The sequence below is a fragment of the Marinimicrobium sp. LS-A18 genome (assembly GCF_000463525.1).
Classification (GTDB): Bacteria; Pseudomonadota; Gammaproteobacteria; order Pseudomonadales; family Cellvibrionaceae; genus Marinimicrobium; species Marinimicrobium koreense.
The window spans coordinates 516,212-631,554 of sequence record NZ_AWEP01000005.1; the positions used below are offsets into that span (position 1 = coordinate 516,212).

A 115,343-nucleotide genomic window follows, 5' to 3' on the forward strand; every position below is an offset into this window, starting at 1 on the left:
CGTGAAAATTTTCGCCGTTGATCCACAGCAGATCAATGGCACCGCCCTGCTCCCGACCCGCGGCCTGGTCACTGCGCAAGCGATGCACAGCCTCGGCAATGTCACTGACCTTGACGTGGCGCAGGTTGATGCCGTACTGCCGGTTCAGGTGCCTGCCGGCCCAGCGCAGATACTGATTGACCGAGCTTGAGCCACCCCAGGCGTAAAAGAACACGGTACTGCCGCGCGCCTCCTGCACCACATCGGACCAGTCCTCGACGGTTTGTTCGGCCTCAACCATGACCGCGCTGCTCATCAGAAGCAGCGCGGTCAGGGCGCGCTTAAAAGCGCTGGGTAAACTGCAATTGAACATGCCGTAGCAATTCCGGAAAGACCAAAGAGGAACCAAAATACCCGCCTTCAAACACCGGTGTCCAGTTTTCCTCGTCGGTGAGGTTGAATACATCCAGGCGGATGCGACTGGCGCCCTGATTGAACTCATAGGCCAAGTTGGCACTCAGGGTGAACTGCTCGGGAATGGTGACCGTCTTTAGGTAGTCCAGCGGATAATCGCTGGTCAGCACGGCGGAGCCACCCACTGACCAACCCTCGGCAAAGAGGTACCCTCCCGCCGCGGACAGGCTCCAGTCCGGCAGGCCGTGCAGACGCTGGTTGGACGCGGGGAAGGCAGCGAAGTTCGGCGCACCAACACCGGTGCCCTGAATGATATCCGGGCGGGAGTCATCGAAGGCATCCGCCACTTGTTCCGCGGCCTGAAACGCAGCGGAATTATCGAACTCGGCATCCAGCCAGTTGGCGCCCACGCTCACCCAGGCACGCTCCCCGCGATAAAACAGTTGCGCCTCCAGTCCTCGGGTGGCCACCCCACTGTTACTGCCATCGCGGTTGCGCAGGCTGCGGGTCTGATCGAAAACCGCCGCATCAGCGTACCAGGGCGAACCGGCGGGCGCGTATTTCAGGCCAATTTCATGCAAGGTATTCTCGGTGGCGAAGTTGAGCGGGTCGATCTGGTTGTTCCCCCCAAGCACATTGCCACCGGCCATGCTGTTGGAGGTGGATTCGCTGTAGCTGCTGGTGGCGTATAGGGTTACCGATTCACCAGGGCGATAATGCAACGTCGCTTCACCCGCTTTCAGGAAGTCGTTGTGGTTGTCCCGCGCCGCCTCGACGCCTTCAGGTGCGATGGGATCCCGAGCGGTAACATCGTACCAGTCGCCCCGTGCGCCCAGCGTCAACCGCAGACGCTCGGTCAGCGGTTGCTTGTGTTGAACGAACAATCCGCCCTGCACACTGGAGGAATCTGTCGTGTCCGACAGATTGAAATCCCCCACACCGTCGCCGTCAATGTCGTACTGGGCTCCAGGAGAAACGAACAGGCCCGGGCGCAATTCAACCAGACGCGCCTTCTGTACGTCGGTCAGCGGGATTTCCCGATTGCTGAGCGGACCGGTCAAGTCTGTGGGCAGATCGGCCTCGGTGGTGAACTGGCTGTAGCCGAGCACGTCGTTGTAACGCAGGTTGGCGCCCACCGTGGTGTTGTGGATGTGCAGCTCGGTGCGGTTTTCCAGCGTATCGGCCCCGTCGACAATTTCCACAAAACTGTTCTGGGCGATTTCCTCGCGCTCCAGATGTTCGTAGTAGGAACGGTTGACCAGGCGAATGGAGTCCGCCAGCTCAACATTGAACACCGAATGCAGCAACAGGGTTTCCGCCCCGTTGATGTCGTCCGGGTGGGTATGTACCCGGTTGCGGGGGATCTTTACCTCGCCAGTCGGACTGACGACCGCAAAGGCGCCCGGCACCCTGGAGCCATTGGGCTGAACACCCTGCCCCTGTACGTAAAGACCGTGATCAATCAGATCCTGGGTCGGGCGATTGATACCCGCATTATCGGTCCACTCCACATCGTAGTATTCCAGCGACACATTCCACTCAAAATGATCGCTGGGCAAGATACGGTAGGCGGCAAACAGGTTGGTGCTGTCGAGCCCGGCATAGTCGTAGAAACTGCCTTCGTCTTTATGCTCCAGGCTGATCCGGGCCCCCTGACGCTCCGGATCGATCACCCAGGAATAATCCAACTGCGCACCGTACTGGTCCCACTCGCCGCCGGTCAGGCTGAGGCGGCCCTCCGGCTCACTCAGGTCCGGGCGCTTGGGCGTGATATTCACAAACCCGCCGGTGCGCTGAGTGGTACCGAGAATCACCGAGGGGGTACCGCGCACGATATCAATCTGTCCCACGGAGTTGAACGACAATGGAATCCCCAGACCGTTGTTGCCCACCTGGCGGCGCATACCGGCCGAGAAAACCTCACCCAACTGACCGCGCAGCGTCGGCAGACTCGGCGCACCGAAACCTTTGGCCTGGAAGGTGTTGGGGGCGACCCGCTGCAGTTCCTGCAGGTTGTCGATGGCCGCTTCGTTCAGCAGATCCTCGGTCACCGGGGTGATGGAGCGACCGATGTCGGCGATGGTCTGCCCCAGACCAAAAGGCCCGTCGACTTCGTCACTGCGCACATTGCCCATACCGCTGAGGGCTTCGCCCACCACGAGGACATCCTGAATGCTACTGGTTTGGGCGTGAGCGGGTAGCGCGGCCATTAGAGCGGCGCTGGCGCACATCGTGCGTAGCGCCGTCGAGTGCGGTGATCGGATGGTAAACCGATTTTTCATTAATGCTTTACTCCATTTAATAAATTCATCGTTGTTTTACGGCGGATGCGAATTTATACCGCTGCGCTCGGCCCCTACGCGAGACGGTGGCGCGGGGTATTACGTTGGGTAACGGCGAAGCCCGCATCCGCCGCTGCCACGCCCGAAAACGTTCACTCATTCAGCGTCCAATCATAATCGAGAAAGCGATACTCCACCGCCCCTTCGCGGAGCTCCTCTCTTTCGGCTTCACTCAACCCGAGGCTATCGGCATAACGCAAAAAGAACGCATCCAGGCTGTCGATACCCTGCCAACCGCGCTCAAAATCTTCCCGGTACCATTTGAAAATGGAGGACACCTCCAACCGGCCATCCCGATAGCGATTACGGGTTTCGTCTTGCAAAAAGCGCTCGGTACTGTCTTCCAGTTGTTGCTCGAGCTGCTTGGCGGTAAACGGTTCGGTACGCAGTGCCGGGCAACCAATGGAAGCGCAATTGACGGCGAAGTGGATACGCGGCTCGTTGTAGACACCGGGCTCCCGGATGATCTCATGCTCTACCTGATCGAGATGCATCTCCTCCCCGAGCAGGGTGAAAAAGCGCATCTTCCAGGGATTCTGCCAGAATGTACCGATATCCCGAATGGAGTCGACCGGGTAATGGTCAATAATGAGCTTCAGGGTAAAGGCGTTGTAGGCATTGATCAGGAACGCGAGTTGCTGGTCGCGGCTCCACGTTTTGAGCTGGGACTTTTCGACGCCGGAGAGTTGTTCCAGGTATTGATTGAGGTTATTCGGGTAGGCTTTTAGCGTCGCGTAATCCACGGTCGATCTAGTGCCGTTTTCACTCCATTGGACGTGGTTTTCGAGCACCTGAGCGTAGGTTTTGTGTTGGTGGTCGAACGTTTCAGCCAAAGAGACGTTGGCGAAAGTCGCAAGTACCAAGAATACAATCGCGACCAATAGCGGTAAATTACCGTGGGTTACGGCGGATGCGGGCTTCGCCCTTATCCGCCCTACGCGACCCTCAGAGCTATCCGTAGGGCGGATAAGGGCGAAGCCCGCATCCGCCGTTGCCACACGCGCCGCCATGTGCCTTGTCTCTGCGTAGGGCGGGTCGGTCCGACGCTTCGGAGCCGAAGGCGCACCTGCCGTAAATACACGTGACGCTATCATCTGTCCCCTCCCCGCCTCCAGTTATGGTATTTATCCAACCACTGGAGCACCGCTTCCGGCTTGTGGGCTTTTTTCCACTCGCCGGCCGCATACTTGTTGGCCTCGGCCAGCGTCGGATAAACATGGATGGTGCCGAGAATTTTGTTCAGGCCCAGACCGTGGCGCATGGCAAGAATAAATTCGGCCATCAGGTTGCTCGCTTCGGTACCGACAATGACCACGCCCAGTATTTTATCCTTACCTTTCGGGGTGAGGACTTTGATGAAGCCAGTGGTAGTGCTGTCGGCAATGGCTCGGTCGAGCTCAGCCAGTTCGAAGCGGGTGACTTCGTAGTCGATCTCCTGCTCTTTGGCCTCCGCTTCGCTGATGCCCACGCGGGCAATCTCCGGATCCATGAAGGTGGTCCAGGGGATGACGGAATAGTCAACCTTGAAGCGTTTGAACTGCCCGAACAGCGCATTCACCGCAGCGTACCAGGCCATGTGCGCGGCGGTGTGGGTAAACTGATAGGGCCCCGCTACATCGCCGGCGGCGTAGATGTTCGGGTACAACGTTTCCAGGTATTCGTTGGTCAAGACAGTCCGTTCAGTGCGGATACCCAGATCTTCCAGTCCGTAACCGGTCAGCCGTGCCTTGCGGCCCACTGCGACCAGCAGTTGGTCAAAGGGGAGCCGTTTTTCTTCGCCTTCGTGTTTGACCACCAGCACTTTTTCATCACCGTCGCGCTCGCAACGCAAGGCCTCGTGTCGGGTCAGCACCTCAACCCCATCGGCCGTCATTGCCTCACGGGCGATCTCCGACACCTCAATGTCTTCTTTGGCGAGAATGCGCTCACCTCGTTCGACCTGACTCACCTTGGACCCAAGACGGGCGAAGGCATGAGACAGCTCTGAGCCAATGGGACCACCACCGAGCACGATCAGGCGCTTGGGCGGCTCGTCCAATTTCGCAAAGGTATCCCACAGCGTATCGCTGGTGACATAGCCAACATCGTCCAGTCCAGGCAGATCCGGCACCAGAGGTTCGGCACCGGCCGCAATGACAATACTGCGGGTGGTGAGGCGCCGGGTACCGCCGTTGTTCAGAGCGATGTCGACGGTCCAGGGGTCCACAATCGTGGCGTAGCCCTGCACCACATCGACCCCCAGACCGGTGTAGCGTTCGACACTATCATGGGGCTCGACTTCCTTGATCACCTTGTGAATTCGCTCCATCACGGCGCGAAAGCTAAAGGTCGGCTGTTGAGCGTTCAGACCATAATGGTCCGCATGTCGCATCTGGTGGGCGACCTTGGCACTTTTGATCAGCGCTTTGCTGGGCACACAGCCATAGTTCAGGCAGTCACCCCCCATTTTATGGGCCTCCACCAACGTGACTTTGGCTTTGACCGTCGCGCCGATGTAGGCAGACACCAAGCCGCCCGCACCTCCGCCGATCACCACGAGATTGCGATCAAACCGTTTGGGTCTGGTCCAACCTTTGTAGGCCCGGCGCCGCTGAACCACGCGCACGATCGCCTTGGCAATCCAGGGGAATACCCCGAGCAGCGCAAACGACAGAATGAGTTCCGGCGAGAAAATACCGCCCACACTGTCGATCTCCGCCAACTGGGTGCCGGCATTGACATAGACGGCGGTACCGCCAAGCATGCCCAGTTGACTGACCCAGTAAAAGGTCCAGGTTTTCAGCCGCGTCACCCCCATCACCAGGTTGATGACGAAAAAGGGAAACAGCGGGACCAGACGCAACGTGAATAGGTAGAAAGCACCGTCCCTTTCAATACCGCGATTGATGGCCTTCAGGCGCTCGCCGAAGCGGTTCTGCACCGATTCACGCAACACAAACCGGGCCACCAGAAACGCCAGGGTTGCCCCGGTGCTCGAGGCAAACGAGACCAACAAAAGCCCCTGCCACAACCCGAACAGCGCACCACCGGCCAGGGTCATGATCGCCGCGCCGGGCAACGACAAGGCGGTAACAAGCACATAAACCACAAAATAGACGGCGGGCACCAGAACCGGGAATTCCCTCAACCACTGATCAAACGTGGCCTGGCTGCTTTTGAGTTGCGCCAGGGTCAAATAGTCATTCAGATCGAATCCGAAAAATGCCACAACCAGGGCGATCACAATGGCGATGACCGTCAAACGCTTCATGTTCTGTCCTTCAATAATAACGGGAGGTTCCCCTGAGTCGTGCCGGGGCTGGTTTTCTTACAGCGGGGGAATCAAGGCGACCGCAATGGTCTGGCACCCTGAATGATACCCAAGTCGAGGAACTCTTGCAGAATCAGCTCGCCTCCGGTCAGCAGGGCATTTGCATCCGCACCCGGAGACTCCGATTGCATCTGCTCCAGCAACTGGCGACCGCTCAGTTCGGGCTTGGCCTCAATAAGCGCGAGCAAGCGCGCGGTAAAGGCATTGAGGGCCATAAATGAAACCCGGCGATCGCGGCTTCGGTACACCAATACCCAGGTGGGCTGCTCCGGCGGCTCCTGAGGCTGAAACTCGGGGCCAATCTGGTGCACCGGGAAACGGTACTCCAACGGCCAGGCCAGGGGCGACAATACCGGATGACCGGCCATAACATCCTTGTGCAACCCCGGTTCAGGTTCGGGATTGGTCGCAATCTGCAACGCCAACTCCACCCACTCGTAGTGCAGCAGTTCCGCCATAAAGGGGGGATCTTCCGGGGTGATTGGCCGAGCGTCGGAATTGACGTAATCGATGTATTCACGCCCGATATCGGAGAACAGGGGGCTCTGACAACGATGGTGCTGCATGAAACCGCGCACCTCTTTCAGCCACCAGTCTTCAGGCATCAGGGATTTGAACACCGGAAAATTGTTGCTCAAGAAAGTATTCAGGTTATTGAAAAACAGATCCTGATAGATTTTCATCCGGCGCGCTTCCACTTCCGTATGCGGCTGCCCCTCCGGATCACGGATGGCACCGGCGAAACGCTTCAGCGCCTCCCGGTAATCATCGGGCACCGACATGGGCCACCTCGTTCTGGTGCGCGCGAACGGTATCCACTTCGGTCAGCAGCTCTGGCAGCGGTGGCAGATTGAAGTCCCGCTCAAGCAGTGTCGGACAGATACCCGCATGGTCATAGGCCACATCCAGCAGTTGCCAGACCGGATCGATGACATCCGCTCCGTGGGTATCCACCAGCAGGTCTTCCGCTTCCCGGTAGTGGCCGGCAATGTGCATGTAATGAATGCGCTCGGCCGGCATGGCGCGGATAAACGCCTCGGCATCATAGCGATGATTGACGCTGTTGACGTAGGCGTTGTTGACGTCCAGTAACAGGTTGCAATCCGCCTCTTCAAGCACCGCCCGAATGAAGGTGGCCTCGTCCAGCTCCGGCACCGGCATCTGCGGCGTGGTGACAGGCGCATAGTAGGAGACATTCTCCAGAGCGATGCGCCGCTCGAGAATATCCTGAACCTGGCGTACGCGCTCGGCGATCCAGCGCACGCCACTTTCTGTAAAGGGTACCGGCATCAGGTCATAGAGATGACCATCGTCACTGCAGGCGCTCAGATGTTCTGAGTAAAGCTCGATCCGGTGTTCATCGAGAAACTGTCTGATTCGGGTCACAAAGTCGACATCCAGCGGCGCCGGACTGCCGATGGACAAGGATAGACCGTGGGTACTGAACGAGTAGCGTTCGGTCAGTGCGCGGAATTTCGCGCCAAGCCGTCCCCCCATCGCCATCCAGTTCTCTGGCGCAACTTCGAGAAAGTCGATACGACCGTCGGGGGACGACGGCAATTGGTCCAGCAGCTCACGCCGCAGACCCAGTCCGACACCTTGGACCTTGGACAGGGGCATACTCAGACTCTCACTCGCTCTCTACATTCATCAGCCAGGCGGGGCGTGAAGCCCCGCCTGGCTATTACATCAAGCGCCGCACTTACCTTCGCCGCACTTACCTTCGGCATCCTTGTCTTTCTTGTCCTCACCACACTTGGCTTCGCCGCATTTGGCCTCGCCACCTTTTTTCTCTTCGCCGCACTTGGCTTCACCACATTTGGCTTCACCGTCTTTCTTCTCGCCACCATGGTTGTGAGCCAATTGACTGTAACCGCTGGAGAGTGTTTCGGCCGAAAAGGGGTTTTCGGCGACAGCGGCCTGGCTACCCAGGCCCAACAACAGGGCGGCACTGGCAGAGGCGATCAGGGGATTTTTCATGGATTTCATCGTTGTTCTCCTACGAAAGTTATTGGAATCATCTGAACGTTGAGATTACATACCGTCATAAACGCGCTATAGATCATAGCGCATGTCTCGGACCGCCGCTTTCGCAAGAGGGTTCAGTACTCAGTACAACGACGTCTTCGCCTCAGGGCAGGTACACCCGGGCAAACACCGCTTTCAGATAATCGGTCTCGGGGATGGCCGGGTGCACGGGATGATCGGCGCCCTGCCCGCCCTGGGCGATAATCTGTACGTGACGATCCAGGTGCCGGCCGGCACCGCGCACGATATCGGTCAGCGATTCCCGCGCCAGGTGCATGGAACAGGAGGCCGACACCAGCAGGCCGTCGCGGCCCAGCAGTCGAATGGCCAGCTCATTGATGTGGCGGTACGCCGCCTCTCCGGCCTTCTGGTCCTTGCGCCGCTTGATAAACGCGGGCGGGTCCAGCACCACCACATCAAAGCTTTCACCGTCCGCGATCAGTGCCTTGAGCACGTCAATGGCCTTGCCCTGAAGCGCGCTGACCCGGTCTGCGACGCCGTTCAGCTCGGCATTGGCGGCCACTCCGTCCAGCGCCGTGGCCGAGGCATCCACACAGACCACTTCCCGGGCGCCGGCGTTGGCAGCCGCCACACCCCAACCGCCCATGTAAGAGAAAACATCCAGCACTCGGCGGTCCCCACACCAGCCCTGCAGGCGAGCGCGGTTGTCGCGGTGATCATAGAACCAACCGGTTTTCTGCCCCTGGCCCACCGGAATCCGGAAGCGGGTCCCATTCTCCACCAGCTCCAGGGTGTCCGGCATGGTGCCGTGGGCGACTTCCTGATAACGCGCCAACCCCTCCAGCTCTCGGGCGCCGTGATCGTTGTCCAGCAGAATGCCCGCGGGCTTCAGACACTGTACCAGTGCCTCGATAATATCGGCCTTGTGGCGCTCCATGCCGGCACTGGCAACCTGAACCACCAGATAGTCACCGAAGCGGTCCACCACCAGCCCGGGGAGCAGATCGGAATCGCCGTAGATGAGTCGGTAATAGGGGCCGGGAAAGAAGGCATCGCGCAAGGCCAGAGCCTGATTGATACGGTGCACGAGCAGGGATTTACTCAGGGGCTGCTCCGGATCGCGATTGATCAACCGAGCGCAGATCAGGCCGGCTGGATTGACCACCGCCACCCCGAGCGCCTTGCCGGTACTGGCCAGGACCAGCGCCTGATCACCGGGTTGAAACGCCTTGAGCGGCGTTTTGGCCACGTCCACTTCGTTACTGTAGATCCACAGGTGGCCACGCTTGAGGCGACGGTCGGTATTTTTCTTGAGCTGCAAGGGGGGCAATGACACGGGTCGTTCTCCAATGACGATCGACCGCCGGAAGTGGCGGCGCTCGCCATTCTACGCGAGACCACGACCGGACACGATCACTCCGGCTGTGGAATAGGCAGTTGGGATCTTTCGGCAAAGCGGCTCCGGTCTTGTTCGGTAGCGCCCTCACGACACTCTCCCCGCAGCCACATCTCGGCCCGGGACAGACGATAGTCCAACTCCAGAAAGCCCTCCCGGCAGTACCCGGTGAGCGTCACGGCCCGCTCGGCGTCGCTGCGCAACTGCCGGTACTCGCGGCTGCCCAAAGGCTCCCGACGACGATGCTCGGTCACATCCTTGGGGGACCGGTACACCTGCACCAGTGGCCGCTGACGGGCATCCGGCACATCCAGTTGATACACAAACAGTTTGCTGTTGTTGGGCCGCAGATCAATCGACAGCGTCTCTTTCAGGCCCCCGTAATGGCGCCCACCGCTACTGCACCCGATCAGCAGGGTACCGATCAACACTCCGGTCACGCCCAACCACCACCGGCCTCTGCCATTGCCCATATTCCGTTCCCCACTCCTCAAGATGTTGCTGTTCAGGCCGACAACCCAATACGAAACCCTAAAACATTTCCCCGGTATTGACCACCAGCGGAGCGACCCGGTGACCAAGTACAGCCGACTACCATTGCCACTGGCCCCTGCGCGCAACGCCCTGCTGCTACTGATGGCCGCCGCCCTCATGGGTGACGCCACCGCCGGCCCCAGCCAACCACATTTTGGCAGCCACCCTCAGGGCACCCACGGCCAGCATACCGCACAGTACGAACCGGTCTCGGGATCGGACCCAGGCGCCCCGCACCCGGCGGCCACGGCTTCAGCGAGCACCGGCGCCCCCCGGGCGGAAACCTCGGCCGCCGCCTTGGCCTGCCCCCACGGAGCAAGGGAGTACCGTAAGTCATTGCTGATCACCGCCTTCCCCCGCCGGGAGCGGGCCGAAGCTAACGCAGGCGGCCTCTCGGGCGCCGAGCAGGCTCTGGCTGAGCGCCTGGGAGAACACCTGGCCCGGGGCAACCAGCTGTTTCAGTACCAACTGATCGGGCAGAGCCTGCCGGAACCGTCCGCCAATTCGGGCCAGCCCATTCGCCAGTTGGCCCGGGAGCATGGCACGCAACTGGTGCTCAGCGGCACACTCCATGACCTGGGCATGGCCCGCCCCGGGGATGCGCTCAACCCCGGCTTGGTGACCCGCGCCCGCAACGCCGCCGTCAGCACCCTGCGCCTGAAGCCAGAATGGGACACCCGGCAACGGGATTTTGTTCTACAGCTGAATTTACACGATGGCCATACGGGACAGCGATTACACACGCGGAGCTACCGTTTGGCGGGAATATGGAACCCCAGACGCCCGGAGCGCGCCCGATTCGGGACCCCGGCGTTCTGGGAGACCGACTACGGCCAGAAGATTGAAGCGGTGTTGGCCGAGGCGGGCCGGGCGCTGAACGAAGTGATTCGCTGCCAGCCTCTGGTGGCGCGCCTGGACCCACCCCGTTCGGGCGCAACCACACTGCTACATGCCGGACACGTCCAGGGGTTACAAGTGGGGGACCGACTGCCTCTGCACCGAATCAGCCTGCGGCCCATTCCGGGGGAGTATCGGCAGTACAGCGCGCACCGCCTGGAGAGCGGCGTTCATCTGAGGGTGGAGAAGGTTCACCCTCAAACCAGCGAGGTGCGCCTGGAGGGCGCCACCTCACTGCACGGTGAACACTATGCGGTGACACCGGGCCAGGCACCCTCAGAAAACGAGGTGTACACCTGGCTTCAGGACTGACTCTGTCTCAGGGGCTGACTCAGGCGTCAGCCGGCTGCGAGGACTCGCCCTGCTTGCGAACCTGCTGTACCGCTTGGGCGAATACCGCATCGAAGTTGATCGGAGGCAGCATCAGGGGCGGGAAACCGCCGCGGGACAGCGTGGAGTCAATCACTTCGCGTGTGTAGGGGAACAGGATCTGGGGGCAGGTGGTGTTGATCACCTGGCTCAACTGGGCTTTCTCCAGCCCCTGAATCGCGAACAGGCCAGCCTGCTTCACTTCCACCAGAAACACCACCTTGTCATCCATCGTGGCGGTGATGGTCATCAACAGCACCACTTCGTAGTGGTTTTCATCCAGGTTGTTGACCTGAACATTCAGCTCCTGATCAATTTTCGGTTTCCAGGCACGGTTGAAGGATTCAACGCCCATAGGCGTTTCAAAGGACAAATCCTTCAGGTAGATCCGCTTGATCTGAAGACCGCGCGGCGCTTCCTGAGTGGCGCCAGCGCCGTTTTCCTGAGTGGTGTTTTCATCTGCCATAATTAGGTTTCCGTTGGTTCAATCAATTAGCCCTGAATCGGCCGCTGTCGGTGAGCGCTCAGCCCAGCATGTCATCCAGCTTGCCGCTCTTGTCCAGTGCCCACAGGTCCGTGAAGCCACCCACATGGGCGTCTCCAATCCAGATCTGAGGCACCGTGCGCTGACCACTGTCAGCCATCATCTTTTTACGCAGGGAGGGGTCCCGATCCACCCGAATCTCTTCAAATGCCACCCCTTTACCTTCCAGCAAATGCTTGGCATTGACGCAGAACGGGCATACCGCCGTGGTGTACATCACTACTTTCGCCATTCTAACCTCCTGCGGATCAGCCTTTCACCAAGGGCATACCCTGGTTCTGCCACTCGGTAATACCGCCGGCCAGACGGCGCACATCAAAGCCTTTCTGCCCCAGGGTACGGCCGGCCGCCCCCGCGTGCTGACCGAGCTTGTCCGCCACCACGATGATCTTGTCCCGGTGCGGCGCCAGTAGCTGCTCTGCCTCTGCCGTCACTTTTTTGTAGGGCAGGTTCAGCGCGCCGGAAATATGGCCGGCTTTGAACTCCGACGCCTCGCGCACATCCAGCAGCACCGCCTCCTCGTTGTTGAGCAGGCGGGTCACCTCAAACGCGGGAATGGGCTTGCCATTCTTAATGCGCTCGCGCATGGCGTACACCAGCATCAACACCGCCAGCGTGGTGATCAGAAGCCATTCTTGACTGACAAATACAAAAAATTCCACGTCTTCGCCTTCCTCAACTCGAATCGGGGAGAATCCGCGCACGGCTTACCCGAGGCGGAGCGCGCCGCAGTATACACTATCAGACGTCCTTTTCTCAGCGGCTGACGTAGAGTTACCACGGGTAACGCGTTAGAATGGACCTTTTGTACCCGGTTGCGACCCGCCGGGTACTGGCAATGGCCATTCCATTCGACCTTCATTCAGCGACTCAGAGAAGTGACCGTAACTATGACCGCTAACCAGACTGCTGCCAAAAAGCCTACCGTATTGATCGTTCTGGATGGCGTTGGCTACTCGGAAAAGACCGAGCACAACGCTGTGTACAGTGCCAACACCCCGGTTCTGGACCGCCTCTGGAAAGAGGCTCCGCACAGCCTGATCGCCACCTCCGGGATGGCGGTGGGCCTGCCGGAAGGCCAGATGGGCAACAGTGAAGTGGGCCACACCACCATTGGTGCCGGCCGAGTGGTCTACCAGAATTTCACCCGCATCAATAAAGCCATCGAAGATGGCGAGTTCGCCGAGAACCCGGCCTACGCCGCGGCCATCGACACAGCCAAAGACGCCGGCAAGGCCGTGCACGTGTTCGGCCTGCTGTCCGAAGGGGGCGTTCACAGTCACGAAGACCACATTTTTGCCATGGTGGACGCTGCCGCCAAACGCGGCGCCAAGGAAGTGTACCTGCACGCCTTCCTGGACGGCCGCGACACCGCCCCGCGCAGCGCCAAGGCCTCTCTCGAGAAAGCCGAAAAGCAGTTCGCCGAGCTGGGCGTTGGTCGGGTGGCCAGCATTGTCGGGCGCTACTTCGCCATGGACCGGGACAACAACTGGGATCGAGTAGAGAAAGCCTACAACGCCATGGCCTGCGGCACCGGCGAATTTACCGCCAAGACCGCCGTTGAAGGCCTGGCCGCCGCTTATGAGCGCGATGAAAACGACGAATTCGTCAAAGCGACCGTGATTGCCGGTGACGGCCAGGAGCCGGTCACGATGCAGGACGGCGATGTTGCCATCTTCATGAATTTCCGCCCCGACCGGGCCCGCCAGATCACCCGCGCCCTGATCGAGAGCGATTTCGACGGCTTCAAGCGTCAGTGCGAGCCCAAGCTGGCCGACTTCGTGATGACCACCGAGTACGCCTCGGACATCAAGGCCAACTGCGCCTTCCCGCCCCAGGAGCTGGTGAACTCCTTTGGCGACTACCTGGCCAAGCAGGGCAAAACCCAACTGCGCATTGCCGAGACCGAGAAATACGCCCACGTGACCTTCTTCTTCAACGGCGGCACCGAGTCCGAGTTTGAAGGCGAGGATCGCATTCTGGTGCCCTCGCCGAAAGTGGCCACCTACGACCTGCAGCCAGAAATGAGTGCTCCGGAAGTGACCGACAAACTGGTCGAAGCCATCGAGTCCGGGAAGTACGACGCCATCATCTGCAACTACGCCAACGGCGACATGGTGGGCCACTCGGGCATCTTCGAAGCGGCGGTCAAATCCGTTGAAGCCGTGGATGAGTGCCTGGGACGGGTGCTCGACGCCACTCTGAAAGCGGGCGGCGAAGCGCTGGTGACCGCTGACCACGGCAACGTCGAGGAAATGTACGACCCCGAGTCCGGCCAGGTCAGCACCCAGCACTCCACCCTGCCGGTGCCCCTGATCTACGTCAGCTCGCGCAAAGGCAGCATCGCCGAAGGCGGCTCCCTGGCCGACCTGGCACCCACCATGCTGCACCTGATGGGCCTACCCCAACCCAAGGAAATGACCGGTCGCAACCTGGTCACCCTGAGCGAGTAATCCACAGATGGGGCGACCTCCCGGTCGCCCCATCGACGGCAAGGTTCCCCCCCATGATGATCGCTGCGCGTGTCCAAGACCTCGGAAAGTACCTGCTCTGCCTGTGCCTGATCCTGAGCGGCGCTGCTCAGGCCAATGACCAGGCCGACTATGAAGCGCGAATGCAGGAGCTTCAGAAGACCATTGAGCAGTTGCAACAGGAACTGAAGAAAACCCAGGGCTCCCGGGATGAGCTCAAGGAACAGCTCGAATCCTCGGAATCCGATATTGGCGAGCTGCTCAAAAAAATTGAGCGCATCGAGTCCGACCTTGAGCAACAGAACAGCGACCTGCAGAGCCTGAAGCAGGAGCGCAACGAGCTGGATCAGTCCCGACAGGCTCAGCAGCAGGCCGTTGCCGAACAGGTCCAGGCCGCCTACGCCCTGGGCCGACAGAGCCAGATCAAGTTGCTGCTCAACCAGGAGAGTCCCCAGCGCGTATCGCGCCTGTTGCGCTATTACGATTACTGGCTGGAAGCGCGCACCGATAAAATCGAGCGCTACCTGGAGACGCTCTCCGAGCTGGATCGCATCGAGCCCCGCATTGTCCAGAAAACGGCTGAGCTGGCCCGCAACCGGGACCAACTGAAAGCACAACACGAACGCCTGGCCGAGCGCCAGGAAAGCCGCCGCCAGACCCTGGCTGCCCTGAATCAGCGCATCCGCTCCACCGATCAGGAGCTGGCGGACCTGCAGAAGGACCGGGAGCGGCTCCAGTCGCTGCTGGACGAAATGGTCGCCGCCGTCGCCGACCTGGAACTGCCCGGTGGCGATACCCCGTTCAGCCAGCGCAAAGGTCGCCTCCCCTGGCCGGCCCAGGGGTCGCTGCGACACCGTTTTGGCAGCGCTCAGCTGGACGGTCAGATCACCCGCAACGGCATTGTCATTGGTGCCAGCGAGGGAGAGCCGGTACTGGCCGTGCACCATGGCCGCGTGGTATTTTCCGATTACTTCCGGGGCCACGGACTTCTGTTGATTGTGGACCATGGCGAAGGCTATATGAGTCTGTACGCCCACAATCAAAGCCTGTACAAAGAGACCGGCGAGTGGGTCAGCGCGGGGGAGACCATTGCCAGCGTTGGCAACACGGGCGGCCAGATTCAGGCCGGCCTGTATTTCGAGATTCGACACCGGGGCAAACCCACCAACCCCATGCCCTGGCTGGCGCAGGCTTGATCGCCTCATCCGGGATACCGGCTATAGTGAATTATGCGCCATACTGATTGTCATATTGTCATCCCCACGGCCACGCTCGCGGGAACCGATCCACACCGGACCCTCAAGTCAGGAGAACCGGATGCTGTACGCTAATTTCAAACAGGCTGCCCTGGCGGTACTGTTCGCCACCCTATCACCGCTGGCGCTGGCCCAGTCCGTGACAGACACCGCCACGCCCGAAGAGCAGGGCCTGCTGCCGCTCGAGGAGCTGCGCACCTTCACCCGGGTATACGACCATATTCGCAATGGTTATGTGGAGGAGCTGTCGGACGCCGAGCTGCTGGAGTACGCGATCAAGGGCATGATCGCCGAGCTGGACCCACACTCGGCCTATCTGGATGAAAAGTCCTTCGAAGATCTACAGGAAAACACCTCCGGTGAGTTTGGTGGCATCGGGATCGAAGTCGGGATGGAAGATGGCTTCGTCAAGGTGATCGCACCGATTGATGATACCCCCGCCCAGAAGGCCGGCATCGAGCCGGGCGATCTGATCATTCGCCTGGATGACCAACCGGTCAAAGGCCTGAGTCTGAACGAAGCCGTGGAGAAAATGCGCGGCCCCAAAGGCAGCGACCTGACGTTGACCGTGGTGCGTGAGGGCATCGACCAGCCTTTTGAGGTCACCCTGACCCGGGACATCATCAAGGTCAGGAGTGTGCGCGTGCGGGTTGAAGATGACCACTACGCGTACATTCGAATCGCCCAGTTCCAGGTCAGTACGGGCCAGGACATGATTGACGCGCTGGAAGACCTGCGCGCGGAGCACGACGATATCCGCGGCATTGTGCTCGACCTGCGCAACAACCCCGGGGGCGTGCTGCAGACGTCGGTGGAGGTCGCCGATGCCTTTCTGAATGAAGGGCTGGTGGTTTACACCGAGGGGCGTACCGAGAACAGCGATATGCGCTACTACGCGAATGAGGGCGAAGTGGCCGAAGACCTGCCTATTGTGGTACTGATCAACGACGGCTCCGCCTCGGCGTCTGAAATTGTGGCTGGTGCCCTGCAAGATCACGGTCGCGCCGTGGTCCTGGGGACCCGCAGCTTCGGCAAAGGCTCGGTACAGACGGTGGTTCCCATCTCTGAAACCCGGGCGGTCAAGCTCACCACGGCGCTCTACTACACTCCGAACGGTCGCTCCATCCAGGCTCAGGGCATCGTGCCCGACGTCACGGTCGAGCGCGCCCGGGTCACCGCCCTGCGCACCGGTGTCCGCTCCACCGAGGCAGATCTCGCCGGCCACCTGGGCAATGCCAACGGCGGGGAAGAGAGCAATACCCGCACCCGGAAATCCGAGCGAGAGGCCCGCGATGATGATATCGGCGACAACCAACTCCACGAAGCCATCAATATGCTCAAGGGGCTGCATATTTTTCAGCAGCGTCAGAAGGCCAATCTAGCCCAGCGCCTGCCCCCGCTGTCCGACAGCGACAATGCGCCCGAGCACGAGTCGGGAGCGGAGTAAACCCGGATGCTCCTGCCGTTGCTGCGCCTTACCCTGGTCGCCGTTCTGCTGCTGGGAGCGTCCCTGAGTCAGGCCGGGCAACTGGCGATCATCATTGATGATATCGGCTACAGCGCCGCTCTGGGAAAGCGCAGCCTGAACCTGCCCGGCAATTTCACCTTTGCCGTATTGCCGCACGCACCCCACGGCTCAAGACTGGCCCGCGAGGGGGCGGCAATGGGGAAGGAAATCATGCTGCACAACCCCATGAGCAACATTCGCAACCTGCCACTGGATGCCGGAGCGCTGGCCTCAGGCATGAGCCACAGGGACTTCATCCGCACCCTCGAGGACAACCTGAGGAGCATCCCTGAAGCCCGCGGCCTCAACAACCACATGGGCAGCCAACTGACCCAGGAAAGCGAGCCGATGGGCTGGCTGATGCAGTACCTGGGCGAACATGGCTATTACTTTATCGACAGCCGCACCACGGCGGACAGCCAGGCCTGGGAAACCGCCCGACGCTACCGGATTCCCACCCTCAAGCGGGATGTTTTCCTCGACCATGAACGTTCGGTAGAAAGCGTAATGCGCCAGCTCAAACAGGCCATCGAGCTGGCCCGTACCCGTGGCTACGCCCTTGCCATCGGTCACCCCTACCCCGAGACGTTGATGGTACTGGAGCAGATCACTCCCCTGTTGGCCGACGCTGGCGTCAACCTGGTACCCATATCGGTGCTTCTGGAGCGGCCCGAGGCCCCCCTGTCGATTGTCGGACGCAGTTGCCTGGCCCCCCCTCTCAGCCTTTGGCGCCCCCCAGTGGGCTCGCAATCGATGGCAGGCGGACCCGACGCGGCCACAGAAAAACTCAGCCCACTGGTCACCGAACGGCGCCCGTATCGCCTGAGTCAACATTTGCTATTAAATTAATATTGCTCTATAAAGACAGGAAGCGGTTGCGTAGCGGGTGTTACCGGCGCAGACACCGCACTTCGATCAGGGAATTCACCCCGATCCCGGGGAAAAGCGATCAACCAAGCAGGTTAAGATTATGAGCGAGAACAGAGCAGGAGAACACGGCAGCGTCCCCAAGCGGAGCGGACGTTTTCTGGAAAAAGACGGCTACTGGTATTACACCACCCGGGAGGGCGTGGACATAGGCCCCTTCGACAGCCGGGAGGATGCGGAAATCGGAGTCGGCGAATTCATCGACTTCATCTGCGCCGCCGAGCCCAAGGTGAAAGAAGCCTTAGAGAGTTACCGGGCCGCCTGACCAGCCTTCACCCTACGGATATCAAACCGCGAACGCGGCATTGAGAGCTAGCGCATCTCAATGCCGCGTTCGCGCATATAGGCCTTGGCTTCGGGGATGCTGTACTCCCCAAAGTGGAAGATACTGGCCGCCAACACCGCATCGGCACCCCCTTCCAGAACCCCATCCGCCAGGTGCTGAAGATTCCCCACTCCACCGGAGGCGATGACCGGTATCGACACCGCATCGCTGATGGCCCGGGTCAGTTTCAGATCAAAGCCATTCTTGGTGCCGTCGCGATCCATACTGGTGAGCAGTATTTCTCCCGCACCGTAATCGGCCATCTTGCGCGCCCACTGAACCGCATCAATCCCGGTAGGCTTGCGACCGCCGTGGGTAAAAATCTCCCACCGGGGCGCCTCGCCCTCACCGCTGACCTGCTTGGCGTCGATGGCGACCACAATACACTGCGACCCAAAGCGCTCCGCCGCCGCTTTGACAAACTCCGGATCGGACACGGCCGCGGAGTTGATGCCCACCTTGTCGGCCCCGGCATTGAGCATGCGCCGGATGTCTTCAATCTTGCGAATACCCCCACCCACGGTCAGCGGGATGAACACCTCGGCGGCCATGCGCTCGACGGTGTGCACGGTGGTATCCCGCCCTTCGTGGCTGGCGGTAATATCCAGAAAGGTAATCTCATCCGCGCCCTGTTCGTTGTAGCGCTTGGCCACTTCCACCGGGTCACCGGCATCACGGATATCAACAAACTGAACGCCTTTGACCACACGGCCATTATCGACGTCGAGACAAGGGATGATGCGTTTTGCTAAAGCCATGAATAAACCTGCTGTGGGATTCGTCACGTCCGGCCCGAAGTGGGGTAGAGTGTTCCGGGACACGCTGTGAATACATCCCTGTAAGCTCCACAACGCGAGTCCCTCGGTTGAGGGTCCCGGAACACTCTACCCCACTCCGGGCCTCTGCACGTCGTAGAGAATTTCGTCATCCATTCAAAGTCGGCTGATTGGGTCGCGGGCAGTCCCCAAACCCAACCGGAAATTCACCCAAAGTTACAAGGATGGCACTGAGGGCGGAGGCGGGGTAAACCCTTCGGAGACTCTCGGAGACATGGATGTCGACGAGAAGCCCCCATGGATGGGTTCACGGCGGGTCTCCGAAGGGTTTACCCTGCCTCCGCCCGGACGACCTGACAAGCACCAAGTCGGACGTTACGATTAGGACCCAGCCGAATCACAATAAGCCTGGGCTTCAGCCACATCCAGCGAGCCTTCATAAATCGCCCGGCCGGTAATCGCTCCGGTAATGCCCTGATCGGATACCTGACGCAACGCCTTGATATCATCCATATTGGTAATACCGCCAGAGGCGATCACCGGAATGCTCGAAGCGTTCGCCATCGCCAGCGTCTGCTCCACATTCACGCCCTGCATCATACCGTCGCGGGCAATATCCGTGTAGACAATCGCACTGACGCCATCTTTCTCAAAACGCTTCGCCAGATCCGTCGCCTTCACCTCAGACACCTCGGCCCAACCATCCGTCGCCACCAGACCGTCTTTGGCATCCAGACCGACAATGATATGCCCCGGAAACCGGCGGCACATCTCGGTCACAAACTCCGGCTCCTTCACCGCCTTGGTGCCGATGATCACATACTGCACACCCGCCTGCAGGTAATGCTCGATCGTCTCGGCGCTGCGGATACCGCCGCCGATCTGGATCGGCAGGTCCGGGTAGGCTCGGGCGATGGCCGTCACCACCTCGCCGTTGACCGGTTTGCCCTCAAAGGCGCCGTTCAGGTCCACCAGGTGCAACCGGCGGCAACCGGCGTCCACCCAGCGTTTGGCCATGGCGACCGGGTCGTCAGAGAATACGGTGGAGTCGTCCATCAGGCCCTGGCGCAGTCGTACGCATTGGCCGTCTTTCAAATCAATGGCGGGGATAATCAGCATGTTTGGGTGAGTCCCGTTAATCAGTGTTGGAGTCGTTTCTTTACGGCGGATGCGCTTCGCTCCGAACCGTCGGACCGATCCGCCCTACGCGGACCGCGGTGCTATGCGTAGGGCGGATAAGGCCGAAGGCCGCATCCGCCGTTACCAAAAGTCAGGGCTTGCCATTCCAATCCACAAAATTGCGCAACAACTGCAACCCGGCCGTATGGCTTTTCTCCGGGTGGAATTGCACGGCAAACAGGTTGTCCTGGGTCAGCGCCGCCGCGAAAGTGGTGCCATAGTCGCAGGTACCGGCCACCTGCTCGGGGTTGCCGGCCTCCACATAGAAGCTGTGCACGAAGTAAAAGCGCGCGTCCTGCTCTATCCCCGCCCAGAGCGGGTGGTGAGTGTGGTGGACCTGGTTCCAGCCCATGTGGGGCACCTTCAGGCGCTGGCCATCGGTGTCTTTCAGGTCGGCGCCAAAGTAGCGCACCTGCCCCGGCAGCAGACCGATGCAGTCTACGCCACCGTTCTCTTCGCTGCGGTCCATCAGCGCCTGCATGCCGACGCAGACGCCCAGCACGGGTTTGCCGCTGGCGACCTGCTCGCGCAGCAGTTCATCAAATTTCAGGCGCTTGATTTCCGCCATGCAATCGCGAATGGCGCCCACCCCGGGGAACAATACCCGGTCGGCGGCGCTCACCTGGGCAGGATCGCTGGTCACCAGCACCTCGGCTTCAGGAGCGACGTGCTCCAGGGCACTGGCCACCGAGTGGAGATTGCCCATGCCGTAATCGATGACCGCTATCTGTTGGCTACTCATAACTTACAGGCTGCCCTTGGTGGAGGGCATCACGCCCGCCATGCGGGGGTCTTCCTCCAGCGCCATCCGCAGTGCCCGGCCAAAAGCCTTGAACACCGTCTCGATCTGGTGGTGGGCATTGTGACCGCGCAGGTTATCGATGTGCAGGGTCACCTGGGCGTGGTTGACGAAACCGTGGAAAAATTCGGAAAACAGTTCGGTATCGAACTTGCCGATGCGCTTCTGAGTGAACGGAATGTCCATCATCAGACCGGGACGACCGGAAAAGTCGATCACCACCCGCGACAGCGCTTCGTCCAGGGGAACATAGGCGTGGCCATAGCGGCGGATGCCTTTTTTGTCCCCCACGGCCTTGGCCACCGCTTGCCCGAGGGTTATACCGATGTCTTCCACTGTGTGGTGGTCATCGATATGGGTGTCGCCATCGCAGGTGATGTCCAGATCGATCATGCCGTGGCGGGCGATCTGGTCCATCATGTGCTCCAGGAATGGCACTCCGGTGTCGAACACGCCCTTCCCTTCACCGTCCAGATCCAGGCTGACGCTGATTTTGGTTTCCAGGGTATTGCGATTGACTTGGGCGCGACGGTTGGCCATAGGATCTCCAGAGACCGGGAAGCAAAAGCGGAATTATACCGCCAGTGCCCCACTGCTGTCATGGTGAAAGCCCCCGACAGGGGCAATGAAAGCATCTGGTTCGGAGAGCAAGTTTGCTAAACTGCCGGTTTTTGATCTGGAGTTCGCCATGCGTGTCCCCCGGGTGTTTACCGACCAGCCCCTGCAGGCCGGATCCACCGTGACTCTTGAAGAGGCGCCCTCCCGCCACCTGGCCAAAGTACTGCGCATGACGCCGGGGCGGGAACTGATTCTGTTTAACGGTCAGGGCGGTGAGTTTACCGCCACTCTGACCGAGGTGGGTAAAAAAGCCGTCGAGGCCACACTGGACGCCTTTACCGCCGAGGATCGGGAGTCGCCCCTGGATCTGGAGCTGGCCATTGGCCTGTCCCGGGGGGACCGGATGGACTGGGTGATCCAGAAAGCCACCGAGCTGGGCGCCACCCGAATCACGCCGCTGTTTACCGAGCGCACGGAAGTGAAGCTCAAGGGCGATCGACTAGAGAAGAAGAAGGAGCACTGGCGCCAGGTGATCATCAGCGCCTGCGAGCAGTGCCAGCGAAACCGTTTGCCCACCCTGGCGCAACCTCAGGCGCTGGCGGACTGGCTGGCCGCCGAGCGGACCGCCGGCACTCGCCGATTTGTCCTTCATCACCGCGACAGCAAAGGGCTCCCGGCCCAAGAAGCGCTCACTCACGTGAGTCTCCTGGTGGGACCGGAAGGGGGACTATCGGAAGAGGAGATCGAGCAGGCTCGGGCATTCGGTTGTGAACCCCTGACGCTCGGCCCCAGAGTAATGCGCACCGAAACCGCCCCGGTAGCGGCCATCAGCCTGGCGCAGTATCTCTGGGGAGATTGGCGCTGAGGCCACCACCAGCGCGGTTTTACAGACTGCTAGAGGAAGAGGACGACGAGCTGGAGGAGCCCGAACTGGAACTTAAGCCATCCACTTCCTCGACCACAATCAGGTCCGCACGGGACTCGACATAGTGGAGCTCCCAGGTACGGAAGGGAATCTCGTCATCGCAAATGGCGTCTTCGTCCGCCTCGCTGAGGCGGTAGTTGAACACCACTTCAACGACGTTTTCATCCTCGGTAATGCTGAACGCGCGAACCCGGTTCAGGTTCAGTTGTTGCGCACACTCGCTGTCGTCGAACCAGCCGCTGTCATACAGAATCACCTGCCCGGCCTCAAAATCCGGGGCCACCACGAAATCATCGATATCCCGGTAGGCGTCGATCAGAAATTCGTAGTCTTCCAGGTCGCGAATGATCTCGATGCGCCGACTGTCGACATCCGTCGCGGGAAACCCGGTGTTGTTCCGGTCGGTAGTGCTGTTTTCGTACACAAAGCTGACCGCGACCGGGTCGCGAATTTCTTCAGGCTCGGAGGGGTTGAAAGCTTCTTCGCGCTCACCGCCGCAGCCGATAAGGATTGTGGCCAGCATCGTGGTGATGCCGGCCGTCAGGGTATGGGTTTTCATCCGTCAGTTTCTCCGCGAGGCGGCTCCTTATCGATACCGTCTGATGGGTACAGACTGGTTGTTGGTCGACCCGAGTCTTCAGACGCGGGTCTTCAGATAGTCCAGGACGCGCTGCTCGAGACCGGGCACATCGGGAATGACCGCGTCTTCCCCCGCCCAGCTGACCTGCATCAGCTCGTAGGGGTTGGTGGGTGAGGCATCGCGCACCTGCAGCTCTTCCGGGGTCACACGGGCCAAGCGCGGCAGGCCCTGAGCAATAAGAGCCACAAAGTGAATATGTTCACTCACCCCGGTGGTATTGAACACGGCTACCCGGGCATAGTTCCCCGGGGTGGGACGAGGCTGGCCATTGAGGCACTCGAAGGAGGCCAGGGGGATGGTCAGATCCCGCCAATGATAGTCGCCCAGATACCAGTCTGGAGCGCCCGGTACATGATCTATCTGACCGACCGGGACAATCTCCGCTACCGAGACGTTGGGTACCAGCAGGGTCTGACCCTGCAGGGGAATCAACAGACTGGCCACTTCCCGGACTTCCGGCGTTTCAGTGAGCTGCGGGGCTTTCATAGGGTCGGACTTCCTCAATCAGTGTTTGCGCTGAAGCGCGGCAGTGGGCACTCAGGCGGTTCGCCAATTCCCCGGGGGTGCCGGTCAACTCGACCGCACCGGTCGCCAGGGCGGCATCGGGCATGGAGGTGCTGGTACAGCTCTGGGGCGTCTGGGCCCAGACCTTGCCCCCGCGCTGACGCACCAGCCGGCAGGCCGCCGCGCCATCATTTCCCATCCCGGTAAAAACAATCAACCCCAGTTGTTCGCCGTAGACCCGGGCGGCGTTCGCCACCAGTTGGTCCACCGAAGGGGCATAGGGGCCACCCCAGGGCTCATCGGCAATGGCAACAGTGCCATTGTCCAACAGGTCCACCCGCTCACAGGCCGTCACGATCAATAGCTGGTTGGCCTGTATCACCGCGCCATCGCTGGCCAGGGCCGCCGGGTACGGACTCTGGCTCATCATGCGCACCAGGGTGCCGGTGTAACTGGTATCAATGTGCTGCACGTAGATGAAAGCGACGCCCAGCCCCGGGGGCAGTGACGACAGAAAATCCTTCACCGCCGCCGGGCCACCGGTTGAGGCGGCCAGGACCCACAGCGCCCTGGCCCGGGGCACCCGCTGCAGGTTGATATCCCCCGCCAACTGCCGCAACTTCGCCAGGGTACGCTTGAGCCAGGCGTTGTGTTCCTCACTGCCGGGCCGGTATTCACTGCTGTCGCTGATGATCAGCGGTGCATCACTGTGCTCAAGGAGCGCCTGTACCGGCTCGGGCGGCTCCGCGTCCGGATCCAGTGCCACATCCACCACCCAGGCATCGGCGCTGTCCGGGGCCGGGCCGTCCGCTTGGCACTGATCAAGCATGAGCGAGGCCACCAGTTCGTGGCCCGCCTCGCGCGCGCTCAGGGCCAGGTACTGACGCTTGAGCGGGCTATCGACCAGCAAACCAATTCGCAAGCCCGTCACGGTCAATGCGCCTGCGCTGTTTCCAGAAGCTCGCGGATGTTATTGAGCAGCAGCTCTTCCTGGTAGGGCTTGCCCATGTATTTGTCCACACCGATATTGAAGGCCCGCTCCCGGTGTTTTTCCCCGGTACGGGAGGTAATCATGATGATCGGGATGTCCTTCAGCCTCGAGCTACTGCGCATATTGCTGGCCACTTCGAAGCCGTCCATGCGCGGCATTTCGATATCCAGCAGCATGACATCCGGGATATGGTCCTGGAGCGTAAGCAGTGCTTCGGCACCATCTTTGGCGGTAATGACCCGGAAGCCCTCGCGCTCCAGGAAGCGGCCGGTGACTTTGCGCACGGTCACGGAATCATCCACCACCATGACCACTTTTTCCTGTTCATCATCGCGTCCGTAGGGCGTCTCGGCCGGCTCCAGCAGGGTGGCATTGGGCATACCCAGCGCCAGTTTTTCACGCATGAGGGCGTGGGGATCGAGAATCACCACCACGCTACCGTCACCCATGACCGTGGCGCCGGACACCCCGCTGACCGAACTGAACTGCATACCCAGGGTTTTCACCACAATTTCACTGCTGCCCAGCAGGCGATCAACCTGCAGTGCCACGGTATGCTCGGCGCTGCGTACCAGCACCACCGGCAGTGGCAGAGACTGACCATCGAGCTTCGGACGGGCATCGCTGTCGAGCATGGTGCCCAGATAACGGACCTGATACTCCTCACCCGCGTATTCGAAGCGCGCACTCTCATCGGAGTAGTAGTGCTCCAGCTCAAAGGGGCTGACGCGCACAATACCTTCGATAGTGTTGAGCGGAACCGCGTAGTAGTCGTCGCCAATCTGAATCATGAGGGCGCGGTTCACCGACACGGTGAACGGCAGGCGGACGATAAACTCCGACCCGTGACCAGATTCAGAGTTGATGAACATGGAGCCACCGAGCTGTTTGATCTCGGAGTGGACCACATCCATACCGACCCCACGGCCGGATATCTGGGTTACCTTGTCGGCAGTACTGAAACCGGCATGGAGAATGAACTGCATGATATCCCGGTCACTGAGCTGGGCACCCTCGGTCATCAGGCCGCGCTCGACGGCTTTGGCGCGTACCCGCTCGAGGTTAATGCCCCGGCCATCGTCGGCCAGGCGCAACACCACATCGCCGCCCTCGCGGGCCAGACTGAGCATGATCCGCCCCGCCGCAGGCTTGCCCGCCGCGGTGCGTTCGTCGGCGGTTTCGATACCGTGGTCCACGGCGTTGCGCAACATGTGCTCAAGAGGCGCCACCATCCGCTCCAGTACCGAGCGGTCCAGTTCACCCTCGACATTATCCAGCTCGAATTCCACATCCTTGCCCAGCTCGGTCGCCGCCTGACGGACAATCCGGCGCAGGCGCGGCACCAGCCGGGAGAAAGGCACCATGCGCGAGCGCATCAGCCCTTCCTGCAGATCGGTATTGATCCGTGACTGCTGGAGCAACAGGGTTTCGGTATCGCGATTTTTGTCCGATAGGGTGTTTTTCAGGTCGAGCAGATCCGAGGCGGACTCCATCAGCGAACGCGACAACTGCTGTAACTGGGAGTAGCGGTCCATTTCCAGCGGGTCGAATTCCTCGTGCGCTTCCATCTGCTCCTGACGGAAAATCACCTGGGCTTCGGTTTCGATATCGAGGCGGCGCAACTGCTCCTGCAGACGCACAATGGTCGAGTCCATTTCATCGATGGCCAGTCCCAGATCACCCACCTGCTCCTCGATGCGACCCCGGGTAATGGAGGTTTCACCGGCCAGGTTAACCAGCTCTTCCAACAACTCGGCGGACACCCGGACCACTTCCTGAGGACCACTGCGACGGGCCGCCAGATGCTGAACCTGGGCGCCGCCATTGCCGCCCCCGGACGCACTGATGGCGCCACCGCTGGGCGGTACCGGAGCCGATGTGGCGGTATTGCCGGGTTTGGGCTTGGGTGTGAACGGCACCACATTGCCCGTTTCCGGGTCCCGGGTGACCGGAACCGGGCCACCGGACTGAGGCGCGGTGGCGCTGGGCGGAGGCGGCTCGACCGCCTCGTCGGGGGCATCACCGGCCATCTGCGAGCGCACACGGGCGACCCCGGCATGAATCTTATCCTGGAAGTCCGTCAGACGCTGGAAGAAGGCCCGGTCAATGGTGTCGCGCTCGCGCATACCGATGAGCAGGGTCTCGAAATCGTGAGCCAGATCGCCCACGTCGGTAATACCGGACAGTCGAGCACCGCCCTTCAGGGTATGCAGAGAGCGTTTGAGTTCTTCGGGCAGATCCGGATTGCTCCAGTCTTCCTGCCACTCGGTCAGTGCGCGGTCGATATCTTCCATGAGGTCATCAGCTTCTTCCAGGAAGATTTCCAGGATTTCCTCGTCCACCTCATCGTCGTCGGCATCAGCCGCCTGATCCTGCGTCGACTCCACCGCCGGCGCAGCGGGCTCTGAGGGTTCTTCTTCGACCGCTGGAGACTCTTCTGCAGCGGCTGAAGAGTCTTCCGCAAATGCTGAGGCATTTTCGCTATCCGCTGAGGGCATTTCAGCAACCGCTGAGGGCTCTTCTGCAATCGCGGAGACTTCTTCGCCAGCGGTTGAAGGCTCTTCATCAACGCTGGTTGCCTCTGGCTGGGCATCGGTGACGTCGTCGGGCGGCAGGTTTTCCAGCAGGCGATCCAGAGGGGCCTGAACGGCTTCGGGGGCCGGTTCAAGGTTCTGTCCAACCGCAACGGCATCCACCAGATCCAGCAGTGCCATATGCGCGTCAATAAGCTGCTGACACAGGGCATCGTCGCAGGGAATGCACCCCTGCTGAATGCCGGCGTAGATCCGGTGCAGCTTGTCGCCCAACTCCGCCATGGGCGGCAGGTTGGCGTGAAGCGCGCCATTGGTCAGGGTGGCCAGTTCGGTCTGCAGCGGCTCAAGCTGTGCGAGATCTTCGGGGTGCTGGCGCCAGTTCTCGATGGTTTGATCCGCATCGAGCAGCAGATTCATTTCTTCGGCCATGAAGATCGCCAGCAGCTCGGGATCAATCGCTTTCTGACCTTCCGCCTGGGCTTCCTGCTGCCGCACGAGCGGCGCTACAAAAATCTCTCGAAGCTCTGCGACCCGCGCCTGGAACTGCCCCAGACGGGGAATTTCCACCGGTTGGCCCTGCTCGATATCGGCCAGGGCGTGGGTCGTGTAGTCCACCGCGTCACGCAGCAGTTGCAGAATATCCTCGTTGATATTCACTTGGTAGGTGCGCAGCTCTTTGACAAACCGCTCCAGCGGCGTGGCCAACTCCGCAATCGGAGTAATGTTGGCCATATGGGCGCTACCCTTGAGGGTATGCAGCGCCCGCTGAGTGGCATCGCTCGGCGGGGTAAACAGCGGCGAGGCATCCTCCATTTCCTGAATGTAGTGATCCACGACCTGCAAGTGGGTCAGCGCCTCCACGCCAAAAATTTCCCAGAGCTGGGTGTCGCGGTCGTCATCATCGTCCTGCTCTGCCCTCTGGGGCAGTTCTACCGACGCACCACTGGCGGGCTGATCCAGCAGTTCCGCGTAGGGGTCTGCGCTCTCCTTCGCCGGTGTCGTCGGCTCGCCGATAGAGACACTGGGCTCCTCACCCTTTGACAGGGCCGCCGCGTAATGCTCGCACGCCTCCGTCAGGGTCGGATGGGGGTTCGACTGACCGGTGCGGAACGCCTCGATCATGTCCGGCAGCAGGCTGCGGACTTTCTCGATCACGGCGACGTGATGATCACCGGGCTGGATGGTGCCGTCCAACACGCGGTTGAGCATGTTCTCGATCGCCCAGGCGAGCTCTCCAATATCGGTCGCCCCAACCATACGGCCACTGCCCTTCAGGGTATGGAAAGCGCGCCGGAATTCGGTCAGCGATTCCTGATCGGCAAAATTCTGGGCCCAACGGGGGAAGTATTCGGCAATCGCTTCACTGACCTCGCCGGCCTCCTCGATGAAGATTTCCAGGATTTCTTCATCAACTTCGTGTTCGTCATCGTCGTCCGAGGCCGAGGCATCGACACTCTTGGCCTCGGGCTCCGGCTCGCTGGCATCGGCGGCGGCCACTTCGGCCTCCAGCGCATCGACCGAATAACCGTCTGAGGTGTCATCCGGAGACGACGGGTCTGTGGACCAGTCTTCTTCTGGCGATGCATCCTCCGGCTCGTCCAGCAGCGTCTCCGGGTCATCGCTTTCTCCGGCGCCAATCGCCGATTCATAGGCGGCGCTCAGAGCGGCAGTGTCTTCCTCTGCCGCCAGCTCGATGTCGGAGTCGTCTTCGGGCGACTCCTCGACCACCGGGGCGTCTTTTTCCGCCGCGGCCTTCGCCGCCTGCTGGAGCGACTGGGAAGGCGTCACGGCGTAACCCAGTTGGGCCACGCTCTCTTCGGCAACCCCCAACAACAGCTCGTTTTCCTCGGCGTGCTCGCTATTGAAGCGCTCCAGGTAGTACTCAACGCTGGTAATGGCGTCGGCCAGGGTATCCAGCCGATTCCACTCGGGAGTAACCTCCCCCTCAAGCAGCTGCTCTTCCACAAACCGTGCACAGGCGCCAATAATCCGGGCCGGCCGGGGCAGGGGAATCATGTCCAGGCCGCCGCGAATTTCACGCAGAGTCACCGGTACCGGCTGAAGGTGCGAGCGATCCCACTGGGAGGCAATGTACTCGACGATGGCATCCTTGGCCTGCTCCAGACCACTGCGTGATTCACGCAGCACCGATTCCTGTGCGCGGGAGAGGTTGAGATCCGCCTGCTCCCGTGCCGGGTTAGCGTCCCGACCGGCGTTGGCCACCAGGGAGTCCAGCCCGTACTCGATATCCAGTACTTTTCCGGCCAGCGCCATCAACTGATCATCTCCCAGGTCGCTGTCAGAGTTCACGACCAGCTCAATCGCCGCGCCCTGCTCGAGTACCTGCTTGCGCAAATCACCGATGCCGAGCACCGCCATGGTGTCGGCCACGCGTTTGATGACCGGCAGAGCCTCTTCCAGCGCCTGCTTCCGATCCATATCTGACAGGCCGACATCCAGCGCCTCTTTGACCGCGTCCAGCTCGCCTTTGAGTGCGGTGACCACCGAACTCATGGCCTCCGCATCCGGGGCGGACAACAGGTCCTGCGCCGCGTCGCCGTCTTCACTGCTTTCACGACCTTCCGGCAAAGCGCGTTCAAGCTCGTAACGATCGTAAATCACCTGCAAGTGGGAGCCACTGGCAAAGCCCGGTGAGTGCTTGCCCGAGCGGGCCACGTAGTACAGCAGGTTTTTGAGCAGTTGATCATCCGCCGGGGCCCCCAACACTTTGGTCCCGTGGGCGAGAAGTTGTTTGAGCTCCCGGTCCAGTTGCCGCAGCAGATTTTTGATCGACACACTGGACTCAATGGCATCCATTTCCAGCGCTTCCACCAGCGCCAGACCGATATGCCAGAGCGACTGCCGGGGAGTCCCCCGGGTCAGTTTGTGCAGCCGTTCAAATACCTTTTTCAGGTACGCCAGATTTTCATCAGGATTCACGCCCCGGATAAAACCCGCCGCCGCATACTGATACATCTGGCGCAGTTTGCGCACGGTATCTTTGAACTGGGCGTCGTTGGCCAACAGCGGCAAGCGCTCGCCGGACACTTCCCGGGCGGGGCCGAGATAGGGGCTGAACAGTTTGGTCTCGGTCAGCAGGCTTTCGCCCCGCACCGCACGCAAATCATTGAGTAGCGGCAGGACAATAACCGGGTTGTCACGACGGGTGGTTTTGACCTTTTCGAGATAGATCGGAAACTGCAGGATGGCCCGCATCAACACTTCCTGCGCTTCGGCGGTGTTGGCCACACTGTCATTGATCATGGCCTGAGCGAGATTTTCCATCTCCTCAGCCATCATGGCCGCACCGTAAAACTCCACCATCTGCAGGCTGCCGTGCACCTGGTGGATGTGAGTCAGGCAAAAACGCAGGCGCGCCTCATCCTTTGGATTCTCCACGTAGGATTCCAGAGCATCGCGAGCCTCTTTCAGGGTGTCGGTAATTTCATGAACCACCCAATCCAAGGCAGCAAAGTTACGGCTGTCTGACATGCGGAGCATTCCTCATTGTTTTTGTCGCTCTTCGCGAACATAGGCTTGCACTTCATCGCCTACCACGCGGCGCAGTTCCGGGTGTTCCCAGTCCACGGCTTCCCCCAGTCCGATAATCAACACGCCGCCCGGCTTGAGGCGGTCCGCAAACGCGTTGAGGATGTCCCGCCGCAACCAGCGACGGAAGTAGACCAGCAGGTTCTGACAGAAAATGACGTCCATTTTGATCACGGGCATGGTCCGGATGCGGGTGATATTGCCCTGACTGAAACAGACACGATCACGCAACTTTCCGGCCACCTCGAATTGTCCGTCATCCGTTCGCGTCAGATAACGCTGAACTTCCTCGGGGTACAGTGGCTCAAGCTTACGCTGTGGGTAACGCGCCCGACGGGCCTGATTGAGTGCCGACTGGCTGATGTCTGTGGCGGTAATGCCGTAATAGGGGGCGAGGTTGGCCAGCTCGAAACAGTCATTGGCGACCATCGCCAATGAGTAGGGTTCCTCACCGCTGGCACAGCCCACGCTCCAGATATCGAAGCTGTTATCCAATTGGCGATTATCGATCCGGTGCTGCAGAAACCGGCGCACGTATTCCAGGGAGGGGCGGTGCCGGAAAAAACTGGTTTCTTTGACCGTAAGCCGGTCCACCAGAACGGACCATTCCATCAGGCCGGTCAGGCCGTCCGTGACATCGTGAAAGTACTGGTTGTAATCCTCGCAGCCCAGCTCACGCATACGGATGGCCACCTGCGACTGCAGCAGGGTTTTCTGCTGGGTCGACAGTTGAATACCCGTGCGCTCCTCCAGCAGTTTGCTCCATTGAACAAACTGGCTTTCGGACAAGTCAGTCGGCGCTTGCAGGGACCAAACCATAAGGTTTCTCTAGGCTTTGAGTGCCACCGCCCGGGACACGACCGGGCGGTGCTAGTGATTACACCAGTTCGCGATCGGAACGGGGCTTCTCGTGACGATCTTCCGAGTCGCCCTCATCGTCCGGCAACACCTGATCATCCAGCTCGATAACGTCGGATTCATCGACGTCCGCCAGGCTTTCACCTTCTTCCGGGAAATCGAAGCTCTCAATGCTGTCCGCCTCATCGTTCAGATCTGCAAACGCATCGTCATCGCTCTGGGCCGCCGGTGCACTTTCGCGATACCCGATGGGCGCCTCGTCCGACTCTTCCTCCGGCAGTTTGAAACCGGCCACCGATTCGCGCAGATCCAGCGCCATCTCAGCCAGATTACCAATCGACTGGGCAGTCGCGCTGGTACCGGCGGAGGTCTGGGTGGTAATTTCCTGAATCACGTTCATCGTGTTGGAGATGTGGCCGGCCGAAGAGGCCTGCTGACGGGCAGCGTTCGAAATGTTCTGGATCAATTCCGCCAGGTTGTTGGATACCGTCTCAATCTCTTCCAGAGCCACACCGGCGTCCTGCGCCAGGCGAGCACCGCGGACCACTTCCGAAGTGGTCTGCTCCATCGAGATAACCGCTTCGTTGGTATCGTTCTGAATGGTTTTAACCAGGGCTTCAATCTGCTTGGTCGCAGCGGCTGAACGTTCCGCCAGTCGCTGCACTTCGTCCGCAACCACCGCGAAGCCGCGGCCCGCGTCACCGGCCATAGAGGCCTGAATCGCGGCGTTCAAAGCCAGAATGTTGGTCTGGTCGGCAATGTCGTTAATCAACGATACGATGTCACCAATCTCCTGGGAGGATTCACCCAGTCGCTTGATCCGCTTCGAGGTATCCTGAATCTGCTCGCGAATGGTGTCCATACCGTTGATGGTGTTCTGTACCACCTTGGCGCCGTTGGTCGCAATGGATACCGCTCGCTCCGCTACCGCGGCCGATTCGGCGGCGTTGGCGGATACCTGGTCAATGGTCACCGCCATCTCGTTTACCGCCGCCGAGGCGCCGGCGATTTCCTGGGCCTGGTGTTCGGAAGCTTCGGCCAGATGCAGAGCGGTCTGCTGGGTTTCCTGGGCCGCGGCGGATACGTTCACCGCCGTTTCGTTGATTCGGGCCACCAGGATCCGCAGCTGGTCAATCGTGAAGTTGATCGAGTCGGCAATCGCGCCGGTGAAGTCCTCGGTTACCGTGGCGGTGGTGGTCAGGTCACCGTCGGCCAGGTCGGCCAATTCGTCCAGCAGGCGCAGAATCGCGTTCTGGTTACGCTCGTTGGTTTCGGCAGTTTCACTCAGACGGCGACGGGTGCTGCGCAGCAGCAGAATACCGATGACCGCCAAGCACAAGGCCGCCGCAATGGCCAGGGCCAGAATGGTCAGGTTGTTGGGCTGACGCAGCGGTGCCTGTTCGGCAATCCGGTCCGAAATATCAGAAACCGTTTCAAGCAACATCGGAGTGCTGTCGAGCAGCGCTTCGTTGGCCTGCAGGGCGTCGAGCAGGGCGGGAGAGCCTTCGAAAATTTCCTGAATCGAGCTGTTAACAAAATCGAACAGCGAGGCGATCTCGGCCAGCGACTCCTGCGCCTCTTCATCGGTAATCTGGGTGATGCGCATGGCCACATCACCTTCCTGCATCGCCGTCAGTACCCGGCCGTAGATGTTGGCATCCAGATTGAACTGATCCGCCGCACGCGAGGCGTCGGCGTCACCACGAAGCATTTTGTCCACATTTCGACCGATACGCTCGGCACGCCAGCTCTGCATCTGCGCCTGAGACACCTGCTCCGGCGGCGCGTCATTTTCAAGCAGGATTTCCACGATATTGTTGTGCTCCGCCTGAAGCTCTGGCAGCGAGTCGTTCAGAGTCCGACCTACTTCGTTCAGGAAGACAATGGTATCGCGGTTGGTCAGAATGGTATTGGCGTTTTCCCGGACACTATTCCAGACCTGGGCGTAGGCGTTGAACTCGCGACTCAACTGCGAGCGGGTGCGCGGGTCACTGGAGCGCAGCGATTCCCAGGTGGCCCCCATGGTCGAGACGACCTGTCCCAGCTCATCAAACGCTTCTTCATCACCTTCAATGGCGTCCCGTGACAGGGCCGTCAGGCGGTAGGACTGGGCGCGCAATTCAGCGGCCTGCTGCAGGTATTCCTGGTCTCGTTCCAAGCCCTGCTGCACCATGACGTAGGTGACGGGGATCAAAACCAGAAAGCCGATCAGCAAGACCACCAGTACAACCATCGCCGGGTTCGCCCGGACGTTGGCAAACAGGTTTCTGGACTCGGTTTTCATGTAAGCACTCCTGAAGGTGACGTGACGCCTTATTGTTGTTCCTGATTGTGATAATTATGATCGACCGGGACTCATTGACCTCGGACAACCCTGATGACCGCCCCCGGTCAACTAGCTGCGGGCGGCATTGATAAAGCGCGGATCCTGCGCCAGAAACGCCGGGCGAAAGACGGTCCAGCGCTGTCCGTTATGTTCAAAGCTGCCCTCGGTGAAGGGCTGGATAACCGCATCGACGGGGCCGGACTCGGCCTGATATTCATCCGTGGGGAAATGCTGCATGCCAAATACCTGATCCACCATCAACCCGCTGTACAGAGCCTCGGTCTCCAGCACCAACACCCGCCGCTGCTTGCGTCCTCCGCTCAACTGGGCCCCGAAGAATGCTGCGAGATCAAACAGCGGCAGCAAGCGGCCGCGAACGTTGGCGACACCGCGCACCCAGGACTGAACGCCGGGAAGGTGGGTATAAGGTGGGATCTCCAGCATTTCCGAAATTTCGCCCATCGGTACGGCAAAGCGCTGCCCCATCAACATGAACCCGATGCCACTCCAGTGGGGGCGGATATCGAGTTGTGCCGGCAGACCCCGCGCCGCACTGCGACTGCGTTGGGCCAAGTCTACCAGGGAGTCAAAGGCTGTCTGGGAATCAGACATGGTTACCGCCTGTCTCGTTGTGTCCGGTCATCCTTCTTACTGAGTCACTTTGGCGATGGCGGCGTTGAGGGTCTCCGCGGTCACCGGCTTGACCAGAAAGTCCCGCGCGCCCTGGCGCATACCCCAGACCCGGTCGGTCTGCTGGTCTTTGGTGGTCACGATAATAACCGGGATGTGGGCAGTTTCCGGTGCTTTGGTGAGCTGGCGGGTGGCCTGGAACCCGTTCAGTCCGGGCATGACAATATCCATCAACACCACATCGGGCAGCTCTTTCTTGGCCAGGGAGATACCGGCTTCACCGGTTTCTGCCGTCAGGGCTTCGTGGCCCTGCTTTTCCAGCATGGAGCTCAATTTGTAAATTTCGGTGGGAGAGTCGTCGATGATAAGTACTCTGGCCATAGTATCCCCAAATTGATGAGTCAGTTATAAATTACATTGTTGTCGTTATTCAGGCGATGCCGTACCGATGGCGCCGCCTCGCCCGAGATCGTCAGCGCAGCTGTGGCGCCAGGTATTCAGGATGCTTCGGCTTGCTTCACATGCGCTTCGATGGCGCCCAACAGCTCACTTTTACTGAATGGCTTGGTCAGGTACTGATCCGAACCGACAATACGGCCTTTGGCCTTGTCGAACAGACCGTCCTTACTGGAGAGCATGATCACCGGGGTGCGCTTGAAGTCGCTGTTATTTTTGATCAGTGCGCAGGTCTGATAGCCATCCAGACGAGGCATCATGATGTCGACGAAAATGATGTCCGGGCGGGTGTCGGCGATTTTGGCCAGAGCATCAAAACCATCCGTCGCCGTCACCACCGTGCAGCCGGCTTTTTTGAGCAGGGTTTCGGCGGTTCGACGGATCGTCTTACTGTCGTCGATCACCATGACTTTCAGGCTTTCCAAACTTACGTCCATACTTTCTGACCTTAGCCTCGTTGCCGCATCGCCTACACGCCCGAGGCTATCGGACGGTTCAGCACTGCAGTCGTTGTTATGTTTGCCACGTTTTTGTGACGTAAGTCACACAATGCACCCGCCAGCCGGGATAAGCGCTTCACGTGAGCAGGTGGTACAGTTAAAACGAACTTTTAACACAGTTTTTAAGGTATATCTATAACCAACTGAATATATAAGATTTTCGTTAGTGAACCCGATTTATTATGCTTTAGTCTTATTTTGGCGACAGCCCGCGCCCTAACCAATACTGTGACATTCAGCGGCCGAGCTTGCGTTCTACCGCCCGAGGGCTTAACTTTAGCGCGCAAAACGGCAGGCGGCAACACGGCCACCCCTCCCACTCAATCCGGAAAACGTTTGTATGACCCTCTCTCTCGGCGTGATCATGGACCCCATCGACCAGATTACCTTCTATAAGGACACCACCCTGGCCCTGCTGCTGGCGGCCCAGGAGCGCGGCTGGGACCTTCATTACATGGAGCAGTCCGATCTCTACCTGGACAAGGGACAGGCTCGTGCAAGCACCCGACCGCTACTGGTAATGGACGACGAGAACCACTGGTTTGAGCTCGGGCCCCGGCAAGACCGCCCCCTGGGGGAGCTGGATGTCTTGCTGATGCGCAAGGACCCGCCCTTTGATAACGAGTTCACCTACAGCACCTACATTCTGGAAGCCGCCCAGCGCGAGGGTAGCCTGGTGGTCAACGACCCTCAGAGCCTGCGTGACTGTAACGAGAAGATCTTCGCCACCCAATTCCCCCAGTGCTGCCCGCCCCTGATAGTGAGCCGGGACCCGGCACGGTTGCGCCAATTCCACCGGGATCAGGAAGACGTCATTTTCAAGCCTCTGGATGGCATGGGCGGCAGCCGTATTTTCCGCTGCAAAGCCGATGATCCCAACGTCAGTGTGATTCTGGAGACCCTCACCGATTTTGGCACCCAGATGGTGATGGCTCAGCGCTACCTGCCGGCTATCACCCAGGGCGACAAGCGCATTCTGGTGGTTGACGGCGAAGCCGTGCCCTACAGCCTGGCACGAATCCCCGCGAGCGGCGAAACCCGAGGCAACCTGGCCGCCGGCGGGCGGGGCGTTGCCCAACCCCTGACCGACCGGGATCGCTGGATTGTGGCGCAGGTTGCACCCACGCTCAGGGAAAAAGGGTTACTCTTTGTCGGACTGGACGTCATCGGCGACTACCTGACCGAGATCAATGTCACCAGCCCGACCTGCGTGCGGGAGATTGACAAGGCGTTTGACACCCGGATCGGGGCCCGACTGATGGACGCTATTGAGCGACGCCTGCCCTGATCGCTACTGCTGAACGAGCTGCCGTACCATTACTATGAGTCAAAACCGCCCCGAGGACACGCTCCCCGACAACACCGTGGATACGGGTGATCGGCTGAGCTTTACCCTGTTTCTGGCCCTGGCCGTCCATGCGCTTCTGATCTTCGGGGTGTCTTTCACCCTGCCCGAGCGCGGTCAGGCCGCTCCCACTCTGGATGTGACCCTGGCCAACCACCAGGATAGTCGGGCTCCGGAAGAGGCGGATTACCTGGCACAGCACAACCAACAGGCCAGCGGCACCGAAGAGCAGGCACGCCAGCTCACCACCGAGCAGGAAGCGGAGTTTGCCGACACCCAGGTGCGGGACATCAACCCCACCCCACAGATTCAGGCCAGCACCGCCCGAGAGCGACGGGATGACGCCGTTGTGACCACCACCAGCCGAGCGGAGCGCCAGCAGCCCAGCCCGGAAGATGCCGACCCTCAGGAGCAGCAGGAACAGCGCGAAGGCCAGGTTGAAGAGCAGCCGATGCTGAGCCAGGAAATTGCCAGTCTGCAGGCCAAGCTGGATCGTCAGCGCCAGGAGTACGCCAAGCGTCCGCGCATCCGGCGCCTCACCTCGGTCGCCACCCGCGCTGCCTTCGACGCGCGCTACCTGCACGAGTGGGGACAAAAGATCGAGCGCACCGGCAACCGCCACTACCCCCAGGAAGCGCTCAACCGCCGGATCACCGGCAGCCTGCGCCTGTCCGTCGCCATCAACCCGGATGGCACCATTCACGAGGTCGAAGTGCTGCACTCCTCCGGCCACCGATTACTGGACCAGGCCGCGGTGCAGATCGTGCACCTCGCCGCCCCCTTCAACAGTTTCCCACCGGAAATTCGCCAGGAATACGATCGCCTGGAAATCATCCGCACCTGGAATTTCGAAATCGCCGGGCTTTCAACCTCCGCGGACTAGCCGCAGATTTTCTTGGTCCGCGCGCTTGTTTTCCCAGTGGTTTCCCCCATAATTCAGGTATGAACGAAAAAAGCCCTGCAGACACTGAAAAAGCCCTGACCGCCGGCAGCCTGCGCGACCACTTCCTGATCGCCATGCCCGGCATGCTCGATCGCAACTTTGCGCACAGCATCACCTACATCTGTGAGCACAGCGACGAGGGCGCCATGGGGCTGGTACTCAATAACGCCATGCCCCTGACGTTGGGCGATATCTTCAGCCAATTGGAGCTGGGGGATGAGCAGCACCTCGGCGACCGCACTGTGCTGGCCGGAGGCCCGGTTCAGGTAGAGCGCGGCTTTGTGGTCCACAACGATACCAGCCGCTGGCAGTCGACCCTCTCGGTGGCCGACGATGTCAGCCTCAGCGCCTCCAGAGACATCCTCGAGGCCCTGGCCGAGGGGCGCGGACCCGAGAACTTCATCATCGCTCTCGGCTATGCCGGCTGGGAAGCTGGACAGCTGGAGGACGAAATTGCCGCCAACGCCTGGCTGACCATGCCCGCCGATCGCCACATCCTGTTCCACACGCCCAGCGAACAACGCTGGGCCGCCGCCGCGAACCATCTGGGGTTCGACCTCAACCTGATTTCCGCCACCGCCGGCCACGCCTGACGTGCAGTTACTGGGTTTCGATTACGGCCTGAAGAATATCGGGACGGCCACCGGCCAGACGCTGACCGGCACCGCCACGCCCCAGCCCCCGTTAAGAGCCCGCGATGGCGTACCCGACTGGTCCGAAGTGGAAGCCCTGCTCCGGGAGTGGCAACCGGAGCTGGTACTGGTGGGTTTGCCGCTGAATATGGATGGTACCGAAAGCGAGCTGTCCGCCCGGGCACGCAAATTTGCCAACCGGATTCACGGTCGGTTTGGTGTGGCGGTGGAAATGGTCGACGAGCGCCTGTCGAGCTTCGAAGCCAAGGGCGAGGTCATGGCCCGCGGCGGCTCCCGGGATTATGGCAAAAACCCCGTGGACTCCATCGCCGCGCGCCTGATCGTGGAAACCTATCTCAACCGTTAAGGGCTCTCTATACCGTTAAGGCCTTCCCAAAAACCGCTAAAGGCTTTCTAAATCGCTAAGGGCTTCTTAAACCGTTAGCGGGCGTTTAAAACACCCGTCCCCGATCTTCGGAGCCATCGTCTTCAATCGACAGCTCGTCGGCGGCATGCGACAGGTAAGCGGCATCCGTTTCCGAACCGAGCTTGATCAACAACCGCAGGTCGTTGGGCGAATCGGCATGGGCCAGAGCGTCCTCGTAGGTGATTTCCCCGGCATCGTACAGCTCGTACAGCGCCTGATCGAAAGTCTGCATCCCCAGTTCGGTGGATTTTTTCATCAACTCTTTCAGCTCGCTGACTTCGCCTTTGCGAATCAGATCCGACGCCAACGGCGTATTCAGCAGCACTTCCAGACAGGCCCGACGGCCCTGACCATCCGGTGTCGGGATCAACTGCTGAGCCACGATACCGCGCAGATTCAGGGACAGGTCCATCCACAACTGCCGGTGCCGGTCCGCCGGGAAAAAGTGGATGATCCGGTCCAGCGCCTGGTTGGCATTGTTGGCGTGCAGGGTCGCCAGACACAGGTGGCCGGTTTCGGCAAACGCAATCGCGTGCTCCATGGTTTCCCGGGTACGGACCTCACCAATCAGAATCACGTCCGGCGCCTGACGCAGCGTGTTCTTCAGCGCGGTCTCGAAGGACTCGGTATCAATGCCCACTTCCCGCTGGGTGATGATGCAGCCCTGATGCTGATGAATGAATTCGATCGGGTCTTCGATGGAAATGATATGCCCTTTGCTGTTGCGATTGCGGTGGCCGATCATCGAGGCGAGCGAGGTGGACTTACCGGTACCGGTCGCCCCCACAAAGAGGATCAGCCCCCGTTTGGTCATGGCCAGATCCTTGATGATGTCCGGCAGGCCCAGGTCATCAATTTCCGGGATGGTGGTTTCAATGCGGCGCAGCACCATGCCCGCCAGGTTGCGCTGATAGAACGCGCTCGCCCGGAAGCGGCCTATACCCCGGGCGCTGATGGCAAAGTTGAGCTCTTTCTGCTCGAGAAATTCCCGGCGCTGCTTCTCGTTCATGACCCCCAGCACCACTTCCCGGGCCTTCTCCGGCGCCAGCGGCGAGGCGGTGGCGGGAACCAGCTTGCCGTTCACCTTGATGGACGGCGGTACGCCGGCGGTAATGAAAAGATCTGAGGCCCCTTTCTCGACCATCAGCGACAATAAGCGATCAAAATCCATAGCGGTGTCCCGTCATTATCTAGAAGTTTTCCGGCATCTTGGCTTTTTCCCGGGCCACGTCGCGATTGACCAATCGCCGCGCCACCAGATCGGCCAGGCACTGGTCCATGGTCTGCATGCCCAGGGAAGCCCCGGTCTGAATGGCCGAGTACATCTGCGCCACCTTGTCTTCGCGGATCAGGTTGCGGATGGCGGAAGTGCCGCGCATGATTTCGTGGGCCGCCACCCGGCCGCCGCCGTTTTTCTTGAGCAGCGTCTGAGAGATGACCGCCTGCAACGACTCGGACAACATGGAACGGACCATGGCCTTCTCGTTGGCCGGAAACACGTCCACCACCCGGTCAATGGTCTTGGCCGCCGAGGTGGTGTGCAGGGTGCCGAATACCAGGTGACCGGTTTCCGCCGCGGTCAGTGCCAGGCGGATGGTTTCCAGGTCCCGAAGTTCGCCCACCAGAATGATGTCCGGGTCTTCCCGCAGCGCCGAGCGAAGCGCTTCCGAAAAGCCGTGGGTGTCCCGGTGTACTTCACGCTGGTTGACCAGACACTTTTTACTTTCGTGCACAAATTCGATCGGATCTTCGATGGTCAGAATATGTTCGTATTTGTTGTCGTTGATGTAATCCATCATCGCCGCCAGCGTGGTGGACTTGCCCGAACCGGTCGGGCCGGTCACCAACACCAGCCCCCGGGGCACCGCACAGATATCGCGGAACACACTGCCCATACCCAGCTCTTCCATGGTCAACACTTTGGAGGGAATGGTCCGGAACACCGCGCCGGCACCGCGGTTCTGATTGAAGGCGTTCACCCGGAAGCGGGCCACGCCGGGCACCTCAAAGGAGAAGTCGGTTTCCAGGAACTCTTCAAAGTCCTTGCGCTGCTTGTCATTCATTATTTCGTAGATCAAACTATGCACCTGCTTGTGCTCCATCGGAGGCAGGTTGATCCGCCGCACATCGCCGTCCACCCGGATCATGGGGGGCAGGCCCGCGGAGAGGTGCAAGTCTGAAGCGCCCTGTTTAGCGCTAAAGGCCAGAAGTTCCGTAATATCCATACTGCTACCTTGTTTGTGTTTCTGTGGTTTCAGTGGCCACTGAGGGGCCGGGCGCGACAGGAGCGCTCAGGCCGACAACCCCCACCGGGACAGATATGCCAAAGATAGACGAGAAGCTCCACAATGTCACCGCCCGCCTGACTGCGGCCGCCGAAGCCGCCGGTCGTCACCCCCAGTTTGTGAAGCTGGTCGCAGTCAGCAAAACCCAGCCCGCCGAGGCGCTGGAGGCCGCATACCATGCCGGGCAGCGTCGCTTCGGTGAAAATTATCTGCAGGAAGCCCTGAGCAAACAGGAAGCCCTGGCACACCTACCCGACATCGAGTGGCATTTTATCGGCCCGATTCAGTCCAACAAGACCCGGGATATCGCCGAGCATTTTGATTGGGTGCACAGCGTTGACCGGCTCAAGATTGCCCAGCGCCTGAACGACCAGCGTCCCACCCCGCTCGGTCATCTGAATGTCTGCCTGCAGGTGAACCTCGATGCGGAAGACAGCAAGGCCGGAGTCAGCCTGCAGGAACTGCCGGACCTGGCACGGAAGGTGAGCCAGCTACCCAATCTGAGCTTGCGGGGCCTGATGGCGATCCCCGCTCCACGGGAGGAGCAGGCGGCCCAGCGCGCCAGCCTGGCTCGACTGCGGCAAGCACTGGAGGACCTGCGGGCCCAGGGGCTCGCGCTGGATACCCTGTCCATGGGCATGTCCGCGGACCTCGAAGCGGCGGTCGCCGAGGGCGCCACCCTGGTACGGGTCGGCACCGATATTTTTGGCCCTCGAAGCTAATACCGAACCAACAGGAATGATTATGAGCAACACCCAACACCCCCAGCTGGCCTTTATCGGCGCCGGCAATATGGCCCGCAGCATCATTGGCGGCCTGGTGCAGGAAGGCTATCCCGCCGAGCGCATCCGGGCCAGTGACCTGAACCGCGACGCCCTGGAACAGCTCAGCCGCGACTTCGGCATCGGCACGGGCGACAATGCCGCGGTGGCCGAGTGGGCCGAGGTGGTGGTGCTCGCAGTCAAACCCCAGGTGATGAAATCCGTCACCGAAGCCCTGCGCCCGAGCCTGACTCATCATCCCCTGCTGATTTCCATCGCCGCCGGGATTGACGGGGCCAGCCTGAGTCGCTGGCTGGGCGAGGACCAGGCGATCGTGCGCTGCATGCCCAACACGCCGGCCCTGGTCAAAACCGGGGCCAGCGGCCTGCATGCGAACCGCCATACCAGCGACGCTCAACGCGAGCAGGCGGAGCAGATTCTGGGCGCCGTCGGGACGGTTCAATGGCTGGAAGACGAGCAACTGATGGATGCGGTGACCGCCGTCTCCGGCTCCGGCCCCGCCTACTTTTTCCTGGTCATGGAGGCCATGATCGACGCCGGCGTCCAGCAGGGATTGTCCCGGGAGGCCGCCACCGAGCTGACTCTGCAGACCGCCCTGGGCGCCGCCACCCTGGCCCGCACCAGCGATGTGGGTGTGGACGAGCTGCGTCGTCGGGTCATGTCGCCGGGCGGCACCACCGAAGCCGCCATTGAATCATTCGAACGCGACGGCCTGCGCGACACCTTCCAGCGCGCCATGACCGCCTGCGCCGAGCGCTCGGTCAGCCTGGCCAAGGCCCTGGGACAGTAACCGACCCGCACCGCGGAACCCGACCGACAAGAGGAAACACCATGTCCACCTCGGCTGAAATTGCCATTTACATCATTCGCACCCTGGGCTCGCTGTACCTGATGCTGGTGATCCTGCGCTTCCTGTTCCAGATGGTGCGGGCGGATTTTTACAACCCCATTTCCCAGTTCGTGGCCAAGGCCACCAACCCACTGCTGATGCCCCTGCGCAAGGTGATTCCCGGTTTTTTCGGCGTTGATCTGGCGGCGCTGGTATTGGCGCTGGCGGTTCAGTGGTTATTGATCCAGTTGGTACTGGTCATCGCCGGTCTCGGTTTTCTCAACCCGCTCTACACCATCGCCTGGTCCGCCATCGGTCTTCTGTCTGTGGTCCTGTCGATCTACTTCTGGTGCCTGATCATCTCCATCATCGCCAGTTGGGTGGCCCCCTTCAGTCAGCATCCGGCTCTGATTCTGGTGCGCCAGTTGGTGGCTCCGGTCATGGCCCCCTTCCAGAAACTGATTCCCCCGCTCGGCGGCATCGACATCACCCCAATTTTTGCCTTCATGGTGCTGCACATCCTCAATCGCTACCTGGTGCCCGCACTGGGGCAGAGCGTGGGCATGCCCGGAGGCCTGGTCATCGGCATGTAAGCCAACAGCTATCGCCGCGGACAACCGCTTGTCCGCGCGATCAGCCGCTCAGACCAAATCTCCTTGGTATCGAGTACCCGGACGTAGTCCAATACCGGCCCATAACACCAACACTCAAAACCACTCAGGACACAGGGCCACTATGGACACCCGAGCGCTGTACCGTCACATGAGTCACTACCACCTCTGGCGTCAGGATCTGAGCCAGCGGCTGCGTCGCTTTGAACACTGGGTCCAGACCCACGGACTGGTCAGCGATGAGGTGCGTCAATGCCTGGTTCAGGCCCGCCAGTTACTGGGCAGCAATGATTTCACCCTGGTCTGCGTCGGGGAGTTCTCCCGGGGCAAAACCGAGCTGATCAACGCCCTGTTGATGGACGAGCGCAAGCAGCGGATTCTGCCCTCCCACCCGGGCCGCACCACCATGTGCCCCACCGAAATATACTGCGATCCGGACCGGCCCAACTGCCTGCGCCTTCTGCCGATCGAAACCCGGCGCAGCCAGGCCAGTCTGGAGCGTTTCAAACGGATTCCCCGCAATTGGGTGACCCTGCCCCTGGACCCCAAGACACCGGAAACGCTGCGCGCCACCCTCGATCAGGTCTCCGCCAGCCACTGGGTCAGCGACGATGAGGCCCGGGCACTCGGTTTCTGTCCCGATGAAAACAGTGAGCGCAACGACCAGGGACAGGTGGCCATCCCTCGCTGGCGCCACGCCATGATCAGCCTTGATCACCCGCTGCTGCGCCGCGGCCTGCGGATCATCGACACTCCGGGGCTCAATGCCCTGGGCAACGAACCCGAACTGACTCTCAAGGTGCTGCCCCAGGCCCAGGCCATCGTGTTTCTGCTGTCGGCCGACGCCGGTCTGACCGCCAGCGACATGACCCTGTGGCGCGACCATATTCAGGGGCTTCGCCAGCAGCGCGGCAGCGCCGTGCTGACCCTGCTCAACAAGGTCGACAGTCTGTGGGATGATCTTCAGCCACCGGAGCAGGTGGCCCAGGCGGTGGAGCAACTCCGCCAACTGACCGCCCGCCAATTGGCCCTGGAGCCCGAACAGGTGCTGCCCCTGTCGGCCAAGCAGGCACTGCTGGCCCGCGCCCACGACGACGCCGAGCGTCTTGAGCGCAGCGGTTTTGGTCAACTGGAAAAGGCCCTGGGGGAGACGGTGGCCCGCAGTCGTCAGCAACTGGCCGGCCAGCGCCTGATCACCGACAGCCAGAGCATGATCGACAACGTCTTTCACAGCCTCAAGGGCCGGATCGCAGACGCCCAACAGGAGCTGCTGCTGATTCGCACCGGCGACCGGGCGCAGAGCGATGCCCTGCTCAACGAGCGGCGCGAGGCCATCCGCCAGAAGCATCGCCAATACCACAAACAGTCCCTGTCGCTGCGCACCAGTCAGATGCTGCTGGACAAGCAGCGACCGTCCCTCATCCAGGTCATCAGTCCGGAGCGACTGGCCCGGGAAATCGACCACACCCGCCAGAAACTGACCAACAGCTGGACCACCCTGGGGTTGTCCCGCTCCATGGCCCACCTGTTCGATTGGCTGGACCACCAGATGGGCCACCTGGAGCGGGAAGTGGAGCGCACCAACCGGGTACTGGACTCCATTTACCAGCGCCCCGAGCATGCCATTGACGCCGACCAGACCCCGGCCAACTATCGGCTGGACCTCGCGGACCAACGCCGGCAGTTGCGCCAGCTGCACCATCAGGCCGACCAGTTCCGCGCCTCGCTGGACAGCCTGCTGAGCCTCAAGGGGCCACTGATTCAGCGTTTTGTCAGCACCCTCGTTCAGGAGGCCCGGACGCTGTGGCATCAGTTGTACAACATCATTGATCACTGGCTGAAGCAGGCCCTGGTGCCGCTGTTTCAGCGCAACCAGTACCAACGGCAGTTGCTCGAACACCACATGTTGCGCCTGACCCGCATGCGCCGGGAACAACAGGACCAGGCTCAACAGGTGAACACCCTGCGCGACAATATCGACCAGATGGAGCGCGCCCTGGCAGACCTTCAGGCGGTACGCGAGCAGACCCAACCGGCCATGAATCAACCGGAGCATCAGGCCACGGTGGTTCCCCTGCACCGCCCCCGCGCGGCTCAGACCGCCCCCTGATCCGGGCCGCATCGCTTGCAGCATTCCCGGCGCAACCTTAGACTTGCGGGTTTATTCCCCATCCAGGACTGAGATTGCCAATGCCCGACACCCTGCCCGACGACTCGGTGGGTCTGGTCACCCCCCAGACCCTGGAGTTCACTGAGCCGCTCACGCTGGCCTGTGGCACCACGCTCGAGCGCTACGAGCTGGTGTACGAGACCTATGGCACCCTCAACGACGACCGCTCCAATGCGGTACTGATCTGTCACGCCCTGTCCGGTAACCATCACGCCGCCGGCTACCACAGCATGGACGACCGCAAGCCCGGCTGGTGGGACAACTACATCGGCCCGGGCAAAGCCATCGACACCAACAAGTTCTTCGTGGTCTGTCCCAACAACCTCGGCGGCTGCAGCGGCTCCACCGGCCCACGCAGCACCAACCCGGCCACCGGCAAGCCCTGGGGCCCGGATTTCCCCATGCTGCGGGTACGCGACTGGGTCGAGAGTCAGGCCCGGTTGTCCGATGCGCTGGGCATTGAACGCTGGGCCGCCATCGTCGGCGGTAGCCTCGGCGGCATGCAGGTGATGCGCTGGGCTCTGGAGTATCCGGACCGATTGGGTCACGCGGTAGTGATCGCCTCGGCCATGAAGCTGAGCGCCCAGAACATTGCCTTCAACGAAACCGCCCGGCAGGCGATCATGTCCGACCCAAACTTCCTTGACGGGCGCTATCTGGAGCACAACACCCTGCCCCGCAGCGGGCTGGCTGTGGCGCGTATGATCGGCCATATCACCTATCTGTCCGATCACGCCATGGGCGAGAAATTCGGTCGGGAATTGCGCAGCGGCAGCTTTGTGCGCGGTCAGCACGATCCGGTGGAGTTTCAGGTGGAGAGCTATCTGCGCTACCAGGGCGACAGCTTTGCCAATAACTTCGATGCCAACAGCTATATTCTGATTACCCGAGCGCTGGATTACTTCGACCTGGCCCGGGAATACGACGACGATCCGGTCCAGGCCTTTGCCGAGGCCCGCTGCCGGTTTTTTGTGGTGTCCTTCAGCAGCGACTGGCGCTTCTCGCCCCAGCGCTCCCGGGAAATTGTCGACGCCCTGCTCGGCGCCCGCCAGCCGGTCACCTACACCGCCATTGATTCGCCCTACGGCCACGATGCCTTCCTGCTGCCCAGCGAGCGCTACCGGGAGGCCTTTACCCGCTACATGGCGGGCGTGGCCCGGGACGCGCAGCGTCAGGAGGTGCAGGCATGAACGGAGCCCCCATGCGACTCGACCAGACCGAAATTCAGCACTGGATTGCCGAGGGCAGCCGCATTCTCGACCTGGGCTGCGGCGACGGCACCCTGCTCAAATATCTGCAGGAGACCAAAAGCACCTCCGGCTACGGCCTGGAAATCGGCGCCGAACAGATCAACGCCTGCATCGACAAGGGCCTGAACGTCATAGAGCAGAACCTGGATGACGGCCTGGGCAACTTCGCGGACCAGAGCTTCGATACCGTGATCATGGCGCAGGCCATTCAGACTATGCACTACCCCCACAAAGTGCTGGATGAAATGCTCCGGGTGGGCAAGGAGTGCATTGTCACCTTCCCCAACTTTGGCCACTGGAAAGCCCGGTGGCACCTGGCGGTGCGTGGCCGTATGCCGGTGTCCGACCTGCTGCCTTTCGAGTGGTACGATACCCCCAACATCCATTTCTGCACCTTCCGGGATTTCGAGGTGCTCTGCCGGGACAAAGGCATCACCGTGCTGCACCGCCAGGTGGTCAACGAAGCCTCGCCGAACTTTCTCAAGGATGTATCGCCCAACCTGTTTGGCGAGACCGCGATTTACCACCTGCGCCTCGGTGACCGGGCCGGTCGTTAGACCGGTCTTCGCTTCAGCCACCCCCAAACCGGGAGTCCGCCTCCATGGGATTGCGACAGCCCTTCGGTCTGTACAACATCCGCACCGCACTGCTGGCGTTTGTGCTCGCGCCCTTTCTGTTGATCATGATCACCACCGCCGGCTTCAGCCTGCGCCAACTGGAGCAGGCAGCGGAAACCGATATGGAGGAGGAAATCGAGCTGATTGCCCGCTCCATTCGCCGCCCCCTGAGCTACGCGCTGGAGAATGGCCATGAAGAAACCCTGCGTCGCACCGTGACCTCGGCGGGGGATATCGGTCGGGTGTACGGCGTTTATGTGTACGACGAACAGGGCAACCGCATCACCGCCCAGGGCCCCAGCAACGTGCAGGTGCAGGACATTGAGGCCGCCAGCCTCGCCTCCCGGGGCAGCGAGCAGAGTGCCTTTGAGGAAATCGGTGGTGAAGCGGTGTTTTCCTATTTCATGCCCCTGACCGACAGTGGGGGGCGGATCCACGGGTTACTCCAGGTCACCCGGCGAGGCAGCGACTTCGTCCAGCAGATTCGCGCCTTCCGTACCCGGGCAATCAGTATTCTGGCCGGCTCGGCCCTGCTGGTGCTGATTCTGGTGTGGATCGGCTATCAGCGCGCCATTGGTCGCCACATCCAGTCCATGGGACGCGGTATGGCCACCGTCGCCAGCGGCCGGCGGGACCATCGCCTGGATACCCAGGGCCCCACCGAGCTGCGCTTCCTGTCCGAAGGCATCAATCGGATGCTCGACAGCATCGTCGCCTCCGAGCGGGAAATCACCACTCGTCGGGAACGGGAATACCAACTCAAACACCAGTTGCACCAGGCCGAAAAACTGGCCGCCATCGGACGTTTTGCCGCCGGGGTCGCGCACGAGTTGGGCACCCCCTTGAGCGTGGCCGACGGCAAGGCCCAGCGCGCCCTGCGCCGAGCAACCCCCGAGGATGCCAAAACCCTGCAGGACATCCGCCAGCAGCTGCAGCGCATGGAGCGGATCATCCGCCAGCTGATGGATTTTGCTCGCCCGGTGACCCCCGAGCACCGGGAAGTCCGCTTGACCGATCTGGTGCAATCCTCCCTGCAGCAGGTGGAAGAGGAGCGTCGCAAGCAGGTGGTCGACATCCAGGTTCAGGCGTCCGAGGCCCCCTGCCCCGCACTCAATGCCGATCGCCTGCGCCTGGAGCAGGCACTGATCAACCTGCTGCGCAACGCCGTTCAGGCCACCCCCAACGGCCTCGTCCGGCTGAGTTGGCACTGCACGGCCGACGCCGTACAGCTCGTGGTGGAAGACAACGGCCCGGGCATTGACCCCTCGATACGCGAACAGCTGCTCGAACCCTTTGTCACCACCAAACCGGTGGGAGTCGGCACCGGGCTCGGGCTGGCAGTGGTCAACGCCGTGGTCACCGAGCACGGTGGCCGTATCGACATCGGCACCAGCGAGCTGGGCGGAGCCCGCTTTGATCTGAACATTCCCTTTCAGCCCCCGGCGGACTCCTCGTCCGGCCTGAACGCACCTGAGGTACCTCCCCATGCCTGACGCCCCCAGTGCCGCTCCCGTCGACATTCTGGTGATCGAAGATGACCCGGATCTGCGCCAATTGTTGCTCGAAGAGCTCACCGATGCCGGCCACCGCTGTGCCGGCAAGGGGGATCTGGCCAGTGCCCGGCAGTGGCTGAGCGAGGAAGCGCCCAAACTGGTGGTCAGCGACCTTCATCTGCCCGATGGCAACGGTCTGGACTTGCTGGAAGAGCTGCGTCAGTTGCCCGTCCGCCCGAGTTTTATCGCCATCACCGCCTTTGGCACCATCGATCAGGCGGTGGATGCCCTGAAACGCGGCGCCGATGATTTTCTGACCAAACCCCTGGACCTGGACCACTTCACCCTGTCCATCACCCGCACCCTGCAGCGCCAACAGTTGGAGCAGGAGCTGAGCTACTACCGGCGCCTGCTGGATCAGGGCGAGTTTCACGGCATGATCGGGCGCAGCCCGCGCATGCGCCAACTATTCACCCAGATACAGCAGGTGGCCCAGGCCGGCGGCCCGGTGCTGGTGACCGGAGAGAGCGGCGTGGGCAAGGAGCTGGTGGCCCGTGCCATTCACCGGGAAAGCGATCGTCGGGATGGCCCGTTCATTGCGCTCAACTGCGGCGGCATTGCCGCCAACCTGCTGGAAAGTGAACTGTTCGGCCATGCCGCCGGCGCCTTTACCGGCGCCAGCAAGGCCCGGCGCGGCCTGTTCGCCGCCGCCGACGGCGGCACCCTGATGCTCGATGAGATCGGCGAAATGCCCATGGAGATGCAATCGAGCCTGCTGCGCGTGCTGCAGGACGGCCGGGTGCGACCCGTGGGTAGCAACACCGAGCAGGAGCTGAACGTGCGCATCATCGCCGCCACCAACCGGGAGCTGCCCGATGAGGTCAGCGAGGGGCGCTTTCGGGAGGATCTCTACTACCGGCTGGAAACCTTCACCATCGAAGTGCCGCCACTGCGACAGCGCGGCGATGACCTGGAGCGGCTGATCGCGCACATGGTGCATCAGTTCAACCAGCGCCGTCAGCAGCCGGTGGACGGCCTGAGTGGCGAGGCGCTCAACCTGCTCAAACGCTACCCCTTCCCGGGCAATGTGCGCGAGCTGTCCAATATCATCGAACGTGCGGTCACTTTCTGCTCGGAGCGCCTGATCGGGCCCGAACACCTGCCAGAGCGGATTCACCAGACCACGCCGACCCCGGAGCCCGCCTCCGGGGATCGCTGGCAGCCCCCCACCGGCGAAGGCGAGCTGGTGTCGCTGGACGCCGTGGAACGCAGTTACATTCACTATGTGCTCGAACAGGTGGACGGCAACAAAAAGCGCGCCGCCGATATTCTCAACATCGGTCGCCGCACCCTCTACCGCTGGCTGGAAACCGACGCGTGAATTTGCCTCTCTGAGCAGCTTGCGCCCATCCGACACACTCAAGGGTGAGTCAAATTGGCACATGAGCGAAGGGGCACAGTGACCCAGTCCACACACAGCAGGCCGCAACCTAAACAAAACCCATACAAATCAATAAGTTATAAATTTTCGTCGCTTTTGGCACGGGCGTTGCGATAAACCCGGGTACGCAACACAACTAACGGGTTTTTCAAAACCCACATTCTGTTTCACTGTGAGGAGAAACTTATGCGTACTATCAAACATCCCGTACTCGCCCTGCTGGCGTCTGTTGGTCTGCTGTTCGGTGCAGCGACCGTCTCCGCCCAGGACGAAGCGCAAGCCCCCCAGGCCCAGCCTCAGACTCAGGTAATGGATGTGAGCGAAGATCAGGTGGAAAGCTTTGTGGACGCCTACATGGCGGTCCAGGGCATTAACCAGGAATACACCCAGAAGCTTCAGGCGGTGGAAGATCCCGAGAAAGCCACCGAACTGCAGCAGGAAGCCCAGACCAAGATGCAGGAAGCGGTGAGCGATTCCGGTCTGTCCATCTCTGAATACCAGCAGATCGCCAATCAGGCCGGCCAGAGCGAAGAGCTGCGCAGCCAGATTGAGGCGGAGCTGACAGCGCGTATTGAACAGGACTCCTAAAACGGAGCAGACCAACGCGCATCGAAAACGGGGCCATCTGGCCCCGTTTTTTTGTACCCCAACCTTGTGCCAAAGACCCATCGAGTAAGGTAGACTTTCTCCTGGTCGTGCTCGCGTCCGAACCCTTGTCATTCGAAGCCGGAGAACCCACATGTCACGCCTGCTGTCCCTGACCGCCCTGCTAGCGCTGCTACTGTCGCCCCTGACCCATGCCCAGAGTGGCTCGGAGCGCTTTGGTGATTACCAGGTGTACTACAGCGTGTTCAACAGCACCTTCGTCTTGCCCGACATCGCCAGCGTGCACAATCTGGTGCGCAGTGAAGACCGGGCCCTGGTCAACGTCAGCATTGCCCGGGCCGACGGAGGGCTGGGCCTACCCGCCAGACTGAGTGGTACCGCCAACAATCTGTTACAACAGAGCCAGACCCTCGAGTTCAAAGAGATCAGCGAAGGCGACACGACTTACTACATCGCTCCGGTGCGCCATCTCAATGAAGAGATGTACAACTTCCGGATTACCATTCAGCCCGAGGGCGCCGAGCAGAGCTTCGAGCTGCGCTTCAGCCAAAAGCTGTACATTGAAAAGTAATTTCACCATCCACTGAGGAGCATGCATGCAGAAACTGGTACTCGCCAGTGGCAACCCCGGCAAACTGAAAGAGTTTCAACAACTGCTCGCCGATTGCGGCTATCAGGTCCTCTCCCAGGGCGAGTTCGGGCTCGACAGCGCCGAGGAAACCGGCCTGACCTTTGTCGAGAACGCCATCCTGAAAGCCCGCCACGCCAGCGCCCAAACCCGCCTGCCGGCCCTGGCCGATGACTCCGGTCTGTCTGTGGATGCCCTGGATGGCCGCCCCGGCATCTACTCGGCCCGCTACGCCGGCCCGGAAGCCTCCGACGCCGATAACAATGCTCGCCTGCTGCAGGAGCTCGAGGGCGTCCCCGAGGCCGAGCGCGGCGCCTGCTACCACTGCGTACTGGTGTTGATGCGCCACGCCGAAGACCCCACCCCGGTGATCGCTCAGGGCCAGTGGCTCGGGCGCATCCGCACCGAGCCCAAGGGCGAGGGCGGCTTTGGCTACGACCCCCTGTTTCAGGTCCTCGAACGTCAGTGCAGCGCGGCGGAACTGGGCAAAGAAGAAAAAGGCAAAATCAGCCACCGGGCCATCGCCACCCGGGCATTACTTTCGTCGCTCAGTCCATAGACTATCCGCTGAATTAATATCAGCATCGCGGCCGTGATATAGTCGCGTCCTGTTTTTAGTGAACCGCCGGATTGCCATGCGCCTCCCCCCGCTCTCGCTCTACATTCACATTCCCTGGTGCGTCCGCAAATGCCCCTACTGCGATTTCAACTCGCACCAGGCCGGCGACTCCCTGCCCGAGGCAGAGTACGTCGCCGCCCTGGGGGCCGACCTGGCCGCCGAGGCCGAATTGGCTCAGCGGCGCTCTATCCAGACGGTATTTTTCGGCGGCGGTACGCCGAGCCTGTTTTCCGCCGAGGCGATTGGCCGGATCCTGGAAAACGTCGATCAGACGGTGGGGCTGGCCTCCGATGCGGAGATTACCCTGGAAGCCAACCCCGGCACCTTCGAGCAGGCGCGCTTCAGTGCCTATCGCCGCGCCGGGGTAAACCGGCTGTCCATCGGGGTGCAGAGTTTCCAGGCCGAGCAATTGCACAAACTGGGCCGTATTCACGGTCGCGATGAAGCGCTGGCCGCCGTGGCCATGGCCCGTCAGGCCGGCTTCGACAATATCAACCTCGACCTGATGCACGGGCTGCCTGAGCAGACCACCGCGGCCGCCTGTGCCGACCTGCAACAGGCCATTGAACTGGCCCCCGAGCACCTGTCCTGGTATCAGTTGACCATCGAGCCCAACACCCACTTTTACAGTGCGCCCCCGCTATTGCCGGTGGAGGATACCCTGGCCGATATCCAGCAGGCCGGCGAGGCTCTGCTCGCCGAGGCGGGCTACGGCCAGTATGAGGTGTCCGCGTATTGCCAGCCCGGCAAGCCCGCCCGACACAACCTCAACTACTGGACCTATGGGGATTATCTGGGCATCGGTGCCGGCGCCCACGGGAAAGTGACCCATCCCGAGCGCGGCGACATCACCCGGCGCTGGAAAACCCGCTTACCCGCTCACTACCTGGAGCGGGCCGCCGCTGCTTCGACGACGCTCCCGAACGCGGAGCACCCGATGCTCGCTGGGCAGGAGACCCTCAAGCCCGAGGACCTGCCGCTGGATTACCTGCTCAATGCCCTGCGCCTGAACGAAGGCGTACCGGCGCACGCATTCGAGGCGTACACCGGTCTACCTCTGTCCAGGCTGGACCCGGCCTGGCGCGAACTGGAGCGCAAGGGACTGGTATACCCCAAGGACGAGCGCCTGTGTACGACCGACCTCGGGCGTCGGTTTCTCAACGACGTGCTGGCCGCTTTTTAGTATTTCATTCTGCTAGCGGCTGCTGTCGGCTTCCAGGGCTTTGATCTGCTGATAGATCCCCTCGGCCTCTTCGGTCAATAAAGAGTAGGTTTTGATATCGCCACTGCGCTGGGCGAGCATGGCATCCTTGAGGCGCTGTTCGTAGGCTTTCTGCAACTTTTTACGGGGGTCTGACTTGAGCCAGCTCAACATGGTGGGTCACTCCTGAAGTTCGATAGTGTCCCAGTGTACGTGCCCCGAGCCCAAACGGACGAACCCTGATGGGCTGCGCGGCCAACAGAAACTGGTGATTTCCCGTATCAGGGACTATGATACCGGTTACAGATCGACCTCTGATAATAGTAATAACGGACCAACTCCATGACTCATACCATCAATCACGCCAGACTGCTGTTCTGGTCATTCACCGTCGCGCTGGGCGGCTTCCTGTTCGGGTTTGATACCGCCGTCATTTCCGGCGCGGAACAGGCCATCCAGGCACAGTGGGCGCTGTCGGATGCCCTGATCGGCCTGATGGTCTCATCGGCGTTGGCCGGCACCGTCATCGGTGCCATCTTTGGCGGCATTCCCTGCGACCGTTACGGACGCAAAGTAACCCTGTTCTGGATTGGAGTCCTGTATCTGGTCTCGGCGCTCGGTTCGGCCCTCGCCCCCGATGTCTACAGCCTGATGCTGTTCCGCTTTCTCGGTGGGCTCGGCGTGGGCGCCTCCTCGGTGGCCGCTCCGGTGTATATCTCTGAAATCGCCCCCACCGGCCTGCGCGGTCGCCTGACCGCCATGTTTCAGTTCAACCTGGTGTTCGGCATCCTGTGTGCCTATCTGTCCAACTATGGTGTGGCCAGTGCCGGGGGCGACTGGCGCATCATGCTGGGCGTGGAAGTGGTGCCCGCCCTGCTGTTTGTGATTCTGATTCTGTTTGTGCCCCGCAGCCCCCGCTGGCTGATCACCCGGCGCGGCGCCCACGACGAGGCTCGCCGAGTGCTCACGATGATCGACCCAAGCCGGGTCGAGCAGGCCCTGGCGGAGATTGAGCACAGCCACAAACAGAAGGCGCAGGGCAGCGAGCTCCGGGAGTTTCTGTCCGGCCGTTATCGCTGGCCGATTCTGCTCGCCTTTCTGTTCGCGTTTTTCAATCAGGTGTCCGGCATCAACGCGGTGATCTATTACGCGCCGCGCATTTTTTCCATGGCGGGCATGGAGAGCAGTGCCGCGCTATTGTCCTCCGCCGGACTCGGGCTGGTGAACCTGGTCTTTACCCTGATCGGGCTGGCGCTGATCGACCGTTTCGGGCGGCGCTTTCTCATGTACATCGGCTCCTTTGGCTACATTCTGTCACTGACCAGCCTGGCCCTGATCTTTCATCTGGAGGCGTTCGGCGGCAGCCTGGTGCCGCTGCTGATTTTCGTGTTCATCGCCTCCCATGCAATCGGTCAGGGCGCCTGCATCTGGGTCTTTATTGCCGAGATCTTCCCCAACAGCGTCCGGGGTTACGGCATGTCCCTGGGCTCGGGCACTCACTGGGTATTTGCCGCCCTGGTCGCGTTCAGCTTTCCGTATTTTGCCGGCACCCTCGGCGGGGCACCGCTCTTTGCGTTCTTCGCCGTCATGATGGTGCTGCAACTGCTGTTCGTGCGCTACCTGATGCCCGAGACCAAAGGTGTTTCACTGGAGGACCTGGAGGTCCAGCTCAGCCAAAAGCGGTAACCGGCCAGGGGGTGAAGTGCTACACTTAGTCCGAGCGCTTCGCCCACTCTGCCAGTGACCGACCTTCATGCTGCGACTGATTCGCTACACACGCGAAAACCCCATCGCCACCCGCCTGCTCGGGCTGATCATCCTGAGCAGCTCGGCCATCACCCTGGTGGCCATCCTGATGCAACTCTACTCAAGCTTTCACGACGACCTGTCGGCACTGGAAGAGCGCCTGGATCAGGTCCGCGTCAGCACCCTGGCGAGCATCACCAAAAGCCTGTGGGGTTTTGACCAGGATCAGTTGTCGATTCAGATCGACAGTGTGCTGGATGTAGAGGACGTGGTGCAGGTGAGCGTTTCCTGGCGCGACTGGAATAACGCCGAGCAGACCCTGATCGAGTACAAGGAGGGCACGACTCAGGCGGACATTGAAGCGCGTCCCAACCAGTATCTGATCAAGGAATACCCCCTGGTCTATCAGGACGAAAGCACGCCCCGGCAAGAGCTGGGCACCTTGCAGATTACCGCCAGCCTGACCAACATCTATGACCGACTGTGGCAACGCACGCTGTTTATCGCCGGCGTACAGGGCACCAAAACCCTGATCATTTCGTTTTTCATACTGTGGTTGGTGTACACCCTGCTGACCCGCCATATGGAAACCATCGCCCACTACGCCCGTCAGCTCCACCTGGATAACCTGACCACCCCCTTGCGCCTGAAACGCATCAAGCCGGATGACAACCCCGACGAGCTGGACAATGTCGTGGAGGCGATCAATCACATGCGGGAAACTCTGCTCGAGGATATCGAGCAGCGTCAGGCGATGGAGCTGGCGCTCCTGCACGAGCGGGAGGAGAAGGCCCGCAACGAGCGCCAGAAGTTGGCCGCCGAAGATGCCAACCGGGCCAAGAGCCAGTTTCTGGCCACCATGAGCCACGAAATCCGCACCCCCATGAACGGGGTGATCGGCATGTTGGATATGCTGCGGGACACGCCCCTGAACGACAACCAGAAACACTACCTGGATGTGATTCACCGCTCCGGGGAAACCCTGCTGGAAATCATTAACGACATCCTCGATTACTCGAAAATCGAGGCGGGCAAAATGCAGCTCGAAGTGGCCGCCTTTGATCTGGAGGACCTGATTGAAGACTGCCTGCGCCTGTTTGGTGCAACCGCCAACAAGCAGGGTATCGAACTGATGGGCGGCGTGGACCCGGATGTTCCCCGCAAACTCAAAGGCGACCCGACCCGGCTGCGCCAGATTCTGATCAACCTGCTCGGCAATGCCTTCAAGTTCACCAACAAGGGACACATTGTGCTGGAAGTCTGCCGGGCCGAGGACTATACCGACGAGCAACCGCGGCTGATGTTTTCCATCCAGGATACCGGCATCGGGATTGCGCGCTCCGCGCAGACCCACCTGTTCGACTCGTTCAATCAGGAAGACACGTCGACCACCCGGCAATACGGCGGTACCGGCCTCGGTCTCGCCATCTGTAAAAGCCTGGCTGAATTGATGGGCGGCACCATCGGCGTCGAGAGCGAGAAGGGACGGGGCGCCCGCTTCTGGTTCACGGCCGGCTTCGAGGCCATGCCCGACCGCCAGAGGGCACAGGAAGAGAAAGCACTGGCCATACTCAAGGGGCGCCGGCTGCTGTTTGTCGACCCCAGCCCACGTCTGGGGGACTTCCTCGCCCGCCACTGTAAACGTTGGGGCATGACCCTGGACTGCATTGCGTCCGGGGCCGACGCCATCGCCCGGCTGCACAGGATGAACGAGCAGAACAAGGCCATTGATTTCATTGCCATCGGCAGCCAGCTCGATGACATGGAAGGCATTGCGCTGGCCGAGCAGCTCAAAGGCGATTCGATCGCCCAGGACATTCCCCGACTACTACTCGATTCGGGAGAGCTCGGCGCCGAGCCCGAGAATTTGGCGAACCTGGGCATTCACAGTGTGCTGCACAAACCCTTTTCCGCCCGCAGCCTACGCCGCCGGCTGATCAGCATGCTGGGCGAAAACCTGGAGGATGAGAGCACCCAAGCACCGACGCCCACCGACTATCAGCAATTTGCCCACCTGAGAGTGCTGGTCGCTGAAGACAATGCCGTCAACCGGATGGTGATCAAAGGATTACTGGGCAAGATGGGTATCGACGCGCGGCTGGTGGAAGACGGCCTGGCCGCCTACGAGGCCGCCTGCCGGGGGAGCTACGACCTGATCTTGATGGATTGCGAGATGCCGGAAATGGATGGCTTTGAAGCCACCCGCAGCATCCGCGAGCACGAGCGCCACCACAACCGCCCGGCCATTCCCATTGTGGCGTTGACCGCCCACGCCCTGCAGGAACACCGCGAAGAGGTGTTCGCCTCGGGCATGAATCATTACCTGGGCAAACCCATTACCCTGGCTAAGCTGTATCAGGCGTTTGAAAAAATGGGCCTGAACCGGCACGGCGGAGAGGCCTGAATTTAACCAGGGCCCGCTATTTGGGCATGGCCACTTCCGGGCGATGCACTTCACCGGGCGTGACCGACTCCTCAGCCATTTTTTCCCGGGCCCACTGTCGATCCTCCCGGTCGGCGTCCAGCCCTTCCTGCGGCCGCGCATTGGGGCGATAGACCAGACGCACCAGCACCGGAAAGTGGTCCGAACCAAAGGCCGGCAGACGCCGGAGCTCTTCCAGCACAAAGTGCTCACTGTGAAACAGGTGGTCCAGGGGCCAGCGCAGCAACGGAACCCTGGCGTGAAAACTGTTGCACATACCCCGCCCGATGCGCGGGTCCAGCAGGCCACTGATTTTGCGGAACAGGCGGGTGGTCGCGGACCAGGCCACATCGTTCAGGTCGCCGGTCACAATCACCGGCGAATCGCTTTCCGCCACACTGCGACCCACCACCAGCAGCTCCGCATCGCGCTCCGAAGAGGTTTCATTTTCGGTCGGGCTCGGCGGCGCCGGATGCAGGCAATGCACCACAATTCGTTCACCGGAGGGCAACAACACTTCGGCGTGCATGGACGGTACATCGTCTTCCACCAGAAACTGAACCGCCACATTCTCCAACGAATAGCGCGAGTAGACGTGCATACCGTAGAGATTATCGAGGGGACATTTGATGGTGTAGGCATAATCCGTTTCGAGGACATCGAGCTGTTGCTGCCACCAGCGGTCGGACTCCAGGGTCACCAGCAGGTCAGGTTGATGTTCCTTAACCAGAGACAGCAATCGCTGAGCCTGGCGATTGGGTGTGAGGACATTGGCGGTCATGATGGCGATGCGATTGGCACGATCCGACTCAGTCATGGAGCCCACGCCGCGAACCTCTTTGGGATGCAGGCGGGTGTAGGGCAGGATCCACCAGGCGTGATAGGCGAAACAGGCCGCACTGATCAGCGCCATGGCCCAGCGGTGCCCGGCGACCGAAGGTGGCAACCCCCAGGGCAGCGGCACCAGCAACAAGGCTAACAAGGCCAGCTGTAAACGCGGAAAATCCAGCCCTCGAATCCACCAGCGATCGTGCCGCAACACGGGCAGAACGGTCAGCAGTACCAACAGCGTCACCGCCACCCACAGGCTTGCCAGCATGATTGAATCCCTTTGTTCGCCTCACTATGGCGCTGAGCCTAAGCGATCCACGGCATGCTGGCAAGGGAGCAGGTCTCAGTGCTTAACGGGCCTGCTCCAGGAGCGGTTTCAGCCGCTCATAGGGCACAAACCCGGGCACCAGTAGCGACCAGAGAGCATTGCGTTTTGAGGCGGCACGATTCAACATAGGTTTGCGATACGGCAGCAATCCGGTTAACCGTTAGGGCTACTGGATGCCGGCCAGGCTCTCAACTCTCCCCAACCGACCCAGCCCATGACCGACACGGCCGATTACACTTTCCCGCCCATTGGCATCATTCGCTCCCCCTTTGTGGAGAAGTTCGGCATTCCGCGCCAACCGGGCCTGGCCCCCGCAGTCCGGGCCCAACTCGAACTGCTGCCTCCGTACAACGACCCTCAGGCGCTGGCGGGGCTGGAGCACTGCTCACACTTGTGGCTGCAGTTTGTGTTTCATCGCCCCCCGAGCGACCAGTGGCGCCCCCGGGTCCGCCCGCCGCGCCTGGGCGGTAACCGCAGTCTGGGCGTATTCGCCACCCGCTCGCCCCTGCGCCCCAACCCCATCGGATTGTCGGTGGTGAAGCTGGAGGGGGTGAAGCAGCAAGGCGGCCGGTTGTGGCTGGAGCTGTCGGGCATTGACCTGCTCGATGGCACGCCGGTGCTGGATATCAAACCGTACGTGCCCTACACGGATTCGCTGCCGGAGGCGGAGAACCGCTTTGCGGATACCGCCCCGGAGTGGGTGGAGGTGGTGTTTGCGACGGAGGCGGAGGCCGGATGCCGGGTTTTGGGTGCTCGCACGGGCGAGGACTGGGAGGCGCTTGTGCGCCAGATCCTGCAGCAGGACCCCCGCCCCCAATACCAGAAGCCGGACCCGACCCGACGTTACGGTATGACTCTCAAAGACGCCGAAGTACGGTGGTTTTACCAACCTGACGACAACGGCAACCACCGACTGGTTGTCACAGAAGTCCTTCCGCACTAATCCCATTCCTTGCGTAGGGCGCGGTAAGCGCGAAGCGCGCACCCGCCGTAAAGGTTCGTGAGGCTCCTGAACTTCGTAACTACGGCTGCGGGAGGGCATCCCCTTACGAGACACGCCGTGAACCCATCCATGGGGGCTCATCACCCGCCGTCCAGGCGGGTGACGGTCTCGTAAGGGGATGCCCTCCCTCCGCTGTGCCAACGTATCGTTTCGGGAAATAGCGGCTACGCATTGCGGCACGATATGCGTGCCCTACCCCGAACCTGCTAGTTCCCGGCACTTGACACTGGCACGGCGGAGGGTGGACCGATCACTTCGAGACTCTCTGAGGCATGGATGCCGATGAGAAGCCTCCATGGGCCGCTCTTTGGCATCCATGCCATCGCGGCATTAGTGAATCCCTTCACGTCATGGATTCACGGCGGGTCTCGAAGCGGTATAACCCACGGCAGGCCGGACTGGATCGGACCCACCTATGCAGGAACTTGTGGTATTATGCGGGCCCTTTTTCATCCCCTCCCCCGCAGGGTCAATGCCAACCCGAATCCGCTGAGGTGACTGCGTTCATGAGCAAAAAGTCATTGGACAAAAGCAAGATCAAGTTTCTGTTGCTGGAAGGTGTCCACCAATCTGCCGTCGACACCCTCAATGCCGCCGGCTACACCAACATCGACTACCTCAAGACCGCGCTGGCTGAAGACGAGCTGACCGAGCGCATCAAGGATGCCCACTTCGTCGGCCTGCGTTCGCGCACCCAGCTGACCCGCAAGGTGTTTGAAAACGCCAATAAGCTTATCGCGGCGGGCTGCTTCTGCATTGGCACCAACCAGGTTGACCTCAAGGCCGCTCAGGAACACGGCGTGGCGGTGTTCAACGCGCCCTACTCCAACACCCGCTCGGTGGCCGAGCTTGTGCTGGCCGAAGCGATTCTGCTGTTGCGCGGGATTCCCGAGAAAAATGCCGTGTGCCATCGCGGTGGTTGGCAGAAGTCGGCCGTGGGCTCCTACGAGATTCGCGGCAAGACTCTGGGCATTATCGGCTATGGCTCCATCGGCAGTCAGTTGAGCGTACTGGCCGAGAGCCTGGGTATGAACGTCTGCTTCTACGATGTCATTCCCAAGCTGCCGCTGGGCAATGCCACCCAGATGCGCAGCCTGAACGAGCTGCTCAACCACGCCGATATCGTCAGCCTGCACGTGCCGGAAACCGGCTCAACCAAAAACATGATTGGCGCCGAACAGCTCGAGCAGATGAAGCCCGGCTCCATCCTGATCAACGCCTCGCGCGGTACGGTGATTGATATCGACGCGCTGGCCGAGGCGGTCAAGGCGGATAAACTGGCCGGCGCGGCCATTGATGTCTTTCCGGTGGAGCCCAAAGGAAATGACGACGAGTTCGTCAGCCCGTTGCGCGGCCTGGATAACGTCATTCTGACGCCGCACATCGGCGGCTCGACGGTGGAAGCCCAGCAGAATATCGGGGTGGAAGTGGCCGAGAAGCTGATCATGTACTCGGACAATGGCACCACCACCAGCTCGGTCAACTTCCCGGAAGTGGCGCTGCCCGGACACCCGGACGCGCACCGCCTGTTGCACGTGCACGGCAATGTGCCGGGCGTGATGTCGGCGATCAACCGGATTTTCTCGGACAATCAGATCAACATTGCCGCCCAGTACCTGCAGACCAACGAGAAGGTCGGTTACGTGGTGGTGGATATCTACTCGCCTTACAGCCCGGAAGTGCTCAAGCAGCTGCGGGAAATTGAAGGCACCATCCGCTGTCGGGTGCTGTTCTAAGCTGGCGCCCCCAAAGCCCTGTAGGTCGGATTAGCGAAGCGTAATCCGACACAACACGCTCAAACCCTGCGTCGGATTACGCTTCGCTAATCCGACCTACTGGAAGAAGAACCGTTCGACCGCGGCGAATGCCGGGTCGCGGTACTCGGGCGTCTCGTTCACCAGATGGTGGCGGGCGCCCTCCAGCATTTCCACACTCAGGTTAGGCAGCTTTCGACCAATCTGCTGCAGGTTGTACTGCCAGTCCACAGTGTCATCCCCGGTGCCCTGCACCATCAACAGCTCATCATCACGTACCGGCCAACTTCGGAAGACTTCGTCCCAACGCTTCATGGCGCCCACCCAGTCGACACTCAGACGTCGGTACTGCAGCGGGTCCTGTGATGCCAGAAAGCGATTGAAGTCCGCATCATGGGAGCTGTCGATAAACGTCCGCGGAATCTCCCGCACCCAGCGGTGCAGCAGAGCGTAGAGCCACCGGCTGAGCCCCCAGCCGCGCGGCAACACCAGGGGCGCAAACAGGGCGGTGCGCCCGGTCAGGGCGCTCCCATGACGCCAGAGATGGTTGAGCAGCGTGGCGCCTCCCATACTCTGCCCCAGCGCAAACCGCGTCGGACCAAACAAGTGCCGGGAGCGCTCCAACAGTTGCTGTAAGACATCGGCGTAGCGATCGAAGCTGTCAATCACCAAGCGTGGCCCCGAGCTCAGGCCGTGACCGGGCTGGTCATAGGTGAGCACCGACAGGTTATGCCTGAGCGCAAAGCGCACCGCATGGCCGTACAGGGCGGAGTGATCGAAATACCCATGCACGATACTCAGATGACCCTGTGGCTGCGGAGGTAGCCAATAATGGCAGGCTATGTCCCACTGATCCAAGCGGACCCGCCCAACGCCCTGAGCCACGTCAGGAAATTCAGCCGCCCAATCCAGCCCGTAGTGCCTTAAATAAGCCCGAGTGGTCGCATCGCCGACATTGGCTCCATCTTCCGCGGGATCAAACGCAAGATAGGGCAAAATTTCGGGCAGCCCTGAAAAATCCGGGGCGGATTTGGATAAGGTCACGGACGAGGCTCCTTTAAGGGACACTGGCACCGAATTCTGGCTGCCGGGCCATATAAACACAACCCTGAGACGATCGCTTTTAGTCTTAAAGACAAGATCCTAAATCGGTCCGCTCGGTTGCTCAATGGTGGGAAATATGACAGATTAGCGCCTGGTTGCCACCAGAATAATGAAGGTCCCCTACCCCAACTCCATGAAAGATTATATTTTCAATATCCACGACGTCATATTGATGATGACCGTCGCCGAGAGCATTCTCCTGGCACTGCTCCAGGCCGCCATGCCGGCGCAGAATCGGCTGTATGGGCGCCTGCTGAGTGCGTTCCTGCTGGTCATTGCCACAGGCTCCGCAACCACGCTGATTCTCTGGAACGATCAGGTCCACATTGGACCGACCATCGACAATTACTGGATTCCCTACTTCCTGATGGCCGCCCTGATGCTCAAGGGGCCGGCACTGTACCTGTATGTAGCCTCCATTACCCGGGCCCAGTTCACCCTCCGCCCCATTCACTTGGTGCACCTGGCACCGGCGCTGGTGACCTGTCTGATCATGGCTCTGTTTGCCATCGACAGTGACGACCTCCGTCACCTCTGGGCCATGGGCGAAGAGCAGCCGGAAACGGTAGTCACGTTCCTCTGGGATTCCGCCAAGCTGGTGCCGCTTATCTACTCCTTCGCCGCCGTGGCGCTGGTGCAACGATACCGCTCCGAGCTCAAGGACGAATACTCCCACTTCTCCAGTACCGAGCCGCGCTGGTTGAACATTCTGACCCTGGGATTTTTCGCCAGCTGGACCTGGACGATGATCGTCCACATTCTGGCAAAGTACACTTCTCCGGAAACCGCAGACTACCTCGGAATTGCCGATAACTACATTACCTTTATCCTGATCAATGGCCTGTTTACCTACAGCCTGATATACGCCCATCAACTGTTGGAAACAAGGGCCGAGGAAACCCGGGCACCGGCGGAAGACAAACCATCGGAATCGGCGATCGACCGGGTGAAGGCCGCCATGGAGACCGACAAGATCTACCTGCAGCAGAACCTCAATATTGAGCAGTTCTCGGCTCGCCTGGACCTTCCGGTAAAAGAGGTGTCCTCAGTGATCAACAAACACTTTGGGACCAATTTTTTCGAGTTCATCAATACCTACCGGGTGGAGGAGGCCAAGCGACTGTTGGCCGACCCCACAGCCACAGAAAAAACCATTCTGGATATTCTGTTGGAGTCCGGGTTCAACAGTAAGTCCGCTTTTCACCGGTTCTTCAAGCGGCTGACGGGCATGTCCCCTTCCGAGTACCGCAAAGACAAAGGTGCCCACTAAACCGGACCAACAGGCAAAAAAAAAGCCGCTCGATCATGAGCGGCTTTTTTTCATCTGAGCAAGCGTTATTCGGCCAGCTCCCAGCGGATATTATCCAGCCGGAACACCACATTGCTCTGCTGACCCGCGACAGGCCATAAGCTGAAGGGCGTGTTGACACGACTGATGATAAAGCCTGAACCCGACGTCAAGTCCGCGATGGATACCGATACGGTATGCCACTCACCGTCGTTCTGCAGCGGTACCGACAGCTCATTCGAGGTACACGGATAGATGCAGTCAGCCTTGACGAGGAAACCATCAGTGTTGTTTCCGGCATCCACCACTTTCAGATCAAACACGAGGTTCCCGCCGGCATAAGCACTCAGATCCTGCGGGTCCGTTGACTGAATGTACATGGTACCGAAACCGCTGGCCCCAAAGGCTATTTCCAGGACGTCGCCGCGATCGCCGTCAGATACGGTGGTAGAGGTGATGCTCTGCCCCCCTTCAACATAGAAGTCCACGCCCGGATCCGTCCAGAGTGCATCCAGACTACCGTCGACAAACACATCGACCGCCTCGGTGCCTTCAGGCGCGGTGCCATCCAGTTTCGGATTGACGCTACAGGACGGGCCAAAGCAGGTCACACGGATGTTGTTCAGCTGCACGTGGGCGGTACCGCTACTCAGTTCAAGTACGAAGGGCGCATTGATGTCACTGTAATTGACCTGGCCCGCCGGATCGGCATGGCCGACAAAATCCGAAAACCGGACCGAGACGCTTTGCCACTCGCCTGTGGGCGGCAATTCAATTTCACGCGAACTGACGTTGGGCCACACGCTGTCGAGCTTGACGCTCAGGGTGGCGTCCTCACTCGCGTCGACTACCCGCATATCAAAGGTAATACCGCTGAGCTCTTCATTGAGTGAAAAACTGAAACCGTCATCGACATAGTCGACACTGCTCATATCACCGGACAGCAGGAAGACATTGCTCAGGCCGTTGAACTGAACATCCCAGACAGTCTGGTCATCCACCTGAAGCGCCGTATCGACAACCAGGTTTCCAGCGGTTTCCTGCCACTGTCCCGGAACCAGCGTGTTACTCACTTCGGTTTCAAACACTGAAAAGTTCAGCGTTGCCGGGCCGTTTTCATACAGGGCAAACTCTTTTTCGGTGCCGCCCGTGCCCTCTACATCCTCGGCATCTTCATCGATCCAGGCGCACCCCTTGCCAGTATCGGGATCAACGTCACACTGATAAACGCGAACATAGTCGACCACCATTTCCTGAGGGAAAGTGGTCGCATCATCCGGCGCACCGGGCCAGTTACCACCGACGGCGACGTTCATGATCAGGTGAAACATTTCGTCGAACGGAGAAGCCGGGTTACCAGTCTCAAAGCCTTCGTCTTGCCCCTGCCAGGAGAGAGTAAACCAATCGTCAGCCGTCTGGGTCGCAAAGTGGACATCATCCACATACCAACGGATTTCACCCTCCTCCCACTCAATCGCGTAAGTGTGGAAGTTTTCCCAGATCGGCTCTGCGGGCGTAAAACTGGCTCCGCTGTTGAGGTTGTTCGGCCAGGGACGACCGTAGTGGAGGGTGCCGTGGACTTCATTCTCGCCGCTGGCGTTGGTATTCACCGCTTCGAAAATATCGATTTCGCCACTGAGCGGCCAGTCTCCGTAAACCCATTCTGTCGGCAGCATCCAGATGGCGGGCCACAGGCCTTGCCCCTGAGGCGTTTTGGCGTTGATTTCGATACGCCCGTACTTCCAGTCCGCCTTGTTTTTGGTGCGCAGACGGGCCGAGGTGTAGTCACGGGTCGCCGAAGTGTCGTCGGGATTGTACGCCGGGTCGTCATCGAAAACGGCCGGGCCGCTATGGGTTTCCTGCCGGGCAACAATGTGCAGATGACCGTCGGCCACATAACTGTTTTCTTCACGCGCCGTGTAACACTGCAACTCATTGTTACCACCGCCGGCGCAGTTCACTTCGTGAGACCAGTTGTCGGTATTGATTGAATCACCGTCAAACTCGTCGCTCCAGACCAGCGTCCAGTCTTCGCTGACACCGCTGGCGGTGCTGCTGGAACTGTCACTGCTGACGGAAGACGAGGAAGAGCTGGAGGAACTGACGCTGCTGCTTGAGTTATCCGGAGTGTCATCGGAGTCGCTGCCACAACCGGCGATCGCCAATAGCGCCATACCCAGGCCGATGACTGGATAGTTTACTGTTTTCATAAACACCTCATTATTATCATTGATGTTCCGCTTGGCCCGGGAGCCTATCGCCCCGGGCTAAGCGTTCAGTGCGCCATGCACTGGGGTTATGGGCAGAGTCCCTCGCCCTCGTACTGCATTTCCAGACGAACGTTGTAGAGCTTGACCTGCAACTCTCCGGCCGTGCTCATGTAGAAAGGTGACAGCACCATGGACGGATCCACGCCGGCCTCAACCAGGCAGCTCAAATCAATCGACAGAGTCTGCCAGCTGTTCTCTTCGGCACTGGCCAGCCACTCGGTGATATCCACGTTGGCGACGCAGTCCTGACCACAGCGCATGCCCAGGGACACGGCCGAGGTGGGCGCCTTGACCACATTTACGTCCAGACGCAGGTGGGCTTGTCCGGCATAGGCACTCAGATCCACCCGCCCGGAAGAGCGCAGGGCGACTTCAGCAGGGCCTGCACCGGTCCAGCGAACGGCCCGGCTGTCTTCCTGGACCAGACGGTCGACCGACTGGATTTCAATACCGGGTAGCTTCGCGCCACTACCGGTGACCACCCGGGCCCGTTCAGTGACATCACTGAGCACCCACTGCCAGGGTTCCATCGGACGGTTTTCAAACAGCGGCAGCACAGTCTGCGCTTTGGACTCGGTCAGGCCACTGTCTTCCGAGAGCGGCGCCAGATTGCCTTCATCGGCGTAAGTCAGACCATAGCCATAGGGGAACTGGGCCGTTTGACCGTCGCCCTGATTGAGCGGCGTCTGGTCGGCACGGGCCGGCCAGGAAAACGATAGCTTGCCGCTAAAGTCGTGACGCGGCTGGCCCTCGGCATCGGCAACCAGCACATCGGCCACGCCCACACCTTCAGAGCCGGGCAACCAGGCCACCACAAAGGCATCCGAGGCATTGATTTCCGGGTTGACCCAGAGCGGACGACCGGTCAGGAATACCGAAACCACCGGAATGCCCTCATCGCGCAGGCGCTTGAGCAAGGCCAGGTCAGCCTTGGGTTCATAGTCCACATCGGCGCGGTCGCCCTGCATTTCCGCATAGGGGTCTTCACCGAATACAACAACCGCCACGTCCGGCTTCTCGTCAAAATTGCCATCCACATCAAGCTCGACGGATCCGCCGACAGCGGTCACCGCCTCGGCAATTCCATCGTAAATGGAGCTGGCTCCGGGGAAGTCGTCATTTTGATTTCCGGTACCCTGCCAGGTCAGCGTCCAACCGCCGGCCTGCTTACCGATGTTGTCCGCGCCATCGCCGGCCACCAGAATGTGCTGGGTCGGATTCAGCGGCAGCAGACCGTTCTGATTTTTGAGCAATACCAGACTTTCACGCACGGCCTGTCGGGCGACCGCCCGGTGCTCCTCGGAACCGATCAGATCTTCACGCCCGGCGTAGTGCCGCTCGGAAGGTTTGGCCTTTTCGAACATACCGGCGCGGAACTTGACCCGCAGGATCCGGCGTACCGCATCATTCAGACGCTCTTCGGAAATCTCGCCGGATTTCACCTGGGCAACGGTATTGGCGTGCAGCGCGCGCCACTGGTCCGGCACCATGAAAATATCCAGCCCGGCATTGACCGCTTCGGGGCAGGAGTCCTGACGACAACCATCGACAAACTCGTGACCATTCCAGTCACCCACGATCAGGCCGTCAAAACCCATCCGCTGCTTGAGCACTTCATTCATCAGGTAACCGTGCCCGTGCAGTTTTTTGCCCTGCCAGCTGCTGAACGAGGCCATGACGGTCTGGACACCCGCATCCAGGGCACCGAAGTAACCCGTGCCGTGCACATCGCGCAACTCCAGCTCTGAGAAGGGTGCATCACCGCGGTCGATGCCACCCTCGGTGCCACCGTCGGCAATATAGTGTTTGGCCGTGGCCAGCACCCGGCCCTTACCGAAGAATTCGTCGGTGTTGGCCCGCCCCTGAAGACCTTCCACCATGGCTTTGCCGTAGTCGTAAAGGATTTCCGGATCTTCGGCGTAGGCCTCGTAGGTGCGGCCCCAGCGATCGTCCCGGGCCACGGCCAGGGTCGGCGCGAAGTTCCAGTCCAGCCCCGTGATGGCGACTTCCCGGGCGGTAACCATGCCAATTTCGCGGATCAGGTCCGGATTGCGGGTGGCCCCGAGACCGATGTTATGGGGGAAGAGAGTAGCGCCCTTGACGTTGTTGTGACCGTGTACGGCATCGGTGGCCCAGACAATGGGAATGGCAGCAAAACCATCGCTATCGTCCATGGACGCCTCATAGAAACCGTCCGCCAGTGCCAGCCAGTCGTCGGCGGAGGCATTCTTGTCGCCGCCGGGGAAGGAGCCGCCGCCGTTGAGAATCGAGCCCAGGTGGTAGCGTTTGACGTCTTCCGGCGTCACATTGCGCAGTTCCGGCTGGATCATCTGGCCCACTTTCTCTTCGATGGACATGCGAGCCAACAGCGCATCAATCTCCGGCTCGTACGCCATCGGATCGGCCAGGGGCGTCGGATGCTCCGGCCATAGGTCGGCGCCGGTGGCGCTTTCGGATGAGTTGTCGTTAGTGGGGCCGTTACACCCCACCAGAACGGCCAGGGCCAAGGGGGCCCAAAGAGTCAGGGACTTCTTCATTGTCGGTCTCGCTGTTATTCGTATGGGGAAAAAAGGCTCCGGGGTCGCCCTCGCGGAGCCAAGCTTTTTCAAGGAGAGTCAGAGCGACGCATAACAACCACTTACCAATAAGCAATTCTCAATGCACAACGTCGATCGATAACACGGACGAGTCCCACGCTCGCCCGTGTTGCCATTCTTGACCGGTATCGGGCAGGGGTCGTCCCACTTTGATGAGGGAGTGAAAGGTGGTGTTTGCCACTTTTACGCCGCCGGGAGGCGGCAAAGGTGGGACACGGGTTCCCACCGGTGGCCGGGGCTGAAAGCCCCGCAGGGTGTGGGCTTCAGTGGTCTCGCAGGTGACGCATGATATTCACGAAGCTATCGACCCAATAGCGCTCGGGATGGGCCGCCAGGTGCTCCAATAACGCGTTGTGCGCCTCCCGGGAGACCGACAGGTAGTCACCACCGACGCCGTGGAAGGTAAAGTTGGCCATGGTACCCCGACGCGCCGCCTCCTCGACCACGGCGATCAGCTCTTCGCCGGACACCTCGGTCGGCACGGCCACCGTAATACCAAAGCGGTCCAGGGATTCCAGAGAGGGGGTAACCCCACCGGAACCAATGGATTTGGCCCCGAGAAAGAGGGGTTTCACCGGTGTAAGGTAGTCCCGATCTCCGACCCGGACATCTCCGCAGGGGGGCGTATAGGTCCGTTCGGTCTCACCATCAATCAGGAACAGAAAGTCATTGGCCAAGCTGATCTGCTCGGCAAACGCCTCGACCGGGATCTGGCTCAGATCCTGATGCGGCGCCACCCAGTCCCGCCCCGGGCGCTGCTTGTCGCATTGATGGAACAGTGAATGGTTGCCCAGTTCATGCCCCTGAGCGGCCGCCGCGCGCCACTCGTCCAGGCGCTCCAGCAACAGCGGGGCTGCCGCCGGCACATAAAAGCTGCCCCGGAACCCATGCCGGTTCAGCTCGGGAATCACATAGTCCAACTGGGACGCGAGCGCATCATCGTAGGCAAGATTGACCGCGGCTTTGGCATTGCCGGGCCAGGAAAGCGGCTCGGCCGAGGAGGACACCGGCCACCACAGCAGCAGGGCACACAGCAGCCCGACGGTTTTAAGACGCAAATATGGCATAAGCATTACCTGGAGAGTTAGGAGACAGGCGTTATAGTACTGCGGACCTTATCTCGATGCCATAGGCCCTGGACACGCCCTACCACCAGAAGTTGATCAGAATATTGAGTGGGCCAAACGCGTCCACGTTGTGCCACCAGTGCTTGGGCAGGAACAGGGCATCGCCTGGCTCCAGATCCGCGACCTGGGCGGTGGATAGTGCCTGGGCAAAGCGCGGGTAACGGTTCAGATCCGGCGCCCGCAGGTCCACCAGACTGATCGGTCGGCCGCCCGGGGTGTGGGGCGCATCGGCGATATACAGGTTGTCTTTCTGATCCGGCGGGAACAGGGTAAAGCGCCGGCGTCCGGCCGCCACACAGGCGATATTGTCGGCAGCATCGTTGTGGGTAGCCACACGGGTCGAGTTCCCCATCCACAGATTGGGCTTCACCTCGGCACTCACCCCCGGAAGCGTACAAACCTTTTCCAGCCCCGGAAAATAGTCGGGAATGGGTGTGGAGCCGACATAAAAGGCCGCCGGTCGGGGCGCCCGCGACTGCGAGGCCAGAATCTCCAACGCATCCGGTAGATAGCCTTTCATCCGGGTAAAGTTGAACCCATTCAGGTCTTCCGAATAGAACAGCCGCCCGCCCTCTTTGGGATCGGCGATCATGGCCTCCAGAGGCTTGCCGGCATCAAACGGCAACAGATAGCGGGCCACCGCCTCCGGCGATTGCCGCGCCGCCGCCACCAGAGGCCAATGCTGGGCATAGCCCTTGAGCAGCACTGGATGCTGGGGCGGGGCCTGCTGAAAGTCGACGGCCAGGGCTCGTTCCCGGTCCCACCAGGCCACTTGTTGGGCCCGGGGCTCGGTCGGTTGCGTCGGTGTATTCAAGGTAACGGAGACAGTCATGAAGCATCAAAATCCAGAAACAGGTTGGCCGTCAGCCGACCCCGGACCGGGTCGGCATTCAAATCCCGGTCGGGCTCGATCAGGCCTGAGTGCAACAGATTCCCCGGGTAAATCAGTAGCCGATCCGGCCGGTAATCCACCTGGTGAATCAACTCAAAATGGGCATCGCTGCCCCGGCAATAACGCGCCGGAGGCGTCCCGTGCTCACGCATATGCCGCTCAGCTTCCTGTACAAAATGCGCAAAACGTTCATCAGTAATACGTTCGTAGCCGGTCGGGCGATGGCGAAAGAATCCGGTGCCTCCAAAGGGGCCCGGATTGAGGTAGTGCATGATCGCAAAATAGAACCCGCGACGGGTGTCGTAATGGGGCACACGCTGCAGCACGGCGAGGTCGGATTCCGCCCGGGTGACCAGGGAAAACAACTGATGAATGCACTGGCCCCGGTGTGACGCCGGCACCGCGTACACTTCCCGAATCAGCGGCTCCACCCGAGACAACACCCGGCGGGTATAATCCGCCGGGAGGTTGGCCCGTATCCCCGGATAAGCGGCCTGCCCCTCGCCGGAAAAGGCCGCCCATTCACTGGCGACCCGCTTGAGAGGCTCCAGGTCGCCCAGCACATTGTCCAGCACGATAACCGGAGTCTGCTCGTGACCGATGTGCACTACGGAAGCCTCCGCCTCTCGACTCATCCGCTCCAGCGCCGTTGCACCCGACATGATCACCTCTCAGCCGTTGGCCGCCTGGGCCATGGGCATCTTGCAGTAATAGTCGATAAACGCCTGGTGGGAAGGCAACTTGGCCACCAGCTGTTCAGTCGATTGCCGCAGCTTTTTCAGGAAGTCCGCGAGCTCTTTCTCGGTCATCACATCCGCCATGGGATGGTAAGCCTTGGGCGTGATGCCCTGGCCCATCATCACCTGTATCCACGACTCTTCGCCAAACAGTTCATTTTCAATTTTGAACACCCGGGCCGAATCGCTGAACAGATCAATTCGCTGGCGCAACGGCGCCGGAATTTCCATGTTTTTGCAGTAGCGCCAGAAGGGTGTGTCGTCCCGTTCGGTGACTTTGTAGTGCAGAATGATGAAATCCCGAATACGTTCGACTTCGAGCTTGGTCTGCTGATTGAACTCATCGATGTCCGACTGGACCATCTGGCCGCTGGCCGGAAACAGTTGCACGAAGCGAACCAGGCTGCGCTGAATCAGGTGGATACTGGTCGACTCCAGGGGCTCCAGAAAGCCGCTGGCCAAACCCAGCGCCAGGCAGTTTTTCACCCAGTGCTTGCGCCGGGTACCGGTGCGGAACTGAATCGGTTTCGGGTCGGTAATCGGCTCGCCCTCAAGGTTGCCGAGCAGGGTTTCCCGGGCCTGCTCATCACTCATGTAGCGGCTGGAATACACCAGGCCGTTACCGACCCGATTCTGCAGCGGAATGCGCCACTGCCAACCGGCATCATGGGCGATGGAACGGGTGTAGGGAATCGGCTCGCCCACGGATTCGGTCTGTACCGCCAGGGCGCGGTCGCAGGGCAACCAGTGCGACCAGTCTTCGAAGCCGGCGTTCAGGGACTGCTCGATCAGCAGTCCGCGGAAGCCGGTGCAATCGATAAAGAAGTCGCCATCCACCTGTTTGCCCGACGCCAATGTCAGGGACTGGATTTCGCCATTGTCCGGGTTGAGGTTCACTTTCTCGATCTTGCCTTCCACCCGCTCGACACCCAGTTTTTCACTGCGCCGACGCAGGAACGCCGCGTAGCGACCGGCATCCATATGGTAGGCGTAGTTCATCCGGCCATTGGGCAGAACCGCGAACTTGTTTTTGTGAGACGCCAGCAATTCCGCACAGTAGTCGCCGTAGGGATAATCAATGCCTTTGGCCTTTCCCGCCAGCCAGAAATGCAGAAAGCTGCAGGCCCAGCAGTCTTTGCCCGCATAGCCGAACGAGTGAATGTATTTGTGATCTTTCTCTCGCCAGTTTTCAAACGAAATGCCCAGCTTGAAGGTGCCGTTCACTTCCGCGAGAAACTCCCGCTCGTCGATATCGAGCATTTTGTGAAAGGTCATCAGTGGCGGGATGGTGGCTTCACCGACGCCAACGGTCGGGATATCGTCGGACTCCACCAGCTTGATATCGAGATTTTTTCCGAGCGTCTGCGACAGCAGCCCGGCCGCCATCCACCCGGCGGTGCCTCCACCTGCGATCACTATGCGTTTGATACTGTCAGTCATGGTCACCTCAGCTCACTCTGAGCAAGTCGTGCCTAAACGGTATGAAGTCCGCGTTGGCGAATATGGTTTATCAGGGAGCGGTTGTCCGGAAGCCCCTGCAGCAGCTTTCGGGTTTGCACCCCGTTTTCGTGGAAAGCGGTCTGGGCGGCGGCTCCCGATGACCGGACCCGGCGCTCCAGCGCCTCCGGGGCGGTATACTCCGGGCGCATGCCATAAAGGATGTACTGGTAGCTGGCCGATGGAAACAGCTCGTCCCGGTACAGGCTGTCGCAGGTCCAGGGGCTGCGCGACCGCCACAGCAACAGCTGCTCGGCCAGCTCATCGGGCACACTCTCTTCGGCCCGGTGCGCTCGCCAATAATCGGAATCCTCCCGGGTGCTCAGCACATAATGCAGCTTGAGAAATCCGATGATGTTGTCCCAGTGGCGGCAGAAGCGTTGATTGAACCGGCAGGCCACCACCGACATTTCCTCTCGGTTTTCCGGCATCTGCTGGACCAGGAACTGGGCCGAGCGCTCCACCAACACCAGGGCGGTGGCCTCCAGCGGCTCGATGAATCCGGCCGATAGACCAATGGCCACACAATTGTTCTGCCAGAAGCGTTCGCGGTGCCCAGGGTCAAACTGGATCAGGCGCGGGGACAGCTCATCCAGTGTCGCACCGGAGTCCGTCCCGCGCAGGTAGGCCGCCAGCCGCTCATAGACAATGTCCTTATCGGTATGCGCGGACGAAAACACGGCGCCGACACCGCGCCGGGTGGACAGCGCAATATCCCAGATCCAGCCATCGGGGTGGGCGGTACTGAGGGTCTGCGACGCAATGGGGCTCTGCTCGCTCGAGTACGGCACCTGTACCGCCAGCGCGGAATCGTTGAACAATACCGGGCGCTGACTGACCCAGGGAACCTGATAGTGCTGCCCGAGCAGGCGGGACGCCATACCGGTGCAGTCGATAAACAGGTCCCCGGCGAGGGTTTCGCCGGACTTCAGGTGAAGGTGTTTGATATCGCCGTTGTCCCGGGGCTGAACACCGGTCACTTCTCCCAGGTAATGCACCACGCCCAGAGTTTCCACGCAGTGGCGCTGCAGCAGGCGGGTAAATTTACCGGCGTCCAGGTGGTAGCCGTAGTTCAGGTTAAAGGCATACTCCGGTGTGGTCAGTTGCTTGGGCGCGCGCCCCTGGTCACATACCGCTGACTGCGGACTGACCGCATAGGCGAAGGGCAGATCCCGGTGGGCGTAGCGCCAGTGCTCCGCCAGATTCAGGCGTCCGTATCCGGCGGGCAGCGTGAACGGATGATCATACCGGTCGCCGTCGCCGCGGCACCAGTTCTGAAAGCGTGACCCCTGTTTGAAACTGACATCACATTCGCGGATGAACTCGGATTCCGACAGACCGATGGTGCGCAGGGTTTCCAGCATCGAAGGCCAGGTGCCCTCACCGACGCCGATGGTCGCAATATCCGGCGACTCCAACAGCGTGATCCGCCGATTGGGTCGGGAGTCAAGACGAGCGTCAGCGGCCAGCAGGCCCGCAGTCAGCCAGCCGGCGGTGCCGCCGCCAACGATGACGACGTGTTCGATCGGACTATTGTGCACGCTCATGGTGGTTCCGTGATTTGCGCTCAATCAGAGCACGCATTTTGCCCATGGACGCAATGGCCATATAGATGGGCTCCAGGTAGCCACGCTCGTGCAGGCTCGCGACCTGCTCCGCGCTCAACGCCTTGAGGCGCTCTTCCTGAATGGTATAGAAACCCATCAACTGGCCGGTGGTGCCGTCTTCCAGCGTGATGTCCATGGTCACCTGCTCCAGCAATTGCAGCTCGGTCAGGGTATCAATGAAGGCGATGTCGTGCTGGTGCCAGACATGAATGGCTTCCAGCATACCGGACACCCGGTCCAGATAATCGGTATTGGCCCCGTGCTCTTCGAACAGACGGGTGCCGGTTTCAGTGTTGACCTTGGGGTGCTCAACGTCGATGTGCATCATGCGGCGCGGCTCGTCGCCGTCATCGCCGGGGTAGGTGCCGATGGAGAAAGGTACCCGCTGCATCATCAAGGGAATGTAACCGGCATCCCAGCGGTCATCCTTAAGAAAAAGGTTCTCTTCCTGCTCGAGGCCAAACAGGGCCACGGCGAAGAAGCGCCCGCTGTTCGGGTCTTTCTGAAACAGTATGGGGTAGTGAGCCTGTACGGCGCGAAACTCCGGGGAAAAGGTCTGGCCCCACATCACCGCATCGCCGTTCTCACGGCGGAAGCGATTGTCCACCCGCAAGTCACGGTGCTGTTCGTTGTTCAGTAATACGGTTTTCACCTGAAGGCTCCTCGTTTTTTGTGCTTATCGTAATAACGGTTCAATTTTCACCGGATCAGAGACAAAAAAGCCGCCCAACTGCGGCGGCTTTCCTTGCATCGTCAGGGTGACAGCCCCCTAAGGCACTGTCACCCCGGACATCGGCTCAAGCTTAGAAGCTGTAGCGAGCGCCGATGTTGTAGCGAGCGTAGCCCTGGTAGTAACCCAGAACCTGCTCATTGGAGCGACCATAGTTGCGACCACTCTCTTCGGTGAGGTTCAGCCCCTCAAAGAAGACGGACAGGTTATCGGTCACATCGTAACTGAGGTTCATGTCGACCTGGCTGTAGTCCTCAACATAGATCGGGTTGTTGCCCGTACCTGATGCTGTGGAGGCCAGGAAGTCATCCCGCCAGTTGTAGGCAATACGCGCCTGGAAGCCGTCTTTTTCATAGAAGGCGATCAGGTTGGCACTGTCGCTGACACCGGTAATGGCGAACTGTGGGTCGCGCAACACCATGTCGTCAAACGATGTGCTCGCATCTACCATAGTGTAGTTGGCAATCACGCCAAAGCCAGTATCCCAGAAGTTATGCTGGACCGCGAGTTCCCAACCGTCAATGTCGACTTTCTCGTCAGAGTTGGCCGTCTCGGTGACATCGAACGGAGAGTTCGGATCTTCACCGGGGATACCCACAATCACGATGTTGTCGCTGGCATCCAGGTAAGCAGTTTCGGGATCCGGGAAGTTGTCGTAGATGTACTGGCGAATGGCACCAACATCATTCGGCGAAATTCCGGAGTCAATCGCGGCCTGAGCGCGCTCGCCCAGTGCCGGATGCGGCGTGTTTTCCAGCGGAGCCTGCTCGCGAACCACACGGGAGCCAATGAAGTTCTCAACTTCTTTCTGGAAGTAGCCCACCGACACGTAACTGGCTTCACCGTAGTACCACTCGGCCGACAGATCGAAGTTGTCTGACTTGAACGGATCCAGACCGGGCGTGCCACGGCTGGCGGTACCGCCATTGACACGAACACCCTGGTTATAGCTGGTGCCACCACGCAGGTTCAGCCAGTTCGGACGGGCGATGCTCTGACCGTAGGAAGCACGCAGCACCACATCAGGCGTCACTTCCAGGCTCGCATCCAGAGAGGGCAGCAAGAAGTCGTACTTACCGCTGTCGATGACGGACTCTGCGCTGCCTACCGGAGGCATATTGAACTCGTTGGCCGATACCCACTCAATCGGGCCATAGCTCTGGGCGCTGGCCGGGGTGCTGACTTCGGTAGACTCGTAGCGAACACCGGCACCCAGCCCTAACGGCATATCCGCCAGTTCGGTTTCCCAGTTGAACTGGACGTAAGCGCTGTCAGAGTCTTCATAGATCTCGTTGAACTGATCCGGTGCAGCGGCACAGTACCAGGTGGAGCCGTCCGGACAATTCGCGGCACCGGCACCGTCGTCGAGGTTGGCGGCGGCGTAGTCGCGCACATCTTCGAAGCTGAACGCAAAGCGCTCATTCAGCGGCATGGTGTTGGTGCCCCCCAGGAAGTTCATATTCTCTTGAGAGGTTTCACCGTAGCTGCCGTCGAAACGATCCAGAATGGTTTCGCGGGAGAAGAACTCGGCGGGAATGTCGCCGGCCTCGCCCAGGCCACCCCAGGTTTCACGCTGAACGTTGGAGAAGGCAGAGCGATAATCACTCTCGGTGCGGGCCACACCGAACTGCAGGCGCATGGCTTCGTTGAATTCCCACTCACCGTCCAGTTGCAGCTGGTCGATTTCGTGTTTCATCTGGCTGTTGCGGAAGAAGCTACCGGAGACCTGAAGGTCTTCGGTACGCAGACCGGTACCGCCGGCGCCATTGAGTACATCGAGAATCAGAACGGGCATTTCCCCAGCCACATTGACGGTGGTCTGGTCACGGACATAAGCGGATACCGCGATGCCTACGCTGTTACCGTAAGGGTTGTTCGGACGGGCTTCCGCCTCGGAGCTGTGGTAATCCAGGCTCAGAGTCAGCGGGTCGATGGGGTTCCACTCGGCGTTGAAGCCAATGGAGTTGTTTTCATACAGGGCCGCCTGCTCACCGACACCAAAGGGCAGGTCGCCATTGGTCATATCTTCAGAGTACAGCAGCGGCGTTTGAACCGCCGGGGACTCCTTGTCGGTAAAGATGGTGTTCTGGCCGCCAAAGTTGAACCAACCACCCACATCGTTGTACTCGGAGTTGATCTCATTTTCGCTGTAGGTATAGTCCAGCGTGGTGGTCAGATCTTCGTTGGGCGCAAACTGCAGGGTCAACTGGCCGTTGGTCCGCTTGCGTTCAAACTCGGTGAAGGCGTAGCCCATCTGCTGGGGAGTGGAGTACACATCTTCCGCAGCGGGCTGGTTGCGGTGATTGCCATTGGCAAAATCAACACCGCCCCACTCGTTGGTCACACCGGGCTCACCGCTCCAATCCTGAACCACAGTACCCGGGAATGAGCGCCAGCCGGTACCGATCTGCGCGGCAGCGGTGCCACCTTCACGTTCCTGGTAGCTTGCGGTTACCGCCACACCGAATTTGCCATCGGCAAAGGTATCGGTGTAGATACCGGACAGCTCAGGCGTCATGCTGCTGTCGACGGACGACTCGTCAGTGACCCCTTTGATGCCGATGGAGGCGCGTGAGTCGAGCTCCAGCGGACGAGGCGTCAGGATGTTGATGGTCGCACCCATGCCACCCGGAGGGGTGTCGGCGCGGGATGTCTTGTATACCTCAACGGCGGTGACACTCTCGGACGCCAGGTTGGCGAAGTCGAAAGAGCGCGAGCCGGAGGCCACGGTGGCTTCCAGGGTAGCACCCGGCATCTGACGACCGTTCAGGGTCACCAGGTTGAAGTCGGGGCCCAGACCACGAACGGTCACTTTGGAGCCTTCACCGTCGCGACGGTCAATAGACACACCAGTGATCCGCTGGAGTGATTCCGCGAGGTTGGTGTCAGGGAACTTACCGATATCCTCTGCAGAGATCGCATCCACGATACCGCGGGAGTCCCGTTTGATATCCATGGCACGAGTCAAACTGGCCCGAATACCGGTAACCACGATTTCTTCCAGCATGGCCTCGTCACCGTCTTGGGCGTGGGCACCGCTGGCCAGGCCGACCATCGCGGACGATGCGACGACGGAGGCGATAAGCTTGCGCTTGAAACTGCTGTTGTTGGTCATATGCGAATCCTCAAACCGTTATAATTTTAATCTTGCCGATGCGGTCGATGAGTGACGACCGCTCATTTGACACTATCCTCGCATCCCGCCATTTTCGTCGTCCCACTTTGCCGAAACACCCCAAGGTGGCCTGTCTCACTTTACGTTTCGTAAAGCGAGACACCCTTTCAGCCCCCGTGTGACGGCACTTTCCGGACACCGAACGCCCCCGGCGCAACCTTCAGCCGAACCCCATCCGAGAAACTTACGATCCGCTCTGTATCCCCAAAGTTGTAGGCCAGATAGGTCGTCTGTGCGCCCGATTCAAAAACCACGGCGGCCGGATAATCGGCCGTGACCTGGCCGGTCCCCGAACGCAGATGACCCAACTCCGTCCAAGCGTGTACCCACTGATAGGTATGGGCCCGGGTCTCGCCTTCTTCCGGCGCATACTCAAAACCGGTCTCGGTCATATCCGCCAGTGCCGCCTCGGCATCGGTCATCGCCCAGATGTTCCACCAGATATCCCGCCAGTGTCCGTCAATCAGGCCGGAAGGCTTGCCATTGCGGGACTCACTCAGCCCCAGAGTCACATAGTCAGCCAGGTAATCCGGGTACTGCCCGAGGTGAAGCACCAACGGGCTGAGCGGCAGCCCCTGAATGCCCAGAATGTGGGCGTGCGCCTCGCTGAACCAGGTGGTAAACACATGCCCGGCCCCCCAGACAATGGAGGTGGTGAGCTTGTCGTAGGCATCGGGGAAGTTTCGGTAGATCTCTGGGCGCTCGCGATAACCGTCAATATCATTCCAGTACTCCCAGAAGGCGGCGGCCGTGGAGGCATGCAGGTAAACGCCCTGCTCCACCAGCTCTGGCTGTTCGGTCACCAGACCGTACAACACCACGGCGCCGTAGGCGGTGGCCGCCTCGGAGGTCGACTCATTGTTATTGCCGAGCAGATAATTGGCGGCCCCCGATGCCCAGGAGAAGCCGAGAGCGGGATCGAAATACCGCAGGTAGGGGAACTGAGGGTCGTCACGACCCGCCGCAAAGTCCCGGATCAGCAGCTCGACCATGGGGCCCCAGCGGTCTTTGGCGCACCAGCCCGGGTCGACCCGGCATATCTCCGCGGCGGCGCGGACAAAGTAGCCGTAATGAAAGTGGTGATCGTTCAGAGCCTGGTGAGTGCCGAATGACTCGTGCACCCCCAACACCGTGTTCCAGCGGTCGTCATAGACAAAATACCGGGCCTGCTCGGAGGGGTCGGCTGTAAACCAGTCCTCCAGCTCGGATTTCAGCCAATCGATCAGACGATTGGCCTCGGGCTCAAGCCCCTCTTCCCGGGCCAGTAGCGCCAGCTCGGCCACCTTGCCGTAATTCTTACCGGCAAAGTAGGTATCGGTCGCCCGGTTCCAGTCCTGTGGGTTCTGAGCCATAAAGTCATGCACCAGTGCCCGCAGCCGCTGCGGATCATAGTCACCCAGCCCGGCGGGGAGCCCGGGAAGCACACCGATAGAGGGCAGCTCGTAGGAAAAGCCTCCCGTCACCGCAAATCGCATGACACCCCGGGCACTGCGCACCTCGTAGTCGGTAAGCGCTTGCTTACTGTTTTTCCAGTGCAGCGGCTGAAGCCCCGCCAGGGTTCTCACTGGCTCATCCCGGTATCGATACTGATGGGAGACGGTCACCCGGTAGCTGTCCGGATCGACCCGGTAATCCACCTCAACCTCATCCACGGGCTGCCGGGCGTGGGCGATAAAATCGCCAATCATGGCGGCCGAAGGGCCGGATTCCGGTGCCGGAAGCCAGGTCAGGGTGAAGTGGCTATTGCGACTCGCGGCGGTGATTTCCGACCCATTGACCCCGGTAAACTCGGTGGTCCCGTGTCCGGTCAGCAAAAAGTGGTTCCGGTTCCCCGCCACATCGGTCCAAAGCCCCAGGGTGTTGCCTTGCCGATAGAAAATGCCTTTGCGCTCACCGTCCGGCTCCAGGGTCCGAATCTGCAGGTCGCCGCGAAACACACTGAGGTACACATAGGGGGAGCCTTGTACGAACGTCGCCGACATCACCGGGCGGTGGCCATTGCGCCACTCCAGAGACACGGTGCCGTCACTGTAGTCCCTGACATAGGCATCGAGGCGATCAAACTGGCTATTGGCAACGGCAATACCATCGAACACCTCGCTCAGGGGCTCAGGCACCGGGTAAGTAACGCCCTTCTCCTGAACCCCCAGACCGGCGGGTATTCCCATCAGGCGCATCCCGCGCTCGGTAATTCTTGCCATCAACGGGTCCGGGGTAATGTGCCCGGGGCCGTCGGGGTCATCCACCGCATGAGCACCAAAGAAGGTGACGTTGCCCCACCAGCGGTGGGCCATGGTGGGCTTTCGGGCCGCCGGAGCGACGACGTTCGGCTGCAACGGCAGTGGCTGCACCATACCGCCACAGGAGGGAACCTGCGCTTTCACCACCCCGGCGCTGGTCAGTCTGGCCTGCTCACGCTCCTCCTGACACTGGTAGCTTTGCGGCTGAACGCTGAGGCTCACCGAGCCGGCACCATGCTCCCCCGGTGGCTGGCAACCCGCCAGCAAAACGCCCAACACCACTACACTGAATACCACTCTCGCCCGTGACAAGTCGCCCTCTCTATTGTTATGTACCGCCGCCGGAGGTCCGACGCGGGTAACCGGTTTACCGGCCTTGGAGGACATAGAACCTGAAAGGGCGTAGCTCGTCGCCCCACTTTACACTTACGTGAAACTGGGACATCACAAGCGGAAAACGGGAAGGATTCAGAGAAGTGAGACGGCGGGTGCGGCCTTGGGCCTTACCGCGCCCTACGCGGGGCTCTGGTGGGCGGATCGGCCCGACGGATCAATGGCCGCACCCGCCGTAACCCAAGGCCGCCACCTACCCCGGCAGTGGGTGTAGGGCGGATAAGGGCCGCAGCCCGCATCCGCCGTTACTTGAACACTACTGCCGGATCAACTCAAACTGCTGATTGGTACTGTCGGCACTGCAGGTCCACTGAACGATATTAGCCCCATCCCCCTGACTGCGGGCCTCCACGTCCAAGCACTTCTCGCTCTGCCGGCCAATGATGCGCCAGCGCCCTTCGCCCGCGCTCTGAAAGCGGAACTGCTGGTTGTGGCCCCCAAGATACTCCCAGAGCATCAGGTTCGCGCCATTGTCGGTCGACAACCCCTCCACATCCAACGCCCGGCTCGAGGCATTCAGTGGCGAAATGCGGTGGTAATCGCCATCAACCGGGGAGATATCCCACTTTTGACAATCGTTGTTCAGCCAGCTCCACTGCTGCACATTGGTGCCGTTTCCGGTGCCGCAATTGGCCACATCCAGGGTCTTGCCGCTGTGCACCGGCACAATGCGATAGATGCCATCCACGGTGCCGTTGCTGCCGCCCCCCGAACCGCCGCCGGGCGCGGTGCCCACACTATCGCAACCGGAGACATTGATGCTGGAACTGTCTGTGCGCACCAACTGGCAGTTGGGGTTGCCGTTGGAGACCGAGCCGCTCAACACATGGGTATCTGAAGCGTCCTCCAGAAAAATGCCGTGGGAGGTGGTGTTGGCGATATCCACATAGTTGACGGTGGTGCCATGGCTGTCCGAAACACTGAAAAAGCCCCGCCCGGAGTTGCGCGAATAAACACTCTGCACGCTGACATTGGGGCCGTTATTGTTGGCCACCCGGAAGGTCGCATAACCACCGCCCTGGTTGTTGTAGTGGCCGGTCACATTGCCCACGGTGCCGTTGCGAGAATTGTTCAGCAGCAGGCCGCAGCCCCCGTTGTTGGTGACCGTCACATCGCCGATGGTGAAACCGTCAATCCCGTAGGTTTCCACCCCATGGCCCTTGGCTCCATTGATGTTGATATTGCCCGCAATGGTCAGGTCAGTTGCCGAGCCGGTGGAATCGTCCACCCGGATGCCCAGCCCGACCGGGCTGTTGTTGCTCAGGTCCATGGTGATGTTTTCCAGGGTCACATGAGAGCATCCCCGGAACCAGATACCGTAGCGCGGATTACCGGTCACGTGCAGGTTGCGTACCGTGATGTTGTCGCGACGATCACAGTACACCGGCACCACCAGATCGCCGCCGTTGGCATTGACGGTGTGTCCGTGAAAATCCAGTGTCTGACCGGCACGGGGCCGGATGGAGTAGACATTGCCCCCATCGGGGCCACTATCGCCGGAGTTGCGAATATTGACCGTACCGGAGCCCATATTGTTGATCGCGGCGTTGATCGCATCGAAATAGCGGGAACCGTCATACACCGTATTGCCATCCACCCGAGCCAACCAATTGCCATTGGTGCGGGTCACTTCGGCGTCCGCCCAGAGGCTGGGCGACAGGAATATCAGAAACAACAGAACAACCAGCGGCGAGCGCCGCAGACGAGATAGGAACATAGATTCTCTCCAGTTTTTATTGCCGTTATGGTGGAGACGCTGACGCGTCGGTCCGACGAGAGATACCGCATGTGAGGACTGCCAACCCCACTCAGGTCGGGAACCATGAACCTACAAGAGTTTTCCGCTAACTTGTATTACATTACGCTCAAAATGCGAACCAATTCACACATTATAAATCACTAAAGCGCACAAATAGTCATATAAGGGCATGAAACCCAGTCAATTCCGTCAATATCGCTACCAGACAAGCGCATAAAGCAGGTGCATAAACACCACCACTGCGGTCAACTGCCAGCGCAGTTGGGGATATCGCGCCGGGTACTGGCGATCCACGCCCGCCAGATATTCAAACAGACGCAACCCCAAAAACAGAGCCGCCTGGAGCACGAGCGCTTCCGGGGGACGCAGGAACGCAAAACCGACGATGCTCGCGACCGGGAAAGCCACCGCCACTAACGCCCGGCGCGTGGGATGTGCCGACTGGTACAATACCGGCCAAAGCACACCGGCCATAAAGCCCAGAATCAGAGCGCTGTACAGTTGAAACAGGCGTAACGCCTGACCGGTCTCAATCAGGCCCAGAGCGGACAAGGGCGGCAGGAGCACAAAAGGCAAGAGCCCCAGATAGCCGAGGCGCTGGGTGGCGTTCAGACGTTTGATAAACGACAGGTTCATTCAGGTTCTCCAGGGAATCGGTGGTGCGGGCAGGGGATCACCCTCGTAGCCGGGTACCTTGCCAAAACGCTCACTGCCCGCTTCCCACTCATCCTGAGCATCGGTGATCTCCTCCCGGCTGTGCCCGACGAAGTTCCACCAGATCAGAATTTCTTCCCCCAGTGGCTCTCCGCCCAGCATCAGCAGGCGGGTACCCGCCGTCAAATGGACGCGCACCGCCTCGCGGCCGCCGCCGATATACGCGAGGTGGTTGGCGGCAAACGCTTCACCCTCCACCTGAATATCGCCCTCAAGGGCGACCAGACCGTATTCGAAGTCAGGTCGCAAACTCAGCGTCAGATCACTGGCCTGCTCCGCCAGATATTCCACCGCGACCAGCGGACTGAAATTGAGCGTGGGTGCTCGACGGCCGGCGTACTCGCCCACCAGCAGCGTCGCGTCGACATCCCGCTCCTGCCAGCGAGGCAACTCCGGGTAGTGATCAAACCGCGGTGCCGTATCTTTGTGCGCTTTGGGCAAGGCAATCCATAACTGAGCGGCGTGCATCATCGGTTCGGGACCCGTGGCCTCTTCAGTATGGGCAATGCCGTGACCCGCGGTCATCAGGTTGACCTGCCCCGGGCGAATCACCTGCTCACTGCCGAGACTGTCCCGGTGCAGCACCTCCCCCTGAATCATCCAGGTAAAGGTCTGCAACCCGATGTGCGGGTGGGGCCCGACCCGAAAGCCGGGGGCATCCTCCGGAAAGCGGCTGGGTCCGGCGTGATCGAGAAAGCACCAGGCGCCGATGGTGCGCCGCTGTCGGCGCGGCAGAATCCGGTTCACCGGAATGCCACCCACGTCCGCCACCCGTGGAGTCACGGTCTGAATCTGGTAGCGACCATCGACCTTAGGACATTCCAGGTTGGATTCCGGGGCGGTGGGCCATTCGGTATTGGTCATAAGCGAGTCCTGTTCGGTTGGGCGCGCGTTGGGGTCCTGCTATAGTCTACCCCTATTTCCATCAACGGGATCACTTGCGCCAGAGGTCACCATGTCAGAGACACCGCACACCATTCGCTGGGGCATCATCGGCGCCGGCGATGTCTGCGAAATCAAAAGCGGACCGGGCTTTCAGAAAGCCCCGGGCTCGGAGCTGGTCAGCGTCATGCGCCGCAATGCGGCCAAGGCGGAAGACTTTGCCCGGCGCCACGGCGTCCCCCAATGGACCGACAATGCCGAGGCGCTGCTGAGCGATCCCGATATCGATGCCATTTATATCGCCACGCCTCCCGCCAGTCATAAAGATTACGCTGTTGCCGCACTGGCCGCTGGAAAATCCGTGTATGTGGAAAAACCGGTCGCGCGCAACGCGGCCGAGTGCGAAGCGATGATTGCGGCCGAGAGCACTTCAAACGGCAAGCTTTGCGCGGCTCACTACCGGCGGTTTTTACCGAGCTTTATGAAGTTGAAGGCGTTACTGGACGAGGGCGCGATTGGTCGACCATTGATCGTGCGGCTGGATATGCTGCAGCCCGCGGATTCATCCTTGATCGCCAACTCGGAAGAAAACTGGCGCATTGACCCGGCCATCGCCGGTGGCGGCCTGTTTCACGATCTGTCTCCCCATCAATTGGACCTGATGCTGCACTGGTTCGGTCCGGTGTCCCGGGCGAGCGGGTTCGGCACTAATCAGGGCGGTCACTACAAGGCCGATGATTGTGTACACGGCTGGGCCGAGTTCGACAGTGGCGTGGTGCTTCAGGGGCGCTGGCACTTTGCGGTGCCGGAATCCGAGGCGCGGGATCTGTGTGAGGTGATCGGAACCGAGGGGCGGATCACCATCAATTTTTTTGGGGAGCAGGTGTTAAGGCTTTTCAATAAAGATGGAGAACAGACTTTCCGCTTACCCAACCCACCCCATATTCAGCAACCGATGATTGAGCAGGTGGTGCGTTACTTTCAGGGAGAGAGGGACAACCCGTGCAGTATGACGGAAGCGCGGGATGTGATGGCGTTGATGGATGCGTTTGTACGGTGATGTAGCGCGAGGGGAGTGGTAACGGCGGATGCGGCCTTCGGCCTTATCCGCCCTACGGGACTCTGTGTAGGGCGGATAAGGCCGAAGGCCGCATCCGCCGCCACAAAAAAAGGCGGCCCGCTTACGCGGCCGCCTTTTTGTTTCGCGTGACGATAACCATCAATCGTTCGCGCGCTGCTCCAGAATCTCTACAGCCGGCAATACTTTCCCTTCGACAAACTCCAGGAAGGCGCCACCACCGGTGGAGATGTAGGAGATCTTGTCCGCCAGGTGCCACTTGTCGATGGCCGCCAGAGTGTCACCGCCGCCGGCAACGGAGAAGGCGCTGCTCTCGGCGATGGCGTCGGCCACGACTTTGGTGCCCTTGGCAAAGGCATCAAATTCGAACACACCACAGGGGCCGTTCCACAGAATGGTTTTGGCGTTCTTGATAATCTCCGCCACACGCGCCGCGGTTTCCGGACCGTAGTCGATGATTTCTTCATCGGCGCCGATCTGGTCGACCTTTTTCTCTTCGGTCGGGGTGTCGTTAGCCCAGTCATCGAAACCGGCGGTAGTGGTACGCACATCGGTGGCGTAAATCACTTCGGTGGTGTTGGTCAGACGCTGCGCTTCGGGGATCAGGTCTTTCTCGTGCAGAGAGTTACCGACCTCATAACCTGCGGCGGCCACAAAGGTGTTGGAGATGCCGCCGCCGACCACCAGGGTGTCGGAGATTTTGGACAGCGAGTCCAGCACGCTCAACTTGGAGGAGACCTTGGCACCACCCACGATGGACACCAGCGGGCGCTCCGGGTTATCCAGTACCTTGCCCAAGGCATCCAGCTCGTTGGCCAACAGCGGACCGGCGCAGGCGACGGGCGCGTACTTGGCCACACCGTGAGTAGAAGCCTGGGCGCGGTGTGCGGTGCCGAAGGCGTCCATCACAAACACGTCGCACAGCTTGGCCATTTTCTTGGCCAGCTCGTCGTCGTTGGCCTTCTCACCCTTGTTGAAGCGCACATTCTCCAGCAACACCACGTCGCTGTCGCCCATATCGACGCCATCGACCCAGTCGCGGATCAGGGGGACGTCTTTACCCAGAGACTCGCCCAGCGCCTTGGCGACCAACGCGAGGGAATCCTCTTCGCTGAACTGGCCCTCTTCCGGACGCCCCAGGTGGGACATCACCATGACCTTGGCGCCCATTTCCAGGGCTTTCTTGATCGTGGGCACGGCGCCGTCCAGGCGCACGGTGCTGGTGATTTTGCCATCGCGAATCGGGACGTTGAGGTCCTCGCGGATCAGTACGCGCTTTCCGGACAGGTCCTGGTCTTGCATTCGTTTTACGGTCATGAATGGCTCCAAATTCGTTGCATTCTGGGTGGCCGTCGGGTCTGACAACCACCCCGGAAAAAAATAGCCCGACTCGGGCGAGTCGGGCTAATGATAGCGCATTCGCGCCCGGCCGTCGCCGACGCGCGCTCTCGCGAGGCGCTCGGGGAGCGGCCGGAACCGCTTACAGCAGGCTTTCGGCGGTTTTGGCGATGTTTTCCGCCGTGAAGCCAAAGTGCTTCATCAGGTCGCCACCTTTACCGGACTCCCCGAAGGTATCCAGAGTCACGGTAGCGCCATCCAGGCCCAGGTACTTGCGCCACTGGTCGCCGTGGGCGGCTTCCACCGCCACCCGGGCGGTGACGCTGCGCGGCAGCACTTCGTTCTGGTATTCCTTGCCCTGCATATCGAACAGGGTGGTGCTCGGCATGGACACCACGCGCACCTTGCGACCTTTTTCGGTCAGCAGGTTGGCGGCTTCCAGGGTCGGCGCCACTTCGGAACCGGTGGCCATCAGAATGACTTCCGGCTCGCCATCGCAATCGCTCAGGATATAACCACCGCGGGCAATCGCTTCCACCTGCTCGTCGGTACGCTCCATGGCGGGCAGACCCTGACGGCTGAAGACCAGCGCACTGGGGCGATCCTTGTTCTCGACCGCGAGTTTCCAGGCGGTGGCGGTTTCGGCCGCATCACAGGGGCGCCATACGTCCATATTCGGCGTGGCGCGCAGGGTGGCCATGTGCTCAACCGGCTGGTGAGTCGGACCATCTTCACCCTGACCGATGGAGTCGTGGGTGTAGACAAAGATGTTCGGCAGCTTCATCAGTGCGGACATGCGCACGGCGTTGCGGGCGTAGTCCATGAACATCAGGAAGGTGGCACCGTAGTGAATGAAACCACCGTGAGCGGTGATGCCGTTCATCATGGCGCTCATGCCGAACTCGCGCACCCCGTAGTACACATAGTTACCGGAGGCGTCTTCTTTGGTGATCGGCTTGGAACCGTCCCAGATGGTCAGGTTGGAACCCGCCAGGTCGGCGGAGCCACCCATCAGCTCGGGCAGAATCTTGCCGAAGGCTTCGATGGACTTCAGCGACGCCTTACGGCTGGGCATATCTTCTTTCTTGGCCTGGCACTCTTTGATGAACTCGTTCGCCTTGGCAGCGAAGTCGGCCGGCAGCTCACGCTTGATCACGCGGCGCTCAAATTCAGCGGCCAGTTCGGGATGGGCTTTTTTGTACGCCTCGAAACGCTCGGTCCAGCTGCTCTCGGCGGCCTTGCCCTTCTCTTTGGCGTCCCAACCTTTGTAGACGTCGTCCGGAATTTCGAACGCACCGTGTTTCCAACCCAGCTTCTCGCGGGTCAGGGCAATTTCATCATCACCCAGGGGCGCGCCGTGGGAGGAGTGGCTGCCCGCCTTGTTGGGCGAACCAAAACCGATCACGGTTTTGCAGCAGATGATGGTGGGCTTGTCAGTCTCGGCACGGCCGGCTTCGATCGCCGCCTTGATGGCCGCCGAATCGTGACCGTCTACGCCCGGCACCACGTGCCAGCCATAGGCTTCAAAACGCTTGGGGGTATCGTCGGTGAACCAGCCTTTGACCTCACCGTCGATGGAGATGCCGTTGTCATCGTAGAACACGATCAGCTTGCCCAGGCCCAGGGTACCGGCCAGAGAGCAGGCTTCGTGGGAAATACCTTCCATCAGGCAGCCGTCACCGGCAAATACGTAGGTGTAGTGATCGACAATGTCGTGACCATCGCGATTGAACTGGGCCGCCAGGCTCTTCTCAGCCAGCGCCATGCCAACACCATTGGCCAGACCCTGACCGAGCGGGCCAGTGGTAGTTTCAACGCCGGGGGTGTAGCCCAGCTCCGGGTGACCCGGGGTTTTGGAGTGCAACTGACGGAAGTTTTTCAGCTCTTCCATCGGCAAGTCATAGCCGGTCAGGTGCAGCAGAGAGTAAACCAGCATGGAGCCGTGACCGTTGGACATGATGAAGCGGTCGCGATCGGCCCATTCCGGGTTCTGCGGGTTGTGCTGCATGAAGTCATTCCACAGGACTTCGGCGATGTCCGCCATACCCATGGGGGCGCCGGGGTGGCCGCTGCCGGCTTTCTGGACGGCGTCCATACTCAGGGCACGAATGGCATTGGCTAGATCGTTGCGAGTGGGCATGTTTTGAATAGCTCCTTCGATAATGGTTGGGTGTTCTGGGTTTTACCGGCCGCTGACGGCCCGCCGGGCAAGGGCGGCATGGGCCAAGTTGATTCAGCGCCTGGGCCAGGGTTTCTGGCCTCTGCCGGCTTCAAGTCACGCTGGCTCGGACTCCGGTCGCGTCGATTCGGAAGCGTCAGGACACGGGGTATTCATCTGTGTTCTTGGGGTCTCTGCGCTCACAACGCGGATTGTACGGCTCTTGTATGACGCTCGGGCGTCCCGACGATCGGACCCACCTGGCTGAGCTGGCCGCTAATTGTATGACATTTGGCGGAGAATTTTAACTGTTCCGCCCAACTTTCACTGCATTGATCATAAAGCGCGCTATTTTCCCTTACCCGAGGCCGACAGTAAAGCCTTGTTATAGTTTTTATGACTATTAAGGGCATTGCCAACCACCTATATCAAAATATTTTGATATAGAACCAAACCCCTGCTAAACTCCCTTCCCATGAATCAAGCCCACACCCTCCCAGACCCGGACACCCTCGCGCCGGACGCCCTGCCCCAGCTGCTCAAGGCCGCCGGAGATTCTCTGCGTCTGGACATTCTGCGGGTCATGAAACGGGACTCCTTTGGGGTGCTGGAGCTGTGCCAGTTGCTGGATGCCAAACAGTCCGGCATGAGCCATCACCTGAAGGTGCTGACCAACGCAGGGCTGCTGGCGCCGCGGAGGGAGGGCAACTCGATTTTCTACCGGCGCGCCTACCTGGCCCCGGACAATCCGCTGCAAGCCCTGCAGCAGCAGTTGTTCGCGACGCTGGACCGAGAGCCCCTGCCGGCGGCACTGAGTGAGCGTTTAAAGGCCCTTCGCGGTGAGCGAGCACTCGCTTCACAGCATTTTTTCGCGGACAACGCCCAAAAATTCCGCGCCCAGCAGGATCTGATCGCCAGCTATCCGGTGTACGCCGAGCAGGTGGGTCAACTGCTGGCCAATACGCCCCTGCCGGACAACCACCTGGCACTGGAAGTGGGCCCGGGGGAAGGCGAGTTCCTGCCGGTGCTGGCCCGGCGGTTCAAGCATCTGGTGGCCCTGGACAACGCGCCCACCATGCTGGAGCGCGCTCAAGCCCTGGCGGCCGAGCGAGGGTTGAGCAATGTCGAGTTTATCGGTGGCGATACCCGAGCCCTGAAAGCCCATAAAGTGTTGGCCGATTGCATCGTGGTGAACATGGTGTTGCACCACACCCCGTCACCAGCGGACATCTTTCAGGACCTGAGCGCTGCCCTGGTACGCGGCGGCGCCCTGCTGGTAACCGACCTGTGCCGTCATGAGCAGACCTGGGCCCGGGAAGCCTGCGGCGACCTGTGGCAAGGTTTCGAGCCGGACGATCTGTCCCGCTGGGCGTTCGATGCTGGCCTGAGCGAAGGGCAGAGCGTTTACTTCGCCTTGCGCAATGGTTTTCAGATCCAGTTACGACAATTTTTTAAGTCCGTTAATCCGTTACAACCGTAAATAGCATTCATGACTTTGACTGTTCACGACCTTGATATAGGAGCCGCCCATGGCTGAGTACTCACTGTTTACCTCGGAATCCGTATCCGAAGGCCACCCGGACAAACTGGCGGACCAGATTTCCGACGCCGTGCTGGATGCGATTCTCAAAGACGATCCCAACGCCCGCGTTGCGGTGGAAACCCTGGTCAAAACCGGCATGGCCATCGTGGCCGGGGAAGTGCGCACCTCCACTTACGTGGATCTGGAAGACCTGATTCGCCAGGTCATTCTGGACATCGGCTACAACTCCAGCGACGTGGGTTTTGACGGTGCCTCCTGCGCCGTACTCAACGCCATTGGCAAGCAGTCCTCCGACATCGCCATGGGCGTGGACGAAAACGAAGCGTCCGCCAAAGACCAGGGCGCCGGTGACCAGGGCCTGATGTTCGGCTACGCCTCGGATGAAACCGACGTGCTGATGCCCGCGCCGATTTACTTCTCTCACCGCCTGGTGGAAAAGCAGGCCGAGCTGCGCAAGAACGGCACCCTGCCCTGGTTGCGCCCGGACGCCAAGAGCCAGGTGACCCTACGCTACGAAAACGGCAAGCCGGTGGCGGTAGACGCGGTAGTGCTGTCCACTCAGCACAACCCGGATGTCAGCCAGAGCCAGATTCACGAAGCGGTGCGTGAAGAAATCATCAACAAGGTGCTGCCCGCCGAATGGCTGCACGCCGATACCCAGTACCACATCAACCCGACCGGCCAGTTCATCATCGGTGGCCCGGTGGGTGACTGCGGCCTGACCGGCCGGAAGATCATTGTCGATACCTACGGCGGCATGGCCCGTCACGGTGGCGGCGCCTTCTCGGGGAAAGACCCCTCGAAAGTGGACCGCTCCGCCGCCTACGCCGGTCGCTATGTGGCGAAAAACATCGTTGCCGCGGGCCTCGCCAGTCGCTGTGAAATTCAGGTCTCCTACGCCATCGGCGTGGCCGAGCCGACCTCGATTTCAATCAACACCTTTGGCACCGGCAAGCTGCCGGACAACGAAATCGCCAAAATCGTACGCGAGCACTTCGACCTGCGGCCCAAGGGCCTGATCGACATGCTCGACCTGAAGCGCCCGATATACCGGCCCACCGCCGCTTACGGACACTTTGGTCGGGAGCTGCCGGACTTTACCTGGGAGAAGACCGATAGGGCCGAGTTGCTCAAGAAGTATTTGTAAACGCGTGACGTAAGGTAACGGAGGATGCGCTTCGCTTATCCGCCCTACGCCACCCTCTGCAGTTCGCGTTATAAACGCGTATCGCTGGGGAACGGCGGGTGCGGCCTTCGGCCTTACCACGCCCTACGCCGCCCTCCGTGGTTCGCGTAGGGCGGATAAGCGCAACGCGCGCATCCGCCATCACCCAAACCGACACTCGCACCAAACCGAATTCAAACGCTTAACCGGAGCTACACCATGAACATTGCTGCCAACTTCACCGACTACAAAGTCGCTGCCAAAACCGCCGAACAATTCCAGAAAGACGCCGACTGGGGTCGCCGCGAAATCGACATCGCTGAAGGCGAAATGCCCGCACTGATGGCACTGCGCCGCAAATACAAAGCGGAAAAGCCGCTGGCCGGGGCCAAGATCATGGGCTGCATTCACATGACCATCCAGACCGCCGTGTTGATCGAAACCCTGGTGGAGCTGGGCGCGGAAGTACGCTGGGCCTCGTGCAACATTTTCTCCACCCAGGATCACGCTGCGGCCGCCATCGCCGCTGCCGGCATTCCGGTATTTGCCTGGAAAGGCCAGACCGAAGAAGAATTCTGGTGGTGCATTGAGCAGACCGTCAATAAAGACGGTAAGGTCTGGGACTCCAACATGATTCTCGACGACGGCGGCGACCTGACCGGACTGATGCACGAGAAATACCCCGAGCAACTGGACAAGATTCACGGCATCTCTGAAGAAACCACCACCGGTGTACACCGTCTGTTGGATATGCTGAAAAAAGGCGAGCTGAAAGTCCCCGCCATCAACGTCAATGATGCAGTGACCAAAGCCAAGAACGACAACAAGTACGGCTGCCGCCACAGCCTGAACGATGCCATCAAGCGTGGCACCGACCACCTGCTGGCCGGTAAAAAAGCGCTGGTCATCGGTTATGGCGATGTGGGCAAAGGTTCGGCCGCTTCACTGCGTCAGGAAGGCATGATCGTCAAAGTGACCGAGGTCGACCCGATCTGCGCCATGCAGGCCTGCATGGACGGCTTTGAAGTGGTCTCCGCCTACACAAACGGCGTCAACACCGGTAAAGACGAAGACATCAACCACACCGTGCTCGGCACCACTGACCTGGTGGTCACCACCACCGGCAACGTCAACGTGTGCGATGCGCCCATGCTGCGCGCCCTGAAAAGCAGCGCCGTGGTGTGCAACATCGGTCACTTCGACAGCGAGATCGATACCGCCTACATGCGCAAGAACTGGCACTGGGAAGAGGTGAAGCCGCAGGTGCACAAGATCTACCGGGACAAGGACAGCAACGATCACCTGATCCTGCTCTCCGAAGGTCGCCTGGTAAACCTGGGCAACGCCACCGGTCACCCCTCGCGCATCATGGACGGCTCCTTCGCCAACCAGGTACTGGCACAGATGTACCTGTACGAGCGCAAGTTTGCCGACCTGCCCAAGGACCAGAAGAAGGAGCACCTGTACGTGAAGGTACTGCCCAAGAAACTGGACGAAGAAGTGGCCAAAGACATGGTCGAAGGTTTTGGTGGTGTAATCACCAAGCTGACCCCGCAGCAGGCCGAGTACATCGACGTGCCGGTGGAAGGGCCGTTTAAGCCGGAGAGTTATAAGTATTAATTGAGTGATGGTAACGGCGGGTGCGGCCTTCGGCCTCCGATGCGTCGGACCGATCCGCCCTACGAATGGCTGATTTGTGTGACGGCGGGTGCGGATTTATACCGCTGCGCTCGGCCCCTACGCACTCCCCCAGTTCGCGTAGGGCGGATAAGGGCGAAGCCCGCATCCGCCGTAACCCAACCCAAATCGACGAAAAACCCAAAGAGCACCACCCAAAATGACCGACACCGATCAACCCCAGTTAAGTTTCGAATTCTTCCCCCCCAAAACCGACCAGGGCCGGGAAAAACTTCTGAACGTGCGCAAGAAGCTCTCCGAGTTCGCCCCGGACTTTTTCTCCGTCACCTACGGCGCCGGCGGCTCCACGCGCGACAACACCAAAGGGATCGTCAAACACTTCAAAAATGAAGGCGTTTCCGTGGCACCCCACCTGTCCTTTGGCGGTGATGACGAAGCTACCATCATTGAACTGATTCAGGAATACCAAGACGCCGGTATCGATCGCATTGTCGCTCTGCGCGGGGACATGCCCTCCGGCGTCGGCGGCGGCTACCAGATGGTGTACGCCAACGAACTGGTGGCCTTTATCCGCAAGCACTTTGGCGATCACTTCCATCTGGAAGTGGCGGCCTACCCGGAAATCCACCCCCAGGCCAAGAGCTACGACGACGACGTCAAATTTCTGAAAGGCAAATTCGATGCGGGCGCCAACAGCGGTATTACCCAATACTTCTACAACCCGGACGCCTACTTCTACTTTATGGACCAGTGCCACAAGGCGGGCATCACCCAGCCCATCGTGCCCGGCATCATGCCCATCATCAGTTTCAAAAACCTGACCCGTTTTTCCGACGCCTGCGGCGCGGAGATTCCCCGCTGGATGCGCAAGCGCCTGGAAGCCTACGGCGATGACAGCGACAGCATCAAAGCGTTTGGTGAAGAACTGGTCACTGAGCTGTGTGAGACACTGCTGGAGAACGGAGCGCCGGGCCTGCACTTCTATACGATGAACCAGTACGAGCCGGTAGCCAATATCGTCAGGAATCTAGGCTTGCAGCCAGAATAAAGCGTGGCACGGCGCCGGTGGTAGCCGGCATGTGGTGCCAACGAGAGTGTCGGGTTGCGGAGGATGCGCGCTTATACCGCTGCGCTCGGCCCCACGAATACTACGGCAGGTAATTGTCGGGTTACGGCCTTCGGCCTAACCCGACCTACTAAAACGTCACTGCCCAGTAGGTCGGATTAGGCCGAAGGCCGTAATCCGACACCAACACCTAACCTACACCAACAAGCATAACGTCACCTTGACTCTAAGCCGGCGGATCACTAAAGTCCCCACTCCATTTCCAGCCAGGATTCTCCCGTGGACACCATCCAGCAACTCCTCGACGCATTCTTCAGTTTCAAAGCCTACGTCATGCTGCCGGCGATCATTTTCATTATCGCCCTGGCGGTCCGGCTGCCGTTCAAGAAGTCTCTGCTGAGCACCGTTGAGCTGGCGGTGGGTTTTGCGGGGGTCTTTATTGCCTTTGATTTCTTCGTGGCGAATATCAAACCCGCGGTAGAGCAATTGATGGTGATTCGCGGCCTGGAGTACAACGTGCTCGATGTGGGCTGGCCGCCGCTGGCCGCCATTACCTGGTCCTCACCACTGGCGGCGCTGTCCATTCCGTTGATTCTGTTTCTGAATATTTTCATGCTCGCGGCGGGCTGGACCCGCACGGTGTATATCGATCTGTGGAACTATTGGCACTTCGCCCTGCTCGGGGCGCTGGTGATGGCCACCAGCGGCAGCATGGTGTTGGGGCTTTCGGCCACGCTGTTGTTGGCCGTTTACTGCTTCAAGTTGACCGAGTGGACCGCGCCGGATGTGGAGCGCGAACTGGGGCTCAAGGGCGTATCGGCCTCGCCGGTGTCGGTCAATGGCATCGTGCCTTACACCGCCTGCATCAACTGGGTATTTGATCGCATTCCGGGTTTCAACCGCCTGTCCTACAATCCAGAGAAAGCCGCCATCAGCCACGATGTGCCCGGCGCCGAAGAGGACGGCCAAGAGAGTTCCGAGAAGGATCACTCCATGAGTTGGCTGGCGTTCTTCAGTGAGCCGATGGTCATCGGGGTGCTGATCGGGCTGGTATTGGCCTTTGCCGCCGGTTACGACACCAAGCAGACATTGGAGCTCGCGGTGCACATCGCCGCGGTGATGTTCCTGTTGCCAAAGAGTGCCGGCCTGATCGGGGAAGCCATGATGCCGATCACTCACGCGTTGCGCGCTCAGGTCGAGCGGCGCTTTCCGTCCCGCAAGAATCTCGTGGTCGCACTGGATACCGGTTTTCTGATGAGTCACAAGTCGGTAATCGTCACCGGCCTGATACTGATGGTGGTGGCGGTACTGATCGCCTTGGTTCTGCCGGGCAACCGGGTGCTGCCTCTGGGCGACTTGCCCAATCTGATTTCGGTGATGTCGATTTCGGTATTGATGTTTCGTGGCAATGTGATCCGTGCCGTGATCGCAGGTATTCCGGTGATTATCACCTTCCTGCTGATTTCCACGCACCTGGCGCCGCTGTACACAGAACTGGCCAACCAGACCTCCGGCTTTGATGCCGAGGGTCTGGGCCTGATTACCGCCTTTACCGACGGCGGCCATCAAATGCGCTATCTTCTGTTCCAGCTTTATCAGGGTAACCTTTGGGCCGTTGGCGGCGTAGCGGTTCTGATAATGATGATGGTCTTCACTTGGCGGCGCTGTAAGGCACTCCAGCGCCGCTGAGTGTACCGCTAGGAAGACAGTGCCCGGGCGATGGATCGCTTAGGCGCGATAGGCACCTCGCGGTGCAGGCGCTCGGCGATATCCTCCACCGAAATGACACCCCGGATATGGTGCTGATCGCGGTCCAGCACCAGGCTATGTGTCTCGCCCGCTTCGCGCAGCACTTGTACCAGATCACCCACCGTTGCCGATGTTAAAGCCTCTAAATCCAGCGCCGGTATTGAAGCCCTGGGTAACATCAAATCGCCCGCGGTCAAATCGCCACGCTCCACGCCCTGCAGTGTCTGGGCCACCAGAATGTACTGCTCGGAGAGACGCTCGGCCGTCAGAAGTCCAATAAACTCCTGCTGAGAGTCGACCACCAACTTCCAGCTCACACCTTCCATAGCCATCAGGCGGGCAACGCCCACCGCCGACACACTGGATTCAACGGTGTGGGGTTGATGGGCGCGAAAGTCGGTCATCAAATCCAGCGCGGGTGAATGTTCAGTCAGATCCGCAAATTCTCTGGGCTGAACCAGATGATCCACAGGATCTAGTTTGTATATGTTTAACGTTTTCATGAGAATTACCTCCGGGACGGGCACCACCTATGGATGCCAGCCAAGATTCGACAATGGGCTGAAGCCCAAACTTTAAAAGATCAATCGAATCACAAACGGACCGGCGAGGCCCGGGCGGGAGGACGCTCCGAGGTTCGAAGCAGGAAGGGCGAGGACGGCAGGCTTTCACCCACCCCCGACTGGAGGGCGGCCACCGGCCAAAGAAACACGGCAGAAGAGCCATCGTCCGAATCCGTGTCAAACGATGACGCCGAGAGACCAGCGCTGTCCAGGGCCACATCGGCAAAGGCTTTCCCGTTCTCATACCCCCAATCGGCCACCACGGGGACCGAAAGGCTAGCGCTCAAAAGCAGCGCGAGCAGCAGAGTGAACAGGGAGCGATTTACCATTTAAGTTCCGTTGGCCAGTTCAATATGGGTCCATCTACGCTAGCGGAGCCTGCGCAAAGGTACAAGCGCCTTAACAACACTTTATGTTAGATGAGGGGCGGACGGCCAAAGTTCAATCCTCCAGCCACAGCCTGAGTAAATTATTTCGGCTGCGACTCAGGCGATCGAACTGCTCGGTTTTTCCGTGGGCATCAAACTCGGTGCGCAGCGCGGTATCCAGATCCAGCAGAATTTCCCGCTGTTCACTGCACCGCACCAGGCTGCGCACCCAACCGACCACCGCCATCCGCTGCCCGGTGCGAACCGCCTCCACCCGATGCAGGTAAGTGGTGGGGTACAGCAGCAGATCCCCCGCATTCACCTTCCAGGCCCGGTCCCCTGTGCTGTCCTCCAGCACCAGCTCGCCCCCCTCGTAATCTGCGGCGGGTGTCAGCCCCAGGGTGAACGACAGATCCGTGCGCTGGCCGTGAATCACTGCATCATCCATGTGGGACCCGTAATGCATACCGGGTCCATAGCGATTGATCAGGATTCTGGGAAAGCTTTTGGGCAGCGCCGCACTGGCAAAGAGGGGGTGCGCCCGAAGCCGCTCCTCCACCAGACGAACGATGGCCGCCCGGGTCTTGTCGTCCCGGGCCTGCTCGTTGCGTTTGACCTGCTTGGCCGCCCAGCCAGCGCTGGTGGCGCCGTCATCGAAGGCCTGGGAGGCCAGCCGCTCCTGCACCGCAGACAGGGCGCCAGCGTCGAGCACATCTTGAATGTAAAGAATCATTGCATATCCTATATTGAGACTCACTCTCATTTATGCCAGAATCCAGGGCATTATGCCACCCTTTCCAGAATGGGAGCTCTACCATGAAAGAACAACGCAAAGTCTGGCTCGGCCTGGGCGCCGCCCTGCTTGCCTCCAGCGCCACCAGCCAGGCCGCCGACAACACGCCCTTTGACCATCACGCCAGCCAGCAGACCCTGCAGGTGGCCGCACTCGCCGGTGAGGGCGGTGAAGGCGAAGGGGGTGAGGGAGAAGGCGGTGAGGGTGGCGGCGCCGCCGACCTGACCAAAGACGACGCCGCCTACCTCGGCCAGTTGGGCCTGGTGCGCGGCCATCTGTGGGTGGGCGTGCAACTGTACAAGGCCGGCCACAAAGACATGGCGCTCACCCACATGAAACACCCCGGTGATGAGTTGTACGCAGGATTGAAGCCCGCCTTCGCCGCTCGCGATGAAGAGGGCTTTGCTGAGGCGCTGAGCGCTCTGGCCGACGCCGTTGAACAGGGCCAGTCCGTTGAGATGGTCGAGCAGCGTCACCGGGAGCTGGAAGCGGGCATTGCCGATGCCGAGAATCTGCAAAATGCCAGCCTGAAAGTCGCGCTGGGCAGTATCGAGCGCATGGTTCGCACGGCGGCTGAGGAGTACGCCATCGGTGTGCGTAACGGCGAGATCGTCAATGCTCACGAATATCAGGACGCCTACGGTTTTGTTGAAGCGGCCAAAGCGCGCCTCGCATTGCTGAACGATGTGCAGCGCCAGGAGAGCCCGGACGCGGTGGCCGAGGTGGAGACGCAGCTGAATGCGGTCGCGTCACTCTGGCCCGCTTTGGTACCCGAGGGTACAGTCGAGGGTGATGCCAGTAAGTTGTACGGGGCTGCAGCGCGGATTCAGTTGGCGGGTTGGGAGCTCGAGTAGGTTTCCGGTTTGATGACAGACGGCGGGTGCGCTTTGCTCCGAAACGTCGGACCGACCCGCCCTACGCGGAGTTTGGGGTGCGTGCCGAAACGGCGGGTGCGCTTTGCTTACCCGCCCTACGGATCGCTCTGAGGTTGGGTTGATGGTGGATAAGCCCTAGGGGCATCATCCACCCAACCGCTGTCCACCGTACAGAATCAACGCCGCCCCACCGATACACACCAACGCCCCAAGGTAATCAAACAGCTGCGGGGAGCGGTGCTCCACCAACGCCATCCACCCCAGCGACGCCGCAATATAAACACCGCCATAGGCGGCAAAGGCCCGCCCGGCCAATTCAGCATCGGCCCGCGTCAGGAAAAACGCAAACAGGCACAACGAAATCACACCCGGCACCAACCACCAGGCGGAGCGATCCAGCCTGAGCCACATCCAGAAGGTGTAACAACCGGCGATTTCCGCCAGAGCGGCGAGGATAAACCAGATAAAGGTCATCGCCCTCTCCCGTCCTTGAGCACACCGCTTCTAATGCCATCGGAGCCCACTGGGTCACTCTCCCAATTCGGCGGGGGTAACGGACCGACGGTGCCAGAAGTAATGAAACGCCCCCACAATATGCAGCAATAACAACGCCGGGAGCACGTAAAGCCCGGTAATGACATGCAGCACTTCCACCGGCTCATGGATAAAGGCCAGGCTCTCCAGCGGGATCAGCACCGTGAACCAGCCAAACACATTGACACCTTCATTTTCGGTGAACAGGTACAGCGGGCCGGTAAAAACCTGCAGCACCAGCAACCCCAACACGAGGCGGTGCACCCACCATGCCAGTTGGCGCTGCCACGGGGTTTGCCCCTGAGTGGGCGGAAACCCCTGGTGCACGCGGTAGGCCGCCCGCCAAAGCACAAACCAGAACACAAAGAAGCCGAGACTGACGTGTACCGACATGATGAAACCTTCGGCACTGTCCGGCGCCGCTGATGCCAGCAGCCCCAGAATCAACATTGCCATCACCAGCAACACGGTAATCCAGTGGTTGATCACCGAAATCGCGGAGTAGCTTTCCCGCCCACTCGTCTGTATCAAACTGCTCATATCACCTCCTGATCAGAAAAAATCGGTTCCGTTAGGTATAGCATAGTCAGACAAAGGAAATATGATCGTTGAGGATAAAAGCACCTACCAAAACCAGAATTACACCGCCCAACACCTCCGTTCTTCGCCCGAAAGCTGAGCCTATACTCCGACCCACCATTACTCCGGTCGTCACCATGAACAGCGTTGCCAAACCGATACAACCCGCCGCGAGCAGAATATTCACCTCAACAAACGCTAGCCCGACCCCGACAGCCAGGGCATCAATGCTTGTTCCAACCGCCGTTAGCGCCAGACGGATGAATGAGTGCCGTTGAATAACCGCCTCTGGTGTCTCCTGATGTTTGCAACCTTCGATCACCATATGCAAGCCGAGCCCAGTCAAGACCGCGAAGGCGATCCAGTGATCCCAGTTTTCCACCAGGGTGGATGCGCTACGCCCCAGAAGCCAGCCTATAATCGGAGTGATGGACTCAATCAGACCAAAAATAACGCCGGTGCGAAGCGCTTCAGAAAAACGCGGGCGGTGTAAACTCGCCCCTTTCCCAACCGCGGCCGCAAAGGCGTCGGTCGACATGGCAAAGGATAGCGAAAGAAGCGCAAGAGGTGACATTACTAAATATCCAGTTCGTAAGCCATTCACAGGTTAAGATCAGGGGGGATGGGCAATGTACCACATCGCACCCGACCGATCATCACTCAGGCCCACGGAAATCTAGCAACCTCACACACACCAGCTTATTCAGAAGTGGGCAGTTCGGACAATTTCTCCTTTATCTCGACTCGTCTGCCTTCATCCGCCAAGGGTCTGTCCGGGCGGCTTTCGGCCTGAAACGCCTTCTGAAAATAACGACGAGCCTCACCATGGCGGCCCTGGTCCATGAGGAAATCCCCATAAAAATAGTTGGGATCAATGCCATTGGGATTGATGGCAAGCGCCTCTTTCAAGTAGGCCTCTGCTTTCTCGTCATCACCAAAGCCGAGCGGCCATCCGGGCACCTGGTAGTAAAGGCTGCCCAATGAAGTGTAGGCTGATCCCTGTAGCGCGGACGCATCGATCGACAACGCACGCTCAAAATCGTTACGGGCCACTTTCACCAGTTTCAGGGCACCCAGACCTCCCTTCGCCCCAGCATAAGTGCTCAACACAATCCCGTGCCAGATCAACGGTTCCGCACGCCCGGGGTATTGCTCTACCAGTGCATCAGCCTGCTCCGCCAAGGCTTCAAAGGCCTTCTCTCGCTCGGCCTCCGGCATTTTATACTGAATCTCAGCCCAGCGATGTTGAATGTCGGTCAGTCCGTCTATGGGTTTTTCCGCCAGTGCCGCTACAGAGGCGACACACAGCGAGAGGGTCAACAGGATACGTTTCATGTCAGTACTCCGATTTGAGATACGATTGAATAATGGACAGTTTTCGGCGTAGCGCGGTATCCACCACCGCCGGGATAAGGTTGTTAACAGCCACAAACAGCCGTTCAGGCCACCCCAGATACCGTCGCCCACGCTTTCGCTCAATCGTCCGTACAATCGCGAAAGCAACGGCCTCCGGACTGTCAGAACGGTTCCCCAGCGCCCGGTTCATGGCTACAACAGCCGGGGAATTCATACCCGTTTTGGTCGCTCTAGGGGCGATATAACGTACCGCAATTCCACTGTCTGCCCACTCCCGGCGCAATGCTTCGGTCAGGCCCCGCAGGGCAAACTTGGTCGCGCAATAGGCCGAGTAGCCAGGGAAGCCAATACTTCCAAACGTGGAACCAATAAATACCAATTCACCATGGCCGCGCTGACGAAAGTAGCTCGAAAAGCAGCGGGCCACGGCGTAAGCACTACGAAGGTTCACTCGCCACAACCGCTCCAGCTCCTGGAGCGGAGTCTGCTCCACGGCCGCGAAAAGGCCCTGACCGGCGCAGTGAATTACGCCATCGATGTCTGGGTAGCGCTGACAGATGTCCGCCATTTGGGCCTCGACATCCTCCGACGCAAGGTCAATCCGCACGTAAGTAAAGCCTTCTGCACGGCAGGGCGTGGGCGACCGGCTTGCGAGCAGAAGGCGAGCTCCTTTGCGGGCCATTTGCTCTCCCAGCGCCTCTCCGATTCCTCCGGAGGCTCCCAGTATGAGCCAACGCTGATTACGCCAGACCACGACGCACCTCCCTGATCCGATCAGCCGGTGACGCCAATGGAACATCTCTGAGCATATCCCCATAGAGCCGATAAACGACATTGGCCGCATCAACGATCGCCCGCTGGTCTTCCTGCTCAGTGATGCCGTTCATCAGGCTTTTAAAAAATTGAAAGTGCTCCTGATCCAGGCTTCCATGAGAGTACAGGTAGCTGAACGCAGTATCCGGCAAGTTCAAAGTACGCTGCACTTTTTCTCCCATCGGCGTTGCCACGGCCACACTCGTTCCCTCAAGCACCTGTACCATGCCAAATAGCCCCACCGGATTCCCTCGGTTGATCAGGTCGTACAAAAAAGCCACCATCAACCGGATCGGCAAATCGGGCTGACCGTTACGAACGGTATCCGGGTCGACACCACAAGCTTTCAGATCATTGAGAATCCACTCGTGGTGGCCATACTCCTCCTCGATGTACTCCACCAGTGCTTTACGCACCGGCTCCAATCGATCCGGCAAGCGGGCACCGCAGGCCATCATCAAAGGCGCGGTATGTTTTACGTGATGGTAAGCCTGACTCAGAAAATAGGTGTAGCTGTTTATATCGAAACGACCATCCTCAATGGCACTGAAGATCGGCGCCTCGAAAAGCGTTTTTCGGCCAAATTCGGAAGCATTTTGCAGTTCATCAAAAAAAGTCATAGTGATTACTCCTGGGCGAACATTCTCGGTTGAGGCTGTTCAATGGATCGAGTGGAAAGACATTCGGCACTCGCCAGCCAGGACTCCAGGCTTTCCAGCACCAGTGTCCTCCTGATCCGGCCGTTGGGTGTGACTGTGATGGAATCTATGTTCTGGAACGGGCAAGGCAACAGATACACGTGACTCAAGCGCGCATAGTCAGGCAGATTTGCATTGAGTGCCTCAATCGCCTGACGACAATCCTCCACACCGTTGTCAGTTGGTCCCGGGTACAGCAGCGCCAATGGGTGGGGCTCCCCGTCACCGAACACCAGGGCCTGCGCCATACCGGCACTTTGGGTCAGTTCCGCCTCCAGCCATTCCGGGCTGATATTGCGCCCAAAACCGGTGATCAGCAGGTTCTTCTTCCGTCCGGACACCCATAGAAACCCGTCCTGATCCAGAAAACCCAGGTCACCACTGGCTACCGCATGCGATTCATCCACGGGCGTTTCTCCCAGGTAACCTAGAAAACTGCTGCCAGAAATCTGCAGTTCACCACCGGGGCCAACATGGACATCTACATGGTCCAGAACGCGGCCCGCCGAACCGATACGATTATCTGCGGGTGCGTTCAGCGCTACCACGGAGCCACACTCCGACAACCCATAGCCCTGGAACATCGGCAATTTCAGCTCCTCCGCTCGGCGCAGTAGCGAGGGCGATACGCGCCCACCACCAACGGCCAGAAAGCGATAACCCCGGTGCTGGAGTGCGCCCGACTCCGCGCCCTCGATCAGCACTCGTGTCAACTCCGGCACCAGAATCAACGATGTTGGCTGCCAACGATTCTGCTCTGAAAGCCAGCGCTGTGAGTCCATGCCACTACTACCGGATAACCCCAGGCTGGCAAGTCCCGGAACGGACACCTCAGCGCCTCGATAAAGACTCAAATACACGCCCGCGACGTTTTCCAGAAGCGTAGCCAAAGGTAAAACCGAAAGATGCTGCGGCAGCTCCAGCTGGCTCAACCGGGTGTCCAAAGCCCGCAACGTGCGTCCCAGTTGTGCAGCGGACAAACAGACCCCTTTGGGCGTGCCGGTACTGCCGGAAGTGAACGTGATTTTCACCGTGCCCGGGGGTAACACTGACAGTTCCCGCTCAACGGGAAGACGATGAATCCACAGGCCACCGCCAACCGTCTCGGCCACCTCGTCAGCCCGCACATCGGCCGTGGACAGCAGAATCCCATCCAATCCTGCCGTTTCGACAAGATGCTGACGCTGCGACGGCGAGAAGAACGTCGGAACGGGCACCGAGACAACCCCAGCACGAACGCAGGCCAAATCGGCTACGACCCAGGCAACCGAGTTGTCACCCACCAGGCCAAGTCGCTGAACGCCCAAATCCATAATTGCCTGCGCAACCCCTTGCACACGGTTCCATAACTGTCGGTAAGTCACCGTCTGATCTTCGTCGCGAAGCGCCACCCGGCTCGGGTGCAACAAAGACCACCGGGCCAAGCGCTCAAGTAATTCATTCATAGTGACTACCTCAGACCGTGGTTTTTTCCAGCCAACCGGTGTGCCGCATTGCCTCGACACCACTGGGAACGTGCGCCAGCACCACTTCGGGGCGGTTCTGGTAATACGCCCCCCAATCTTGCGCCGCCCCCTGCAGCCGCTCGGGCAAAGCTGGGCCGAGTACCCTCGGTTTAACACCCATTTTTGTGAAACTCAGCCGGATCGATTGAGTTCCGGTAAAACAGATCCATTCGACACCTTGGGTAACCAACCATCGAGCAATCGCGGGAAAGAACAATCGACTGACGCCCTCAACGGCGCCGGCCAAGTGAGCGATCTCCACGACCCCTTCCCGATGGCCAAGGGCGCCTGGAGGTAAATATTGCTCAATGGGATGGTCCAGATAATTCTCAAGGAACAAAGGCTGATCTGCCGCGTGCCGTGTGCCCACCGCGGCCATGACCAGCCCGGACCGGGCGACAAGAATCAGAGGAGAGGGGACAACAAGCGACGGGCAACGCCCATACGCCGCACGAAAGCGCTGTTCGATGAAGAAGGCAATAGCGTCTGTGGCCCGTGATTCGGGATCTACCGAGCACAGTTTCCAGTCCCCCACGGGCATCAGCTCTGTGACGGACGGATCGAACAGGTCCACTTTTAACGGCAACAAGCAGGAAGATGACATCAAATGAAACTCCAGTGAGGCACTCTGTCCTGCTCATGCTAAGGGTGCTATCTTAATTAACGCTTAAACAATGCCCCCTGAATTCTTAAGCCAGAATTAAGAAAACTCTGCCACACTGGGGGCATCCACCATTTCCAGGCGCAACGCTGCTGCGGGAGGACCATGAGAATATTGCTGATTGAAGACGACTCGATGCTCGCCCAAACCATGGTCCGCATGCTAGAGCAGGCACAGCACCAGGTTGACTGGATCAATGACGGCAGGAAGGGGCTGAATGCCCTGAAAGATCAAACCTTTGATATTGCCATTGCTGATTTGACGCTTCCTCGGCTGGATGGTCTTGAGATTGTTCGGCAAGCCAGAAAGGCACAATGCCGAACCCCCATTATTATTCTCACCGCTCGCGAAGAGCTGGATGACCGGGTGCAAGGGCTCGATTTCGGAGCGGACGATTATTTGACCAAACCATTTAAAATGGCAGAACTTGAAGCGCGAATGAGAGCCGTTATCCGGCGCACCGACGGCTATACCGACAACAACGTCCTGACAACGGGCGCCATTCGCCTGAATTTGGACCATGCGGAGCTTCAGGTGGGGGAAAAGCGCTTCCAGCTACCCAAAGCCGAATTTCAGATCCTGCAGGTACTGATGCGCAACACGGACAGAGTGGCCACAAGGCGACGGCTGGAGGAAGTACTCTATGGGTGGGACAGAGGCGCAGAGAGCAATACGCTTGAGGTACATATTCACCACCTTCGCCAGCGCCTGGGTAAATCCGTGATACGCACGGTACGCGGCGTTGGGTACACCCTGGATAGCGAAGCCGCAAAGGACGCTGGATGATGTCACTGACTCGTACGCTCATCCTTCTGAATACAGCAATGACCTTGATTATTGTTACCCTGGCCTCGACCTGGAGCTATTGGCAAAGCAGCCACGAGCTGGAGGAACTGTTTGATGCGGAGTTGGCTCAGAATACCCGAATTGTTGAGGGCCTCGTTCGTCACTTGGCAGAGAATCGCAGCCGGCAGGAGTTACAACATACGCTGAGTGAGACTCTGGACCCCCTGGCGCTAACCGCGGACACCTCAGAGCCGGAAGAGCGTTGGTTCGAAAGTCGTGAGGACGAGATCCTATCCGGCGGCCTCGGACACCGATACGAAAAGAAAATTTCTTTTCAGGTCTGGACTGAAACCGGCCAACCGATTCTACCGAACAAGTTCGGGGTCGTGGATACCCGTGCTCCCGACAAGACAGGATTTGGGTGGCTCAGCCATTCCGACTACCGGTGGCGCACATTTACATTACACGATGAGAAAAACGGATTCTGGATTCGCTCCGTACAGCGCGAAGATATTCGGCAGGAACTGAGCGGCCACCTTGCCCTGGGCAATGTTCTTCCTATTGCTTTTGCGCTGCCTCTTTTTATCGTCGCGACACTGTGGGCGGTCCGTACCAGCTTCCGCCCGCTCCGCCATCTGCAATCCATCGCCGCCCGCCTGGGACCGGGCACCGACAGATTTTTACCATCGAATACCGTCCCTCAGGAAGTGGAGGGATTGGTCACAGCGCTGAACCAACTGTTGACCCGCCTTAACCGGACGATCGAGCGGGAACGTCGCTTTTCCTCCGATGCAGCTCACGAGCTGAGAACACCACTGGCGGCATTGCGCCTGCAACTGGAGAGCATCAGCCAAGACTCCCCGACGTTGGTCAATGAGCTGTTGCAGTCACTAGACCGAATGGCCCACCTGGTGGATCAGATGCTGGTCCTGAGTAAAGCCGACTCTGATTTCAACGACCATCCGGAACGCCTATCCCTGTCAGAGTGGGTTGCCCAGAGCGTGGCGGATGTCTACCCGCTAGCTCAGGAAAAGCAGATTGAGCTGCAGTTGCTCGAAACAGATGGCGAAGCCTGGATTATGGGCAACCCCACGCTGATCAACACCATGATTCGCTCATTACTGGCCAATGCCATACAGTACGGGCCTGAGAGCAGTGAAGTAACACTCACATTAAGCCCGACTCGCGGTGGGTACCAGCTTACAATCTGCGACCATGGCCCGGGCATACCGGAAGAGGATCGAAACAAGGCGCTCAACCGCTTCGTCCGCCTCGACCAGCGCCAGGGCTCCGGAGCCGGCCTCGGCCTGGCAATCGCCCAGAGAATTACCGAACGCCACGGCGGCATATTGACACTGGAGGAGCGCTCCGACCGTCGAACGGGGTTATGTGCAGTAGTCTGGCTCCCATCGTCTCCAACATAGGGGGATCACTTCCTGGCTTCAGTCAATTGCTAACAGAGCACCGTTACCCAATGATTGAGACCGAGAGGGAGGTATAGTCAACGATCCCTACATGGCTCTGTATCGAACTCCAGCTCAACCGTTGTATGTGCCAACTCATACTCGGAAAGGGCGTGAGAAATGGCATGCTTCAACTGTTTCTGGTCTTCAACGCTGTTCAGCGCCCCGGTTCTCAGATGCACGGACAACACATGACGCTCCCCATCTAACGACCAAAGATGCAAATGGTGCAGGTCCTCGACGCCCGGCAGCGAACGCAGGGTTTGTTCTACGGACTGCTTCAACTCTGGACTTGGGGACGCCTGCAGGAACAGTCTGACTGTCTGCCAGAAATTGCGACCCACATTGAAGAGAATGAACAACGTAAAGCCGATAGAAAGCAATGGGTCAAGAATCGGCCAATCGACGACCATCAGAATGATCGCTACCACCAAAACGGCGACCCAGCCCAATACGTCTTCCATCAGGTGCCAGTTCAGGACGCGTTCATTCAGCGTCTTACCCTTGCTGAGCTTGTAGGCGGCAAAACCATTGACGAGCACACCAAAGACCGCCATCCCCAGCATGCCCCCTGCCATCGGCATAGGCGGATCATTGAGCCGGGGAATCGCTTCACTGAGCACCCACACCGAACCGACAATGAGTACCAAGGCGTTTATGAAAGAGCCCAATAAGGAGAAACGACGATACCCGTAGGTGAAGCTGGCCGTAGCCTGCTTACTGCTCAACCGGGCCAGCAACCAGGCAAACCCGATAGACAAGGAGTCGCCCAGATCGTGTACGGCATCGGCCATGATGGCAGTACTGTTAGTCAGTACACCACCGATAAACTCAATAATGGTAAAGCCAACGTTCAGGAAAAACGCCCAGCCGATGCGCGCACCTTCGTCTCCATGACTGTGACCATGATCGTGCATCTACCCTCCCCTCCTCCAAGAAAAAGAAATTGCCGGTCGCCACGGCGACCGGCTCAGGCCTGGATCAAACCACCGAGTCGCCTTCCACTCCATCCTGTATGCGGACGGCACGACGCACGTCGGTCACAAAAATGCGACCATCGCCCCTAAGCCCAGTATGAGCCTCGGTTTTCAGCAGTTCCACCACGTCATCCACCAAGTGATCCTGGCACACAATTTCCAGTTTCACGTGTTCGGAAAATTCCGACGCACCCGCAATCGGGTGCGTTGCACTGCTGTGCGCCTTACTGCGTCCGAACCCTCGAACGTCCGACACGCTCATCCCGGTGATGCCGTCCAGGCGGTGTAGGGCCAACGTCACTGACTCCAGCCTACGTGTCTTTATATAAGCTTTAATCTCTTGCATGGTGTCACCTCAAGATGTTGCCTGGTCGTCGCCATTCGCACGATCGGCGAACCAGGGATACAGCGCTGGCAGAATCACCAGCGTGAGAATGGTGGCGGTCACCAGGCCACCGATCACTACCGCCGCCAACGGTCGCTGCACTTCGCTGCCCGTGCCTGTAGCAAACAGCAGGGGCGCCAGGCCCAGTCCGGTGGTGACCGCCGTCATTATGACCGGGCGCAAACGCGCCATCGCGCCCTGAACGCAGGCTTTCGCCATGGGCACACCATCGCGCACCAACTCATTCAGGTAGCTGACCAGCACCAAGCCGTTTTCAAGCGCGATACCGAACAGGGCAATGAAGCCCACGGACGCCGGCACCGATAGGCTCAGCCCCGCCAGCCACAGCGATACAATACCGCCAACCAAGGCCAGAGGAATATTGAGCATGATCAACAGCGCATTGCGCAGCGAACCGAAGTTGGCGTACAGCATGAAAAATACCAGCGCCAGGGTGATCGGCACCACCACCATCAAACGCTTGTTGGCCTGCTGCTGAAGTTCGAACTGGCCGCCCCACTTCAGGAAATAGCCCGGCGGAAGAGCCACCTGCTCGGCAATCATTCGATCCGCCTCGGCCACATAGGAGCCAATATCCCGGTCCCGGACGTTGGCCTGAATGGTGATAAAGCGCTGGTTGTTTTCCCGGGTAACCTGTCGTGGACCAACCACCTCTTCCACTCTGGCGAGCTCGCTGAGAGGAATCTGCTGGCCCTGTTCGTTGCGAACTTTCAGATCCCGAATCACTTCCGTTCGGTCTCTTGAGGACTCTTTCAGGCGCACATAGATATCAAACCGACGGATACCCTCGAACACCTGACCGGCGCTGTCCCCGCCAATGGCGATACTGATGGTTTCCTGTACATCCGATACATTCAGGTTATAGCGGGCAATGGCTTCCTGGTCCAGTTCGATGCGAACCTGGGGTGTGCCTCCCACCTGGTCCTTCTGCACGTCTTCCCCACCAGAGACCTGACGCATCACCTCGGCAATTTCCGTGGCTTTCTGATCCAGAACACTCAGATCATCCCCAAAGAGCTTGGCGGCCAGCTCGGCTTTTGTCCCTGTAAGCAACTCATCCACCGCTGCGGCAATGGGCTGGGTAAAGTTGAACTTGGTGCCGGGGAAGTCTTCAAACTCGGCGCTCATTGCGGAGTATAGGCCATCGAGTGTTTCCGCCGTCTGCCACTGCTCCTTGGGTTTGAGTCCGACAAAGATCTCCGCGCTGTTTACCGGGTCGGCATGCGCACCGACTTCACCGCGGCCGATCCGGGTCACGACCTGAGTCACTTCCGGGAAACGCTCCAGCAACTGACGTTCAAACAGCGTCATGGACTGTTTGGCCTTATCCAGCGAGATGGAGGGCGCCATAGTGGCCCGAATCAGCAGATCCCCCTCGTTGAATCGAGGCACAAACTCGGAGCCAAGACGAGGCCCAACAGCTACACCGACGGCAAGTACCAGTCCCGCGATGGTCACCCCAATCCAGCGGCGTCGGATAACGCCCTGCAATAGCGGTCGGTAACCACGGGCAACCAAGCCGATCAAACCACCGGGCTCGTCCGACGCCTGTTCTGACTTCGGACGACGCATGATCAAAGAGGCCACCACCGGAGCCACCACCAGAGCGAAAATCAGCGAGCCCACCATGGCCAGAGAGACCGTGTACGCCAGCGGCCGGAACGTGGCCCCCTCCACCCCCTGCAAGCTGAACAGGGGCAGGAACACCACAATAATGATGCTGATGGCAAAGAGTATGGGCCGCGCTACCGCCTGACTGGCCCGGGCCACAATGTGCAGGCGCGACTCATCCGCGGAGGACTCGCGCAACAGTCGGTCGATGTTCTCGACCACCACCACGGCGCCGTCTACCATCATGCCGATGGCAATGGCCAGACCGCCCAGAGACATGAGGTTTGCGGAGATACCAAACCACTTCATGGCAATCAACGCCAGGCAAACCGAGAACGGAATGGACAGGGCCACTACCAGGCTGGGTCGCCAGCCCCCCATAAAGGCGAGCAAGACAATCGCGACCAAAACAATACCCTGAAGCAGTGCATTGGTCACGGTGGAAACAGCGGCTTCGACCAGTTGCGCCTGATCGTAGTAGGGGCTGACTTCGATCCCTTCCGGCAAGTTGGCATTGATCGTCGCCAACTCTTCTTTCACCGCACCGATCACATTGGAGGTGTTGGCGCCAATCAGCTTTAACACCATCCCCACCACGGCTTCGCCTTCACCATCCTTGGTGGTCAACCCGCGACGGATTTCACCACCAATGGCCAGTTCGCCCAGCTGATGCAGATAGACGGGTATACCATCAACGCTTTTGACTACAATATTGCGAAGGTCATCCAGGTTTTTTGCCAGCCCCACGGAGCGAACAATATATTGCTCGTCGTTCTGAATAATAAACTGAGCCCCCGCATTGGCATTATTCGCCTCGATCCGGCGCTTGACCTGCGGTAAAGAAATGTCGTACCGCAGTAATGCCTCGGGATCAATTCGCACCTGAAACTGCTTGACGTTACCGCCAATGGACAGCACTTCAGTCACGCCCTTGACCGTCTGCAGGTTGAACTTGACGATCCAGTCCTGAATTTCCCGCATTTCGGTGCGACTGTACTCACCACTGGTATCTTCCAGCACATAGAACAGAATCTGTCCCAGACCGGTGGTAATCGGCCCCATGACCGGCTCACCAAACCCGTTCGGAATGGCCTCTCTGGCCTGTTGCAGCCGCTCACTGACCAGTTGTCGGGCGAAGTAGATGTCCGTGCCGTCCTCGAAATAGATGTTCACCACCGACAGGCCGAAGTTCGACACTGACCGAACGTGGTCCAGCTTCGGCAAGCCGTTCATGGCGCTTTCCAGGGGGTAGGTCACATACTTTTCCACCTCTTCCGGCGCGAGCCCTTCGGTCTCTACAAACACCTGTACCAACGAAGGTGAAATGTCCGGGTAGGCATCCACCGGCAGGCTCCGATAAGCGGCATAACCGCCAATCACTGCGGCCAGTGCAATCACCACCACCAGCAGCCGGTTTTGCAACGCCGCTCGAATAATCGCTTGCATAAAAACCTCCGAATGCTAGTGGTTGTGGCCCGATTCGAATTCGCTCTTGAGCAAATCCGCTTTCAGCGTGAAGCCGCCTTTTGCGACGTATTGTTCACCGGAAGTGAGGCCGGACCGGATGACCACCTGGTCCCGATCTTTTGCACCCAGAGTGACGGGCCGGGGGTGCCAACGCTCCCCCTCCCGTACAAAAACCACCTGGCGGCCCTGATATTCGATGACCGCCGTCTGAGGGACCACCACCTCGGCCTGTGTCTCGGTCAGCGTCACCTCAGCCTCAATAAACATGCCGGGGCGCCATTGGCCGGACGTGTTATCAAGATATACCCGGGCCAGGCCGGTGCGCAGCTGTTCGCTGACCATGGGATCGAGATAATCGATCCGGGCGTTGACCGGTTCGGGACCGAACGCCGTGCTGAGGCGCACCGGCTGACCTGTCTCCACACGCCCAATCTGCCGTGGGTAGAGCGCAATATCGACCCAGAGCGTGGAAAGGTCCGCCACAACGAACGCGGCGTCGGTGGGTTGAATCTGTTCACCCAGTGTTGCGGAGCGATCAATGACCGTGCCGCGAATCAGGGACTTGAGCGGAAAGCGCTGCAGGGTCTGGGAGCTCTCGCCAACCGCGAGGGTATCGCCGGCCGCAACGGAATCACCAATCCGGGCACTGACATCAACAATCTGGGCCGGGTAACGAGGGCTAACCTGAGCCACCGCTTCTTTGTTCAGGCGAACTTCTCCTGGCAGAGACACGGTCTGACTTACTCTTCCGGGGCCTGCAACTTTCACTTCTCCACCCAACGCCCGGAGCGTTTCGGGATCAACCGAGGCTCCTTGCTCTTCGTGGCCTTCATGCCCGCCATGCTCCTCGTGGGCTCCTCCGCCCGCTTCATTATGGGCTTCTTCCCCTTCTCCATGGGCTTGGTGATCAGATTCCCGCTCACCGTGGTTTTCCTCCTCACCGTGGCCCTCGTGCTCGCCGTGCTTTTCTTCGTTATGGGTTTCTCCTTCCTGCGCTTGTTCGTGCTCGTGATCGTTGTGCTCGGTTTGCTGAGCCTGTGCATTGATGCTCACCCCGGACAAGGGCAGCGCGATACTGATCATAAAAATCCAGACGGATGCTAACGGCTTCATGATTCACCTGCTTGTTCTTTAGTAAAACGGGTTTCGGGTTCGTAGGGTTCACTGACCCCTTCTATTGAGTCGGGAGTCAGACTCCATTGCCCGGTCAAACCCGTGCCAGTCAGTTGTTCGAGAGTCACCAGCGTCTGGTGAAAGTTGACGGCCGCCTGGAGCGCATCGCGCTCTACCGCCAGGCGCTCTTGCCGGGCATCCACCAACTCCAGGTAGGTATAGAGCCCTTCCTGATAGCCACGGCGAATGCTCTCAAGGGCGGCGCGCGCGGAAGGCAATGCCTCGCCTCGCAGGCGAAGCGCCGTGCTACGAAACACTTCCAACTCCTGATACAGCCGCTGGATTCGGGCCATCAAATGCACCCGAGTGGCTTTCTCTTCCAGTGCCAGTTGCTCGTACTCGGCCCGGCGGGCCCGGATTTCGCCCTGGTTCCGATCGCTGACGCCAAGCGGCATTGACAGGCTCAGGGTAAAGGCGTGGTCGTCGGTTTCCCGCACCTGCTTTACGCCGACTCCGACACGAAGGTCCTGCCGGCCACGGGCCCGGGCCAACTGCAGTTCCGCTTCTAGCAGTCGCCGTTCAGTGATATAGCGGGACAGCTGAGGAGAGTCTTCCAGGTGACGGCGGACCCGGCTGAATTCCGGCAACGCCACCAGGTCGTAAAGCGCGGCGCGAACCCGTTCGAAATCCGGTTCGGTCTCGCCCCACTGCGCGGCAAGCTCGACTCGGGCCGACGCCAACTGCTGCTGGGCCGACTCAAGGGCCAGCTCCGCCCGAGTGACCGCAATGGCCGAACGCTGAAGTGACGCATCGCTGGTGGTTCCCGCCTGGACGCGCCGCTGGATGGTTTCCCGGCTTTCCCGTGCCAACGCCAAAGAGAGTTCGGCCAGTTGGATGTTCTCCTGGGCTTCAGCGACACTCAGATAGCGACGTACCGTTTCCGCCAGGACCTGCCAGCGAACCTGACGGTACTCACTATCAACCAGGTCAGTGCGATAGCGCGCAACGTCTTCCCTCTGGCCGCGTTTACCTCCCAGCTCGATCAGTTGACTCAGCACCAGCGAGGCTTCGGCCGAGTCGGTACCGCTAAAACGACCGCTGCCGCCGATATTTTCCACTTCCACGGCCAGCTCCGGGTTGGGCCTCAAGCCCGCCTGAAGTTCACGGGCTTCAGCCGCTCGGCGACGATAGGGAAACTGCGCCAACTCGGGGTGGCGCTCCAGGGTATAAGCCAAGGCTTCATTCAAGGACAGAGGCTTTGGCGCCGCACTAGCGGGCACAGCGGCCCAGGCCAGCAGTAGCGCAATGACCCCGAATAGTCCCCTCCGCCTTGACGGAAGGGTAAATAGAGAAAGAAACATGTGTTACCTGCCTGATGATTCAGAAATAGACACGGGCCGACTCATTCCGGACGAATCGCCGGGCCAACAAGTCAACGCTTGATCACTAAGGTGTCAAATCAGGCTATGGGAGGTGGCACATCGGGTGCCATAAAGAACTGCGGAGGTAGGGGCAAATGCTCCGCCTGCCAGCGGTGACCGGTCGGCCGGAGGGAGCCAAAGTCACCAGTGGCGACAAAGAACAGATGAGCGTTGGCGTGACAGCTGTGGGCGTGAACGCAGCTTCCACCCGGGGGATGAGAATGTTCGGAGTGAGCGTGTTCTGAGTGATCGGCATCGACGGCGCTATCCGCAACCGCGATCTGCTCCAATGCCGTTGCATCTCCCCTCACCAACTCATGCCAGTCCGCCGCGAACACCAGGTTCGCGACAGCCACCAACATCAGAAACAGGATCAGGGAGCTTCTCTTCATGTCACGGAGTCTACCTGCTAACGACCAAGGACGACAAGCACTCCACACGGTCAATAGCTCATTGCACGCCACTCAATGACGGGCAAAGTTCCGATCAGACATGGTTGAACAGCGCCTGCACATTCTGTGCGCTCTGTTCATACAACCGAACCAGGGTTCGGTTGACGGTAGACAGATCCTGCTTCATCGCGAGGCGACGCTCCAATCGTTCGATGACATCGACCACTTTTCCAAGACCGCCCTCTCGGGTCAACGCGGCGGCTTTCACATCACTGGAAATATCCAGCGCATTCAGAAACGTCGGCAGATCAACGCCCAGCATCACATCCGCCCCGGACAGCAACCCGGCCAGGAACGCCCGCCCGGAATCCAGCGGTTTACCCCGGTAGTATTCAGACAGCGCGGCACAGGCCTGAGCGCGCACCAGAATCAACCGGACTTTTTCCGGTGAGCTGCCCTGCAGGGAAGAGATCAGCAACACCCAACGACGGATCGCCAGGATACCCATGCGCATGACCACCTCTTTGAGCGAGCTGACTTCCTGGCGGGTTTTGTACAGAGGGCTGTTGACGATCCGGATCAGACTCACCGACAGCATCGGGTCTTCGGACAAGACCTGGGTAATGCGATCAATGTCGGGTTCAAGTGCGTACAGAAGCCCGATCAGGCGGGCGACATTCAAGGCGGCGGGGCTGAGTTTCTTTCCGTGAATGATTTTCGGTCGGGCAAAGAAGTAGCCCTGAAACAGATCAAACCCGGCGGCGTAA

At 60.0% G+C, this 115,343-nt stretch carries 100 protein-coding genes (2 of these 100 running past the window's edge); 37 read left to right on the forward strand and 63 right to left on the reverse strand.

Going from position 1 to position 115,343, the window contains the following annotated elements:
* From N645_RS0110135 to N645_RS0110175, 9 genes are all read right to left on the reverse strand, one after another.
* Nucleotides 1–352, reverse strand: partial view of an ABC transporter substrate-binding protein gene (locus N645_RS0110135; protein ID WP_024461397.1) — the beginning only. The gene continues 809 nt to the left of window position 1, outside the view; only the first 352 of its 1,161 coding nucleotides appear in the window; it begins with the start codon at nt 350–352; the stop codon falls past the left edge of the window.
* Nucleotides 321–2,675, reverse strand: coding sequence for a TonB-dependent siderophore receptor (locus tag N645_RS0110140; protein ID WP_051174406.1), 2,355 nt, complete (start codon nt 2,673–2,675; stop codon nt 321–323). Before N645_RS0110140 ends, N645_RS0110135 begins: the two co-directional genes overlap by 32 nt.
* A gap of 152 nt (nt 2,676–2,827) precedes the next feature.
* Nucleotides 2,828–3,598 (reverse strand): DUF547 domain-containing protein, encoded by a 771-nt coding sequence (locus tag N645_RS17760; protein ID WP_193744966.1) that lies wholly within the window; start codon nt 3,596–3,598, stop codon nt 2,828–2,830.
* Nucleotides 3,599–3,825: 227 nt separating this feature from the next.
* The gene (locus N645_RS16935) at nt 3,826–5,985 is read right to left on the reverse strand and encodes an FAD-dependent oxidoreductase (protein WP_036160818.1); all 2,160 of its coding nucleotides are present in this window, start codon (nt 5,983–5,985) and stop codon (nt 3,826–3,828) included.
* Nucleotides 5,986–6,056: 71 nt separating this feature from the next.
* Nucleotides 6,057–6,827, reverse strand: a complete 771-nt coding sequence (locus N645_RS0110155; RefSeq protein WP_024461400.1) for a DUF2063 domain-containing protein — start codon at nt 6,825–6,827, stop codon at nt 6,057–6,059.
* On the reverse strand, nt 6,811–7,665 hold the full coding sequence (locus N645_RS0110160; protein WP_036160821.1) for a DUF692 domain-containing protein: 855 nt from the start codon (nt 7,663–7,665) through the stop codon (nt 6,811–6,813). The genes N645_RS0110155 and N645_RS0110160 overlap by 17 nt, the downstream gene beginning before the upstream one ends.
* A 69-nt stretch (nt 7,666–7,734) precedes the next feature.
* A complete protein-coding gene (locus tag N645_RS0110165; protein ID WP_024461402.1) occupies nt 7,735–8,034 on the reverse strand; it encodes a hypothetical protein in 300 nt (99 codons plus the stop codon).
* A gap of 142 nt (nt 8,035–8,176) precedes the next feature.
* Nucleotides 8,177–9,370, reverse strand: coding sequence for a class I SAM-dependent rRNA methyltransferase (locus N645_RS0110170; protein WP_024461403.1), 1,194 nt, complete (start codon nt 9,368–9,370; stop codon nt 8,177–8,179).
* A gap of 77 nt (nt 9,371–9,447) precedes the next feature.
* Nucleotides 9,448–9,903 (reverse strand): hypothetical protein, encoded by a 456-nt coding sequence (locus N645_RS0110175; RefSeq protein WP_024461404.1) that lies wholly within the window; start codon nt 9,901–9,903, stop codon nt 9,448–9,450.
* Nucleotides 9,904–10,003: 100 nt separating this feature from the next.
* Here N645_RS0110175 and N645_RS0110180 point away from each other — a divergent pair, with 100 nt between their 5' ends.
* Nucleotides 10,004–11,173, forward strand: coding sequence for a flagella assembly protein FlgT middle domain-containing protein (locus N645_RS0110180; protein ID WP_024461405.1), 1,170 nt, complete (start codon nt 10,004–10,006; stop codon nt 11,171–11,173).
* Between the two features lie 19 nt (nt 11,174–11,192).
* On the opposite strand, the gene secB is transcribed toward N645_RS0110180, so the two are convergent.
* The 3 genes from secB to N645_RS0110195 are packed head-to-tail and all read right to left on the reverse strand — an operon-like array spanning nt 11,193 to nt 12,436.
* Complete coding sequence (secB, locus tag N645_RS0110185; protein ID WP_024461406.1) at nt 11,193–11,696, reverse strand: protein-export chaperone SecB; 504 nt, start codon at nt 11,694–11,696, stop codon at nt 11,193–11,195.
* A gap of 58 nt (nt 11,697–11,754) precedes the next feature.
* Nucleotides 11,755–12,006 carry a glutaredoxin 3 gene (grxC, locus tag N645_RS0110190; RefSeq protein WP_024461407.1) on the reverse strand — a complete coding sequence of 84 codons (252 nt, stop codon included), beginning with the start codon at nt 12,004–12,006 and terminating at the stop codon, nt 11,755–11,757.
* A gap of 16 nt (nt 12,007–12,022) precedes the next feature.
* The gene (locus N645_RS0110195; RefSeq protein WP_024461408.1) at nt 12,023–12,436 is read right to left on the reverse strand and encodes a rhodanese-like domain-containing protein; all 414 of its coding nucleotides are present in this window, start codon (nt 12,434–12,436) and stop codon (nt 12,023–12,025) included.
* Nucleotides 12,437–12,664: 228 nt separating this feature from the next.
* Between N645_RS0110195 and gpmI the strand changes: the two genes are divergently transcribed.
* The 5 genes from gpmI (at nt 12,665) to N645_RS0110220 (ending at nt 18,200) form a co-directional block, all read left to right on the forward strand.
* Entirely contained in the window at nt 12,665–14,227 is a 1,563-nt protein-coding gene (gene gpmI, locus N645_RS0110200) for a 2,3-bisphosphoglycerate-independent phosphoglycerate mutase (RefSeq protein ID WP_024461409.1), read from the forward strand.
* Between the two features lie 53 nt (nt 14,228–14,280).
* On the forward strand, nt 14,281–15,441 hold the full coding sequence (locus N645_RS0110205) for a murein hydrolase activator EnvC (RefSeq protein ID WP_024461410.1): 1,161 nt from the start codon (nt 14,281–14,283) through the stop codon (nt 15,439–15,441).
* 121 nt (nt 15,442–15,562) lie between these two features.
* Nucleotides 15,563–16,948, forward strand: a complete 1,386-nt coding sequence (locus tag N645_RS0110210; protein WP_024461411.1) for a S41 family peptidase — start codon at nt 15,563–15,565, stop codon at nt 16,946–16,948.
* A gap of 6 nt (nt 16,949–16,954) precedes the next feature.
* Nucleotides 16,955–17,857, forward strand: a complete 903-nt coding sequence (locus N645_RS16940; RefSeq protein WP_024461412.1) for a divergent polysaccharide deacetylase family protein — start codon at nt 16,955–16,957, stop codon at nt 17,855–17,857.
* A 121-nt stretch (nt 17,858–17,978) separates the two neighbouring features.
* On the forward strand, nt 17,979–18,200 hold the full coding sequence (locus N645_RS0110220; protein ID WP_036161127.1) for a DUF6316 family protein: 222 nt from the start codon (nt 17,979–17,981) through the stop codon (nt 18,198–18,200).
* A 47-nt stretch (nt 18,201–18,247) separates the two neighbouring features.
* Here N645_RS0110220 and hisF read toward each other — a convergent pair whose 3' ends face one another.
* The 4 genes from hisF to hisB all read right to left on the reverse strand — a co-directional run bounded on the left by hisF (nt 18,248) and on the right by hisB (nt 21,554).
* Entirely contained in the window at nt 18,248–19,018 is a 771-nt protein-coding gene (gene hisF / locus N645_RS0110225) for an imidazole glycerol phosphate synthase subunit HisF (RefSeq protein WP_024461414.1), read from the reverse strand.
* Between the two features lie 399 nt (nt 19,019–19,417).
* Nucleotides 19,418–20,155, reverse strand: coding sequence for a 1-(5-phosphoribosyl)-5-[(5-phosphoribosylamino)methylideneamino]imidazole-4-carboxamide isomerase (gene hisA, locus N645_RS0110230; RefSeq protein ID WP_024461415.1), 738 nt, complete (start codon nt 20,153–20,155; stop codon nt 19,418–19,420).
* 151 nt (nt 20,156–20,306) lie between these two features.
* Nucleotides 20,307–20,957, reverse strand: a complete 651-nt coding sequence (hisH, locus tag N645_RS0110235; protein ID WP_024461416.1) for an imidazole glycerol phosphate synthase subunit HisH — start codon at nt 20,955–20,957, stop codon at nt 20,307–20,309.
* Between the two features lie 3 nt (nt 20,958–20,960).
* The gene (gene hisB / locus N645_RS0110240) at nt 20,961–21,554 is read right to left on the reverse strand and encodes an imidazoleglycerol-phosphate dehydratase HisB (protein WP_024461417.1); all 594 of its coding nucleotides are present in this window, start codon (nt 21,552–21,554) and stop codon (nt 20,961–20,963) included.
* Between the two features lie 148 nt (nt 21,555–21,702).
* Between hisB and N645_RS0110245 the strand changes: the two genes are divergently transcribed.
* Nucleotides 21,703–22,437 (forward strand): 16S rRNA (uracil(1498)-N(3))-methyltransferase, encoded by a 735-nt coding sequence (locus tag N645_RS0110245; RefSeq protein WP_024461418.1) that lies wholly within the window; start codon nt 21,703–21,705, stop codon nt 22,435–22,437.
* Between the two features lie 19 nt (nt 22,438–22,456).
* Here N645_RS0110245 and N645_RS0110250 read toward each other — a convergent pair whose 3' ends face one another.
* The 9 genes from N645_RS0110250 to pilG form a co-directional block, all read right to left on the reverse strand.
* The gene (locus tag N645_RS0110250) at nt 22,457–23,056 is read right to left on the reverse strand and encodes a hypothetical protein (protein ID WP_024461419.1); all 600 of its coding nucleotides are present in this window, start codon (nt 23,054–23,056) and stop codon (nt 22,457–22,459) included.
* A 78-nt stretch (nt 23,057–23,134) separates the two neighbouring features.
* The gene (locus N645_RS0110255) at nt 23,135–23,623 is read right to left on the reverse strand and encodes a chemotaxis protein CheW (RefSeq protein WP_024461420.1); all 489 of its coding nucleotides are present in this window, start codon (nt 23,621–23,623) and stop codon (nt 23,135–23,137) included.
* Complete coding sequence (locus N645_RS16945; RefSeq protein WP_238559232.1) at nt 23,601–24,572, reverse strand: chemotaxis protein CheB; 972 nt, start codon at nt 24,570–24,572, stop codon at nt 23,601–23,603. Before N645_RS16945 ends, N645_RS0110255 begins: the two co-directional genes overlap by 23 nt.
* A gap of 2 nt (nt 24,573–24,574) precedes the next feature.
* Nucleotides 24,575–30,658: an Hpt domain-containing protein gene (locus N645_RS0110265; protein WP_024461422.1), complete on the reverse strand. Its 6,084-nt coding sequence runs from the start codon at nt 30,656–30,658 to the stop codon at nt 24,575–24,577.
* Nucleotides 30,659–30,670: 12 nt separating this feature from the next.
* Nucleotides 30,671–31,534 (reverse strand): protein-glutamate O-methyltransferase CheR, encoded by an 864-nt coding sequence (locus tag N645_RS0110270; protein ID WP_024461423.1) that lies wholly within the window; start codon nt 31,532–31,534, stop codon nt 30,671–30,673.
* Between the two features lie 58 nt (nt 31,535–31,592).
* Nucleotides 31,593–33,857 carry a methyl-accepting chemotaxis protein gene (locus N645_RS0110275; RefSeq protein ID WP_024461424.1) on the reverse strand — a complete coding sequence of 755 codons (2,265 nt, stop codon included), beginning with the start codon at nt 33,855–33,857 and terminating at the stop codon, nt 31,593–31,595.
* Nucleotides 33,858–33,968: 111 nt separating this feature from the next.
* Complete coding sequence (locus tag N645_RS0110280; protein WP_024461425.1) at nt 33,969–34,511, reverse strand: chemotaxis protein CheW; 543 nt, start codon at nt 34,509–34,511, stop codon at nt 33,969–33,971.
* 36 nt (nt 34,512–34,547) lie between these two features.
* Entirely contained in the window at nt 34,548–34,910 is a 363-nt protein-coding gene (gene pilH / locus N645_RS0110285) for a twitching motility response regulator PilH (protein ID WP_024461426.1), read from the reverse strand.
* A 116-nt stretch (nt 34,911–35,026) separates the two neighbouring features.
* Entirely contained in the window at nt 35,027–35,422 is a 396-nt protein-coding gene (gene pilG / locus N645_RS0110290; protein ID WP_024461427.1) for a twitching motility response regulator PilG, read from the reverse strand.
* Nucleotides 35,423–35,825: 403 nt separating this feature from the next.
* Between pilG and gshB the strand changes: the two genes are divergently transcribed.
* Genes gshB through ruvX form a run of 4 tightly spaced genes read left to right on the forward strand, consistent with a single transcriptional unit; the run spans nt 35,826 to nt 38,772 of the window.
* Complete coding sequence (gene gshB / locus N645_RS0110295; protein WP_024461428.1) at nt 35,826–36,773, forward strand: glutathione synthase; 948 nt, start codon at nt 35,826–35,828, stop codon at nt 36,771–36,773.
* A gap of 34 nt (nt 36,774–36,807) precedes the next feature.
* Entirely contained in the window at nt 36,808–37,713 is a 906-nt protein-coding gene (locus tag N645_RS0110300) for an energy transducer TonB (protein ID WP_051174411.1), read from the forward strand.
* 59 nt (nt 37,714–37,772) lie between these two features.
* Complete coding sequence (locus N645_RS0110305; protein ID WP_193744967.1) at nt 37,773–38,366, forward strand: YqgE/AlgH family protein; 594 nt, start codon at nt 37,773–37,775, stop codon at nt 38,364–38,366.
* Nucleotide 38,367: 1 nt separating this feature from the next.
* Entirely contained in the window at nt 38,368–38,772 is a 405-nt protein-coding gene (gene ruvX, locus N645_RS0110310; RefSeq protein WP_202960786.1) for a Holliday junction resolvase RuvX, read from the forward strand.
* 85 nt (nt 38,773–38,857) lie between these two features.
* Here ruvX and N645_RS0110315 read toward each other — a convergent pair whose 3' ends face one another.
* Together N645_RS0110315 and N645_RS0110320 are read right to left on the reverse strand one after the other, a co-directional pair.
* Nucleotides 38,858–40,003, reverse strand: coding sequence for a PilT/PilU family type 4a pilus ATPase (locus N645_RS0110315; protein WP_024461432.1), 1,146 nt, complete (start codon nt 40,001–40,003; stop codon nt 38,858–38,860).
* Between the two features lie 19 nt (nt 40,004–40,022).
* Nucleotides 40,023–41,057, reverse strand: a complete 1,035-nt coding sequence (locus N645_RS0110320) for a type IV pilus twitching motility protein PilT (protein WP_024461433.1) — start codon at nt 41,055–41,057, stop codon at nt 40,023–40,025.
* Between the two features lie 95 nt (nt 41,058–41,152).
* On the opposite strand from N645_RS0110320, the gene N645_RS0110325 reads away from it, so the two are divergent.
* From N645_RS0110325 to hemW, 12 genes are all read left to right on the forward strand, one after another.
* Entirely contained in the window at nt 41,153–41,839 is a 687-nt protein-coding gene (locus N645_RS0110325; protein ID WP_024461434.1) for a YggS family pyridoxal phosphate-dependent enzyme, read from the forward strand.
* A 22-nt stretch (nt 41,840–41,861) separates the two neighbouring features.
* Nucleotides 41,862–42,689, forward strand: a complete 828-nt coding sequence (gene proC, locus N645_RS0110330) for a pyrroline-5-carboxylate reductase (protein WP_024461435.1) — start codon at nt 41,862–41,864, stop codon at nt 42,687–42,689.
* Between the two features lie 41 nt (nt 42,690–42,730).
* Complete coding sequence (locus N645_RS0110335) at nt 42,731–43,321, forward strand: YggT family protein (RefSeq protein WP_024461436.1); 591 nt, start codon at nt 42,731–42,733, stop codon at nt 43,319–43,321.
* Between the two features lie 142 nt (nt 43,322–43,463).
* On the forward strand, nt 43,464–45,449 hold the full coding sequence (locus N645_RS0110340) for a dynamin family protein (RefSeq protein ID WP_024461437.1): 1,986 nt from the start codon (nt 43,464–43,466) through the stop codon (nt 45,447–45,449).
* Nucleotides 45,450–45,529: 80 nt separating this feature from the next.
* The gene (locus tag N645_RS0110345) at nt 45,530–46,699 is read left to right on the forward strand and encodes a homoserine O-acetyltransferase (protein ID WP_024461438.1); all 1,170 of its coding nucleotides are present in this window, start codon (nt 45,530–45,532) and stop codon (nt 46,697–46,699) included.
* Nucleotides 46,700–46,710: 11 nt separating this feature from the next.
* Nucleotides 46,711–47,316 carry a methionine biosynthesis protein MetW gene (metW, locus tag N645_RS0110350; RefSeq protein ID WP_024461439.1) on the forward strand — a complete coding sequence of 202 codons (606 nt, stop codon included), beginning with the start codon at nt 46,711–46,713 and terminating at the stop codon, nt 47,314–47,316.
* Nucleotides 47,317–47,360: 44 nt separating this feature from the next.
* Nucleotides 47,361–48,869 (forward strand): ATP-binding protein, encoded by a 1,509-nt coding sequence (locus N645_RS0110355; protein WP_024461440.1) that lies wholly within the window; start codon nt 47,361–47,363, stop codon nt 48,867–48,869.
* Entirely contained in the window at nt 48,862–50,250 is a 1,389-nt protein-coding gene (locus N645_RS0110360; protein ID WP_024461441.1) for a sigma-54 dependent transcriptional regulator, read from the forward strand. Before N645_RS0110355 ends, N645_RS0110360 begins: the two co-directional genes overlap by 8 nt.
* 246 nt (nt 50,251–50,496) lie before the next feature.
* Nucleotides 50,497–50,898, forward strand: a complete 402-nt coding sequence (locus tag N645_RS0110365; RefSeq protein WP_024461442.1) for a DUF4168 domain-containing protein — start codon at nt 50,497–50,499, stop codon at nt 50,896–50,898.
* Nucleotides 50,899–51,049: 151 nt separating this feature from the next.
* Nucleotides 51,050–51,487, forward strand: coding sequence for a DUF4426 domain-containing protein (locus N645_RS0110370; RefSeq protein ID WP_024461443.1), 438 nt, complete (start codon nt 51,050–51,052; stop codon nt 51,485–51,487).
* Between the two features lie 25 nt (nt 51,488–51,512).
* On the forward strand, nt 51,513–52,103 hold the full coding sequence (gene rdgB, locus N645_RS0110375; RefSeq protein WP_024461444.1) for an RdgB/HAM1 family non-canonical purine NTP pyrophosphatase: 591 nt from the start codon (nt 51,513–51,515) through the stop codon (nt 52,101–52,103).
* A 76-nt stretch (nt 52,104–52,179) separates the two neighbouring features.
* The gene (gene hemW / locus N645_RS0110380; protein WP_051174413.1) at nt 52,180–53,346 is read left to right on the forward strand and encodes a radical SAM family heme chaperone HemW; all 1,167 of its coding nucleotides are present in this window, start codon (nt 52,180–52,182) and stop codon (nt 53,344–53,346) included.
* A gap of 12 nt (nt 53,347–53,358) precedes the next feature.
* Here the strand turns inward: hemW and N645_RS0110385 are convergent, their stop codons facing one another.
* Nucleotides 53,359–53,538: a DUF6435 family protein gene (locus N645_RS0110385; RefSeq protein ID WP_024461446.1), complete on the reverse strand. Its 180-nt coding sequence runs from the start codon at nt 53,536–53,538 to the stop codon at nt 53,359–53,361.
* A gap of 168 nt (nt 53,539–53,706) precedes the next feature.
* Here N645_RS0110385 and N645_RS0110390 point away from each other — a divergent pair, with 168 nt between their 5' ends.
* On the forward strand, nt 53,707–55,050 hold the full coding sequence (locus N645_RS0110390) for a sugar porter family MFS transporter (protein ID WP_036160830.1): 1,344 nt from the start codon (nt 53,707–53,709) through the stop codon (nt 55,048–55,050).
* Nucleotides 55,051–55,117: 67 nt separating this feature from the next.
* Nucleotides 55,118–57,514 (forward strand): response regulator, encoded by a 2,397-nt coding sequence (locus tag N645_RS0110395; RefSeq protein WP_024461448.1) that lies wholly within the window; start codon nt 55,118–55,120, stop codon nt 57,512–57,514.
* A gap of 16 nt (nt 57,515–57,530) precedes the next feature.
* On the opposite strand, the gene N645_RS0110400 is transcribed toward N645_RS0110395, so the two are convergent.
* The gene (locus tag N645_RS0110400) at nt 57,531–58,631 is read right to left on the reverse strand and encodes an endonuclease/exonuclease/phosphatase family protein (protein ID WP_024461449.1); all 1,101 of its coding nucleotides are present in this window, start codon (nt 58,629–58,631) and stop codon (nt 57,531–57,533) included.
* A 274-nt stretch (nt 58,632–58,905) separates the two neighbouring features.
* Between N645_RS0110400 and tsaA the strand changes: the two genes are divergently transcribed.
* Together tsaA and serA are read left to right on the forward strand one after the other, a co-directional pair.
* A complete protein-coding gene (gene tsaA / locus N645_RS0110410; RefSeq protein ID WP_024461450.1) occupies nt 58,906–59,634 on the forward strand; it encodes a tRNA (N6-threonylcarbamoyladenosine(37)-N6)-methyltransferase TrmO in 729 nt (242 codons plus the stop codon).
* 566 nt (nt 59,635–60,200) lie between these two features.
* Nucleotides 60,201–61,430, forward strand: coding sequence for a phosphoglycerate dehydrogenase (serA, locus tag N645_RS0110415; RefSeq protein ID WP_024461451.1), 1,230 nt, complete (start codon nt 60,201–60,203; stop codon nt 61,428–61,430).
* Between the two features lie 96 nt (nt 61,431–61,526).
* On the opposite strand, the gene N645_RS0110420 is transcribed toward serA, so the two are convergent.
* Complete coding sequence (locus N645_RS0110420) at nt 61,527–62,492, reverse strand: alpha/beta hydrolase (RefSeq protein ID WP_024461452.1); 966 nt, start codon at nt 62,490–62,492, stop codon at nt 61,527–61,529.
* 169 nt (nt 62,493–62,661) lie between these two features.
* On the opposite strand from N645_RS0110420, the gene N645_RS0110425 reads away from it, so the two are divergent.
* On the forward strand, nt 62,662–63,822 hold the full coding sequence (locus N645_RS0110425; RefSeq protein ID WP_238559233.1) for an AraC family transcriptional regulator: 1,161 nt from the start codon (nt 62,662–62,664) through the stop codon (nt 63,820–63,822).
* A 65-nt stretch (nt 63,823–63,887) separates the two neighbouring features.
* On the opposite strand, the gene N645_RS16950 is transcribed toward N645_RS0110425, so the two are convergent.
* The 13 genes from N645_RS16950 to N645_RS0110490 all read right to left on the reverse strand — a co-directional run bounded on the left by N645_RS16950 (nt 63,888) and on the right by N645_RS0110490 (nt 84,442).
* Complete coding sequence (locus tag N645_RS16950; protein WP_024461454.1) at nt 63,888–66,050, reverse strand: glycoside hydrolase family 16 protein; 2,163 nt, start codon at nt 66,048–66,050, stop codon at nt 63,888–63,890.
* Nucleotides 66,051–66,136: 86 nt separating this feature from the next.
* On the reverse strand, nt 66,137–68,647 hold the full coding sequence (locus tag N645_RS0110435; protein ID WP_024461455.1) for a glycoside hydrolase family 3 N-terminal domain-containing protein: 2,511 nt from the start codon (nt 68,645–68,647) through the stop codon (nt 66,137–66,139).
* A gap of 323 nt (nt 68,648–68,970) precedes the next feature.
* A complete protein-coding gene (locus N645_RS0110440; protein WP_036160834.1) occupies nt 68,971–69,774 on the reverse strand; it encodes a polysaccharide deacetylase family protein in 804 nt (267 codons plus the stop codon).
* Between the two features lie 79 nt (nt 69,775–69,853).
* Complete coding sequence (locus tag N645_RS16955) at nt 69,854–70,666, reverse strand: cupin-like domain-containing protein (protein WP_051174416.1); 813 nt, start codon at nt 70,664–70,666, stop codon at nt 69,854–69,856.
* Nucleotides 70,663–71,388 (reverse strand): DUF6445 family protein, encoded by a 726-nt coding sequence (locus tag N645_RS0110450; RefSeq protein WP_024461457.1) that lies wholly within the window; start codon nt 71,386–71,388, stop codon nt 70,663–70,665. The genes N645_RS16955 and N645_RS0110450 overlap by 4 nt, the downstream gene beginning before the upstream one ends.
* A 9-nt stretch (nt 71,389–71,397) precedes the next feature.
* Nucleotides 71,398–72,903: a tryptophan halogenase family protein gene (locus N645_RS0110455; protein WP_024461458.1), complete on the reverse strand. Its 1,506-nt coding sequence runs from the start codon at nt 72,901–72,903 to the stop codon at nt 71,398–71,400.
* 32 nt (nt 72,904–72,935) lie between these two features.
* Entirely contained in the window at nt 72,936–74,507 is a 1,572-nt protein-coding gene (locus N645_RS0110460) for a tryptophan halogenase family protein (RefSeq protein WP_036160837.1), read from the reverse strand.
* Nucleotides 74,491–75,219, reverse strand: a complete 729-nt coding sequence (locus N645_RS0110465; protein ID WP_024461460.1) for a SapC family protein — start codon at nt 75,217–75,219, stop codon at nt 74,491–74,493. The genes N645_RS0110460 and N645_RS0110465 overlap by 17 nt, the downstream gene beginning before the upstream one ends.
* Nucleotides 75,220–75,370: 151 nt before the next feature.
* Nucleotides 75,371–78,412 carry a TonB-dependent receptor gene (locus tag N645_RS0110470; protein ID WP_024461461.1) on the reverse strand — a complete coding sequence of 1,014 codons (3,042 nt, stop codon included), beginning with the start codon at nt 78,410–78,412 and terminating at the stop codon, nt 75,371–75,373.
* Between the two features lie 167 nt (nt 78,413–78,579).
* Nucleotides 78,580–81,024 carry a glycosyl hydrolase gene (locus tag N645_RS0110475; RefSeq protein ID WP_193744968.1) on the reverse strand — a complete coding sequence of 815 codons (2,445 nt, stop codon included), beginning with the start codon at nt 81,022–81,024 and terminating at the stop codon, nt 78,580–78,582.
* 337 nt (nt 81,025–81,361) lie between these two features.
* Nucleotides 81,362–82,822 (reverse strand): RICIN domain-containing protein, encoded by a 1,461-nt coding sequence (locus N645_RS18170; protein ID WP_024461463.1) that lies wholly within the window; start codon nt 82,820–82,822, stop codon nt 81,362–81,364.
* A 240-nt stretch (nt 82,823–83,062) separates the two neighbouring features.
* Nucleotides 83,063–83,500: a DUF3429 domain-containing protein gene (locus tag N645_RS0110485; protein WP_024461464.1), complete on the reverse strand. Its 438-nt coding sequence runs from the start codon at nt 83,498–83,500 to the stop codon at nt 83,063–83,065.
* On the reverse strand, nt 83,501–84,442 hold the full coding sequence (locus tag N645_RS0110490; RefSeq protein WP_024461465.1) for a pirin family protein: 942 nt from the start codon (nt 84,440–84,442) through the stop codon (nt 83,501–83,503).
* 91 nt (nt 84,443–84,533) lie between these two features.
* On the opposite strand from N645_RS0110490, the gene N645_RS0110495 reads away from it, so the two are divergent.
* Entirely contained in the window at nt 84,534–85,520 is a 987-nt protein-coding gene (locus N645_RS0110495) for a Gfo/Idh/MocA family protein (protein ID WP_024461466.1), read from the forward strand.
* Between the two features lie 159 nt (nt 85,521–85,679).
* On the opposite strand, the gene N645_RS0110500 is transcribed toward N645_RS0110495, so the two are convergent.
* On the reverse strand, nt 85,680–86,855 hold the full coding sequence (locus N645_RS0110500) for a phosphoglycerate kinase (RefSeq protein ID WP_024461467.1): 1,176 nt from the start codon (nt 86,853–86,855) through the stop codon (nt 85,680–85,682).
* A gap of 163 nt (nt 86,856–87,018) precedes the next feature.
* A complete protein-coding gene (tkt, locus tag N645_RS0110505) occupies nt 87,019–89,016 on the reverse strand; it encodes a transketolase (RefSeq protein ID WP_024461468.1) in 1,998 nt (665 codons plus the stop codon).
* A gap of 493 nt (nt 89,017–89,509) precedes the next feature.
* Here tkt and N645_RS0110510 point away from each other — a divergent pair, with 493 nt between their 5' ends.
* The 5 genes from N645_RS0110510 (at nt 89,510) to N645_RS0110530 (ending at nt 96,135) form a co-directional block, all read left to right on the forward strand.
* Nucleotides 89,510–90,514, forward strand: a complete 1,005-nt coding sequence (locus N645_RS0110510; RefSeq protein WP_024461469.1) for a metalloregulator ArsR/SmtB family transcription factor — start codon at nt 89,510–89,512, stop codon at nt 90,512–90,514.
* A 49-nt stretch (nt 90,515–90,563) separates the two neighbouring features.
* Nucleotides 90,564–91,724, forward strand: a complete 1,161-nt coding sequence (gene metK / locus N645_RS0110515) for a methionine adenosyltransferase (protein ID WP_024461470.1) — start codon at nt 90,564–90,566, stop codon at nt 91,722–91,724.
* A gap of 237 nt (nt 91,725–91,961) precedes the next feature.
* On the forward strand, nt 91,962–93,362 hold the full coding sequence (ahcY, locus tag N645_RS0110520) for an adenosylhomocysteinase (RefSeq protein WP_024461471.1): 1,401 nt from the start codon (nt 91,962–91,964) through the stop codon (nt 93,360–93,362).
* Between the two features lie 217 nt (nt 93,363–93,579).
* Nucleotides 93,580–94,428 (forward strand): methylenetetrahydrofolate reductase [NAD(P)H], encoded by an 849-nt coding sequence (gene metF, locus N645_RS0110525; RefSeq protein ID WP_024461472.1) that lies wholly within the window; start codon nt 93,580–93,582, stop codon nt 94,426–94,428.
* A 297-nt stretch (nt 94,429–94,725) separates the two neighbouring features.
* The gene (locus tag N645_RS0110530; protein WP_024461473.1) at nt 94,726–96,135 is read left to right on the forward strand and encodes a PTS galactitol transporter subunit IIC; all 1,410 of its coding nucleotides are present in this window, start codon (nt 94,726–94,728) and stop codon (nt 96,133–96,135) included.
* A gap of 8 nt (nt 96,136–96,143) precedes the next feature.
* Here the strand turns inward: N645_RS0110530 and N645_RS0110535 are convergent, their stop codons facing one another.
* The 3 genes from N645_RS0110535 to N645_RS0110545 form a co-directional block, all read right to left on the reverse strand.
* On the reverse strand, nt 96,144–96,698 hold the full coding sequence (locus N645_RS0110535; protein ID WP_024461474.1) for a CBS domain-containing protein: 555 nt from the start codon (nt 96,696–96,698) through the stop codon (nt 96,144–96,146).
* A gap of 89 nt (nt 96,699–96,787) precedes the next feature.
* Nucleotides 96,788–97,087, reverse strand: a complete 300-nt coding sequence (locus N645_RS0110540; protein WP_024461475.1) for a hypothetical protein — start codon at nt 97,085–97,087, stop codon at nt 96,788–96,790.
* A 112-nt stretch (nt 97,088–97,199) separates the two neighbouring features.
* On the reverse strand, nt 97,200–97,859 hold the full coding sequence (locus tag N645_RS0110545) for a Fe2+-dependent dioxygenase (protein ID WP_024461476.1): 660 nt from the start codon (nt 97,857–97,859) through the stop codon (nt 97,200–97,202).
* A gap of 83 nt (nt 97,860–97,942) precedes the next feature.
* On the opposite strand from N645_RS0110545, the gene N645_RS0110550 reads away from it, so the two are divergent.
* The gene (locus N645_RS0110550; protein WP_024461477.1) at nt 97,943–98,773 is read left to right on the forward strand and encodes a hypothetical protein; all 831 of its coding nucleotides are present in this window, start codon (nt 97,943–97,945) and stop codon (nt 98,771–98,773) included.
* 165 nt (nt 98,774–98,938) lie between these two features.
* Here N645_RS0110550 and N645_RS0110555 read toward each other — a convergent pair whose 3' ends face one another.
* The 8 genes from N645_RS0110555 to N645_RS0110590 all read right to left on the reverse strand — a co-directional run bounded on the left by N645_RS0110555 (nt 98,939) and on the right by N645_RS0110590 (nt 104,883).
* Nucleotides 98,939–99,268 carry a YnfA family protein gene (locus N645_RS0110555; RefSeq protein ID WP_024461478.1) on the reverse strand — a complete coding sequence of 110 codons (330 nt, stop codon included), beginning with the start codon at nt 99,266–99,268 and terminating at the stop codon, nt 98,939–98,941.
* Nucleotides 99,269–99,322: 54 nt separating this feature from the next.
* The gene (locus N645_RS0110560; protein ID WP_024461479.1) at nt 99,323–99,868 is read right to left on the reverse strand and encodes a cytochrome b; all 546 of its coding nucleotides are present in this window, start codon (nt 99,866–99,868) and stop codon (nt 99,323–99,325) included.
* 46 nt (nt 99,869–99,914) lie between these two features.
* Nucleotides 99,915–100,481: a manganese efflux pump MntP family protein gene (locus N645_RS0110565; protein ID WP_024461480.1), complete on the reverse strand. Its 567-nt coding sequence runs from the start codon at nt 100,479–100,481 to the stop codon at nt 99,915–99,917.
* Between the two features lie 125 nt (nt 100,482–100,606).
* The gene (locus N645_RS0110570; RefSeq protein ID WP_024461481.1) at nt 100,607–101,242 is read right to left on the reverse strand and encodes a tetratricopeptide repeat protein; all 636 of its coding nucleotides are present in this window, start codon (nt 101,240–101,242) and stop codon (nt 100,607–100,609) included.
* Between the two features lies 1 nt (nt 101,243).
* Entirely contained in the window at nt 101,244–102,107 is an 864-nt protein-coding gene (locus N645_RS0110575; protein ID WP_369755407.1) for an SDR family oxidoreductase, read from the reverse strand.
* Nucleotides 102,004–102,696, reverse strand: a complete 693-nt coding sequence (locus N645_RS18175) for a TenA family transcriptional regulator (protein WP_024461483.1) — start codon at nt 102,694–102,696, stop codon at nt 102,004–102,006. The genes N645_RS0110575 and N645_RS18175 overlap by 104 nt, the downstream gene beginning before the upstream one ends.
* 5 nt (nt 102,697–102,701) lie before the next feature.
* Nucleotides 102,702–104,219 carry an AMP-binding protein gene (locus N645_RS0110585; RefSeq protein ID WP_024461484.1) on the reverse strand — a complete coding sequence of 506 codons (1,518 nt, stop codon included), beginning with the start codon at nt 104,217–104,219 and terminating at the stop codon, nt 102,702–102,704.
* 10 nt (nt 104,220–104,229) lie between these two features.
* The gene (locus N645_RS0110590) at nt 104,230–104,883 is read right to left on the reverse strand and encodes a thermostable hemolysin (protein ID WP_024461485.1); all 654 of its coding nucleotides are present in this window, start codon (nt 104,881–104,883) and stop codon (nt 104,230–104,232) included.
* Nucleotides 104,884–105,045: 162 nt separating this feature from the next.
* Here N645_RS0110590 and N645_RS0110595 point away from each other — a divergent pair, with 162 nt between their 5' ends.
* Together N645_RS0110595 and N645_RS0110600 are read left to right on the forward strand one after the other, a co-directional pair.
* Nucleotides 105,046–105,726 (forward strand): response regulator transcription factor, encoded by a 681-nt coding sequence (locus tag N645_RS0110595; RefSeq protein ID WP_024461486.1) that lies wholly within the window; start codon nt 105,046–105,048, stop codon nt 105,724–105,726.
* 38 nt (nt 105,727–105,764) lie between these two features.
* Nucleotides 105,765–107,150 (forward strand): ATP-binding protein, encoded by a 1,386-nt coding sequence (locus N645_RS0110600; RefSeq protein WP_202960787.1) that lies wholly within the window; start codon nt 105,765–105,767, stop codon nt 107,148–107,150.
* A 77-nt stretch (nt 107,151–107,227) separates the two neighbouring features.
* Here the strand turns inward: N645_RS0110600 and N645_RS0110605 are convergent, their stop codons facing one another.
* The 7 genes from N645_RS0110605 to N645_RS0110635 all read right to left on the reverse strand — a co-directional run.
* Nucleotides 107,228–108,106, reverse strand: coding sequence for a cation diffusion facilitator family transporter (locus N645_RS0110605; RefSeq protein WP_024461488.1), 879 nt, complete (start codon nt 108,104–108,106; stop codon nt 107,228–107,230).
* Nucleotides 108,107–108,170: 64 nt separating this feature from the next.
* Nucleotides 108,171–108,512: a P-II family nitrogen regulator gene (locus N645_RS0110610; protein ID WP_024461489.1), complete on the reverse strand. Its 342-nt coding sequence runs from the start codon at nt 108,510–108,512 to the stop codon at nt 108,171–108,173.
* A 9-nt stretch (nt 108,513–108,521) separates the two neighbouring features.
* Nucleotides 108,522–111,629, reverse strand: a complete 3,108-nt coding sequence (locus tag N645_RS0110615; protein ID WP_024461490.1) for an efflux RND transporter permease subunit — start codon at nt 111,627–111,629, stop codon at nt 108,522–108,524.
* Nucleotides 111,630–111,644: 15 nt separating this feature from the next.
* A complete protein-coding gene (locus N645_RS0110620; protein WP_036160842.1) occupies nt 111,645–112,763 on the reverse strand; it encodes an efflux RND transporter periplasmic adaptor subunit in 1,119 nt (372 codons plus the stop codon).
* Nucleotides 112,760–114,010 carry a TolC family protein gene (locus tag N645_RS0110625; protein ID WP_193744969.1) on the reverse strand — a complete coding sequence of 417 codons (1,251 nt, stop codon included), beginning with the start codon at nt 114,008–114,010 and terminating at the stop codon, nt 112,760–112,762. The genes N645_RS0110620 and N645_RS0110625 overlap by 4 nt, the downstream gene beginning before the upstream one ends.
* Nucleotides 114,011–114,222: 212 nt before the next feature.
* Nucleotides 114,223–114,576, reverse strand: coding sequence for a hypothetical protein (locus N645_RS0110630; protein WP_024461493.1), 354 nt, complete (start codon nt 114,574–114,576; stop codon nt 114,223–114,225).
* 94 nt (nt 114,577–114,670) lie between these two features.
* A protein-coding gene (locus N645_RS0110635; RefSeq protein ID WP_024461494.1) for an EAL and HDOD domain-containing protein crosses the window boundary here: on the reverse strand, nt 114,671–115,343 show its 3' portion. 566 nt of this gene lie beyond the right edge of the window; only the last 673 of its 1,239 coding nucleotides appear in the window; its start codon lies beyond the right edge, outside the window — the gene reads right to left on this strand; the stop codon is at nt 114,671–114,673.

What these genes read in the sequence shown, in the direction of transcription:
- N645_RS0110140 (WP_051174406.1), bottom strand. Translation starts at nt 2,675, where the DNA reads ATGAAAAATCGGTTTACCATCCGATCACCGCACTCGACGGCGCTACGC.
- N645_RS16935 (WP_036160818.1), bottom strand. Translation starts at nt 5,985, where the DNA reads ATGAAGCGTTTGACGGTCATCGCCATTGTGATCGCCCTGGTTGTGGCA.
- N645_RS0110155 (WP_024461400.1), bottom strand. Translation starts at nt 6,827, where the DNA reads ATGTCGGTGCCCGATGATTACCGGGAGGCGCTGAAGCGTTTCGCCGGT.
- N645_RS0110160 (WP_036160821.1), bottom strand. Translation starts at nt 7,665, where the DNA reads ATGCCCCTGTCCAAGGTCCAAGGTGTCGGACTGGGTCTGCGGCGTGAG.
- N645_RS0110165 (WP_024461402.1), bottom strand. Translation starts at nt 8,034, where the DNA reads ATGAAATCCATGAAAAATCCCCTGATCGCCTCTGCCAGTGCCGCCCTG.
- N645_RS0110175 (WP_024461404.1), bottom strand. Translation starts at nt 9,903, where the DNA reads ATGGGCAATGGCAGAGGCCGGTGGTGGTTGGGCGTGACCGGAGTGTTG.
- secB (WP_024461406.1), bottom strand. Translation starts at nt 11,696, where the DNA reads ATGGCAGATGAAAACACCACTCAGGAAAACGGCGCTGGCGCCACTCAG.
- grxC (WP_024461407.1), bottom strand. Translation starts at nt 12,006, where the DNA reads ATGGCGAAAGTAGTGATGTACACCACGGCGGTATGCCCGTTCTGCGTC.
- gpmI (WP_024461409.1), top strand. Translation starts at nt 12,665, where the DNA reads ATGACCGCTAACCAGACTGCTGCCAAAAAGCCTACCGTATTGATCGTT.
- N645_RS0110205 (WP_024461410.1), top strand. Translation starts at nt 14,281, where the DNA reads ATGATGATCGCTGCGCGTGTCCAAGACCTCGGAAAGTACCTGCTCTGC.
- N645_RS0110210 (WP_024461411.1), top strand. Translation starts at nt 15,563, where the DNA reads ATGCTGTACGCTAATTTCAAACAGGCTGCCCTGGCGGTACTGTTCGCC.
- N645_RS16940 (WP_024461412.1), top strand. Translation starts at nt 16,955, where the DNA reads ATGCTCCTGCCGTTGCTGCGCCTTACCCTGGTCGCCGTTCTGCTGCTG.
- N645_RS0110220 (WP_036161127.1), top strand. Translation starts at nt 17,979, where the DNA reads ATGAGCGAGAACAGAGCAGGAGAACACGGCAGCGTCCCCAAGCGGAGC.
- hisF (WP_024461414.1), bottom strand. Translation starts at nt 19,018, where the DNA reads ATGGCTTTAGCAAAACGCATCATCCCTTGTCTCGACGTCGATAATGGC.
- hisA (WP_024461415.1), bottom strand. Translation starts at nt 20,155, where the DNA reads ATGCTGATTATCCCCGCCATTGATTTGAAAGACGGCCAATGCGTACGA.
- hisH (WP_024461416.1), bottom strand. Translation starts at nt 20,957, where the DNA reads ATGAGTAGCCAACAGATAGCGGTCATCGATTACGGCATGGGCAATCTC.
- hisB (WP_024461417.1), bottom strand. Translation starts at nt 21,554, where the DNA reads ATGGCCAACCGTCGCGCCCAAGTCAATCGCAATACCCTGGAAACCAAA.
- N645_RS0110245 (WP_024461418.1), top strand. Translation starts at nt 21,703, where the DNA reads ATGCGTGTCCCCCGGGTGTTTACCGACCAGCCCCTGCAGGCCGGATCC.
- N645_RS0110250 (WP_024461419.1), bottom strand. Translation starts at nt 23,056, where the DNA reads ATGAAAACCCATACCCTGACGGCCGGCATCACCACGATGCTGGCCACA.
- N645_RS0110255 (WP_024461420.1), bottom strand. Translation starts at nt 23,623, where the DNA reads ATGAAAGCCCCGCAGCTCACTGAAACGCCGGAAGTCCGGGAAGTGGCC.
- N645_RS0110265 (WP_024461422.1), bottom strand. Translation starts at nt 30,658, where the DNA reads ATGTCAGACAGCCGTAACTTTGCTGCCTTGGATTGGGTGGTTCATGAA.
- N645_RS0110270 (WP_024461423.1), bottom strand. Translation starts at nt 31,534, where the DNA reads ATGGTTTGGTCCCTGCAAGCGCCGACTGACTTGTCCGAAAGCCAGTTT.
- N645_RS0110275 (WP_024461424.1), bottom strand. Translation starts at nt 33,857, where the DNA reads ATGAAAACCGAGTCCAGAAACCTGTTTGCCAACGTCCGGGCGAACCCG.
- N645_RS0110280 (WP_024461425.1), bottom strand. Translation starts at nt 34,511, where the DNA reads ATGTCTGATTCCCAGACAGCCTTTGACTCCCTGGTAGACTTGGCCCAA.
- pilH (WP_024461426.1), bottom strand. Translation starts at nt 34,910, where the DNA reads ATGGCCAGAGTACTTATCATCGACGACTCTCCCACCGAAATTTACAAA.
- pilG (WP_024461427.1), bottom strand. Translation starts at nt 35,422, where the DNA reads ATGGACGTAAGTTTGGAAAGCCTGAAAGTCATGGTGATCGACGACAGT.
- gshB (WP_024461428.1), top strand. Translation starts at nt 35,826, where the DNA reads ATGACCCTCTCTCTCGGCGTGATCATGGACCCCATCGACCAGATTACC.
- N645_RS0110300 (WP_051174411.1), top strand. Translation starts at nt 36,808, where the DNA reads ATGAGTCAAAACCGCCCCGAGGACACGCTCCCCGACAACACCGTGGAT.
- N645_RS0110305 (WP_193744967.1), top strand. Translation starts at nt 37,773, where the DNA reads ATGAACGAAAAAAGCCCTGCAGACACTGAAAAAGCCCTGACCGCCGGC.
- N645_RS0110315 (WP_024461432.1), bottom strand. Translation starts at nt 40,003, where the DNA reads ATGGATTTTGATCGCTTATTGTCGCTGATGGTCGAGAAAGGGGCCTCA.
- N645_RS0110320 (WP_024461433.1), bottom strand. Translation starts at nt 41,057, where the DNA reads ATGGATATTACGGAACTTCTGGCCTTTAGCGCTAAACAGGGCGCTTCA.
- N645_RS0110325 (WP_024461434.1), top strand. Translation starts at nt 41,153, where the DNA reads ATGCCAAAGATAGACGAGAAGCTCCACAATGTCACCGCCCGCCTGACT.
- proC (WP_024461435.1), top strand. Translation starts at nt 41,862, where the DNA reads ATGAGCAACACCCAACACCCCCAGCTGGCCTTTATCGGCGCCGGCAAT.
- N645_RS0110335 (WP_024461436.1), top strand. Translation starts at nt 42,731, where the DNA reads ATGTCCACCTCGGCTGAAATTGCCATTTACATCATTCGCACCCTGGGC.
- N645_RS0110340 (WP_024461437.1), top strand. Translation starts at nt 43,464, where the DNA reads ATGGACACCCGAGCGCTGTACCGTCACATGAGTCACTACCACCTCTGG.
- N645_RS0110345 (WP_024461438.1), top strand. Translation starts at nt 45,530, where the DNA reads ATGCCCGACACCCTGCCCGACGACTCGGTGGGTCTGGTCACCCCCCAG.
- metW (WP_024461439.1), top strand. Translation starts at nt 46,711, where the DNA reads ATGCGACTCGACCAGACCGAAATTCAGCACTGGATTGCCGAGGGCAGC.
- N645_RS0110355 (WP_024461440.1), top strand. Translation starts at nt 47,361, where the DNA reads ATGGGATTGCGACAGCCCTTCGGTCTGTACAACATCCGCACCGCACTG.
- N645_RS0110360 (WP_024461441.1), top strand. Translation starts at nt 48,862, where the DNA reads ATGCCTGACGCCCCCAGTGCCGCTCCCGTCGACATTCTGGTGATCGAA.
- N645_RS0110365 (WP_024461442.1), top strand. Translation starts at nt 50,497, where the DNA reads ATGCGTACTATCAAACATCCCGTACTCGCCCTGCTGGCGTCTGTTGGT.
- N645_RS0110370 (WP_024461443.1), top strand. Translation starts at nt 51,050, where the DNA reads ATGTCACGCCTGCTGTCCCTGACCGCCCTGCTAGCGCTGCTACTGTCG.
- rdgB (WP_024461444.1), top strand. Translation starts at nt 51,513, where the DNA reads ATGCAGAAACTGGTACTCGCCAGTGGCAACCCCGGCAAACTGAAAGAG.
- hemW (WP_051174413.1), top strand. Translation starts at nt 52,180, where the DNA reads ATGCGCCTCCCCCCGCTCTCGCTCTACATTCACATTCCCTGGTGCGTC.
- N645_RS0110385 (WP_024461446.1), bottom strand. Translation starts at nt 53,538, where the DNA reads ATGTTGAGCTGGCTCAAGTCAGACCCCCGTAAAAAGTTGCAGAAAGCC.
- N645_RS0110390 (WP_036160830.1), top strand. Translation starts at nt 53,707, where the DNA reads ATGACTCATACCATCAATCACGCCAGACTGCTGTTCTGGTCATTCACC.
- N645_RS0110395 (WP_024461448.1), top strand. Translation starts at nt 55,118, where the DNA reads ATGCTGCGACTGATTCGCTACACACGCGAAAACCCCATCGCCACCCGC.
- N645_RS0110400 (WP_024461449.1), bottom strand. Translation starts at nt 58,631, where the DNA reads ATGCTGGCAAGCCTGTGGGTGGCGGTGACGCTGTTGGTACTGCTGACC.
- tsaA (WP_024461450.1), top strand. Translation starts at nt 58,906, where the DNA reads ATGACCGACACGGCCGATTACACTTTCCCGCCCATTGGCATCATTCGC.
- serA (WP_024461451.1), top strand. Translation starts at nt 60,201, where the DNA reads ATGAGCAAAAAGTCATTGGACAAAAGCAAGATCAAGTTTCTGTTGCTG.
- N645_RS0110425 (WP_238559233.1), top strand. Translation starts at nt 62,662, where the DNA reads ATGAAGGTCCCCTACCCCAACTCCATGAAAGATTATATTTTCAATATC.
- N645_RS16950 (WP_024461454.1), bottom strand. Translation starts at nt 66,050, where the DNA reads ATGAAAACAGTAAACTATCCAGTCATCGGCCTGGGTATGGCGCTATTG.
- N645_RS0110435 (WP_024461455.1), bottom strand. Translation starts at nt 68,647, where the DNA reads ATGAAGAAGTCCCTGACTCTTTGGGCCCCCTTGGCCCTGGCCGTTCTG.
- N645_RS0110440 (WP_036160834.1), bottom strand. Translation starts at nt 69,774, where the DNA reads ATGCCATATTTGCGTCTTAAAACCGTCGGGCTGCTGTGTGCCCTGCTG.
- N645_RS16955 (WP_051174416.1), bottom strand. Translation starts at nt 70,666, where the DNA reads ATGACTGTCTCCGTTACCTTGAATACACCGACGCAACCGACCGAGCCC.
- N645_RS0110450 (WP_024461457.1), bottom strand. Translation starts at nt 71,388, where the DNA reads ATGTCGGGTGCAACGGCGCTGGAGCGGATGAGTCGAGAGGCGGAGGCT.
- N645_RS0110455 (WP_024461458.1), bottom strand. Translation starts at nt 72,903, where the DNA reads ATGACTGACAGTATCAAACGCATAGTGATCGCAGGTGGAGGCACCGCC.
- N645_RS0110460 (WP_036160837.1), bottom strand. Translation starts at nt 74,507, where the DNA reads ATGAGCGTGCACAATAGTCCGATCGAACACGTCGTCATCGTTGGCGGC.
- N645_RS0110470 (WP_024461461.1), bottom strand. Translation starts at nt 78,412, where the DNA reads ATGACCAACAACAGCAGTTTCAAGCGCAAGCTTATCGCCTCCGTCGTC.
- N645_RS18170 (WP_024461463.1), bottom strand. Translation starts at nt 82,822, where the DNA reads ATGTTCCTATCTCGTCTGCGGCGCTCGCCGCTGGTTGTTCTGTTGTTT.
- N645_RS0110485 (WP_024461464.1), bottom strand. Translation starts at nt 83,500, where the DNA reads ATGAACCTGTCGTTTATCAAACGTCTGAACGCCACCCAGCGCCTCGGC.
- N645_RS0110490 (WP_024461465.1), bottom strand. Translation starts at nt 84,442, where the DNA reads ATGACCAATACCGAATGGCCCACCGCCCCGGAATCCAACCTGGAATGT.
- N645_RS0110495 (WP_024461466.1), top strand. Translation starts at nt 84,534, where the DNA reads ATGTCAGAGACACCGCACACCATTCGCTGGGGCATCATCGGCGCCGGC.
- N645_RS0110500 (WP_024461467.1), bottom strand. Translation starts at nt 86,855, where the DNA reads ATGACCGTAAAACGAATGCAAGACCAGGACCTGTCCGGAAAGCGCGTA.
- tkt (WP_024461468.1), bottom strand. Translation starts at nt 89,016, where the DNA reads ATGCCCACTCGCAACGATCTAGCCAATGCCATTCGTGCCCTGAGTATG.
- N645_RS0110510 (WP_024461469.1), top strand. Translation starts at nt 89,510, where the DNA reads ATGAATCAAGCCCACACCCTCCCAGACCCGGACACCCTCGCGCCGGAC.
- metK (WP_024461470.1), top strand. Translation starts at nt 90,564, where the DNA reads ATGGCTGAGTACTCACTGTTTACCTCGGAATCCGTATCCGAAGGCCAC.
- ahcY (WP_024461471.1), top strand. Translation starts at nt 91,962, where the DNA reads ATGAACATTGCTGCCAACTTCACCGACTACAAAGTCGCTGCCAAAACC.
- metF (WP_024461472.1), top strand. Translation starts at nt 93,580, where the DNA reads ATGACCGACACCGATCAACCCCAGTTAAGTTTCGAATTCTTCCCCCCC.
- N645_RS0110535 (WP_024461474.1), bottom strand. Translation starts at nt 96,698, where the DNA reads ATGAAAACGTTAAACATATACAAACTAGATCCTGTGGATCATCTGGTT.
- N645_RS0110540 (WP_024461475.1), bottom strand. Translation starts at nt 97,087, where the DNA reads ATGGTAAATCGCTCCCTGTTCACTCTGCTGCTCGCGCTGCTTTTGAGC.
- N645_RS0110545 (WP_024461476.1), bottom strand. Translation starts at nt 97,859, where the DNA reads ATGATTCTTTACATTCAAGATGTGCTCGACGCTGGCGCCCTGTCTGCG.
- N645_RS0110550 (WP_024461477.1), top strand. Translation starts at nt 97,943, where the DNA reads ATGAAAGAACAACGCAAAGTCTGGCTCGGCCTGGGCGCCGCCCTGCTT.
- N645_RS0110555 (WP_024461478.1), bottom strand. Translation starts at nt 99,268, where the DNA reads ATGACCTTTATCTGGTTTATCCTCGCCGCTCTGGCGGAAATCGCCGGT.
- N645_RS0110560 (WP_024461479.1), bottom strand. Translation starts at nt 99,868, where the DNA reads ATGAGCAGTTTGATACAGACGAGTGGGCGGGAAAGCTACTCCGCGATT.
- N645_RS0110565 (WP_024461480.1), bottom strand. Translation starts at nt 100,481, where the DNA reads ATGTCACCTCTTGCGCTTCTTTCGCTATCCTTTGCCATGTCGACCGAC.
- N645_RS0110570 (WP_024461481.1), bottom strand. Translation starts at nt 101,242, where the DNA reads ATGAAACGTATCCTGTTGACCCTCTCGCTGTGTGTCGCCTCTGTAGCG.
- N645_RS0110575 (WP_369755407.1), bottom strand. Translation starts at nt 102,107, where the DNA reads ATGCGGCCAATGTCGTTTATCGGCTCTATGGGGATATGCTCAGAGATG.
- N645_RS18175 (WP_024461483.1), bottom strand. Translation starts at nt 102,696, where the DNA reads ATGACTTTTTTTGATGAACTGCAAAATGCTTCCGAATTTGGCCGAAAA.
- N645_RS0110585 (WP_024461484.1), bottom strand. Translation starts at nt 104,219, where the DNA reads ATGAATGAATTACTTGAGCGCTTGGCCCGGTGGTCTTTGTTGCACCCG.
- N645_RS0110590 (WP_024461485.1), bottom strand. Translation starts at nt 104,883, where the DNA reads ATGTCATCTTCCTGCTTGTTGCCGTTAAAAGTGGACCTGTTCGATCCG.
- N645_RS0110595 (WP_024461486.1), top strand. Translation starts at nt 105,046, where the DNA reads ATGAGAATATTGCTGATTGAAGACGACTCGATGCTCGCCCAAACCATG.
- N645_RS0110600 (WP_202960787.1), top strand. Translation starts at nt 105,765, where the DNA reads ATGACCTTGATTATTGTTACCCTGGCCTCGACCTGGAGCTATTGGCAA.
- N645_RS0110605 (WP_024461488.1), bottom strand. Translation starts at nt 108,106, where the DNA reads ATGCACGATCATGGTCACAGTCATGGAGACGAAGGTGCGCGCATCGGC.
- N645_RS0110610 (WP_024461489.1), bottom strand. Translation starts at nt 108,512, where the DNA reads ATGCAAGAGATTAAAGCTTATATAAAGACACGTAGGCTGGAGTCAGTG.
- N645_RS0110615 (WP_024461490.1), bottom strand. Translation starts at nt 111,629, where the DNA reads ATGCAAGCGATTATTCGAGCGGCGTTGCAAAACCGGCTGCTGGTGGTG.
- N645_RS0110620 (WP_036160842.1), bottom strand. Translation starts at nt 112,763, where the DNA reads ATGAAGCCGTTAGCATCCGTCTGGATTTTTATGATCAGTATCGCGCTG.
- N645_RS0110630 (WP_024461493.1), bottom strand. Translation starts at nt 114,576, where the DNA reads ATGAAGAGAAGCTCCCTGATCCTGTTTCTGATGTTGGTGGCTGTCGCG.